This window comes from Siccibacter colletis, from assembly GCF_000696575.1.
Classification (GTDB): domain Bacteria; phylum Pseudomonadota; class Gammaproteobacteria; order Enterobacterales; family Enterobacteriaceae; genus Siccibacter; species Siccibacter colletis.
The window spans coordinates 114,400-229,742 of sequence record NZ_JMSQ01000008.1; the positions used below are offsets into that span (position 1 = coordinate 114,400).

A 115,343-nucleotide genomic window follows, 5' to 3' on the forward strand; every position below is an offset into this window, starting at 1 on the left:
AAGGCTTGCTGGAGCAGACCGTCACCCTGCTGGAGCAAAATGGCTGGCTTGCCGACAACGCGCTGATTTATATCGAAAGCGAAGTGGAAGGTGGCCTGCCACCGCTGCCCGCCAGCTGGCAACCGCACCGGGAAAAGATAGCCGGTCAGGTCGCCTACCGCCTGTTTATTCGTGAACCGCAAGGAGCAACCGATGTTGATTAATCTTGGCCGCCTGCTGATGCTGTGCGTGTGGGCCTTCCTGATACTGAACCTGCTGCACCCGTTCCAGCGTCCGCTGAACATTTTCGTTAACGTGGCGATGATGTTCATGATCATCATGCATGGTCTGCAGCTGACGCTGTTAAAGGCGACCCAGCCGAAGGACGCACCGCCGATGGGCCGGGCGGAACAGTTCCGCATCTTCCTGTTCGGCGTGTTCGAACTGCTGGCCTGGCAGAAGCGGCAGCAGCTGAAAAAATAGCCGCTTTCACTGTGTTTTAAGAATGTCGCCTGCCCACTGACGTTGTCATTCGTGCCCGACGCCCACTAGACTGAAACATAGAGTCGTGCGCGTCGGGTGCACGTTACAATATCTGATTCAGGGACTTATCATGCTTTGGTCGTTTATTGCTGTCTGTTTTTCCGCCTGGCTTTACGTCGATGCGTCTTACCGAGGGCCTGCCTGGCAACGCTGGGTGTTTAAACCGGTTACCCTGCTGCTGCTGCTGATCCTCGCCTGGCAGGCACCGCTGTTCAGCGCCACCGGCTATCTGGTACTGGCGGGCCTGTGCGCCTCGCTGGCAGGCGACGCGCTGACGCTGTTCTCGCGCGAGCGCATGCTCTACGCCACCGGCGCGTTCTTCCTCTCCCATCTGCTTTACACCATCTTCTTTGCCAGCCAGATGACGCTCTCTTTCTTCTGGCCGCTGCCGCTGGTGCTGCTGGTTATCGGCGCGCTGCTGATCGCCACTATCTGGACGCGGCTGGAGACGCTGCGCTGGGCGGTGTGTACCTTTGTCGGGATGACGCTGGTGATGGTCTGGCTGGCGGGCGAGCTGTGGTTCTTCCGCCCTACCGCCTCGGCGCTGTCGGCGTTTGTTGGCGCAATCCTGCTGCTGCTGGGGAATATTGTCTGGCTGGGCAGCCATTATCGCCGCCGCTTCACGGCCGATAACGCCATCGCTGCCGCCTGCTATTTCGCCGGCCACTTTATGATCGTGCGTTCGCTCTACATCTGATCCACCGGGCGGGTGAAAAAACCGCCCGTCCTTCTCTTGACTCTGGACCTCACTCCAGAGTGTATGCTCCGAAATGAGAAAATTATCATTTCGGAGCCTGCCATGACGATTCGCCCGGAAAATGGCCCAGCGGTCCCCCGGTTTGCCACGTTGAAAATGCGCCCGCTTAACGGCGCCCCTGCCCCCGAGCCACAGCCGAAACCCGAAGCAGGAACCACCCGCTACAGCTGGTATATCGACGGCATGGACTGCCCTGCCTGCGCGCGCAAAGTAGAGAACGCGCTGCGTCAGGTGACGGGCATTGTCAGTGCCCAGGTCGCCTTTGCCAGTGAAAAGCTGACCGTAGATGCGCAGCGCGATGTGCGACAGGCGGTCAGCGACGCGGTGACCCGCATTGGTTTTACCCTGCGCGATATCGATGCTGCACCGGCGCAACCGCGCACAGCGTGGCGCGAACAGCTTCCGTTGCTGGCGCTGGCGGCAATGATGGCAATCAGTTGGCTGCTGACGCAGAGTGGCGCAACCCAGGCCGGGCAGATTGCATTTATTGTCACCACGCTGGTCGGCCTGTGGCCGATTGCCCGCCAGGCGCTGCGTCTGATGCGCAGCGGCAACCCGTTTGCTATCGAAACGCTGATGAGCGTCGCCGCCATCGGTGCGCTGTTTATCGGCGCGACCGCCGAGGCGGCGATGGTGCTGCTGCTGTTTATGATCGGCGAGCGGCTGGAGAGCTGGGCGGCAACCCGCGCCAGGCGTGGGGTCAGCGCGCTGGTAGCGCTGAAACCGGAAACCGCGACCCGCCTGCGGGAGGGCAAGCGGGAGACGGTGGCGCTGGCGGCGTTGCGGCCCGGAGACGTCATTGAAGTCGCCGCCGGAGGACGCCTGCCTGCCGATGGCCGGCTGCGCAGCGCGTTCGCCAGTTTTGATGAGAGCGCCCTCACCGGGGAATCCGTGCCGGTGGAGCGTACGCGGGGCGAAAGCGTAGCGGCCGGTGCCACCAGCGTTGATCGACTGGTTGAGCTTGACGTGGTGTCCGAGCCAGGCCACAGCGCTATCGACCGTATTCTGCAGCTGATTGAAGAGGCCGACGCGCGTCGCGCCCCGATTGAGCGCTTTATCGATCGCTTCAGCCGTGTCTACACGCCGCTGATTATGGGCGTGGCGCTGCTGGTCGCCATCCTGCCGCCGCTGCTGTTCGGCCTGCCGTGGCTGGAGTGGATTTACAAGGGACTGACGCTGCTGCTGATTGGCTGCCCGTGCGCGCTGGTGATCTCCACGCCCGCCGCCATCACCTCCGGCCTTGCCGCCGCCGCACGCCGCGGCGCGCTTATCAAAGGCGGTGCTGCGCTGGAGCAGCTCAGTCGGGTACGCCAGGTGGCCTTCGATAAAACCGGCACCCTGACCCAGGGCAAGCCACAGGTAACCGTTATCCACGCGGCGGACGGGGATGAAAATGCGCTGCTGGCGCTGGCTGCCTCGGTGGAGCAAGGTGCCACGCACCCGCTGGCACAGGCGATACTGCGGGAAGCGCTGGCCCGCGACCTGCCGCTGAGCCAGGCAACCGACCAGCGCACGCTGGCGGGCAGCGGAATTGAGGCAACGGTGGCAGGGCGTAGGGTGCTGCTCAGCGCGCCGGATAAGCTTACGCAGGCGTTAAGCCCGGCGTGGCAGACGCGCATTGCGGAGGCCGAAGCCAGCGGGCAAACGGTGGTCGCGGTGATACGGGATGAACAGCTGATGGGGACGCTGGCCCTGCGCGATACGCTGCGTGAGGATGCCCGTCAGGCGATCGCGGCGCTGCAGCGTCTGGACGTGAAATGCGTGATGCTGACCGGGGACAATCCGCGCGCGGCCCAGGCGATAGCCGGGGAGCTGGCGCTGGACTACCGCGCCGGGCTGCTGCCAGCGGATAAGGTGGCGGCGGTGAATGCGCTGAACCATGACGCCCCGCTGGCGATGGTGGGCGACGGTATCAACGATGCGCCCGCGATGAAAGCGGCGAGTATCGGCGTGGCGATGGGCTGCGGGACTGATGTCGCGCTGGAAACGGCCGACGCTGCCCTGACGCACAACCGCCTCACCGGGCTGGCAGAGATGATGAGCTTAGCCCGCGCGACGTATGCGAACATTCGCCAGAATATTGCCATCGCGCTGGGGCTGAAGGGGATCTTCCTGGTCACCACCCTGGCGGGCATGACCGGGCTGTGGCTGGCCGTGCTGGCGGATACCGGTGCCACGGTGCTGGTCACCGCCAACGCGTTACGGCTGCTGCGCCGGGGTAAGCCTGCGCACCCACCACAAAAAACAAATCATCCAGTGCCAGAGCGATGGATCGGTCCGGCATCAAAACCGCCGCGCCGCAGGCGTTGAGTCCGGGCTGGCGGTCGGGAACCGCCAGAGGGCGCGAGCCCCGGGATGGGGTATCGCGCCCGACCGGAAGCGAAACGCCGGAGGCAAGGGTAGCCCAACGGGCCGGTTTTTTAGCCGGGAGCCGGGATGGCGAAGGGGGCGGCGGCGAGCCTCCTTCGTCCGTTCACGAGCAGCCGCGTTCCCATGTGAGCGCGGTGCCACGGTGAACGGAACCTTTGCCGTTCTACCATAGTCCTCACGCCAAACCCGGTGGATGCACGTTAAAGGTGGGTGCACTCCGTTTCCCCACCTGACAAGATCGAGGCGTCCCCACCCGCCGTTACGCTACATCATCCCCAGCATCCGCGGCAGCCAGAGCGAGATCGCGGGCACATAGGTCACCAACATCAACACCATAAATAATACCGCGTAGAACGGCAGCATTGAGCGCACCACCACTTCGATCTTCTGCTTGCTCACCGCGCTGGCAACAAACAGCACAGATCCCACCGGCGGGGTTATCAGCCCAATCCCGAGGTTCACCATCATGATCATCCCGAAATGTACCGGGTCGATGCCGAGAGCATTGGTTACCGGCAGCAGCACCGGCGTCAGGATCAGGATAATCGGTGCCATGTCCATCAGCGTGCCAATCAGCAGCAGCATGATGTTGAGGTACATCAGGATCACGTACTTGTTATCCGACAGCGCGGTAAAGAACTCGGTGATGCGCGTCGGAAGCTGCATGTAGGTCATTACCGCGCCAAACGCGGCGGCAAAGCCTATCAGGATCATCACGATGGTGACGGTTTTCACCGTGCGGCACATCAGCTTCGGCAGCTCGCTCCATTTGTAGTCACGGTAGATAAACATGGTGACGAAAAATGCCCACAGGCAGGCCACAGCCGCAGACTCGGTGGCGGTAAATATCCCGGAGAGAATGCCGCCGAGGATAATCACGACCGTCATCAGCCCCCACAGCGCGTCGAGAAGAATTTTAGCCGCCTGCTTAAACGGAATGCGCTCGCCTTTCGGATAACCGCGCCGATGCGCAAATGCCAGACACATTACCATCAGGCACAGCCCCATCAGCAGCCCCGGCAGCACCCCGGCGATAAACAGCGAGGCAATGGAAACGGTGCCGCCTGCCGCCAAGGAGTAAATGACCGAGTTATGACTGGGGGGGATGAGAATTGCCTGCACCGAGCCGCTGGCAGTCACCGCCGCCGCATACTCACGCGGGTAACCTTTCTTTTCCATCTCCGGGATCATGACTGTGCCGATGGACGCGGTATCCGCCACCGACGAGCCGGAAATGGCACCGAAAAAGGTGGAGGCCACAATATTCACCAGCGACAGCCCGCCGCGGATAAAACCGACAAACACATAGGCGAAGTTCACCAGCCGACGGGCAATGCCCCCTTCGGCCATGATCGCCCCGGCAAGAATAAAAAACGGTATCGCCAGCAGAGTAAATTTGTTCACCCCGCTGGTGATCTGAATCATCAGCGCTTCAAGCGGCAACTCTATCCACAGCGCCCCTACCACCGCACTTAACCCGACGGCAAACGCCACCGGCATCCCCAGCGCCAGCAGAATGGCGAGGGTGAAAAGCAAAATAAACGCGTCCATCTTTCACCCCTTAACTGTGATTACCAATCATCACCACCGGACGGCTCTCTTGCGAACCGAACAGCAGGCGTTCCACCACGAACAGGATCAGCAGCGCCGAACCCACCGGCAGCGGCAGATAGCTCTCCCCCGAGGTTAGTAACGGGAACTCCGCTACCGGCTGCTCCCACAGCTCCAGGCACAGGTGATAGCTGTACCAGAACATCAGCGCGGAAATAAGCAGCATCAGCAGGTCAACGATGCGGGCGCACAGCTGCTGCATTGCGGCAGGCAGGCGGTCGGTGAGCATGTTTACCGCGATATGCGACCCGGCGCGATAACTTACCGCCGCGCCAATAAAGGTGAAGGTCACCATGCAAATGATGGCGATGGGCTCCGGCCACGACTCGCCGCGGTTCAGCACGTAGCGCGAGAAAATACCGATGGGGATCACCACCGTCATCACCAGCAGCGCCAGGCCGGCAATGGTCATGGCGAGCAGGTACAGCTTATCCATCCATCTCAGATACCAATGGGACATACATCCTCCAGGGAGCGTGCGCCGGGAAAGCCCGGCGCGGAGCGTTGCGTTACTGGACGGCAGCGATGGCGTTCATCAGATCCTGATGCTTGTCGCCAAACTGTTTACGGACGGGTTCGGTGGCTTTGATAAAGTACGCTTTATCGATCTCGTGGAACTGCACGCCGCCGGCTTTCATTTTGGCCAGCGCGTCAGTGTTGTAAGCGTTCCACAGCGTGCGCTGTTCGGCCTGGGCTTCACGGGCCAGCGTCAGGATTTTCTGCTGCTGGTCAGCGCTCAGTTTGTCCCACTTCACTTTGGAATAGAGCAGCATTTCCGGGGTGATAAAGTGGCCGCTGAGGGTGTAGTTTTTGGCAACCGGCAGGTAGTTATGCGCTACGAAGGTCGGCGGGTTGTTTTCCGCACCGTCGATGACCCCGGTCTGCATGCCGCTGAACACCTCGCTGACGCCCATAGCAATAGAGTTCGCCCCCATCGCTTTCAGCGTGGCGAGGGCCACCGGGCTACCCTGCACGCGGATCTTCTTGCCCTGCAGATCTTCCGGTTTGACGATCGGATCGCGGGTGATCAGGTTGCGGGTGCCGGAATCCATCCAGCCGAGGAACACCAGGCGTGATTTCGGGTTATTGGTCAGCTTCTCGCCGATGGATTTACCGATATCGCCGTCGATGACCTTATGCATATGGTCTTCATCGCGAAACACATAGGGCAGCGTAAAGACTTCGATATCCGGCAGGATGGCAGCGACCGGTGCCATAGAGACACGAATAATATCTATCGCCCCCATCTGCGCCTGCTCGATCATCTGCTTTTCATCCCCCAGCACGCCACCCGGAAAGACTTTAATCTCCAGATCGCCGTTGGTTTGCTGTTTTAATTTTTCGCCCATGTTTTGCACCGCTACCACGTTCGGGTAGCCCTGCGGATGGACGTCCGCCGCTTTTATTACCTGCGCATTAACCGCAGCGGGGATCAGGAGGGTGGCACCAGACAGGCACAGGCCCGCCAGCGTTGGCAGTAATTTGAATTTCATGTGTCGGCTCCAGCAGGTATAGCGGTACGGTAAGATGTAAAACGTTGTTTTGATTTTCCGTATAAAAAATAGCCTGGCCGTAAAAAAGGCGTGGTGAAGCGCCTCACAAAAGCGATAAATTCTGAAACAGGGGTTTAAAGGGAATGCAAAGGAGGTTCAGGATGAGCGGCGTGGCCAGCCCATCCTGAGCGCCGTCACTGGCGTTTACGCAACAGATAACGGTAGGGAAGCGCGTCGGTTTGCTGGGCGAGTAAATCGTGTTCCATAAAGGTACAAAAACCCGGAATATCGCGAGTGGTTGCCGGATCGTCGGCGATAATCAGCAGCGTTTCGCCCGTCTGCATCATGCGCACCGTTTTGCGCACCATCATCACCGGCTCCGGGCAGCGCAGCCCCTGGGCATCCAGGGTGTGGTCGGGGTGTGAAAACTGGTCGGTCATTTTTCTCTCAGTTCAGTCAGAAACCGCGCTAGTTTACCCCCGCCAGGGCGTGACGCAAGCACGTTAACGGTTGCGCGTTAATTAACCATTGCAATAGCAACGTAAAGCAGTATCATGCTGCGGTTTTCGACGCTTGCGCGGTGGATTCTCCCGTTGCGCAATCATGGTTTCACTGGGTTCCCTCACCCCATCGTTCAAAAAGGTTACATTATGCTGCCCTTATCGCTTCGCCAGCGCCGCACCGCGCTCGTCTGGCTGTCGCTGTTTCATTTGCTGGTGATCATCTCCAGTAACTATCTGGTTCAACTGCCGGTCTCCATCTTTGGTTTCCACACTACCTGGGGCGCGTTCAGTTTCCCGTTTATTTTCCTCGCCACCGATTTGACGGTGCGCTTCTTCGGCGCTCCGCTGGCACGACGCATTATTTTTGCCGTAATGCTGCCCGCGCTGCTGGTCTCCTACGTCATTTCGTCCCTGTTCTACATGGGAAGCTGGCAGGGGTTTGACGCGCTGGCGCACTTCAACCTGTTCGTCGCGCGTATCGCATCGGCGAGCTTTATGGCTTATGCGCTGGGGCAGATCCTCGACGTGCACGTGTTTAACCGCCTGCGCCAGAATCGCCGCTGGTGGATTGCGCCCACCGCGTCGCTGTTTGTCGGCAACGCCATCGACACCCTGGCCTTCTTCTTTATTGCCTTCTGGCGCAGTACCGACCCGTTTATGGCGACGCACTGGCAGGAGATCGCGCTGGTGGATTACAGCTTCAAGGTGCTGATCAGCATGCTGTTCTTCCTGCCGATGTATGGCGTGATGCTGAATATGCTGATGCGCAAGCTGGCAGATAAGTCTGAAATGGCGACGTTACAGGCCGGTTGAGAGCACGCCGCAGAAGTTGTGATACCATGAGGAACAGTGCCGTTCCGGCAGTCTTAGGTAAAGGAATAACGCAATGCGCAATCTGGTTAAATATGTCGGTATTGGCCTGCTGGTGATGGGACTGGCGGCCTGTGATAACAATGACAGCAATGCCCCTGCACAGGGTGCAACGGCGGCAGAAAGCACACCTTCCGGCCAGCCGGTTGAGCTGATGGACGGCAAGCTGAGCTTCTCCCTCCCGGCAGACATGACTGACCAGAGCGGTAAACTGGGTACTCAGGCCAACAACATGCACATCTACTCCGACGCCACCGGTCAGAAAGCGGTGATCGTCATTCTCGGGGATAACACCACCGAAGGGCTGGACGTGCTGGCGAAGCGCCTGGAAGAGCAGCAGCGTACGCGTGACCCGCAGCTGCAGGTCGTCACCAATAAATCCATTGAGCTGAAGGGTCAGACCCTGCAGCAGCTCGACAGCATCATCTCTGCCAAAGGGCAGACGGCGTACTCATCGGTACTGCTGGGTAAAGTGGACAACAAGCTGCTGACCCTGCAGATCACGCTCCCGGCTGACAACCAGCAGGAAGCGCAGAGCGCGGCGGAAAACATCATCAACACCGTTGTGATCAAGTAATCACGCCGGCGTTGACGGGGCCTGAGGCGGTTGCGCCTCGGGCCTTTTTTTCATCCGCCATCCCAGCAGAAGCCCGGCAATACACAGCCCCGCCGCCGCCAGATAGATCACCGGAATCCCGGCATACGCCATCACCAGCCCCGCCAGCGGCCCGGTAATACCCAGCGACAGATCCATAAACACCGTGTAGGTGGCCAGCGCGCTGCCCTGGTTCTGCTGCGGCACCGCTTTCACCGCCACCACCCCGAGCGCCGGGAAGATCAGCGAGAAGCCCGCCCCGGTGAGGAAGGTTCCGGCTTTCGCCATCCAGGGATCGACCGCAAAGCCCACCAGCAGCAGGCCCAGTGTCTCCACCGCAAAGCAGATCATTGAGACGTTCAACCCGCCGAGGCGATTAATGGCGTTCGGGAAAATGAGTCGCGCCCCGACGAAGGCGCAGCTGAACAGCGTCAGCGCAAAGGCCGCACCGTCCCACCCTTTCGCATCGTAAAACAGCGTAATGAAAGTGGCGATGACGCCAAAACCTGCGGACCCCAGCGCCAGCGCCATGCCGTAAAGCCAGACGCGTCCAAGCACCGCCCGGAACGGCAGCGGCTTGCCTTTGCTGGCTTTTACCGCTGCGCGCGGCAGGGCAAAGAGGATCGCCAGCAGCGCCACTGCCATGATGATCCCCGCCAGGCCCGAGAGGCCGATGGCGTGATAGCAGAGCACGCCCAGCGGCGCGCCGAGCGCCATTGCGCCATAGGTAGCAATCCCGTTCCACGAGATGACGCGACCAATATGCAGCGAGCCCACCACGCCCACGCCCCACAGCGTCGCACCGGTTCCGGCGAAGCTCTGTCCGGCCCCGAGGATCACACGCCCGAGACACAGCAGCGCCAGGCTCAGCAGCGGCCAGCCGGTGGAGAGGCCGGCCAGCAGATAGCACACGCCGCTCAGCAAGCAGCCGCACAGGCCAAACACTACGATTTTTTTCGGGCCAAACAGGTCGGCATAACGCCCGGCGTGCGGGCGCGTCAGCAGCGTGGCGAGATATTGCAGGCTGATCACCAGCCCCGCCCAGAAGGCGCTGAACCCCATCACGTCGTGGACGTAACCGGGAAGTACCGCAAGAGGAAGACCGATGGTCAGGTAGCTGGCGAAGTTAAAGATAACAACGGAGACAATACGCAGGTTGAGGCGCAACCCGCTAAGCGCAGGCTCTTCGGCATGGCCGGACATAACATTCACCACGATTTTAAAACGAGGGTTCAGTATAACGTTTTCCGATCAAAGCGGAAGCCGCACAGTTTCAGACAGCCGCCCTCCGCGTCTGGCCGCGAACGCACTACACTAAACAGGCTTACAATAAAAAGGGACTACACATGACTACACCGCAGAACGACAAGCCTGGCCTGCACATGCTGCAGAAGCTGGCCGCGCTGGTCATTATCCTCGCGGGACTCCACGCGGCGGCGGATATTCTGGTGCCGCTGCTGCTGGCCGCGTTCTTTGCCATTGTTCTTAACCCACTGGTGACCTGGTTTATCCGCCGCGGCATCAACCGCCCGATGGCGATCACCATCGTGGTGCTGGTAATGCTGATTGGCCTCACCGCGCTGTTTGGCGTGCTGGCCGCCTCGCTCAACGAGTTTGTCGCCATGCTGCCGAAGTACAACAAAGAGCTGACGCGCAAACTTTATAATTTGCAGGAGTATCTTCCGTTCCTGAATCTGCACGTCTCGCCGGAACGCATGCTGCAGCGCATGGACTCCGACAAGATGATGGCCTTCGCCACCACCCTGATGACCAGCCTGTCCGGTGCGATGGCCAGCATCGGTCTGCTGGTCATGACGGTGGTATTTATGCTGTTTGAAGTGCGTCACCTGCCCTACAAACTGCGCTTTGCGCTGGCTAATCCGCAGATCCACATTGCCGGTCTGCACCGGGCGCTGAAGGGCGTGAGCCACTATCTGGCGCTAAAAACGCTGATCAGCGTCTGGACCGGGTTGATTATCTGGCTGGGGCTGATGCTGCTCGACGTGCAGTTTGCGCTAATGTGGGGCGTGCTGGGCTTCCTGCTCAACTACATTCCCAACATCGGTTCAGTGCTCTCCGCCATTCCGCCGATGATTCAGGCGCTGCTGTTCAACGGCTTCTACGAGTGTGTGATGGTCGGCGCGCTGTTCCTGGTGGTGCACATGGTGCTTGGCAATATGGTGGAGCCGCGCATGATGGGCCATCGCCTCGGCATGTCCACGCTGGTGGTGTTCCTCTCGCTGCTGTTCTGGGGCTGGCTGCTTGGTCCGGTGGGGATGCTGCTCTCGGTGCCGCTCACCAGCGTGTGCAAAATCTGGATGGAAACCACCCACGGCGGCAGCAAAATCGCCGTCCTGCTTGGGCCTGGCCGACCCAAAAGTCGCCTGCCCGGATAGCAAAAAAAAGCCTGCGCATGCAGGCTTTTTTATTCCCCGATAATCGGGTTTATTTCAGGTTTTCCGGGAAGTTTTCCGGCAGCTCGCTGGCGGCGCAGTTGATAACGCTGTCGTTATTCGCCCCGCAGTCGCGCACAAAGGTAATGGTGGCGAACTCATCAATCACTTCGGTCGGATAGGCCGGGCCCGCATCGCGATATGACTCCATCAGCGGAATATGCTCGTTCTGGAAGCAGACGGTTTTTTCCGGATTGTTGATCACCCAGCGCGGGAAGAAGATGGTGCCGTGGAACAGTTTGTCGCCGAGGTTAGCAATCAGGCTGACGTCGGTCCCGGTCGGTTCGGTCCAGGAAATTTTATAGGTGCTTTCCCCAACGCGAACGATATACGCGTGCTGATCTTTTACCCAGCGATTACCGACGATGCCGCTGTGGATCCGGTAGTCGAGGGTGTGTTCGTTTTTAACGTAGATCTCGTAGTTCCAGCCATTATCGTAGGTATAAACCAGATGTTTGCCGACGAAGCCGCTCAAATCATTTTTATCGAATGTACTCATGATATGCCTCCTTAATTTCGATGCAGGCATGTTAACGCTTCAAAAAATGAATGAATAACGCTACTTTTAGATGAAATTCATTCATTTTTTAGATTGTTATGCATAAAACAACGCTCGAACAGTGGGCCCTTCTGGAAAGGGTAGTGGAACTGGGAAGCTTTGCCCGGGCGGCGGAAGAGACCAACCGCAGCCAGTCGTCGGTAAGCTATAACCTCGGCCTGCTGCAGGAGCGGCTCGGCGTCGCGCTGCTGATGCCCGAAGGAAGGCGCGCGGTGCTCACGCCGGCCGGTGAGCTGCTGCTGAGCCAGGTGCGGCCGCTGCTCAAGGCCTTCACCTGGGTGGAATCCCGCGCCGCCACTCTGCGCAACGGCATGCGTACGCGTCTCGATCTGGTGGTGGACAGCATCTTTCCCCGCGCGCGGCTGTTTGCCATTCTGCGCCAGTTTCAGCAGCACTACCCCCAGACCCGGGTGCACCTGACTGAAGTGCTGGAGAGTGCAGCCCTAGACGCGGCGGTCAGCGCCGGGGCCGATGTGATGGTGCTGACCCGCCGCCAGGATCTCACCGGGCGGGGCGAATGGCTGATGAATATTGATTTTGTTGCTGTCGCCCATCGCGATCACCCGCTGTTCGCTGCGCCGGCGCTGGATGACGACACCCTGGCGGCCTGGCCGCTCATCCGCATCGCCGATCGCGATACCGCCAGCGAGTCCGCCAGCGAAGCCTGGACGTTCTCAACCATTGATGCCGCCGTCGACGCGGTGATGTATCAGGTTGGCTATGGCTGGCTGCCGGAGGAGCGCATCCGCCCCCAGCTGGAGTCCGGCGTGCTGCGCCCGCTGCCGCTCGAACACGGCGCACGCCGCGCCACGCCGCTGCACCTGATCGTTAAAAATCACCCCGGACCGCTGGATGAGCAGGTTGAGCTGCTGATCGCCCTGCTCGGCACGGCGTAGCACCTGCTACGCTTAGGGTCAGATATTTCACCCTTACTGGAGCAGAGCATGAAAATCGATCTATCGGGAAAAGTGGCGCTGGTGACCGCCTCTACGGGCGGTATTGGTTTTGCCATTGCCCGGGGGCTGGCCGAAAGCGGCGCAGAAGTCGTGATCAATGGTTGCAGCGAAGCGACGGTTAATCACGCGATTCAGAAATTGCAGCAGGTCGTACCGGGCGTGGCGGTGCGCGCGACCATCGCCGATCTCAGCAGCGCCCAGGGCGTGGAAACCCTGCTGCGAACCGTGCCGCAGGCCGACATTCTGGTGAATAACGCCGGTATTTTTGGTCCGCAGGATTTCTATGGCACCGATGACGAGACATGGGACAGGTACTGGCAAACCAACGTCATGTCCGGCGTGCGCCTCTCCCGCGCTCTGCTGCCGGGCATGATCAGCAGCGGCTGGGGTCGCGTGGTGTTCATCTCCTCCGAGTCGGCGCTGAATATTCCTGCCGATATGATCCATTACGGCGTGACCAAAACTGCCCAGCTGTCACTGGCGCGCGGACTGGCGAAGTTTGCCGCCGGTAGCGGCGTCACCGTCAACAGCGTGCTGCCGGGGCCGACCATGTCGGATGGCTTCGCCGCGATGATGCAGGATGAGATGGACAAAACCGGGAAATCGCTGGAGATGGTGGGCAAAGAGTTCGTGATGGCGAATCGCCCCAGCTCGGTGATCCAGCGTGCCGCTACCGTCGAGGAAGTTGCCAACATGGTGGTATACGTCTGCTCGATGCAGGCCTCTGCGACTTCCGGTGCCGCGCTGCGCGTGGACGGCGGCGTGGTGGACGATATCGTCTGATGCGCCATGAAAAACGCCCCTCGCAGGAGGGGCGCTGTGGTTACTGAATGGCAACCGGCCACTGATTGAGCCGGATGCCGCGCTTCGGCGCGCTCTCCCCGAAATCCACCAGCACCGCTTTCACATCCGGGTCCATATACTCGGCGTTATCGTGCTCGACAATCACCACGCTGTTCTCCGGGATCTCATCCAGCAAATTTTGCAGCCGCGGGTTGTGCATAAAGGTAAGGTTCTGCTGGAAGCGCAGCACATAGTGATCGTCATAGCGCGTCAGCTGCAGCGCGTTGCGGTGGCTCTTGTAGACGCTGTAGAGGATCTGCGTCGCGAGGCCGAGCGCGATCCCCGCCAGCATTCCGAACGCGATAATACCGCCGATGGTCACCAGGAACGGTACAAACTGCTGCGGCCCCATGCGCATCTGCTCGACGAACAGGCGCGGCGTCGCCAGCTTGTAGCCGGTCCAGAGCAGCACGGCGGCAAGGCTTGCCAGTGGAATGATGGTCAGCAGCGAGCTGAACCACAGGCCGCACACCAGCAGCAAAACACCGTGAATGAAAATGGAGAGTTTGGTCTGCGCCCCGACGCTGACGTTCACTGAACTACGCACGATCACCGCGGTGATCGGCATCGCCCCCGCGAGACCCGCCGTCAGGTTACCGATGCCCTGGGCGAACATCTCTTTATTCGGCGACGGTGCCGGGTGCTGCGGACGCAGCTTCTTGAGCGCCTCCTGGCTCAGCAGGGTCTCCAGGCTTGCCACCAGCGCCAGCGTCACCGCCACCATATACACGGTCGGGTTCTGCCAGGCTTGCCAGTCCGGCCTCTCCAGCCCGGCCACGAGCTCGCCAACGCTGTCGAATGCCGGTAACTCAATACGCGGCAACTGGGTTGCCCACTGGGGGTTCAGATGCGGGATCAGTAGCGTCATCGCGCCGCCGGCTGCAACAGCGATCAGCGGACCGGGGATCCAGTTCAGCGCTTTGATGCGCTTCAGCGCTGGCGTGGTCCAGAGCCAGAGAATAATCAGGCCGCCGCCGGCCACCAGCATCGCCGGTAGGGAGATCTGGGTTTGCCCGGTGAACAGTTCGCGCAGGCTGCTGCTCTCCGCCGCGCCCAGCGCCACCGGAAGCTGCTGCATGATGAGCAGAATACCAATTGCCGCCAGCATGCCTTTGATAACGCTGCCCGGCACCAGTGAGATAAACTGCCCGGCACGCACCAGGCCGAGCACCAGCTGCAGCACCCCGGCCAGCACTAACGCCAGTAAAAACGCGGAAAATGAACCGAGGCTCTCCACCGACGCGACCACAATCGTGACCAGTCCGGCCGCCGGGCCGCTGACGGCGAAGCGTGACGGGCTTAACGCTGTCACCAGCAAACCACCGATGACGCCGGTTAACAGCCCGGCAAACGGCGGCAGTCCGCTGGCCTGAGCAATACCGAGGCACAGCGGCAGCGCCACCAGAAACACCACCAGACCGGCGGGAATATCCTGACGCAGAGTTGCAAGATTCATGGTGTTTCTCCCTCTGACGACTGTTCGACCAGGGTTTTCAGATGCCCGGTGGCGAGATCGTACACGCAACCGTACAGACCCAGCTCACGCCCTTCCTGCCACACCTGACGCACCGGGCCGCTTTGCGCCAGCAGCGCGAACTGCGACATCACGTTCGCCTCCACCAGTTGGTTGAGCGCGGCGGTTTCATCCTCCTCCTCGCAGGTGCGGATCCCGGCGGCGATACTGGCGCGCAGCTGGGCGATACGCCGGGCCAGCGCCGACTCCTCATTCGCCAGCGGGCTTTCCGGCAGCGCGATGGCTGCCTGCACCCCGCCGCAGCCGTAGTGGCCGCAGAGCACCACGCGCTCCACTTTCAGGTAGTGCAGGGCATACTGCAGCACGCTCATGAAATTGTCGTCGCGGGTGTCCACCATGTTGGCGATGTTGCGGTGGACAAACAGCTCGCCGGGATGTGAGCCAGTCAGCACTTCGGCAGGTACGCGGCTGTCGGAACAGCCGATCCACAGGGAATGGGGTTGCTGCTGATGAAGATATTTCTCGAAATATCCGGGGTCCCGCTGGCGACGCTGAAGCGCCCAGCTGCGATTTCTGGCTAATAACGGTTTCAGTGTGGTCACGGTGTGGCTCTCCTTAGGCAACTATTTCCACGCCCCGGCTGACATGCCAGACAAACATATCCCGGCCCGGACATTACGACGGAAAATAAGATGTAGCAGCTTCGGAGAAAAATTATCCCTGAGGAAAATCCGATAAAGAAAATTAATTAATTAGTGTCAATGAAGTGTCTGTTTTTATTAAAACGAGGTAAATTCATCAATATGCTATTGCGCCAGTGCGGCATTATTTATTATAAACAAAAACAATACGTTAAATATTTATCAGCCATAAGATTTTCTTATTCGTTACTATAAAAGAGGCATCAGGTAAATTTTTGTCAACGCGCCTGAATTATCAGAACTACTAAATCATTATAGTAACTCAGGTTATTCGCTACATGGTAATTTAACCCGTAATTAAACATCAGTCATTATTTAATTGAGGATTATTCATGTTCAAGAAATATGCCTTTGGGTCGCTGGCCGCGGCGCTGTTATTAACCGGCCAGGCTCACGCTGCCAGCTATGGCGAAAACCTGGAAGGCTTCGATTATCCGTGGCCGCTGCAACATTTTGATTTCACCTCCCAGAAGCAGTCGCTGCGCATGGGCTATATGGATGTGAAATCGCAGAACGCCAACGGCAAAACCGTGGTGCTGATGCATGGCAAGAACTTCTGCGCCGCTACCTGGGAAGGCACCATCCGCGCCCTGACGGAAAAAGGCTATCGCGTGGTGGCCCCGGATCAGATTGGCTTCTGTACCTCGACCAAACCGCAGCAGTATCAGTACACCTTCCAGCAGCTGGCAGATAATACCCATCAGCTGCTGGAGAAGCTGGGCGTGGAGCGCGCCATTGTAATGGGTCACTCTACCGGCGGTATGCTGGCGACGCGCTATGCCCTGATGTTCCCGCAGCAGACCGAGAAGCTGGTGATGGTCAACCCGATCGGGCTTGAGGACTGGAAAGCGAAAGGCGTACCGTGGCGCAGCGTGGATGAGTGGTATGAGCGCGAGCTGAAAACCACGGCCGCAGGCATTAAAGCTTATGAGCAAAAGACCTATTACATGGGCCGCTGGAAGCCGGAGTACGACAAGTGGGTCGACATGCTGGCCGGGATGAACACCGGGCCGGGCAAGGAGATCGTGGCGTGGAACTCGGCGCTGATCTACGACATGATCGCCACCCAGCCGGTAGTGTATGAATTCCCGCAGCTGAAAGTACCGACTACGCTGTTTATCGGCACCGGAGACACCACGGCACCCGGCAGCGATACTGCGCCAGAGGCGGTGAAGAAAGCGGTAGGTAACTACAAAGAGCTGGGTAAAACGACGGCGAAAGCGATTCCGAATGCGACCCTGATTGAGTTTGACGGCATGGGCCATGCGCCACAGATGGAAGAGCCGGAGAAGTTTCATCAGATGCTGATCGACGATCTGGCAAAATAAAAAAAGGCTGGCATTACGCCAGCCAAAATGACTACTCAACACACACAAAAAATTAGCTTATCCGACGGTCCGCCACGCGGCGGGCCGTAATATAGTGATGCTGCCAGTAACGGTTAGATAACATTGAAATCGTTACCCCCTTACTGCTTGAGGCATGAATAAATTCATCCCCACCGATATACACCCCAACGTGGCGATGGTCCGGCCCGGTATTAAAGAACACCAGATCCCCCGGCTTTAATTGCTGCTGGCTGACCGATTTACCACGATGAATTTGCTCACCTGTAGTGCGCGGCAGCGAAAGATTAATCGAATCGCTGAAGATATGCTGCATCAGGGCCGAACAGTCGATGCCGCGGCGCGTGGTGCCGCCAAAATGGTAGCGCGTCCCTTTCCAGTTGTTATATTGCTCAAGAATACGCGACTTAATACTGCCATCGGCCAGGGATTCCTGCGGAATATAATAACTGCGTGCGGACTGATTAAAAAAACCGCCGTGCTTTATCTCTTTTGGTATTTCAAATGCCGACGCTGATGATATAAAAGCAAAACCTAATAATGCTGAGATAATAATCTTAAACATAATAATACGATGTGAGTGAGTGAGTGAGTTTTTCCTTACCGAATAAATAATGCGTGGTGCACTGTTTTTTTTGGAATGGGCGCAGTGTAAGAGCCGCTCACTTTTTCAGCAACCGATAAGCGGTCCAAAAATAGAGCGCAATAAAAACGCCCGGCCGGGAGTACCGTTCCGGGCGCGTCAGAAACGCGCTGAGGGCCTCTGAGGGGGGCCCGAATAGATGTTATGGCAGATGAGCGCTATTTCACCGTATTGAGAAGTGACGCTAATAATTCGCCAAAAGTGGTATGTGACTCAATGACGTAATCGGTCGATACTTTATCGCGGATCTGAAAACAGTCCTCTTTCAGGCTGTACACGAATACGGACATGCCATCTTCACCAATCACCAGTTTGTCGGTGAGGTTTGGATCAACGTAGATATCGTTATCGCGTGTATCAATGTTCCGAATATAAATATTTGACCATGCTGGTTCGCCACTCTCCGTCTGCGTCATTCCGTACAGGGTGAGTCCATTGTATTCAAGCCCGTCCATGATTTTAAGCATATCGGCGTAATCAGGGCGGCTTATTACCAGACGCTGAATATCTGAGTAAACACCGCGCTTCGTTTCATCCCATTCTGCTGGCGCAGGTTTGTACATTAAGTCAGCCATTGTGTCAGGCGTTACCGGGCTGGCTACCGGATAGTTATCGGAAACCATCAGAGTATTGAGGATGCCGATTATCTGATTTGTGTCGTTCATCGCGTGTTCACTTCCCTACAGGATAAATTACGCCGTTCGGCGAAGGCCATAAAAAGTTAGTTCTGGCGTTATATGGGAGATCTTTGGTGATTATCGCCTGTGCTTTTGATAGCGCTGAGTGATATGGCGAGTTTTGAATCAATATCAGGTTGTCCAGGGCGTTTGTGCCACTATCATCGAGGGGGATTTTGTGGTGAACCTGCCAGCCGGACGGCACTTTACCATCAGCCAGGCGCAGCAGATTGTTGGAATCAAACGTTGATAGTGCGTCTGGGTGAGCGGAAAGCGATTTGAGGAAGTTCGGGCGAACGGAACTGTTAAACTCCCCACGAAGCGCGGCATATTCAGCGCGGTCACGACGAACATAGTTCAGTTCTGACACGCTCACATCTTCAAGCAGAACGTGTGCCTTTTTGTATTTTCCCACATAACTTGTCAATTCTTCTGCTGCCATCGGGTTACGTATAACCAGCAGTGAAGCCGCAGCTACCATCATCCCGGATGTTGTTTCGTTCAGAACTCCGTCGTACCCCTTCACCGCATCGCCGCCCAACTGTTCGGCTGTCTTCCTGAACCCCTCAATATTGCCGTTATAGATACCGCCAGCGGCCAGCAGTCGTCCGGCTGCTTTGCTGTTGATGGTTTTTGCCGATTGGGCATGCTGAGCTGGTTCAGCAGGGCGGCTGTAGAATACCGGGCGTGTCACTTCATGAGAGATGCCTGTCATTTTTTCCCGCCGTGATCTCCACCTCTGTCAACGAAAAAACCACCCGGCAAGGTGGCTTTTTCGAAGGTTCGCAAGAGTTGACGCTCTTTTGAAGTGCGGTAACTGCCATGGAGGAGCACAGTCACCAAAACTGTCCTTTCAGCGTAGCCTTATCGCACCCGAAACCTCAAGACTCTCCTCCTCTAAATCTGGTGCCAGTGGCGCTTTGTCGTGTCTGCCAGGGTGGAATCAAGAGAATATTTACCTGATCAGGCGCGGCAGTCGATTACCACACGGCCTTTTACCTTACCGTCGAGCAGATCGCTTGCCAGCGCAATGGCGTCAGACAGCGGCGCGGTACGGGTGATTTTTTCCAGCACGTCACGAGGCAGCAGCGCGCAGGCATCTTTCCAGGTGTCGATGCGTTTTTGCTGGCTGACCATCACGCTGTCGATACCTTTGAGCGTCACGCCGCGCAGGATGAACGGCGCCACGCTGGCCGGTAAGTCCAGCCCCTGCGCCATACCGCAGGCAGCAACCACGCCATCATAGTGGATGCCGGCACAGACGTTAGCCAGCGTGTGGCTGCCCACGGTATCTACTGCGGCCGCCCAGCGCTCTTTCTGCAACGGCTTGCCGGGATTGCTCAGCTCGTTGCGATCGATAACCTCGCTGGCCCCCAGCGCACGCAGCGCATCTGCCGTCTCTTCCACGCGTCCGGTCGAGGCCACCACCTGATAGCCCAGCGCATGAAGCAGTACCAGCGCACAGCTCCCCACGCCGCCGTTAGCACCGGTAACCAGCACCGGGCCATCCTCCGGTTTCACGCCGTGCTGACGAATGGCATTGACGCACAGCATGGCGGTGAACCCGGCGGTGCCGATCGCCATTACCTGCTGCGCGTCCGCGCCCTCGGGCAGCGGCACCAGCCACTCGGCCTTGACCCGCGCTTTACCCGCCAGTCCGCCCCAGTGCTTTTCCCCGACGCCCCAGCCGGTGAGCAGGACTTTTTGCCCAACGGCGTAATCCGGGTGCGAACTCTCAGCGACCGTGCCGGCAAAGTCGATGCCCGGCACCATCGGAAAGGCGCGCACGATGGGGCCACGGCCCGTGATCGCCAGCGCGTCTTTATAATTGATAGAGGAAAAGTCGATATCCACGGTGACATCACCGGCGGGCAGCGCGTCATCGTTAAGCTCGGTCAGCGTGGAGGTGTAGCCGTCGCCGTTTTTATCAATCAGTACACACGTAAACATACGAACTCCTGCAGTAAGTTGCGTTACTCACGAAAACGGGAATTATTCACCGAACGCATGATAAGGGTTTTGATCAAAAAGGGTTTTCGCACCCTGAATGAACTGGTAACGCGAATAAAAAAGCCCTGCCCTGAGTGTATCGGACAGAGCCTGAGGAGCAAGTTTCACGGTGCGGAGCGGAAACTGCCCCGCTTGCTGCGGGGCTGGATAAATCAGGCGACGAAGCGATCCACCAGTTTCGCCATCGCCGCCGACTGGCCGTCAAGCATCTGGCTGGCGCTGGCTGCCTGGGAGACCAGGGCGGCATTCTGCTGGGTCACCTGTTCGAGCTGATTCAGCGCCAGATGTACCTGAGAGACGCCGAGCGACTGCTCGCTGGCCGCCTGCGCAATATCGCTGACGAACTGCTTCATCATCCCGGTATTATCTGCGGCAGCTTTCAATGCGGTGTTGGAGGCCGACACCCGCGCTACGCCCTCGCTGATTTTTTCCATGTTGCGATCCACCAGTTCGCGGATCTGGCTGGCTTCCCGGGCGCAGCGCTGGGAGAGATTACGCACTTCGCTCGCCACGACCGCAAAGCCTTTACCCAGCTCACCGGCGCGGGCGGCTTCAACCGCGGCGTTCAGCGCCAGCAGGTTGGTCTGGAACGAGATGTCGTCAATGGATTTTACGATGCGGCCAATCTGCTCACTGGAGGTGCGGATATCCGCCATGCTCTGGCTGGCCTCGCTGGACACGCGGTTAGCTTCCAGCACGTCGCGCTCCATCGCCTGCGTCAGGCGTTCGGCTTCGCTGGCGTTATCGGCGGTCTGATTAATGGCGGTGGAGATCTGCTCCATGCTGGAGGCGGTTTCGACAATCGACGCCGCCTGTTCGTCGGTGCGCTGAGCCAGATCCTGGTTACCGGCGGCGATATCGCTGCTGGCGCTGCGCAGCACACCGGCACCGGATTTGATCTCCTGCACGATGTGCTGAATGTTTTCGATCGACTGGTTATAAGCGCGGTTCAAGGCCGACAGCTCATCGCTACCCGGCACGTCCAGGCGACGGGTCAGATCGCCGTCCATCTCGTTAATGGCCCTGAGCGTACCGGTAAGCTGGAGATGAATGCTGCGCGCGACGACAACTGCAAACGTCAGCGCTATCAGTAACGCAATCAGGCTGATAGCCAGATAAGATTGCCAGTCGATGCGCGCCTGGTGCGCAAGACGGGCGGCATGGGCCTGCAGGGTATCAGCAACGCGGTTCTCCACTTTGCGCAGCGTTTCGATGCGCTGCGTCTGGGCAGTAAACCACTCTCCAGGGTTGACGCCAAAATCACCTTCCGCCGCCTTACTGAAGGCCACCGCACGCAGATCCAGCGCCCGGGTCGCGTCCGCGGAATCCAGCGCGCTGTTCAGATCGGCGATCTGCTGCGCGGTGCTGAAGCGACGGGCGGCGATAAGCCAGGCTTCCTGTTTGCCCACCACGTCGCTGAACAGGCGGAACTGCCCGTCACCGAAACGACCCGCCGAGAAAATGTTCGATAGCAGAGCACGCTCAACGCCCGCCTGCTCTTTCAGGTTAAGCAAACTGTAATAGGCCGCCAGCTCGTTAACCATTACCCCGGAGGTAGTTAACTGACCCATGCCGCCGACAAAATTAAGGACGCCGGCGATGGTTTGGGTATAAAACTGAATCGCTGCCGGGGTATCAATCGATAAGCCAGCGATCGCCGTTCGCGTAGTGCTGAGTGACTGAATATGTTGATTAAATATTTTTACCGTGGCGGCAATATCGCCAGTTAATATTGCGCTGTCAGTAGCAGACAGCGTGTTATTAAAGGTGGCTAACGCGGCGTCGGTTATTTTTTGCTGAGCGGTTAATTCGCTACGAAATTGTTCCCCTTTGGCGCCTAAATATCCGGCGCTCATACCGCGTTCACGTTGCAACTCATGAACCACATCCCCGGCGCTGCGCGCCAGCGCGGTCAGCTGGCTGATGGTATGCATCTGTTGCTCGCTCTGAATACGGCTGAGCATACCGGAGCCGGCAAACCAGCACAGCGCGATAAGCAACGGCATCAGCGCAAGAAATAACTTCATCTTCATTGAAATACGATAGATCCACGACATACGTTACACCTTATTAACCTTACTGAATAAGGGGTATATCGGTTAATTCCCGCATAACCTTTACGCTTATTCCGTTATGAATAGCGACGTCGTTATACGAATCACGCTGCATTAACCATAATTAACTAAAGGTTAATAATTATAAAGAGGTAGACTGCGATTAATGGGAAGGGAAATAACGTATTGCCCGCGCGAATTGGCGGGCAAGAGAGTTTACGCGCTTGCCAGCGCCTCTGCGCAGGCTGCTGCTGACGCCCAGGCCCACTGGAAGTTATAGCCGCCCAGCCAGCCGGTGACGTCCACCACTTCGCCAATAAAATAGAGACCCGGCACGTTGCGGGCTTCCATGGTGCGCGACGACAGCTCATGGGTATCAACTCCGCCCAGCGTTACCTCTGCGGTGCGGTAGCCTTCGGTACCGTTCGGCTGTACGCGCCAGTTTTGCAGGGCATCTACCAGCACGCTCTGCTGGCGCGCGTTGAGCTGTTTGAGTGACACATCCGGGAACTGCTCAGGATGAAGCAGCATCAGGCACTCCACCAGCCGCTTCGGCAGATGCTGGGCGAGGGTGTTTTTCAGGCTCTGGTTGGGATGCGCGCTGCGCTGGGCGTTGAGCACCTCGTCAAGATCGGTGTCCGGCAGCAGGTTTACCGTCACGAACTCCCCCGGCTGCCAGTAGCTGGAAATTTGCAGCACTGCCGGGCCGGACAGCCCGCGATGGGTAAACAGCAGGTTTTCACGGAACAGGGTACCGTCTTCAGCCGTAATGATCGACGGCACCGAGACGCCGGAAATCACGCTCAGCTGTTCCAGCAGCGGCTTGTGCAACGTGAAGGGCACCAGCCCGGCGCGGGTCGGCAGCACCTTCAGGCCAAACTGTTCAGCGATTTTGTAACCAAACGGCGACGCGCCGAGGCCCGGCATCGACAACCCGCCGCTGGCGATGACCAGGCTTTTAGCCCGCACTTCACCACCGTTCAGGGTCAGCAGATAACCCGCCTCATCGCGCACCACGCCCAGCACTTCGCTGCGCAGGCGCAGGGTTACGCCGCCTTTCTGACACTCCGCCACCAGCATATCGACGATCTGCTGCGCCGAGTCGTCGCAGAACAGCTGCCCGAGGGTCTTTTCATGCCAGGCGATGCCGTATTTTCCCACCAGGTCGATAAAATCCCACTGGGTGTAACGCGCCAGCGCCGATTTACAGAAATGCGGGTTCTGACTGAGATAGGCTGCGGGTTCGACATAGAGATTGGTGAAGTTACAGCGTCCGCCGCCGGACATCAGGATCTTGCGCCCTGGCTTTTTGCCATTATCGACCAGCAGCACCCGACAACCGGCCTGCCCGGCCTTCGCCGCGCAGAACATTCCGGCTGCTCCGGCACCAATTACAACGGCATCAAACTGTTCCACACCCAATCCCCTTCATATTTAAGGCTGCGAATTGTAAAGATTCCGCTCTGGTCACACCAGCATGAAATCGTTTCATGTTGCTTAGCGCGTTGATATAAAAGAAATAATTATTTACATCTTTTGACAGCTGTCATCGTATCGTCAAAAAAAGTCTATATTTCACTTTGCCCGCGCGACGTTTGTCCTGGATAATGCGCCGCGTTCATGACCTCAAAATGGCGTAACGTCCTATGCTACATTTGTTTGCCGGCCTGGATCTCCATACCGGGTTGTTATTGTTGCTTGCTCTGGCATTTGTTCTGTTTTATGAAGCGATTAACGGCTTCCATGATACGGCGAACGCAGTAGCAACTGTGATCTACACCCGGGCAATGCGCTCGCAACTGGCAGTCGTGATGGCTGCGGTGTTCAACTTCCTCGGCGTACTGCTTGGGGGTTTAAGCGTCGCTTATGCCATTGTGCATATGCTCCCTACCGATCTGCTGCTTAACGTCAGTTCCGCTCATGGCCTCGCCATGGTGTTCTCGATGCTGCTGGCGGCGATCATCTGGAACCTCGGCACCTGGTACTTCGGGCTTCCGGCGTCCAGCTCCCACACCCTGATTGGCGCGATTATCGGCATTGGATTAACCAATGCGCTGATGACCGGCACATCGGTGGTGGATGCGCTGAACATTCCAAAAGTCATCAATATCTTTGGCTCACTGATTATCTCTCCGATTGTCGGTCTGGTGTTTGCTGGCGGGCTGGTGTTTATTCTGCGTCGCTACTGGAGCGGCACGAAAAAACGCGCCCGTATTCACCTGACCCCTGCCGAGCGTGAAAAGAAAGACGGTAAGAAAAAACCGCCGTTCTGGACCCGCATCGCCCTGATCCTGTCTGCTATCGGCGTGAGTTTCTCACACGGTGCGAACGACGGGCAGAAAGGCATCGGCCTGATTATGCTGGTCCTGATCGGCGTCGCGCCGGCGGGCTTCGTGGTTAACATGAACGCCACGGGCTACGACATTACTCGTACCCGTGACGCAGTGAACAACCTCGAAACCTGGTTCCAGCAGCATCCTGGCGTGCTGAAACAGGCTACCGGCCTCGACCCTGTCATCCCGACGCCGGAACAGACGGTGGCGACTACCACGACGCGTGAATTCCACTGCGACCCGAGCCGGGCGTTTGTTGCCCTGGAGCGCGCTAAAACGCTGCTGGCTAACCACGACAGCTACGACAAGCTGAGCGTGGAGCAGCGCAGCCAGCTGCGTCGCATCATGCTGTGTATCGCGGATACCTCGGATAAAGTCGCGAAGCTGGACGGCACTTCGGCGGAAGATCAGCGTTACCTGAAGAAACTGAAAGGTGACCTGCTGAACACCATCGAATATGCGCCAATCTGGATCATTATGGCGGTCGCCCTGGCACTGGGTATCGGCACCATGATCGGCTGGCGTCGTGTTGCCACCACCATCGGTGAGAAAATCGGTAAGAAAGGCATGACCTACGCACAGGGTATGTCGGCGCAGATGACGGCCGCGGTGTCTATCGGGGTTGCCAGCTACACCGGGATGCCGGTCTCCACCACCCACGTGCTCTCTTCCTCCGTGGCGGGGACGATGATTGTGGACGGCGGTGGTTTACAGCGTAAAACCGTGACTAACATTCTGATGGCCTGGGTCTTCACCCTGCCAGCCTCGATTGGGCTTTCCGGTCTGCTGTACTGGATTTCGCTGCAGTTCATCTAAGCAGCAAGGTACGGTAAGAATAAGCGGGTCTTCGGACCCGCTTTTTTTTGCCTAATGCCAGATCATCAACGCAACCAGACTCACCACCACCAGCCCACACAGGGCGCTGGTGAGCAAAAACTGCCGGCGTACGCGCTCGCAGCGGCGAATAAATTCATCATCGTGATGATCAAGGTAGCGCTGGGCATAGATATAGCGCACCAGGCGTACCTGTTTGCTGGGCTGACCGTGAGAGGTAAAAAAGCCGCCGCCATCGACATACTGGTACAGCAAGGGATCGCACCCGCGTAACACAACTAACAGGGCGCGTAGCGATGAGTAGTAACGCACCATATTCACTACACAAACAATGCATAAAGCCCAGAACAGCGCGACAGTGCTGATCATATGTCCTCCCCGGCTTTCACCCACAGCGCGTTGCCCCAGGACACGCGCCCCTACCCAGACCGTTAATGAAATCAGAAAGTCGAGCGGGTTCACATTTATTTACCCGAGCGGCTTATTAAATAGTGTAGGAGATCCGTTAATTTTTTTACCACAACGTTAACGCTTATCAAGGTAATGACGATGTAGTCGCGCTAACCTGGGCAAGAGGGCCGGAATTGACGGACGGACAGCCGCGCTATAAGGTAGAAATATCTTCTACAATTTAAGTCCTTACGTTATGACGTTCGCGCGATGTGGTACGCAGGACGCGGGCAAGGAGAATAGCTCAGCAAACGCGCTATTCGTTTCCTCTGGTCATCGAAAACTTATGGAAGGAGTAACACTATGGCTTACCAACACATTCTTATCGCAGTAGACCTGTCGCCAGAAAGCAAAGTGCTGGTTGAGAAAGCGGTCTCAATGGCTCGCCCTTATAACGCGAAAATCTCCCTGATTCATGTTGATGTGAACTACTCCGATCTTTATACCGGTCTTATTGACGTCAACCTGGGCGACATGCAGAAGCGTATCTCTGAAGAGACGCACCATGCGCTCACCGAACTCTCCACCAACGCGGGTTATCCGATTACCGAAACCCTGAGCGGCAGCGGCGATCTTGGTCAGGTCCTGGTTGACGCCATCAAGAAATACGACGTCGATCTGGTGGTCTGCGGCCATCATCAGGATTTCTGGAGCAAGCTGATGTCCTCCGCGCGCCAGCTGATCAACACCGTGCACATCGACATGCTGATTGTGCCGCTGCGCGACGAAGAAGAGGCGTAACGCCTCGCTCAATAATGCAAAAAGCCCCGCTGAGCGGGGCTTTTCTTTATAATCTACTCCGCCGTTCCCGCGTAAATGTCAAACCGGTGTCCTTTGGTGACCACCGCGTTCAGTGTTGCCACCTCCGCCAGCGGCGGCGCGTAGTCCGGGCGTTTTACCACTACGCGCTTCGTTGCTAACTGGCGTGCGGGTTCGAGCAAACCGTCGGCATCCTCATCCGGCCCTACCAGCGACTGAAACACCCGCATCTCTTTTTTCACCAGCGCGCTTTTCTGCTTGTGGGGAAACATGGGGTCCAGGTAAACCACCTGCGGGCGCGGGGTAATGTCGGTCAGCGCCGTCAGGCTGGAGGCGTGGATCAGCGTCAGCCGCTCGCGCAGCCACGGACCGATTTCCGTGTCCTCATACCCGCGCCGCAGCCCGTCATCCAGCAAGGCGGCGACCACCGGGTTACGCTCCAGCATCCGCACCCGGCAACCGACAGAAGCTAACACAAAGGCATCGCGCCCCAGACCTGCGGTCGCATCGACCACATCAGGCAGATAGCTGCCCTTAACCCCCACGGCCTTCGCCACCGCCTCGCCGCGTCCGCCGCCGAATTTGCGCCGGTGCGCCATTGCGCCATCGACAAAGTCCACATAGATGCCGCCAAGCTTTGGCTCGTCGCGCTTGCGCAGTTCAAGATGCGAGGGCGTTAACACCAGCGCCATCGGGTTGTCTGCGTCATGCTCCAGCGCCCAGCGGGCCGCAAGAACAGATAAGGCGCCGTCTCCGGCGCCTGATTCATCAATTAAACAGATGTTCACGCGAATGCTCAGCCCTTGATGCCGTAGTGATCCAGCATCGCATCCAGCTGCGGTTCACGGCCGCGGAAGCGTTTAAACAGCTCCATCGGCTCCTCGGAACCGCCGCGGGTCAGGATGTTATCGAGGAACGACTGGCCGGTTTCGCGGTTGAAGATGCCCTCTTCCTCAAAGCGGGAATACGCATCTGCTGCCAGCACGTCGGCCCACAGATAGCTGTAGTAACCCGCCGCGTAACCGCCCGCAAAGATGTGGCTGAAAGCGTGCGGGAAGCGGCCCCATGACGGACCCGGCATCACGGCAACCTGTTTCTTGATTTCCGCCAGGGTATCAAGAATTTTCGCGCCCTGTTCCGGGGTGAACTCAGCATGCAGGCGGAAATCAAACAGCCCGAACTCCAGCTGGCGCAGGATAAACATCGCCGCCTGGTAGTTTTTCGCCGCCAGCATTTTATCAAGCAGCGCCTGCGGCAGCGGTTCGCCCGTCTCGTAGTGGCCGGAGATAAACGCCAGCGCGTCCGGCTCCCAGCACCAGTTCTCCATAAACTGGCTCGGCAGCTCCACGGCATCCCACGGCACACCGCTGATCCCGGCAACGCCCGGGGTTTCGATGCGGGTCAGCATGTGGTGCAGCCCGTGACCGAACTCGTGGAACAGGGTGATCACTTCATCGTGGGTGAACAGCGCCGGTTTGCCCTGCACCGGACGGTTGAAGTTACAGGTAAGATAAGCCACCGGCTTCTGCAGTGAGCCGTCTGCCAGACGCATCTGCCCCACGCAGTCATCCATCCAGGCACCGCCGCGCTTGTGTTCGCGGGCGTACAGGTCGAGGTAGAAGCTACCGCGCAGCTCACCGCTCTCGTCGTAAAGCTCAAAGAAACGCACGTCCGGGTGCCAGACGTCGATATCCTTGCGCTCTTTAGCGGTGATGCCGTAGATACGCTTCACCACTTCAAACAGGCCGTTGACCGCTTTCTGCTCCGGGAGGTATGGGCGCAGCTGCTCATCGCTGATGCTGTAGAGGTGCTGCTTCTGTTTTTCGCTGTAGTACGCGATGTCCCACGGCTGCAGCTCATCCACACCGAAGGCCTGCTTCGCAAAGTCGCGCAGCTGGGCCAGCTCCTGCTCGCCCTGCGGACGGGCGCGTTTCGCCAGATCGGTTAAGAAATCGAGCACCTGCTGCGGATGCTCCGCCATTTTAGTGGCGAGAGACTTATGGGCATAGCTGTCAAAGCCCAGTAGCTGCGCCAGCTCGTGGCGCAGGGCGAGGATCTCTTCCATCACCGGGCTGTTGTCCCACTTACCGGCATTCGGCCCCTGATCGGATGCGCGGGTGCTGTAAGCGCGATACATCTCTTCACGCAGCGGCTGGTTTTCGCAGTAGGTCATCACCGGCAGATAGCTCGGGATGTCGAGGGTCAGCAGATAGCCTTCCTGCTGCTTGGCTTCCGCCTGGGCTTTGGCCGCCGCCAGCGCGCTCTCCGGCATACCGGCCAGCTCCGCCTCGTCAGCGATCAATTTCGACCAGCCCATGGTCGCATCCAGCACGTTGTTGCTGTAGGTGGAGCCCAGCTCGGACAGGCGCGCAGCGATTTCGCCGTAGCGCTTCTGTTTTTCCGGCGGCAGACCGATGCCCGACAGCTCGAAGTCGCGCAGCGCGTTATCCACTGCTTTTTTCTGTGCAGTATCGAGTTTGTTGTAGTTTTCACCGTCACGCAGGTCGCGGTAGGCCTGATACAGGCCTTCGTTCTGCCCGACCCAGGTGCTGTACTCAGACAGCAGCGGCAGCGTCTGCTCATAGGCTTCACGCAGCTCGGGGCTGTTCTGCACGGAATTCAGGTGGCTGACCGGTGAAAAGATGCGTCCCAGACGATCGTCTACTTCCGCCAGCGGCTGACACAGCGTTTCCCAGGAGTACGGCGCGCCGCTGGCGACCACGGCTTCTACCTGCGCGCGGCAGTCTTCCAGCGCCTTTGTAACGGCAGGCACCACGTGCTCGGGTTTAATGGCGGAAAACGGCGGCAGTTCAAACGGCGTGAGTAATGGATTGGTCATAAGCGCAGTCCTGTCGAATAGGGTGAATGTAGCGCGCGTTCCAGCGCTTTGCCTGTGCGTCTTAGCATGGGGTTAAGTGTAGTGAATTTCAATGGCAGGCGGTACGCAACCGTGCGTATTGCGCTGTCAGGAAAGTGGGTTCATTCTGTGCCGGTGTCCAACCTGCCGCGCAGCTTAACAAGATGGTCAATGTCCTTCTGGAATACGTATTTCCGGCGATGCTAATTATCTTCATCGTCATGGTGTTTTTCATTCTGCCTTACCGACAGCGCAATCTTTCACGCCAGCGTACCGCTCAGGTTGAAGCCCCGGGTCGCAAGAAAAAAATTTCCACGGCATCGACGATGCTGCGCATTTTTGGCAGCAGTCGCAGCTACGCTGCTGACTACTATTTTGATGACCTCAACTTTTATCAGATTCGGGAAACGGGCGAAACGACGGTGCCGCTCGCGGCGATTACCGCCGTGGTGCGGGAAAGCACCCAGATTAACAACCGTTCCGTCTGGTCGGTGAGCTGGTGCATCGACGGCGACACGCATCAGGCGCGCTTCCTGCACAACTTCACCTTTTTCAATCGCAACTTCAGCGAGTTTCTTGCCGCCGTGCGGCGTGCCAACCCGAATGCTCAGGTGCGTAAACTGACCCTCTTTAGCCTGTAGCGCGGCTTGCCGTCAGGCCGGCGCACGCCTGAGGCGGTAATCCATCGCGAACTGCGGTAAACTGTCGAATAACCTGTATCAACTTCGGAATTCTTCCCGCCATGCTTAGTTACCGCCACAGCTTCCACGCTGGCAACCACGCCGACGTGCTCAAACACACCGTCCAGAGCCTGATTATCGAGTCGTTAAAAGAGAAAGATAAACCCTTTCTCTACCTGGACACGCACGCGGGCGCGGGGCGTTATCAGCTGAGCAGCGAGCATGCCGAGCGCACCGGTGAATATCTGGAAGGCATCGCCCGCATCTGGCAGCGCGACGATCTGCCTGCCGAGCTGGAAGCCTATATTGGCGCGGTCACGCACTTCAACCGCAGCGGCCAGCTGCGCTACTACCCGGGCTCGCCGCTGATTGCGCGCCAGCTGCTGCGCGAGCAGGACAGCCTGCAACTGACCGAGCTGCACCCGAGCGATTTCCCGCTGCTGCGCGGTGAATTCCAGAAAGACAGTCGCGCCCGCGTTGAGCGTGCCGACGGCTACCAGCAGCTGAAAGCTAAACTGCCGCCGCCGTCGCGTCGCGGTCTGATCCTCATCGACCCGCCGTATGAAATCAAAAGCGATTACCAGGCGGTGGTGCAGGGTATCAGCGAAGGCTACAAACGCTTTGCCACTGGCACCTACGCGCTGTGGTATCCGGTGGTGCTGCGCGCGCAGATCAAGCGCCTGCTGAAAGATCTCGAAGCTACCGGTATTCGCCGCATTCTGCAGATTGAACTGGCGGTGCGTCCGGACAGCGATCAGCGCGGCATGACCGCCTCCGGCATGATCGTTATCAACCCACCGTGGAAGCTGGAGCAGCAGATGACAACGGTCCTGCCGTGGCTGCATAAAGCACTGGTCCCGTCGGGTACCGGGCATACCACGCTGAACTGGGTGGTACCGGAATAAGGGTGCTGATTGCAATCATAGACGCCAGCGTGCCGACATTCCGGCCCGCTGCGCTTACACTACGCTTACTGTTTCGACGCAAATCAAGGTAACGGCCATGACCAGACATTACGACTACATCGCCATTGGTGGCGGCAGCGGCGGCATCGCCTCCATCAACCGTGCGGCGATGTACGGACAAAAATGCGCGCTGATTGAAGCCAAAGAGCTTGGCGGCACCTGCGTGAACGTCGGGTGCGTCCCGAAGAAAGTGATGTGGCACGCCGCGCAGATCGCCGAGGCGATTCACCTCTACGGCCCGGACTACGGCTTCGATACCACCGTCAATAATTTTGACTGGAGCAAGCTGGTCGCCAGCCGCAGCGCCTACATCGATCGTATTCACGCCTCCTATGAAACGGGTCTGAGTAAAAACCGCGTCGATGTGATCCGCGGCTTCGCTCGTTTCGTGGATGCCCATACCGTGGAAGTCAACGGGGAAACCATCACCGCCGACCATATCCTGATCGCCACCGGCGGGCGTCCGAGCCATCCGGATATTCCGGGTGCCGAATACGGTATCGACTCCGACGGCTTCTTTGAGCTGCCAGCGCTGCCGAAGCGCGTCGCGGTCGTGGGTGCCGGCTATATCGCTGTCGAACTGGCGGGCGTGGTGAATGCGCTGGGTGCCGAGACGCACCTGTTTGTGCGTAAACACTCGCCGCTGCGCAGCTTCGATCCGATGCTTTCCGAGACCCTGAAAGAAGTGATGATGGCGGAAGGCCCGACGCTGCAAACCGAAGCGACGCCGAAATCGGTGGTGAAAAACAGCGACGGCAGCCTGACCCTGACGCTGGAAGACGATCGTACCTTTACCGTGGATTGCCTGGTGTGGGCCATTGGCCGCGAGCCAGCGACGGACACCTTTAACCTGGAAGTTACCGGGGTAAAAACGAACGAAAAAGGCTACATCGTCGTCGATAAGTTCCAGAATACTAACGTACCTGGCATCTATGCTGTGGGCGACAATACCGGCGCCGTTGAGCTGACGCCGGTGGCGGTTGCTGCGGGTCGCCGCCTCTCCGAGCGCCTGTTCAACAACAAGCCGGAAGAGCATCTGGACTACAACAACGTTCCGACCGTGGTCTTCAGCCACCCGCCGATCGGTACCGTTGGCCTGACTGAACCTCAGGCGCGCGAGCAGTACGGCGATGACAACGTGAAGATCTATCGCTCGTCATTCACCGCGATGTACACCGCCGTTACCTCCCATCGCCAGCCGTGCCGCATGAAGCTGGTGTGCGTGGGTAAAGAGGAAAAAATCGTTGGTATCCACGGCATCGGTGCCGGAATGGACGAGATGCTGCAGGGCTTCGCGGTGGCGCTGAAAATGGGTGCCACCAAGAAAGACTTCGACAACACCGTGGCGATACACCCTACCGCCGCAGAAGAGTTTGTCACCATGCGCTGATTATCAAGCCCCTCGCCGAGGGGCTTTTTTTTGCCTGTTACGTTCTGCTCACGCTCCCCAGAAAAGATCTTGCGCGCGTCCAACTCATGTAATATTTTAAATTACATGAAAGCAAATAACTCATTCTCCGTTACCCTGCATCTCCTTCTGCACCTTGAGAAGGCGGGCACGCTGCTGACCTCTGAACAGATGTCAGCCTTCACCGACAGCAATCCGGCGTTCATTCGCAAGATCCTTGCGGGCCTGCGGGAAAACAACATTGTGTGTTCAATCAAAGGTCATCACGGCGGCTGGAAGCTGTGCCGCCCGATAAACAGCATCACGCTGTATGAAATTTACGCTGCGCTGGGTTCGCCCTCGCTGTTTGCCATCGGCAATCGCAACGACAATCCCGCCTGTCTTATCGAAAAAGGGGTGAACCGGGCGATGGACGGCACGCTGCTGGCCGCGGAAACGCTGATCCTCGACAGGTTCAAAGCCCTGACCCTGCAGGATATCAGCGATGAATTCATTGGTTATTTTGACAGAGAAGGAAAAGCCCCATGGTAACCGCACTTGCTTCAGCCCTGCCGGAGTGCATCCTTATTGCGCTGGCTTCCGGCAGTATCTCCATGACCATTACCCAGACCGAACTTTTTGCCCCGCTGCGCGCCTGGACCGCGAAGAAGAACGCGATGCTGGGTCATCTGTTTCACTGCTTCTACTGCATGAGTCACTGGGTCGTGTTTGCCGGCATGCTGGTCTACCATCCGCTGCTGCTGCAAAGCGGCGTGGTGGTGATTGACTGGATCATGACGGCGTTTGTCACCCTGACGCTGGCGACCTTCATCAACGGCGTGATGTTTAAGGTGTTCCAGGCCGCGATAAAAACCCACGTGATGAAGCACGACGCCCAGATCCATCTGCAACCGCACGAGTAATCGTTACGGGCGGGGCCAGCGCCCCGCTATTCAATCACCCGGTAGATCGCTTTTTGAATGCCGGCCCACTTCTTCTCGATATCGCCGCCAGCCAACTCGCGTTGCTGAGCCAGCTCCATCTCATGTTTCTGCCGCTTTACCACCGCGGGCGTGGTACAAAAGGCGCGCAGATACTGTTTGCGCAGTGCGTTCAGCGGTTCGCCCTGGGCCATCGCGTGGCCAATCGTGCTGATCATGCGCCGACACGGCTTCAGCTCATTCATCTGCGGACGATAGTTGAGCAGCATGGTGAGCGTCTGATTGTTGTCATTCGCCAGCACCTGCTCGGTCCAGGAGACTTTCCACTCCATGCCACCCTGTAAGAACAGACGCGCGACCTTGCTGTCGTCGCGCTCGATGGCTGAACGCAGGCTGTTTTCATCCCAGCGAATGCCCATGCTGGCCAGCACGTCACGGGCGTTGGTGGTAGTGGTGTGCTGAGAGCTGGCCTCCGCACTGAGGATATTTTTCGTCGTGGCGGGTGCTGGCGGAGTGGTCGCTTCCCCGGCGATCATCAGCGCGCCGATGGCGATGGTGATGACGACAATGCCTACCGCGCCCCACAGCGCGCCATAGATCAGCTGGCGACGCTCCTCCTGGCTACGCGCGTTGATTTTTTCTGGACGGTCGATACCGCTGCGCACGTCAAAAATGTCGCCGCCAACCATGTCATTTTTCTGGCGGGCATAGTCGAGAAATTCGGTGAGGGCGCTGTCATCCACCGCCAGCAGCGCAGCGGGATTAACGCTGGTGCGCCCCTCGTTGTAAGCGCGCTGTACCGGGGAGGCGATCTCATCGAAATAGCTGTCGAGCAGCGTGGTCTGGGTCAGAGTGAGCGGCTGCTCGCTGAGTAACGCGTTGCGATACTGACGCACGTCGTCGAGAAACGCCTGCAGGGTTTTACGCGGTTCGATAAGAAATCCCAGCGAGGCCGCGCTCTGGAAAATACCGGCGTAGTGACGGGCGTACTCTTTTTTATCCACCAGCAGCAGCGCCAGTTCGCTGAACAACATGCCGCTCAGCACGTCGCCCTTCTCCGACATTTTGACCCAGCGCCGCACCTTATCCGCGCCAAACAGCGTTTTCAGGTGGTGGAGCAGCTGGGACTGATCCGGCCATGCGCGGTTGATAAGGCCACGCATCATCAATTCCAGAGCGCGGATCTGCTTTTTCGCGTCCTGTTGCGGCGCATCGGCGTGGCTATCCAGCGCGGTGCTGTAGTGCAGCAGCGGCTGCTTTTCCTTGAGCTGCTCCAGCGTAGAGACAAAGCGCAGCGCGGCGATCATCTGATTGGTGCTGACGTCCTGCCCGCTCTCATAGCCCGGCACCTGCTGCTGCAGGTGGCGCAATTGAATGGTGAACTGCGACATTTCCGCATCGTTGAGGTTGAGACGGCGCGCCACCGCGGCCCAGTTGCCGAGGTTCAGGCGTGCCACTTCCAGCTGCTCCAGAAACCAGCGCGGATCTTTGCCTTCCGCAGCGTGAATATTAAGCAGCATCAAAATCTCAACCGCTGCCTGGCGAATAATGCCGAGGCAGATCTCGAAATTCACACGAACCAACGGCTGTGCAGAACGCGTCATGATTATCCTGTCGATAAAAAACCCGGGCCGGTGGCCCGCGCGGGATTGCCCCGCTGCTGTTGTTACTGATTTTTTTGCCGCTAATGACGGCGCATAAAACATAGCTGAACCAATAATAAAGAACAGTGACACAATCAAAAGAGCCGATAAATCAGTGCTTTTACGCACAAGCCGCGTGCTTTTGGCATTACACACCAGGCAATTTCGCTTTGGTCGCGCGTTTCTCGCAATTCCCCAGCGATGCTAATCAATCTGCCTGATAAAGTGCTGGCGCAGCGGTGGATTTCAGGCTACATCTGGCAGAAAAATTCAGGAGCACACCATGCAACTACCCGACTCCGACCGCCTGACCTATCAGCAAATCACCGCCGACGACTGGCCGTTCTTTTTGCAACTCCAGCAGAACCCGGCAGTAATGCAGTTTATTGCCGATCCGCTGCCGGAAACCTTTATCCGCGAGGCGTTCACCACCCGTCTGCCGCCCTGGCAACCGGGTGCGGCGCACTGGTTGTGCCTGCTGATGCGCGATAAAGAGAGCGGCTCGCCGGTGGGGGTCACCGGTTATATTCACCGCGACAGCGATCTGGCGGAAGTGGGGTTTCTGCTCGACCCAGCCTGGCAGGGGCTGGGGTACGGCTATGAATCCCTGCGCGCGGTGTGCCGCTACGCCTTTCGCGAAGGCGGGATACGCAAGCTCAGCGCCACCGTCACGGCAGGCAATGAGGCTTCACGTAATCTTTTGATAAAAATCGGTTTTCGGCAGGAAGGTACGCTGCGGGAGAGCTGGTGGCTGCATGAAAAATGGCATGATGACTGGCTGTTTGGTCTGCTAAGACACGAGTTTCGCTGACATTTTTAGCGCCGGACTGTTCTCAAAACCGGTCGCTGTTCCGTGCTTTGTGCCAGGCTTAAAGCTACGCCAATGCATAAGGAGTCTTTATGAAAAAAGCGATTCTTGCCTCGCTACTGGCGCTGTGCGTGTCCTCTCCCGCGCTGGCTGAAGATAAACCCGGCCTGCAGGAAGACAAAGCGCCGCCGCCGCCCCACAAGCTGGATGACGGTTATCGCGGCATCGAAGATGCCCGTACCATGAACGTTGAGCATGCGAAAACCATGCATGACGGCGCCACGGTCACCCTGCACGGTAACATCACTAAAAAACTGGGCAACGATGTGTATCGCTTCCAGGACCGGACCGGCGAAATCGACGTGATGATCCCGGAAGCTGTCTTCCAGGGCAAACAGTTCAGCCCGGACGATTTGGTGCGCTTCAGCGGTTCGCTGGATAAAAAACACCAGCCGCCTCAGGTACGCGTCACCCACTTCCAGAAACAGTAATGAAACGGGATACAAGGTCGCCCTTGTATCCCCTGTTTTCAGATAAACATCCCGCCTGACACTTCCACACGCTGCGCATTCATCCACGCCAGCTCATCGCTTAACAGCGCGGCCATCGCGTTGCCGATGTCATCCGGCAGACCCACACGGCCCAGCGCCGTCTGGGAGGCAATATGCTGATTCACCTGATGATTATCGCGTACCATCCCGCCGCCAAAGTCGGTTTCAATAGCGCCTGGCGCAATGATGTTGACCGAAATCCCGCGCGCGCCCAGCTCTTTCGCCTGATAACGCGTCAGCACTTCCATCGCCCCTTTCATCGCGGCGTAGGCGCTGTATCCCGGCAGGGCAAAACGTGCCAGCCCGGAGGAGACGTTGAGAATACGTCCACCATCTTTCATCAACGGCAGCAGCTGCTGGGTCAGGAAGAACGGGCCTTTAACATGAATGTTTACCAGCTCGTCAAACTGCTGCTCGCTGGTCTGTTCAAACGGCGTATTGATACCAATCCCGGCGTTGTTCAGTAAATAATCAAAGCTGTCGCGCTGCCACACCTCTTTCAGCGTCTCCTTCACACGCTGTACGAAATCACTGAATCCTGCACTTTCGGCGACGTTCAGTTTTAAAGCTGCCGCCTTAACGCCTTTTAGCTCCAGTTCGCGAACAACGTCCCTGGCTTCCTGCTCGCGGCTGTTCCAGGTAATGATGACCCCGGTTCCACGTTCCGCCAGCTTCAGCGCTGCGTTTTTCCCTAAACCGCGACTTCCACCCGTTACGATTGCGATACGTTGTGACATAGAAACCTCGTTTTTGGTGTTGTGATGATTGCTGATGAGCTTATTAGCTGATACAAAATCAATAAAGGCAGCCTGATGAGCATCACTGTTTCATTTATGACAACAATCCGGTGAAACGATGGATAAAATTCACGCAATGCAGCTTTTCGTGCGGGTCGCCGAACTGGAGAGTTTTTCCCGTGCGGCAGACACCCTCGGCCTTCCTAAAGGTAGCGTATCGCGCCAGATCCAGGCGCTGGAAACGCACCTCGGCACGCGCCTGCTCCACCGCACCACCCGACGGGTGCAGCTCACCCAGGACGGCATGGTTTATTACGAACGCGCCCGGGATCTGCTCGCTAATCTCGACGAGCTGGACGGACTGTTTCTTCACGATCCCGCCAGCATCAGCGGGCGGCTGCGCGTGGATACCTCGGTGGCTGTCGCAAAGAATGTGCTCATTCCCCGCCTGCCGGCCTTTTTGCAGCAGTATCCCGGTATTGAACTGGAACTCAGCAGCAGCGACCGGATGGTGGACGTGGTGCGCGAAGGCTTTGACTGCGTGGTGCGCGTCGGCACACTGCGGGATTCCGGGCTGGTGGCGCGCCCGCTCGGTAAGCTGACCGTCATCAACTGCGCCAGCCCCGGCTATCTGGAGCGCTTCGGCTACCCGCAGACGCCGGACGATCTGGCCTCGCACGCGCTGGTGCACTATGCGCTCAACCTCGGCGTGCGCCCGCAGGGCTTTGAGATCTTCAGCAATAACGAGACGCGCTGGGTGAAAACCGGCGGTGTGCTGACGGTTAACAGCACTGAAACCTATCATGCCGCCTGTCTGGCCGGGCTCGGCATTATTCAGGTGCCGCGCACCGGGGTGCGTGAGGCGCTGCGTAGCGGAACCATGGTGGAGATCCTGCCGCAGTATCGCGCCGAACCGATGCCGGTTTCGCTGATCTACCCGCACCGGCGCAACCTGTCGCGCCGCGTCCATCTGTTCATGGAGTGGCTGACCGACGCGATGAAGGATTACGTCGACTCGTAGCGGTCTATACTTTACAAAACGCACCAAAAAAGAAGGAACAGGGACCGGATGACCCCCGAAAACGAAAAACGCCCGACGCAGGATCTCGATTACAAACCCGTCGCTCAACTTGATACCCGCACCTCCGAAGAAGAGCGGGCCAGTGAACCGAACCGTCCGCCCCAGGGCGTGATTGAAACCGCTACCGATACCGTAAAGAAAATCGAGCGCTGGCCGGTCGTGGCACACTTCCTGCGCGCCACCGAGCGTTTTAACGATCGGCTGGGTAACCAGTTCGGTGCGGCTATCACCTATTTCTCGTTTTTATCGATGATTCCCATCCTGATGGTGTCGTTCGCGGCGGCGGGTTTTATCCTCGCCTCACACCCGACGCTGCTGCAGGACATCTTCAATAAAATCCTCAGCAACGTCAGCGACCCGACGCTGGCCAACACCCTGAAAAGCACCATCAGCACCGCCATCCAGCAGCGCACCACGGTAGGGATTGTCGGTCTGCTGGTGGCGCTCTACTCGGGCGTGAACTGGATGGGCAACCTGCGCGAAGCGATCCGCGCCCAGTCGCGTGAGGTGTTCGAGCGCACCGATCAGGACAAAGAGAAGTTCTGGATGAAATACCTGCGCGATTTTATCTCGCTGATTGGTCTGCTGGTGGCGCTGATCATTACCCTGACCATCACCTCCGTGTCGGGCGCCGCCCAACATCTGATTATCTCGGCGCTGTGGCTGGATAATATCGAATGGCTGAAACCGCTGTGGCGCGTGCTGGGCCTGGCTATCTCCATCTGTGCCAACTATCTGCTGTTCTTCTGGATCTTCTGGCGTCTGCCGCGCCATCGCCCGCGTAAAAAAGCGCTGATGCGCGGTACGCTGCTGGCCGCGATTGGCTTTGAGGTGATTAAAATCATCATGACCTACACCCTGCCATCGCTGGTGTCTTCCCCGTCCGGAGCGGCATTCGGTTCGGTACTGGGCCTGATGGCATTCTTCTACTTCTTCGCCCGCCTGACGCTGTTCTGCGCCGCCTGGATCGCCACCGCGCAGTATAAGGACGACCCGCAAATGCCGGGTAAAGCACACCGTTAATCCGCTGGCGGGCCGCAAAACTGGTCGCTTTTTCGGTCCGCCAGACCACTTCCAGCAGATAAATCCAGCCCGTAACTTTTATTTAACCAAAACCTGGTGTTATCCACTGAAATATAAAATCTGTGAAGCATTTCATAGATGCTATTTTGCAGGCACGAAAATTATCCACTTTCAGGGTGTTTTTTGACCAGCTGCGGGATTTGTTACACATTGAAATGTCGCTTTTGCTATGCCTAATATGGCTTTTCGATCGTCAAAATATAAGAAAAGTCTATGCAAGCAACCGCCACCACCACACTCGACAACGAACACGACAGCACGCCGGCTAATTCACGCAGCAAGGTGTTGATCGCTTCGCTAATGGGCACCGCCATCGAGTTTTTCGATTTCTATATCTATGCCACCGCGGCGGTAATCGTCTTCCCACATATCTTCTTCCCACAGGGCGATCCGACCGCAGCTACCCTGCAGTCGCTGGCAACCTTCGCTATCGCCTTTGTGGCGCGTCCGATTGGTTCGGCGGTCTTTGGTCACTTCGGGGATCGCGTTGGACGCAAGGTGACGCTGGTCGCCTCGCTGCTGACGATGGGGATTTCCACGGTGCTGATCGGCCTGCTGCCGGGCTATGAAACGATCGGTATTTTCGCGCCCATGCTGCTGGCGCTGGCCCGTTTTGGTCAGGGTCTGGGTCTTGGCGGGGAATGGGGCGGCGCGGCGCTGTTAGCCACCGAAAACGCGCCGCGCGGCAAACGTGCGCTGTACGGCTCCTTCCCGCAGCTCGGCGCACCGATTGGTTTCTTCTTCGCCAACGGCACCTTCCTGCTGCTCTCGTGGCTGCTGACCGACGAGCAGTTCATGAGCTGGGGCTGGCGCGTACCCTTTATCTTCTCCGCAGTACTGGTGCTGATCGGCCTTTATGTCCGCGTATCGCTGCATGAAACCCCGGTATTCGCGAAGATTGCGAAGGCGAAGAAGCAGGTCAAAGTACCGATGGGAACGCTGTTGACGAAGCACGTGCGCGTTACCGTGCTTGGCACCTTTATCATGCTGGCGACCTATACCCTGTTCTACATCATGACCGTCTACAGCATGACCTACAGCACCGCGGCTGCACCGGTCGGCCTGGGCCTGCCGCGTAACGACGTGCTGTGGATGCTGATGATGGCGGTGATTGGTTTTGGCGTGATGGTGCCCATCGCTGGCGTGCTGGCGGATCGCTTTGGCCGCCGCAAGAGCATGATCACCATTACCTCACTCATCATCATCTTTGCGCTGTTTGTCTTTCCGCCGCTGCTGGGTTCCGGCAACGAAGGGCTGATCATGGCGTATCTGCTGATTGGTCTGAGCCTGATGGGACTGACGTTTGGCCCGATGGGCGCGCTGCTGCCGGAGCTGTTCCCGACCGAAGTACGCTATACTGGTGCGTCGTTCTCCTATAACGTCTCGTCCATTCTCGGCGCGTCAGTGGCACCGTACATCGCCACCTGGCTGCAGTCGCACTACGGGCTGTTCTACGTGGGGATCTACCTCGCGGCTATGGCGGCCCTGACGCTGATCGCCCTGCTGCTGACTCACGAAACCAGCGATAAAGCGCTCTGATCGCTACCCGGCGGGTGCGCTACGCTTACCCGCCCTACAAAAAAGGCGACTGCATCATGCAGCCGCCTTTTTTTATGACTTTAGCGTTTCACTATCAGCGCTTCATCTGCGACAGAATGGTCTGGCACTGGTTCTCCTGGCCTTCCGACGGCGAGATGAGCGCCAGCAGTGCGGCGGCGGGAGTAACCAGCGCACCGAGGGCAGCGGCTACAGCACCGCGGGCGATCAGCGGCCCGGCTTTCACGCCGTACTGCGGGTCGTTAAACGAGCCGCGCACGTAGAGCGGGGAGCGCAGCGTCACGATACGCACGCCCTTACTTTCCGGGTCGATGGTTAAATCAAGCTGCTCGGAGGCGAAGCTGGCGGTGCCGGTGATGTTGATCAGCGCATTTTCGGTATCAAACGCGAAAATCTGCGGGCGCGCCACGCCGTTTTGCAGATTGAGGTTCGCCGCCGCGCAGTTCACCCGCACCTCATCATCGCCAAAGATCTGCCCGACCACGAAGTTACCCACGTTCAACCCGAGAATTTCCATCAGGTTGCGGCTGATCAGCCCGTCGTTCATCAGCAGCTTAATATTGCCGTTGCCGTTGCCCAGCAGCGCCGCGACCGAGTTACCGGTGCCGCGGATCTCCGCATCGCCGTTCATCTCACCGAGGGTTTTCTGCATCAGCTCCACATCCGGCATCAGCTGCTTAAGCTTTAGCTTACGGGCCTGAATATTGGCGCTGCCCTGCATCGGCTTTTTATCGCCTTCAAGGTGAATGGTGGACGAGATAATGCCGCCTGCCATGCCGAACTTCAGCGGCTCCAGGCGCAGGTCGCCATTCTTCAGGATGATATGGGTGGTGAGATCGCTGAGCGGCAGGCTGGCGCTGTGCTCAATGCGCTGGCCTTTGAAGCGCACATCGGCGTCCATCACGTCCCACTTGTCGGTTTCAAAGCGATCATACGGCAGCACTTTGCCCGCAGGCTGGTTGCTCTTCTCGCCCTTTTTCGCTTCGGCGTTTTTGCTTCGCTCCGCGTCTTTACCGGAGTCCACGCCAATCAGCGGGCCAAGATCGGCGAGGCGCAGCTGGCGCGATACCAGATCGCCTTCCAGTTTCGGACGCGGTTTACCCTGGCTGTAGGTCAGCGAACCGTGAATGTCGCTGTCGCCGATTTTGCCGTTGAAGTTGCGGTAGTCGAACACCGAGCCTTTATCGCTGTCGATTTTCGCCACCAGCCGGCCGTTGGTTTCGAACGGCGGGGTATCTGGCAGCAGTACGCCGGTCAGTTCATACAGCTCGCCCAGCGAATCGCCGGAGAACAACAGGCGTAAATCCACGCCGCCCATGTTCATCGGATCATTCACCGTGCCGCTGAAGGCGACGCGGGTATTGCCGGAGCGGAAATCCGCCTGTACCGGGAACGGCGTGCTTTCATTTTTCAACGCCAGCATCCCGCCGATTTTGCCGGTGCCGGTGAGCGGCTGGCCGTTATAGCGCCCCTGCGCTTTCAGGCCAAACACGTAATCACCCACCTTGCTGTCGGCTTTTTCATTGCCGGTAACTTCATTGAACGGCAGCGGTTTGCCGAGCGGATCGACAAAAATTTCCAGCTGGGCGCGGCTCACGTCGTCATTGACGGCAATACGGCCCTGGTCAAAGAGAATGTTGTCGAGCTGGAAGGACCAGGAGGACGGTTGCTGATTCGGATCTTTTTCCTCGCTTTCCGCCAGGTCGAAGGTCCAGTTGTTGTGCTTCTCATCGAGGCGGATCAGCCTGGCGTCGGGCTTAACGAATTTAATCCACGGCAGATAAACCGTTTTTGTCAGCAGCGCCAGCGGGGCGATGGTCGCTTCCACGCGCGGCAGATGCACCATGGTCACTTCGGGGATGTCTGGCGGGTTGCCGAGAATGATGTCTTCTGCGTGAATGTGCGGCCACGGCACCCAGCTGCGCCAGCCGGTTTCCTCTTTCTGACGCGCCCAGACTACGCCGAGGTCGCCGCGAATGGCGAATGGCCGGTTTAATTCAGCGGAGACTTTCTGGTTGATGGTCGGTTTGAGCCGGTTCCAGTCAAATGTCGCAATCACCACAACTATGATGACGACCAGCAACAATAAAATCCCGGTTACGGTGCCTGCTATCTTGCCTGTTCTTGTCATGCCTTTACGTCCTGATTTAACTACCTTCAGTAAAGATAGTTGAGGGAAAGGCAAACGGCATTCAGAGAAGGTTGATCAGCACATTTTCCAGGTTATCAAACGGAACCGGGCGCGACAGGAAATAGCCCTGCGCAGCGTGTGCGGGAGAGACCTGCACATCGCGCCACTCTTCTACGGTTTCGACGCCTTCGACAATGACGCCCTGGCAGTAGCGGTTCATCAGCTGCAGTAGCAGGATAAACAGATTGCGCCCTTCCGGGGTCTTACGCAGCATCATAAACAGTTCGCGCGCGACTTTAATGTAGTCGTAGCGCACTTCGCTCAGCGCGGAGAAGTTCGCCATGCCGGTGCCGAAGTCATCCAGCCAGATTGGGCCAAACTCACTGATCGAGGCAAAGGTAGAATCCTGCGGCAGGCTGATGTGCTCCACCAGCTCAAAGCGTACCCACGGCAGGTTTTCAATCAGCTTGCTCACCTTTGGCTGGCCGCGCATCGCCAGCAGCGTCGGACCGTCAACGTTTACCGAGGCCAGAATGCCGTGGCGCAGGAAAAAGTGGCTGCGCAACGTGAGCATCCGCAGCTGCTCCTCCACCACCAGCACGCGGTGGCGCACCGGTACCGATGAGAAATAGCGGTCTGGCGCTATGCGCTGCGACGGGTTATCCGGATGGGTAACGATAGTCAGCAGCTCAACGGCCATCAGGCGGCCATCGGTTTTATAGATGGGCTGGTAAGCATAATTGCGGACACACTGAAGCCAGAAGCGTAGCTCCTCGAGGCTTTCAATATTTGCCCCGGGCATAGTCAGCCGCTGCGTTACGGGGATTAAATTCATGCTAAGCGCCCTGCGTGTCCTGTGAACAACCTGGAATGGTCATAAGGTTATCGGCGCACGCCCTGATAACTTTATGTCCCCGACATCCCCTATTTCCGCCCTGAAGACGCGGTTACTGTGCTGGATCACGCTTTAACGCAATAACTTTTCGAAACGCTGTTTTAGAAACTCTGGCTCACATATAGTAGTCTGATTCCTCGCTCAATATTTTAGTCAGGTTCCCCACTATGTCTGAAAAGAAGATTGCCGTGATCGGCGAATGCATGATCGAACTGTCGCAGAAAGGCACCGAGCTTAGCCGTGGCTTTGGCGGCGACACGCTTAACACTTCCGTTTATATCGCTCGTCAGGTGGATGCCGCGGCGCTGGCAGTGCAGTACGTGACGGCGCTGGGCGAGGACAGCTTCAGCCAGCAGATGCTGGATGCCTGGCATGCCGAGAACGTGCAGACCGATCTGACACAGCGTCTGGAGAACCGTCTGCCAGGGCTGTACTACATCGAAACTGACAGCAGCGGCGAGCGCACCTTCTGGTACTGGCGTAACGAAGCCGCAGCCCGTTTCTGGCTGGAAAGCGAACAGTCTGAAGCTATCTGTGCGGAGCTGGCGCACTACGACTATCTCTACCTGAGCGGCATCAGCCTCGCGATCCTCAATCCGCAGAGCCGCACGCGTCTGATTGCACTGCTGAAAGCCTGCCGCGCCAACGGCGGCAAGGTCATTTTTGACAACAACTATCGTCCGCGCCTGTGGGCCAGCAAAGAAGAGACGCAGCAGGTGTATCAGCAGGTGCTGACCTGTACCGATATCGCCTTCCTGACGCTGGATGACGAAGACGCGCTGTGGGGCGAAAAGCCAGTAGACGACGTGATTGCCCGCACCCATGCCGCTGGCGTGGCGGAAGTGGTGATCAAACGCGGGGCGGAGTCGTGCATCGTGTCGGTCGCGGGTGAAGAGAAGCTGGAGGTGCCGGCGGTGAAACTGCCGAAGGAGAAGGTAATCGACACCACCGCAGCGGGCGATTCCTTCAGCGCCGGTTATCTGGCGGTGCGCCTGACCGGCGGCAGCGCTGAAGATGCCGCAAAGCGCGGGCATCTGACCGCCAGCACCGTGATCCAGTATCGCGGGGCGATCATTCCGCGTGAGGCAATGCCGCAGTAACGGCAGGCTCCAGCGTATCCAGAGGTGGATGCGCTTACCCACTCTACGCGCTCAGTAAAAAGCCCCTCATCGAGGGGCTTTTTTTAGTTCTGTGCGGGCGGGGTCTCCGTCGCCTCTTCCGGGTGCTCCTCCGGATGCTCTTCCACGCTGGCTGGCTGCGGCGGCTCGGGCGTCATAATCCCGTCCCAGGTCGCCTGCAAATCCTTCATGTTGTACTCCGGCTCGCCCACCGGCTGCAGCAGCACCAGCGCTTTTTCCTGGGAGAGCTGCTGGCGCAGATCCTGGTTCAGCATCTCCAGCGTTAAACCGCTGAGGAATTTTTTACGCAGCTTCTGATACTGCTCCGGCGCAATATCTACCACCTGATTTTGCAGGGAACGCAGACGCTGGCCGATCAGCACATCGGTGTCGGTACGGGCGTAGGTGGCAAACAGCTTCTGCAGCTCCACGTTTTTCTGCGCGATCAGCGCATCAAACTCTTCCTGCTGCAGGCCGTTGGTACGCACGTTGACCAGCTCACGGGCGATAAGCGCCAGGTTGTTGTTCAGCTTGTCGGTCGGCGAATCCATGTTGATGCCGCACTGGGCGCGCTGGAACAGCACGCGACAGTCAAACCCGAGCTGCAAATCTTTGACGTTGTTCTTGCCGAGGTTCTGCTGCACGTGCCAGTAGAGCGCCTCGCGCGCCAGATCGGCACGCCAGTAGCGTTCCAGCGCTGCGGATTCGCGGATCGGCTGCCACGGGGTATCCCACATAATCGACAATCGGTCCTGACGCACTGCGTCCGTCAGAATAGCCACCGCATCGTGCGGCAGTGGTGAGAGCGTCGGCATCGGTGCCGGGCTTTCACGTTTTCCCTTCAGGCTGCCGAAGGTTTTATTGATTTGCTCCGACACGCTGCGGCTGTCAACGTTACCCACCACGATGAGCGTCATGGCATCCGGGGTGTACCACTTCTGGTAAAACGCGCTCAGCTGCTCAACGTCCACCGGCTGCTTCAGCTCCTCGGCCGGGTCGTGCCCTAACAGCGGCGAGCCCTTCAGGCGGTAGCGCCACCAGGCGTCTTTGGTATCGACAGGCCAGGTCGCCACGCTTTCCGGCGCGGCCAGCGCCTGGTTTACGCTCTCAGGGGTGATATTCAGATTGCCGGTGCTGCTCGCCAGCCATGACAGCGACTCTTTTAACAGATCGGTGCGGTTGTTCGGCAGGCTGAGATTAAAGTGGGTGTAGTTGTACGACACAATGGCAGGCGGTAACGGACGTTTCGGATCGACGCTCTGCTGCCACAGCGAGCGCGCCTGCACCTCAGAGAGGCTACCGGGCTGGGTCATTGCCAGGCGAGGGATAAAGTGGCTGAAGCCGCTTTGCTGCGTGCTTTCAAGCAGGGAACCAGTGTTCACAACCAGACGGATCTCAATCCGATCGCCGGGGCGCTGCGGCGTTGCCAGCACCTGCCATTTCAGGCCATTATCCAGCGCGCCTTCCTGCCATGCCGGATCGGGCTGGAGCGCTTCCGCCTGCACATGACCGACTGCCGCCATCATCAGCAAACTGCCTGCTAAAAGTCGAATGGTTGTGCCCTGCATGTGAACCCCTGAAAACATTCCTGGTTAAATAATTCAAACAGCCGACCGACCGCACTGCCGGCTCGTCTGTATCAGCGTTTCAACATCGATTAGACCGCGCATTACTTAAAACGTCGCGCCGGACAGAGAAAAAACTGCGGGGAACGTCGCGTAACGCACGTTATATATCGACGGTTGAAGCGAAAAATAAAGCCAATTATGCGCAGGAGCCCGCAGCCAGGGCAAGCGGCTGCAGGCAATATGATGAAATCAGGAGGAAATTTCGCGGGCTTCTGTGCGCTCAGTACGATTATTAAGGGTATCCTGGAGCTGCGTTTCATCCAGCTCTTTCACCCATTTCGATACCACTACCGTCGCCACGCCATTCCCCACCAGGTTAGTGAGCGCACGCGCTTCGGACATAAAGCGGTCGATACCGAGGATCAGCGCCAGCCCGGCCACCGGCAGGTGACCCACCGCCGAGATGGTCGCCGCCAGCACGATAAAGCCACTGCCGGTCACCCCCGCCGCCCCTTTGGAAGAGAGCAGTAACACCACCAGCAGCGTGATCTGATGGAAGATATCCATGTGGCTGTTGGTCGCCTGAGCGATAAACACCGCCGCCATTGTCAGATAGATGGAAGTACCGTCGAGATTGAACGAGTAGCCGGTCGGGATCACCAGCCCCACCACCGACTTACGGCAGCCCAGTTTTTCCATCTTCACCAGCATACGCGGCAGTACCGACTCCGACGAGGAAGTACCCAGCACGATCAGCAGCTCTTCTTTGATATAGCGGATGAACTTAAAGATGCTGAAGCCGGTGGCGCGCGCGATGCTGCCCAGCACCAGCACGATAAACAGGATGCAGGTGAGGTAGAAGCAGAGGATCAGCTGGCCGAGCTGTACCAGCGAGCCGACGCCATATTTACCGATGGTAAACGCCATTGCCCCGAATGCGCCGATGGGCGCGAGGCGCATGATCATATTGATGATGCCAAAAATGACCTGCGAGAAACTCTCAATCACGTTGAAAATCAGCTGGCCTTTATGGCCGAGGCGATGCAGCGCGAAGCCAAACAGCACCGCGAACAGCAGCACCTGCAGTATATTCCCGCTGGCAAACGCACCAATCACGCTCGCCGGAATAACATCCAGCAGGAAGGCGACAATACCCTGCTGCTTCGCCTGCTCGGCATACACCGCCACCGCACCGGCATCCAGCGTCGCAGGATCGACATTCATGCCCGCGCCCGGCTGAACGATATTGACGATCACCAGACCGAGGATCAGCGCCAGCGTAGAGACGATTTCAAAATAGAGCAGCGCGACGGCACCGGTGCGCCCGACCGCTTTCATGCTCTCCATGCCGGCAATGCCGGTCACCACGGTACAGAAAATCACCGGGGCGATAATCATTTTAATCAGCTTAACGAAACCGTCACCGAGCGGTTTCATCGCAGCGCCCAGTTCCGGGTAGTAGTGGCCTAGGAGAATACCAATAGCGATGGCGGTCAGGACCTGGAAATAGAGACTTTTAAAAATCGACAATTTCATAGGGGGTGTCCTTGAGAGGGAATTCCACAGGCGCGGATTATGGTTGTTCGCCTGGGCGCTAAAAGTACCACCCGAAAAAGGCAGCAGAAATAAGAGTGATGCTCGTTTGAAACGAAAATGTTAAAAGCTTGAGCTGACTCGCGCCAGCTCGGCTGGAGTTACCCCGGCGTTTATGCCTGGTGCGAAGCGGGTAGAAAATCGGCTTCAAACTGCGCCGGAGGAAGCGCGCGGGCGAACAGGTAGCCCTGCGCCACCTCCACGCCTTCATCAATCAGCCACTGGCGCTGCGCTGCATTTTCCACCCCTTCGGCAATCACACTCAATTGCAGACTGTGCGCCAGGTTGATGATGGCCCGCACCATGCAGCTGTCGTCCGGCAGATCGTTGATGAAGTTTTTATCGATTTTAATCACGTCCAGCGGCAGCGATTTCATGCGGTGCAGCTGGCGCAGGCTGGCATAGCCCATGCCGAAATCGTCCAGCGCCACTTTCACGCCGGCATGGCGCAGCGGACGCAGAATCGCGACCGCCGCGTCAGGATCGTCAATCCGGCGGCTCTCTGTCACTTCCAGAATCAGGGTGCCCGGCTCGATATGGTAGCGATGCAGCAGCTCCATCACCGAGGCCACCATATCGTCGTGCAGCAGTTGCAGGGCGGAAATATTGACTGACAGCGGCATCATGATGCCGCGGCGTTGCCAGGCGGCCAGCAGACGGCAGGACTCTTCGAGGATCCAGCTGCCGATATGCACCATCAGCCCGGAGGATTCGATGCGTTCAATCAGATCGTCCGGCAGCACCCACTCGCCGTCCGGCTGGCGCTGACGCAGCAGCACTTCAGCGCTTACCACCTCACCGGTTTTCAGCGCCACCTGAGGCTGAAGCCAGATGGCGAAGGCCTGATTGTCGAGGGCGTTCAACAGATCGCTCTCTTCGGTAAGACGCTGCTGCGCCTCGGTCAGCTGCTGTTCATCGAAGAACTGGATCTGGTTTTTACCGGCGCGGCGCGCGCTGAGCGCCGCCGATACCGCCCGGCGATAGAGTTGCTCGGCACTGGTGTCGCCGTAGTACATCGCGATACCGATACTGGCGGTAGGGCGCAGCGCGCTGTTTTCCAGCGCCACCGGCTCGTTGAGCGCCGTCATCAGTTTCTGGCTCAGGGACATCGCCTGCCACGGCTCGCGCACGCCGTGGGCGAGGATCGCAAAGTCGTAGTGGCTGACCTGGGCCAGCATCATGCGCGGCATCAGCTGCGCTTTCATTTTTTCTGCCAGCTGGCGCAGCAGCAGCTCCCGCTGCTCATCATTCAGCGCGCCGGCGGCGTCCTGCAACGTTTCGCAGGCCACCACAATCACGGCGGTGGTCTGGCTGCCGATGACCGACTGCTCCAGCATCGCCATCAGCAGCGCTTTGTTGGGAAGTGACGTCACCGGAAAACGCATGGTCCGGGTGTTCATCTCGTCATACTGGCGCATCGCCATCTGCTGATTGCGGTTGTAGCTGCGCACCAGCATGCCGATTTCATCATCATGATGCAGGCGCGGCAGCGCCAGCTGGTGCCCGGCGGCATCCTGGGCGTCAAGATGATTAAGCTCGCGGGCAATACGCCGGAGCGGGTGGACGATCAGGCGGTTGATGCACCAGGTAATGGCGACCGTCAGAATTAGCGCCAGCAGAAAATAGGTCGTCACCAGCGTCGAGAGCGTGCTGAGGATAAATTTATACATGCGCCAGGAGTCGGCCTGCAGCACCAGATAAGCCAGCGGCTGCGGGTTGCCGGGCCGCTCGGTGGAATAGAGCGGGAGCGATATCTGCACCGGAAGCTCAAACAGCCGCGCCACCATCACCGGCACCGGGCGCTCGGGCAGGAAGCGCACGCGCAGCGCCTGGAACTGATTGGGTAACACCACATCGGCGCGGGCAACAATGCCCGTGGGCTGAATGGCATTCAGGATAGCTTCCGCTTCGGGAATATTGGCTTTCAGGATGGCGGTAGAGAGCGGCTGGCGCACCGAGCGGGCGATGCTTTCCATTTGCGTGGCCGTGTTATAGCGGCTCTGTTGCACGAAGTGAAAGAGCTGGATCACGAGAAAAATAAAAATAAACACCACGGCAACGGCTGCCACCATCGCCATCTGTTTGATCGTTAATGAACGACTGACTCGCAAGTTTACTCTCCATTGATACACCGCCGGGCAGGAAGCGTCCTGCCGCGGCAGAGTATATCGCATCGGGATGGCATTTTAGCGCGCGACGTCAGACAGATTAATCCGTTTTACCAGTCAGCGTACGGCACCAGCGGCTGCGGCGGCATATCCATGTCGCCCTGCCAGCCAGCCTGAGAGTATCGCACGAAAATTAATGCGTGGCTTGGCGTATAGTTTTTGGCTTCCTGGATATCAATCCCGGCACCAATCGACCAGTTCGACGAAATTCGCCGCTCAATCAAAGCTCTTGCCGTATAACCTACACCGGAACTGCTGCTGCCCTCTTCCGGCGCGAACTTATCGGTAAAGCGGCTCAGACGCGGATTGTCATTCGCCACCGGCGCCGGGATCAGGCTCTTGATCGGGTAGCGCGGCTGGGTATTGGTTTTCGAGTGCGACCAGGAGACCGACCCGCCCAGCTCCCACGACCAGTTGTCGGTGCGCTGACGCCATACCACCGGCACGGCGAACGACACGTACTCCTGCGGGCTGTAGTAGCCGCCCTGGCCGAGGCTGTAACCGCTCAGATCCTTATCGTAGCGCCACACCATGTTATTCAGGCCGACGGTGACACGGCGGTTATTCTCATTGACCAGCTTGTAGTAGTAGCCGGTCATCCAGCGCACGCGCCAGTTATCTTCCACGTTCTTACCGTTGAGCGAGTCGGCGCTCAGGCTCGACCACACGCCGTGCGCCTCGCCCTTGTCATAGCTCAGGCTCACCCCACCGCCGGTGGCGCGCACGCCGCCCCAGGTGGTGTTGTTGTTCGGATCGGTTTGCCCGGCGAACGCCAGCATTGAGCTGGAGATCGGGCGACGATGGGCGTTGAGGGTATAGCCGAGCGGGCCGAGATCGCTGCTGTAGCTCAGGCTGCCAACCACATCCACCACTTTGAAGCCCATCGGCGTGGTGCCGATGTCCATATCCCAGGTATCGTTACGCCAGCCGACGGCGACGCTGGCCCCGCGCGCGCTCTGGTTGGTGCGCCCGCTACAGTAGGTTTCGGCGCAGGTGCCCCAGTCTTCACGGTACTGCCCGCTGCTGTCGGTGCCGAACTGCCCGACGTCCATATTCACCATATCGCTGCGGAAGAACATGCGTCCGTCGTACAGCGGCGCGTCCGCCTGCAGCATGGTGGTATGCGCTTCCAGATCGGAGTAGCCCGGCGTACCGCTTGAACCCCAGTAGTCATGCATCAGGGTGACGTTCACGTCCTGCTGGCGATACTGGTCCGCTGCATCGCTGCGAATGCCGCGCTTCAGCCAGTCATCTTTCTCATCGTTGCGCGTCAGGCGCGTGAAGCTGTCGTTGTCTGCCGGGCGTTGCGTGGTGATGCCGCCCGCCACCATCGCATCGCGCCAGGTTTCCAGCGCCTGCTGGCCCTGCTGGTTTTGACCCTGCAACCGCGCAGCATCACGCAGCACCAGCGCGCTCTCCTGCGAAGGCGGCATCGCTTTCGCCTGGGGCACAATCTGGCTGAAGGTCTGCTGTGCCGCGGCTTGCTCGCCGGTGGCGGCCTGCACCATGGCGATACGGCGCTGGCTGTTAAGGGTCAGCGGCTCGCTGCGCTGCTGCGAGGTCAGCTTCGCCAGCTGCGCCTGGGCTGCTGCATTGTCATGCTCCGCCGCCAGCACTTCAGCGATACCGAGACGGGCATCGTCGCTCTGCGGCGTGCGGGCCAGCACGTTCTGGTACTGCGCTTTGGCTTCCGCGTTATCGCCCCGCTGCTGCGCCCAGTCGGCGAGCGTCAGGTCGATGCGATCGGAGGGCGGCTGCTGGCGCAGCAGCGCAATGGCTTGCGCCTCGTCGCCGCTGTCGCGCAGTCGATTCGCCTTCGCCAGCAGCTGATTGCTCTGAATGCGGTCCGCCAGCTCGGTAATATTGGCGTTCCACTGGCTGCGCGGCAGGGTGTTGAGATGATTCAGCGCGGCCTGCTCGCGGTCGCTGCCGGAGAGATACAGCCCGTAAGCATAGACCTGCTCCGGGTCGGCGGGTTTCTGCTGCGCCAGGGTGCGGAACAGCGCATCAGCCTCGCTGCGCTGCCCGGCGGCAGAGAGATCCTGCGCCAGCCGGTAAGTGATCCACACGCTGCCAGGGTCGAGCTGCAGACGCTGGCGCTGCACCTGCGCCGCCTCAGCAAAGCGCCCGGCGTTTTCCAGCGCCGCGGCCTGCTGCTCCAGTCGGTCGTTGTTCAGGCTGCGGGCGATGTCATCCACGCTACGACGCTGGCTGGCGTTAAGGCTGGCGAGAAACGCTTCGGCGCGTTCCGGCGACTGGCGACGATAAACGTTCGCCAGACCGCGCACCGCATTGCTGTTGCTGGCATCCATGCGCAGGGTTTGCTGGTAGAAGCGCTCGGCAGCAGCATCGTCTTTACGCGCCACCGCCACGTCACCCAGGCCAAGCACCGCATAGCTGTCGGTATTGTCCACGCTGCGCGCCTGCTGGTATTTACGCTCCGCGCCGGCGATGTCGTTGGCTTTCAGCGCCGCATCGCCCTGCTCGATCAACAGCCAGTAGCGGTTGGTCTGCAACAGGCTGTCCCACTTGCTGCGGCTGCTGCTCTGCGGGTCCATCGCAATGGCTTTCTCAAACTGCTGCACGGCGCGGGCGCGGTTGCCCTGTTGGGAATACGCCTGACCGAGCGCGCCCACGGTTTCGCTGTCGTTCTGTCCGGCACTGATGGCCGCTTCCAGCGGTGCCACGGCGGCAGCGCCCTGTCCGGTATCCACATCCGCCAGCCCCTGCGCCCGTGCGCGAAACGCCGGGTCGGCCAGCTGGCTCTGCTGCTGCGCCAGCTGGGTACGGGCTTTATCGACGGTTTCTCCGGAGGAGAACACCGCAAGGAAACGCTGGAGCGCGGCAACACTCTGCGGGCTGGCCGGTGCGCCCTGTAACTGCTGATACCAGAGGGTAGCGGCGGTTTCTCGTCCGGTGCTGGAGCGCGCCATCTGCTCCAGCACGGCGTAGCCTTCATCGGGCTGCCCGCTGGAGAACAGCAGCTGCGCGAGGCTGGCTTGCAGGGTGTTGTTGCCCGGCTCGCTGGCATTCAGCGCTTTCAGGCGGGTAATGGCTTCGTTGCGGCGCGCCGGTTCACGGGCCACCAGCGTCCAGTACTCGACCCCGAGCTCACCGCCCGGCGGCGGGCCGCCGAACAGCGTGTCATAGGCAGCGATCGCCTCTGCGTTACGCCCTGAGGTGGAGAGCAGCCGCGCCTGCTGCAGCGCCTGACGCCCTTCCGGCGCGGAAAGCGCCAGAGCGGTACGCGAGGTGCGATACGCTTCCGATTCCGGTGCCAGTGTTTTCAGGCGATCGAGCTGCTTTTGCGCCTGGGCGGTATCGCCCTGACGCAGGGTGTAGCGCAGCCGTGCGGCGATCACATCCGGATTATCCGGGTCCATCAGCTCAAGCCGGTAGAGCGACTGGCGCACCAGGTCGTCGCGTTTGGTCGCCTCGCCGAGCCGAACCTGCTCCAGCAGCTGCTGCTGTGCAGAAGGCGCGGCAAGCGCCTGCGGCGCCAGGCTCATACCCAGCGCGATCGACAACAGCGTTAATGTGAACTTGCGCATTGCTGGCCCCACTGAGGTTGTAACTCACCCCGTGCAGTAAAACGATAACGGTACTGGTCCCAGCCCTGACCGAACAGGGCAAGGACATAGTTGTAATAGGCGTCTTTCGCCGGGAAGTTATCCACGACGCGCAGCCGCTGCTGCGCCTGAGCATCTCTGTCCTGCAGGAACGGCAGCATCGCTGCGGAGAAGCCGACCGGGCCGTCACCCTGCACGGCACCGCTCACGACGTTCACTTTTTCCGGCGGCAGGCCGTGCTGCTGGGTGCGGGACGCCATGCCTTTAAGCCGCGCCAGCAGGCGGGCCTTCTGCGGATCTTTGTCATGCATCATGCCGACCCACATATAGACGCGAATGGCATCGTAGCTGCTGATAAGCGGTTTATCGGTTTTCAGCTGCCAGCCCTTATCCTTTTTCCAGCTTACCCAGTCCGGTGAGAAGCCCTTCGGCGCGGTTTCACGCAGCAGCCGCAGGTTGGTTTCACGCAGCGTGGTCCAGGGCAGGCCGAAGCGGGTGAAATACATCGCCAGCTGCGGCGGCAGGTAGCTTGGGTTAAAGCGCCAGTCGGTTTTATCGGCGAAGCCAACTTTACCCGGCAGCAGCATCAGCCCCAGCCCCGGCACCTTCACCACCTCTTCGCGCGCGATGCGTGCCAGCAGGGCGCTACCGAGCGTGGTGTAGTCCTGGTGTTTCCACAGCCGCCCCGCTTCCAGCAGCGAATACGCAATCCACAGGTCGCCGTCGGACGCCGAATTGGTATCCAGCACCGCCCAGCTGTTTTCATCCTTACGGCCCCACAGCCAGGCGGGGAGGTGCTCGTTGAGCGAGCCCTGCGCCAGGTTGTCCTGCGTCCAGCCCAGCAGCTTATCGAACGCCGCCCGGTCGTTAGCGACCAGCGCGAAGAACAGCGCATAGCTCTGCCCTTCCGAGGTGGTGATCTGGCGAGCATCGGCCGGGTCGATCACCCGGCCATCCTCACTGACGTAGTCGGTTTTGAACTGCTCCCAGGCAGGCCAGGTGCAGGCCGCGCGCAGCGGCGCCGCCAGCATCATTAATACCGCCATTACCAGCCAGCGCGCTTTCATGGTCATCACCTTAGTCATGCGGATCGAGGCGGCGGCGGCTCAGAATACGCAGCAGACGCCACAGTACCCAGGCCAGCAGCAGCACGCTGATCGCCGCAAAGATCGCCAGCAGAATCGGATGGTTCGCGAAGGCATACCAGATGCGGTCGAACCACGGCAAGTGGCCAACGTAGTAAACGTCACCCACGCGCAGGCTGTTAACGCCGGACTCACGGATAACGGCAACCGAGCCGTATATCGCGGCGCGTTTGCCGCTGTCGTTCAGCGCGTCGTTAAGCAGTTCATACCCGCGCGGGCTGTCGGCCAGCAGGGCCACGACGCTGCGCTGATCGTTAAACGGCGACTGGAAGCCGATCACCGCTGCCATTGGCGCATCAGAGGTGACGGTGGTCTGCACGTCTGCGGTGCGATCTTTGTCGTCCGGCATGATGCCCGACAGGGACGGCTCGCGCTGCGGCGTTTTCACCCAGCTGCGGGTCGCCTCCACCAGCAGATCGATGCGTTTCTCATCCTTCAACTGCTCGGGGAGCGTGCCGACGATCAGGATATCGTCGTCGCTGCCCTGCACCTTGCTGCCATCGTCGGTGATATTAAGGTTAACCGCCGGGAAACCGGTCTGCCCACCCACATTAGCCACGGCATCCAGCAGCGCGGTAACCTGTGCGGCGCTCGGCTGTTTCGCCACGACAATCGTGGTGTCCGAGAGATCGGCCATGCGGCTGAACGGGAAACCGGCGTTCGCGAACGAGCGCAGGTCCGGCATGGCGATGAAGTGATGGTATTTCGAGAAGTCGATAGTGGAATCATCGGCCACCACTACGCGGTTCTGCACCGGCTGTACGGTGACGCAGTTATCAACTGTGCCACCCGGCATCGGATTCGCGTACTGGAAGTCGAAGCGCAGCTGGTTGATGGCTCCAAGACGCAGCGCCGGGATCGATACTTCGGTTTTACCATCCAGCAGTCCCTGCAACACCGGCAGACGCAGCAGCAGACGGTTGGTTTCGTCTTTGGTCGCCAGGCTGTAAGACTGCAGGAACTGGTTGTTGAGGCTGATGTCCATGCGCGAATTGTCATTGGTCGGCGGCGTGGTGTAACGGTAGTTGAGCTTCATATCAATACCGTTGCTGCGCAGCAGATAGAGATCCGGCGGCAGGTTAAGCGTCAGGTTAATGGCGGCCGGCTCCAGGCCACTCGACTGCAGCTGTTCCTCGTACGTCTTCAGCTCGCCAAAGGTAATGGCGCGATCGGTACGCACCCAGTTTGGCGCATCGTAGGGCTGACGCGGCAGCAGCGGTTTAACGTCGTTGACCACCACTTTCGAGCCGCGGAACAACACGTTGCCCTGGGCGATACCTTTGGCGGCCTGCACCAGATCCTTGTCGTCACGCCCCATCACCACCAGCAGCTTCACGTAAGGGTTATCCGGGTGGTTCATCATTTCGATGGTTGGCGCATCGACCGCCGGATGGTCGCGCAGGAAATCCGGGCGATTATCGTTGGTGGCAAACACGATGGCGTTGCGGTCCGGGAGCTGGTTGAACAGCGTCGGGAAGCTCTGACCGCGCCACATCGCGCGCGAGCCGAACCACGAGGCGACAATCGCCGCCGCCTGCTGCTGCGCCAGGTTTGGCGAAGCGGCGAACACCACCGGCAGATCGACGCGGCGGGTATCGCGCGCATCAAAGAACGGCACCGGGAAGTGGGAGAGGTCGTTCTGCAGCGCCAGGCGCTGATAGGTCAGGTTCAGGGCGCTGTTGCGGCCCACGTCCATCCACAGCGTGGAGCTGGAGAGGTTTTCGCACACGTCGCGATAGTGGCCGACGAACTCCAGCCGCACGCGGTTGAAATCGGTGATGTAGAGCGGATCGATCGGCATCTGCGCCGTCGTCTTCTTACCGAGCTGCTCGCGGGTGACCGGCAGGACGCCCATCAGTTCATCGTTGAGATACACCTTGAGCTGAGACTGCGTCGGCAGCAGCGATGGCGACGGCGTGTATTCCAGATTCAGCATCGCGGAGGAGATCACCTCATCGCTGCGCATGCCGAACTCAATCGCCCCGTTCGGGTTGGTGCCGCGCAATACCATGCTGCCCGGCGGCGGCGCGATTTGCGCGAAGCTCAGGGTGACATCCCGCGTCGGCGCATTCTGGGCAACCACCGGCGCACCGGCGCGGATCACGCCGGGCTGCACCTGGCCCTGTTGCGGCGCAGTGACCCCGGTCGCCGCTCCGACAGCATTGGCCGTTGGCGTGGCCGGCGTCAGGTTTTCCGTGCGCGTCTGATCCGGCGTCACGATCCCCTGAGTGGCGGGCGCGACGGCCGGCGCCGCTGGCGCAGCGGTGGCAGCAGGATTGGCCGGAACCACGCCCGGCGCTGCATAACTTGTTAAGGCAGGAACAGCGCTCATCCCTACCGCCACTGCACAAATCCAGGATATTTTTCTTTTCATCGCGTTGTCATCATTGTTGAGCCATAACCGGACCGGGATACTCCTCCGCCACCGCACGCGCCGGGCGACGGGGAATAAAAGAGACAATCCAGGCAACCAGCGTGGTGAGAGTACGGAAAACCAGTTTCAACGACGCAGGGGCGAACTCGGCCAGATGGCGATAGCCCCGGAATCCCATTTTGAGAATGTCGAGCAGGCTCTCCAGAGGTTTATCCTCCGGGAAACTGTCCTGCCAGAGCGCCCAGGTGTCGGCGCGCGCAAAGGTGCACTGAACAAAATCGATATGCTGCTGCGTCGTGAGCTGCCCGAGCTGCAGCCCGACTTCAGAGCCGAACACGCGCATCACCTGCGCCGGGAACACGTACTCCTGCGGGCCGCGCTTGAGCAGCAGGTTAACCTTCTGCCCTTCCAGCATCTGCGCCTGCCCGTTGATCTTCACGCCGATACCGCCATCCGAGAAGTCGTGCACGGTACAGGAGAAGAGATGGCCGTCATCGCGGGCAATGGCCGCCGGCATGCGGATTTCGACGCGGTGCGCGCGGCGTACCTGCTTGCTTTCCACCGACACCGCCACCGCGCCGCCGAGGATAATCAGGTTGTAGAACACCCACAGCAGGCTCACCAGCACGGTCAGGGTTTCGTTCTCCGGCCCGGCGAAGTAGCGCCAGATGCCGAAGCCCACCCCCACCAGGTTAATCACCACCAGCCAGAGATAGGGACGCGAAATAACCCAGTCGATGTATTCGCTCTCAACCAGTCCGCCTTTGGCGGTCACGTTGAACTTCCCTTTATGCGGGTTAAACAGCGCCACCATCGTCGGCCGGGCGATATACCAGGCCAGCACCGTTTCGTAGATCTCACTCCAGAACGAGTGGCGATATTTCCCCTGGATTTTCGAGTTCGTCAGGCTGGCGTGCATCATGTGCGGCAGTACAAACAGCGCAATCATGATCGCCGGGGCATAGATGATATAGGCGTGCAGCAGCAGAAACGCCAGCGGGGCGGTCAGGAAGATCAGCCGCGGTATCCCGGACAGGAAGTGGAACATGGCGTTGACGTAGCACAGCCGCTGGGCCAGCTTCAGCCCTTTACCAAACAGCGGGTTATCGAGACGGAAGATCTGCACCATGCCGCGCGCCCAGCGAATACGCTGCCCGATGTGCGATGAGAGACTTTCCGTCGCCAGCCCCGCCGCCTGCGGAATACGCATGTAGGCCGAGGTGTGGCCGCGGCGGTGCAGACGCAGCGAGGTGTGGGCATCTTCGGTCACGGTTTCTACCGCAATGCCGCCGATCTCATCCAGCGGGCCACGGCGAATCACGGCACAGGAGCCGCAGAAGAAGGTCGCGTCCCACATGTCGTTCCCGTCCTGCACCAGGCCGTAGAACAGCGTGCCTTCGTTCGGCGTCTGGCGGAAGCGGCCCAGGTTACGTTCGAACGGGTCCGGCGAGAAGAAGTGGTGCGGCGTCTGCATCATCGCCAGCTTCTTGTCCTTAATGAACCAGCCCATCGTGAGTTGCAGGAAAGAGCGCGTCGGCACGTGGTCACAGTCGAAGATAGAGACGAAATCACCCTTCGCATACTTCAGGGCGTTGTTGATATTGCCCGCCTTGGCGTGATTGTGTTCGGTACGGGCGATGTAGTTCACCCCGACGGTGTGGGCGAACTCCTTAAACTCCTCGCGCCCGCCATCATCCAGCAACCAGATCTGCAGCTTGTCCTTCGGCCAGTCGATGCCGAGCGAGGCGTAAATGGTGTTTTTCACCACGTTCAGATCTTCGTTATAGGTCGGCACAAAAATATCTACCGACGGCCAGGTGCTCATATCTTTCGGCAGCGGCACCGGCTGGCGGTTGAGCGGCCAGATCACCTGGAAATAGCCCAGCACCAGCACGATCCACGCGTAGGTTTCGGCAAACAGCAGCACCAGACCGCACACCAGGCTGACCGGGTCATTCCAGTTCAGGGTCGAGGTATAGCGCCACCAGATGTAGCGGCAGGAGACGGTGAGCGACAGCACGATCAGCATCAGCGCCGAGAAGCGCCCCGGAATGCGGCGCACCAGCATGGCAATGCCCCACAGCAGGATCAGGAAAGTGAACTGCGCCAGCGGGTTAAACGGCTGGGTGACGCAGAGAATCGCCAGGATCAGCGAAAACACCACGATGACGCCCAGCACTATCTTGCGCGCGGTCTGGCTGAGATGGCCCAGCTCTTTCTTGTCATCCAGATGCTGCGTGTCCTCATTGAAACGCTGCGGCAGCGTCTCAAGCCAGGTGTGATAGCGCAGACGCAGGCGTTGCAGCCGCGATACGGAGCGTCAGCGCCCAACAGCAGGTGCAACTGGCGGCCTCCGCCACCGCAGGCTGGCGCGTGGTACCAAAAGAAGAGAGCGCCCCGCAGCCGCGCAGCGATGAAAAACAGGTGTTAAGCCATGTTGCCGTGCTGGAAGGCGCCCCGCCGCTTTCTGAAAACTGGCTGCTGTTCGACAATAACGAAATGCTGTTCAGCGAGGCGCGTGCCGCTCAGGCCGCCACCATTATCTTCTCGCTGGCGCAAAATAATCAGATTGAAGGGCTGGCGCGCCATATTCATACCCTGCGCCGCCAGCGCGGCACCGCGTTGAAAATCATCGTGCGCGAAAATCAGGCCAGCCTGCGCGCCACCGATGAACGCCTGCTGCTGGGGTGCGGCGCGACCATGATCATCCCGTGGAATGCGCCGCTGTCGCGCTGTCTGACGCTGATTGAGAGCGTGCAGGGCCAGATGTTCTCGCGCCACGTGCCGGAGGACATCAATCTGCTGCTCGATGCCATGCAGCCGCTGAAGCTGCGTGGCTATCAGCCGTGGCAGGGCTTTTGCCAGGCGGTGGGCGCGCTGATGAGTAACCCGCTGCTGCCGCTGGACGGTAAAGGCGTGATGGTGGCGCTGCGTCCGGTGCCAGGTATCCGCGCCGAACAGGCGCTGACGCTGTGTCGTCCGGTACGCATGGGCGATATTGTCACTCTTGGTGACGGGCGGCTGGTGCTGTTCCTGTCGTTCTGCCGTATCAACGATCTCGATACGGCGTTAAACCATATTTTCCCGCTGCCTGTTGGCGACATCTTCTCTAACCGCAAGGTGTGGTTTGAGGATTCGCAGATCGCGGCGGAACTTGTTCAGATGCGAAATATGAATCCAGAAAAATGGGGCAAACCGCTGGCCGGCCCCGGCGATATCAGCGCCGTTATTCGTGCCCAGCACGACGGTCACGCCTGGCGGCGTATTCCTGAGCCGGTCACGCTGCTCGATGGGTCAAATGGAGGCACGTCCGCATGATGTCCCTCGCCGATATTGTTCAGCTGGTGCTGCTGTGCGCGCTGATTTTCTTCCCGCTGGGGTTCCTGGCGCGCCACTATTCCCGGCGCATCGCGACATTCCTGCGTCTCGTGTTTGTAAAACCCCGCTATGTTAAGCCGGACGGCACCCTGCGCCGGACCTCAGTCAAGGCAGACCCTCGACATGACTAATCAGATGAAAAAGGCCCCGGTGCCAACTCCCCTGTTCCCATACTGGCGCGGTCTCTCCGGCTGGAACTTCTATTTTCTGCTCAAGTTTGGCCTGCTGTGGACCGGCTACCTGAACTTCCACGCGCTGGCGAACCTGGTCTTTATGGCGTTTCTGCTGCTGCCGATCCCGAATATCCGGCTGCATCGCCTGCGCCACTGGATCGCCATTCCCGTTGGCTTTGCGCTGTTCTGGCACGATACCTGGCTGCCCGGCCCGCAAAGTATGCTCAGCCAGGGGTCGCAGGTGGCCGGCTTCAGCGCCGATTATCTGCTCGACCTGGTATCGCGCTTCATTAACTGGCAGATGATCGGCGCGGCGTTTGTGCTGCTGGTCGCCTGGCTGTTCCTCTCGCAATGGCTGCGCGTAACGGTGTTTGTGGTGGCGATTATGGTCTGGCTCAACGTGCTGACCATCACCGGCCCGGTAATCTCCCTGTGGCCGAACGCGGGCGCGGGAAATACGACTACCATGACGACCGCAGGCGGCGGCGCGGCAGATACCGTGGCGCAGGCCGCCGGTACGCCGGTGGTGGGCGATATTCCGGCCCAGACTGCTCCGGCAAACAGCCAGAGCATCAACAACTGGCTGACCAGCTTCTACGCCTCAGAGGCGAAGCGTCAGACGCGATTCCCGGATGCGCTGCCTGCCGATTCCCAGCCGTTTGAGCTGCTGGTGATCAACATCTGTTCCCTCGCCTGGGCGGATATCGAAGCCAGTGGCCTGATGACGCACCCGCTGTGGTCGCATTTCGATATTCTGTTTAAAAACTTTAATTCCGGCACCTCCTACAGCGGCCCGGCGGCGATTCGCCTGCTGCGTGCCAGCTGCGGTCAGCAGTCGCACAAGAACCTCTATCAGCCGGCGGGCAACCAGTGCTATCTGTTTGAGAATCTGGCGAAGCTGGGCTTCTCGCAGCACCTGATGCTGGATCACGACGGCGTGTTCGGTAACTTCCTGCAAGAGATCCGCGAAGGCGGTGGCATGCAGTCTCCGCTGATGGATCAGAGCGGGCTGCCGGTCGCCCTGCGCTCGTTCGACAACTCGCCTATCTATGATGATGCGGCGGTGCTGGATCGCTGGAACAAATCTGAAGACCGCACGCAGAACCCACGTAGCGCGACCTTCTTCAACCTGCTGCCGCTGCACGACGGCAACCACCTGCCGGGCGTGAGCAAAACCGCTGACTACAAGTTGCGCGCCCAGAAACTGTTCGACCAGCTCAACACCTTCCTGACGGATCTGGAGAAATCGGGCCGTAAAGTGATGGTGGTGATTGTGCCGGAGCACGGCGCAGCGCTGGCCGGGGACAAAATGCAGGTTTCCGGCCTACGCGATATCCCCAGCCCGTCGATTACCCATGTCCCGGTCGGCATCAAGTTTGTCGGCATGAAAGCCCCGCATCAGGGCGGTATGATTGAGATCGACCAGCCGAGCAGCTTCCTGGCAATTTCTGAACTGGTGGCCCGCTCGGTGGACGGTAAAAACTTCGTGGCCGACAGCGTGGACTGGGACGCGCTGACCAGCAACCTGCCGCAGTCTGCGCCGGTATCGGAAAACGCTAACGCCGTGGTGGTGCAGTATCAGGGCAAACCCTGGGTGCGCCTGGGCGGCGGCGACTGGGTGCCGTATCCGCAGTGATGAACCGGTGAGGAGTAACCTGACCGGCTAAATACAATGCCCGACCCGTGAAAGCGCGTCGGGCTTTTTTTTGCGTACTGTGAAGCGCTTTCAATCCAGCGTCGTCTTTTGTATATCCCATTGACATATCCCATTGCACCACTAAGATAATAAGGATAAAAAACGTACAGCGCAGGAGGAGCGATGGAAAAAACCACCGTGTTTCGTAGTAATCGCAGCCAGGCCGTGCGCTTACCTAAAGCGGTAGCGCTACCGGAAGATGTCAAAAATGTAGAAATCGTTGCCATCGGCAGAACCCGGATCATCACACCGGCTGGCGAAGGCTGGGACACCTGGTTCAACGGCGATAGCGTGACGTCGGACTATATGTCTGACAGGGATCAACCAGACGATCAGACCAGGGAAGAATTTTGATGCTCAAGTTTATGCTGGACACGAATATCTGCATTTTCACTATCAAAAATAAACCGCAGATCGTGCGTGACGCTTTCAATAAATATTACGGACAAATGTGCATCAGCACCGTCACGCTAATGGAATTGATATACGGCGCAGAAAAATCACAAAACCCGGAAAGAAACCTGGCCGTCGTCGAAGGGTTTGCTGCCCGTCTGGATGTGCTTACGTTTGATAACGATGCCGCTACGCATACGGGTCAGATCCGGGCTGACCTCGCTAAAAAAGGAACCCCTATTGGAGCCTGGGACAACATGATCGCCGGTCATGCGCGTTCCCGGGGCTTGATCGTGGTAACGAACAACACGCGGGAGTTTGAGCGCGTGTCAGGGTTGCGCACCGAAGACTGGATTGCCGGATAACCTGTTATAAGGCGGTGCGAACTTTAAACTATCATCACATCTTCACGTATCAGAACCAATGACGCCAGGGGCGTCATTGGTTACATCACCAGTGTTGCTTCCCGACATAAGAGCCTCAATGAACCTGCGGCAGCGGCTCACCTTCCAGCGTGACTAACCCGGTCGGCGTTCGCAGAAAACGTGGGGCTTTCAGATCACGCGCCAGAATATCGATAAGCTCGTACAAAACGCCAGTAAGCATCTTTTCTTGCTCCGGCGACTCCTGGTGATTAAGCAAAATCAGAATCAGCGCAGCGCAATATTCTCGTAGCGTTTCTGAATCACAGGCAATCAAACCAGGCAGCTCCTGAGCATCTTCCACCGTTAAGCGAGCAATCAGGTAAGCGGGTAATGGTGCATCCAGTAACCCCCGCATCACTTCCATCCCGGCGAGCAGGCGCCCGCACAGCGCCATGCGCGCGGTAATATCGTGGGTTTCAATCAGTTCATCAGCGTAGCGCTGACAGCCTTCCAGCACCTGAAAAAGATCGTGCTTTGCGCCCAGCGGCGTGGTCATCAATGCGGTAAGCGTCGAGCCGAGGGTGTGATCCGGCAGGGTAAATTCAGGGCGAGCGTTTGTGTTACTATCGGCATTAGCCATAGCGTTAGTCCTCATAACGTTGTGGTCAGACGCTCCGGCGGTGTTGGCGCACTTCCGGGGCGTTGTTTATGGTGGCCCGATAAAGTATAAGTGGCCACTTAGATATGAAAAATAATCTTCAGGTGGCCCCTTGTCAATGATTAAAAGGGATAAAAAATCGACAATAGGGGGACCAGCCCCGCAATTTAAAATGCGTATCGACCCTGCATTACGCGAGCAGCTTGATGCCGAGGCCGCTGCGCAGGGGATCAGTCTTGCCAACTGGTTTAAGAATCTGGCGCGGGAAGCGTTGAAGAAAAAAGGGATTGAACCGAAGGGATAATGTAGCCTGAGTCTGTAACCCTGCAGCACCGACACGGCGGGTGCACAGGCTTACCCGCCCTGCCCTGTTCTGCGACTCATGTGCCAACCATCTCAGCCTCATCCACATTCATCATCCGGTTCAACCGCTGCTGATAGCACTGCAACACGCGTTCGCTGTCTCCGGCAGGCATAAACGAGGCGCGATACACTGCTTCGACAGTTTTTGCTTCACTCTGCATCTGTGCAAACAAGCGCAGCACTACGGGTTTCGCCAGGCCCATTGCTTCACCGAGCACCAGAAAATCCTTTCCGAGATACTCCCCGTATTGCGTTTTCATTCCCGGTGCCAGCTCGCCGTCACCCTCTTCACAGCGCAGCAGCGGCAGGGCCAGAAACCCGCTGTTAAATACCGGGGGATAAGGGGCAACGCTGACAAAATCATACACCGGTGCCAGTTCAGGCTTGCCGAGCGGCGGCAGGATCAGGCCGAAATTGCGCAGATGCATATCGTTGTTTCCCAGCAGGTATGCATAAGCAATACGCCGGAACAGATCGATTTTGAACGCCAGGTTGTCGTTAACGTTCGCAAGTAAAAAGGTTGCCAGCCGTTCGTAGCTGACATACTGCTTACCATCCGCAGCGGTTTTGCCGTACTTTTCACCGATATCCATCGCCGCGTCCAGTTGCTCCTGATGCAGCGCATTACCCTGCTCGTCACGATCGTAGCGGCGGATGACGAAGGCATACTCGTCGGGATCGCCAGGTTGCGCTTTGGTAAATCGCACCAGGCCGTGCGATGGCACATCAAACCCAAGCCGCGCCATCAGGGTCATGGTGGCGTGTTCGTTTTCCGCTAAAAACGGGAACTCCGCTGGGGAAGGTTTAAGGATGTATTCCCCCTGGTGCTCCACTACGTTAAAAACCCCCTTCTCAACGATCATCTGTAGCTTGGGCTGATAGCCGGAAATGCTCATTCCCGCCTGCGCCTTTGGCAGTTCGCTGATAAATTCGTTACGGGTAAAGGGAAGCTGTGGGCTGGCACGCCCGGTGCCGGTGAGCCGCTTCAGGCCACGCGCTGAATAGCCCGCGGCTTCATCGCGCGCATTGAGCGGCGTTAACAGAATACGACACAGCGCCATTACGCCTCCTCCGGTTCGATCTGGACCGCACCAATCAGGTTTTTACCGTTATGAATAAGCATCCCCAGCAGATCTTTTTCATCAAGATGCTGTATCTGGCTGTAACGGCGCTTCAGCCAGCCTTCCGGCGCGAGAGAAACAAAAAAAGGATGCAGCGTGGTGCGCGGAAATCTACGCTGACTCACCGGCAGGCTTAATGAGAGCGGCGGCCCCTGATAATCAGCGTGATAGGTAAAGCAGAACCCCGCGTCGCTCTGCTCCAGCACGCCCACCGGTTCTCCATAGAGCCGCACGGTTACACGGCGGAGCATAGCGTCACGCCCAGCGCGCGGGCCACGGCCACCACCGTGCCAAATTTCACCTGCTCTGGATCTTTGAATATCCGCTTCAATGTCGAAACCGACACCCCGGTTTGCAGTTCCAGCAGTGCCAGATCGATGCCCAGCGCTTTTCGACGCGCGTTAAGCTGTGCGCCAAACGCGGCCAGATCGTCAATCGACGCTGTATTGCCGGGCGCACTTTCAGCGGCTGCCGTCAGCAACTCACTGCGCATCTTGCTCAGCTCCTCACTCACCGACTGAAGCTTCCATGTGAGCGACGTAATGACGTTATCGTTCATATAAGAACCCCGAAGTTATAATTTACCCGTAAAAGCTCATATTTAAGCCAGCACGCTTCATTAAGCTTAAATATGAGCTATAGAAAATTTTATAAATCAATATAGCTCAAATAAGAACCAAAAAATACGATACAGGTCATTTAATACCCTTTCAGGCATTAAATAATAATTTAAGACCAAATATGAACCCTGACGCCCCTGTTTCGGGCATAAAAAAACCGGAGCATGTGCTCCGGTTGGGGTTTAGCCTGCTCGTATTACGGCTGCGGCACGGCTTTCTCGCCGTTCTCGTCCTGGTCCACGGCGAAACAGGCGACCAGCTGGCCGTCGTAAGACTTAAGCTGCGGCTGGAGCTGCGTGCAGGGGCCGAAGCGACGACGACAGCGGGCGCTGAAGGCGCAGCCCGGCGGCGGATTCAGCGGGCTTGGCAGCTCACCGGTGAGCTTGATCCGCTCGCGGCGGTCGTCCGGATTCAGGCGCGGCGTTGCGGAGAGCAGTGCCTGGGTGTACGGATGACGCGGATTGGAGAAGATCTGATCTTTGGTGCCCTTCTCCACGCAGCGGCCAAGGTACATCACCATCACTTCATCGGCGATGTGCTCCACCACGGAGAGGTCGTGCGAGATGAACACGTAAGACAGGCCCATGTCCTGCTGCAAATCCATCATCAGGTTCAGCACCTGCGCACGCACGGAGACGTCGAGCGCAGAAACCGGTTCATCGGCGATCACCACGTCCGGGTCCAGCATCAGACCGCGGGCAATGGCGATACGCTGACGCTGGCCGCCGGAGAACATGTGCGGGTAGCGGTCGTAATGCTCGGTTTTCAGGCCGACCTTCGCCATCATCGCCAGCGCTTTCTCGCGGCGCTCCTCCTTGCTCAGCGTGCTGTTGATCTGCAGCGGCTCTTCCAGAATCTGCCCCACTTTTTTACGCGGGTTCAGCGAGCCATACGGGTTCTGGAACACGATCTGGATTTTCTGACGGCGCAGTTTCTCTGCCGTGGCGTCAGGCTTAAGCAGATCCTGGCCCTGATAATAGAGCTCGCCGCCGGTCGGGATCTCAATCATGGTCAGCAGGCGACCGAGGGTCGATTTCCCGCAGCCGGACTCGCCCACCACCGCCAGGGTTTTCCCGCGCTCCAGCGTGAACGACACGCCGTCGAGCGCTTTTACCAGGCGCTCCGGGGCAAAAATGCCCTTCTTCACCGGGTAATGTTTTTTCAGGTCGATTGCCTGCAACAGCACAGGGGACAGGGCCTCATGCGTACTCATAGTTAGGCCTCCCGGCATCATCGAGTGGGTAATGACATTTTGACTGACGGCCATTATCGACCAGGTTCAGATCCGGCTCATCAACGCGACACTTGTCGGTGGCGTAGGGGCAGCGCGGGTTCAGCAGACAGCCGTTCGGGCGGTCATACTTGCCCGGTACCACGCCCGGCAGCGACGCAAGGCGCGCTTTATCCTGGGCAAACTCCGGCAGCGCACGCAGCAGCGCCTGGGTGTACGGGTGACGCGGGGCGCGGAAGATATCGCGCGCCGCGCCGGTTTCCACCACCTGGCCGGCATACATCACGATAATTTTATGTGCTGCTTCAGCCACCAGCGCGAGGTCATGGGTGATTAACACCAGCGCCATGTTCTCTTTTTGCTGCAACTCCAGCAGCAGCTCAATGATCTGCGCCTGGATGGTCACATCCAGCGCCGTCGTCGGTTCATCGGCAATGAGCAGCTTTGGCCGACAGGCAATCGCCATCGCGATCATCACGCGCTGGCTCATCCCGCCGGAGAGCTGGTGCGGATAGACGTCCAGACGCGATGCCGGATCGGGAATACCTACCTGGTTCAGCAGGTCGATAGCGCGCTGACGACGGGTTTTCTTATTGCCGCCCTGATGCACCTTGATGGCTTCCATAATCTGGTAGCCCACGGTGTAGCACGGGTTAAGGCTGGTCATCGGGTCCTGGAAGATCATGGCCACTTCGGCACCCACCAGGTTGCGACGCTCCTTCTCGGAGATGCGGTTAAGATCCTGACCGTTGAAGCCGAGGTTATCCGCCATCACGCGGCCCGGATAATCAATCAGGCCCATGATTGCCAGCGAGCTGACCGATTTACCGGAGCCGGATTCGCCCACGATACCGACCACTTCGCCTTGATCCACGCTGTAACTCACACGGTCCACGGCGCGGAAGGGTGCGTCTTTGTCGCCAAAGTGCACCGATAATTTATCTACATTCAGTAACGCCATCTCGCGCCTCTCTACTGCTTGAGTTTAGGATCGAGCGCGTCACGCAGCCCGTCACCCATCAGGTTAAATGCCAGCACCGTCAGCAGGATCGCCAGACCGGGGAAGGTCACGACCCACCAGGCACTCTGTGCGAACTGCAATACGTCGGAGAGCATGGTGCCCCACTCCGGCGTCGGCGGTTGCGCACCCATGCCAAGGAAGCCCAGGGCGGCCATATCGAGAATGGCGTTAGAGAAGCCGAGCGACGCCTGAACAATCAGCGGCGCGAGGCAGTTAGGAAGAATATTGACGAACATCTGGCGTACCGGACCCGCTCCCGCCACGCGCGATGCGGTCACGTAGTCGCGGTTCACTTCCGACAGCACCGCGCCGCGGGTTAAGCGCACGTAGTGCGGCAGCGCCACGAAGGTGAGCGCCAGCGCGGCGTTGGTGATCGACGGGCCAAACACCGCTACCAGCACCAGGGCCAGCAGCAGGCTCGGCAGCGCCAGCATGATATCGACGATACGCATGATGATGTTATCGACGATACCGCCGAAATAACCGGCCAGCAGGCCGAGCACCACACCCATGATCAGGGAGAGCACCACCACCAGACAGCCGACCAGCAGCGACAGACGCGCGCCGTACATCAGGCGCGACATCACATCGCGGCCCACGTCATCGGTGCCGAGGATATGCGCCCAGGTGCCGCCGTCCTGCCAGACCGGTGGGGCCAGCAGCGCATCGCGGAACTGCTCCGCCGGGTTATGCGGCGCGATAAAGTTAGCGAATACCGCGATGATGATCATCACCACCACGTACACCAGGCCAATCACTGCGCCCTTGTTGCGTTTAAAATAGTGCCAGAACTCCTGCACGGGCGTCATCGGCACCGGCGCAGAAACCAATTTGCTTTCTGTAACTTGTGACATGATGGTCCCTTACTTCCTGTGACGTATACGCGGGTTCACCACGCCGTAAAGCAGGTCTACCAGCAGGTTAACGAGAATAATCATCGTCGCCACCAGCAGTACCCCGCCCTGCACCACCGGATAGTCACGGCGCTGCAGTGCATCAATCAGCCAGCGGCCCAGGCCCGGCCAGGAGAAGATGGTTTCGGTCAGGATCGCACCGGCCAGCATAGTGCCGACCTGCAACCCGATCACCGTCACCACTGGCAGCATGGCGTTACGCAGCGCATGGACGATGATAACGCGCATGCGGGTCAGGCCTTTGGCGCGGGCAGTACGGATGTAATCTTCACCCAGCACTTCGAGCATCGCTGAACGGGTCATACGCACGATCACCGCCAGCGGGATAGTCCCGAGCACCATCGCCGGCAGGATCATGTGCGCCAGGGCGTCGATAAAGTTGCCCTCTTCGCCCCAGATCGCGGTGTCGATGAGCATAAAGCCGGTGAGCGGGTTGGTGTCGTCGAGGAACACCATATCGCTGACGCGCCCGGATACCGGCGTCAGGTTCCACTGCACCGAGACCAGCATAATCAGCATCATGCCCCACCAGAAGATAGGCATGGAGTAGCCCGTCAGCGCCAGGCCAACGGCAGTATGATCGAAAATGGAGCCGCGTTTTACCGCTGCCAGCACGCCAACCGGAATACCGACCGCCACCGCGAAAATCATGGCGCAGACGCCCAGCTCCAGCGTAGCCTGGAAGCGCGGAACGAACTCTTCCCAGACCGGGAGACGACTCTTCAGTGAGATGCCTAAATCGCCATGCAATACGCCCCAGATATAGTGGAGGTACTGCTGCCACAGCGGCTTATCAAGGCCAAGTTCGGCCAGCAGCTGCGCATGACGTTCAGGGGAGATACCACGCTCACCGGCCATAATCATTACCGGGTCGCCGGGGATCATATGGACAAAGGCAAAGGTGAGAAGGGTGATACCGATAAACGTGGGGATAACCAGCCCCAGACGTCGGAGGATGAACTGCAACATAACCCGGATTCTCTCTCATGACGTACCGCCTGGGACGCTACGTCTGTATTGCTCACAAATGTATTTCACCCTTCCAGAGGGAAGGGAAAATGCTTCCCCCTCTCCGGAGAGGAGAGGGGGTCAGGCATAGTACTTATTATTCAACAGAGACGTTTTCGAAGTGGTGTTTGCCCAGCGGATCAACCACGTAGCCTTTCACCTCTTTACGCACCGGCTCGTATACGGTGGAGTGCGCGATGATCAGTGCCGGAGCCTGGTCGTGCATCACTACCTGAGCCTGCTTGTAGAGTTCGATACGCTTGTTGTGGTCTTCTGCTGCACGCGCCGGCTGAATCAGATCTTCAAACGGCTTGTAGCACCAGCGAGAGTAGTTGGAGCCATCTTTCGCTGCCGCGCAGCTGAACAGGGTTGCGAAGAAGTTATCCGGATCCCCATTGTCGCCGGTCCAGCCCATCATGACCGCCTGATGCTCACCCGCTTTGGCGCGTTTCAGATACTCGCCCCACTCGTAGGTAACAATCTTGGCCTGAACGCCGATCTTCGCCCAGTCAGCCTGAATCATCTCCGCCATACGACGCGCGTTCGGGTTGTACGGACGCTGTACCGGCATCGCCCACAGCTCAACGGTAAGGCCTTTATCCTGACCGGCTTCTTTCAGCAGCGCTTTCGCTTTTTCAACGTCGTAGCCGTAATCCTGCACCGCGTCGTTGTAGCCCCACATGGTCGGCGGGATCAGGTTTTTCGCGGCAGTGCCGGCGCCCTGGTAAACCGCTTTGATGATCGCTTCTTTATTCACCGCGTAGGTCAGCGCCTGACGTACTTTTACGTCATCAAACGGCTTCTTCTCGGTGTTGAAAGAGAGGTAACCCACGTTCAGGCCAGCCTGCTCCATCAGGTTGATGTTGGTGTCTTTCTTCATGCGCGCGATGTCGGCCGGGTTCGGGTACGGCATCACCTGACATTCGTTTTTCTGCAGTTTGGCGTAGCGTACAGAAGCATCCGGGGTGATAGAGAACACCAGACGGTCGATCTGCGGCTTGGTGCCCCAGAAGCCTTCGAATGCTTTATAGAGAATGCGGGAGTCTTTCTGGTACTGCTGCAGCTGGAACGGACCGGTACCGATTGGGTTCAGGTCTACTTTCTCCGGCGTGCCGGCTTTCAGCATGTTGTCAGCGTACTCTTTGGACAGAATGGACGCGAAGTCCATCGCCAGGTCAGCCAGGAACGGTGCTTCAGGGCGGGAGAGAACGAACTGGACGGTTTTATCGTCCACTTTTTTCACTTCGGTGATCAGGTCCGGCAGACCCATGCCTTCGAAGTATTCGTAGCTGCCGCCAGAAACTTTATGGTACGGGTTCTGGGCGTTTTTCTGACGGTCAAAAGAGAACACCACGTCGTCAGCGTTGAACTCGCGCGTCGGTTTGAACTCTTTGTTGTCCTGCCACTTCACGCCCTGGCGCAGGTGGAAGGTATAGGTTTTGCCGTCTTCGCTGATTTCCCACTTCTCAGCCAGACCCGGGATCACTTCCGTGGTGCCGATTTTGAACTCAACCAGACGGTTATAAATAGGCACTGAGCTTGCATCATAGGTGGTGCCAGAGGTGAAGAGCTGCGGGTTGAAGCCTTCCGGCGAACCTTCTGAACAGTAAACCAGGGTTTTGGCGTTAACGCTTGCTGCGACAGTCATGGCTACCAGGCTCAGGCCAAACTTCAGCATCCCTGACTTCTTCAAGGAAATACTCATTATTCTGCTCCAATGTGATATGTGTTGTGTTACCCGCCGTCTTCCGACTCGCAGCTGATGCTGGTATCCGAAATACTTGAGGTGGTCCGTCAGACCTTTTTTTGTTTTTTACCCGGTCTGATCGGTGCGCCCGAAAGCGCGAATGAGGACGGGGAATCCTTTCACAATGTCGACGCAGTCGCAGTACAGACTGTCCTTAAAGTGCCCCTCACGCCCTACAATCTGTCAACAGAATGTGAAAACGTCAATACAGGTATCCGGGTTTTACAAGGAGTGTGAGGAATGGCAAACAAAGATTAAAAAAACCTCAAGCGGCTATTCCCAGCAGGGAAATTTATGCTAGCGCCACAATGCCAGAACAATTGTCTGGTTAATTCACTCTGAGCAGTGGTTACCGTTTGCCCAATTTGTGAAAAATTTCTTGAACAATGATGAAGAACTGAACGAATACGATTGAAAAAACGCGGGGTGACAGCGAAATATGCTGAGGCTAACCATAAGTGAAGGTAGTTTTGCAGGTCGCTTTTCATAATAATTTTCAATGAAATATGTCACGAAATGCGAGCCAGACAGCAAAATAAACGATGGAAGTCCGTTTGCACGAAACAGCATGTGCTAAGCCATTGTAGGCAAATAGATTACGCCTGGATAAAAGGGTAGAAGTGTTACAGTGATGTTAAATCATTTTATTCCGGTGGTTCGCATTCTGGGCACTGCCACGCGTAGGGTGGGTAAGCGCAGCGTCTTCACCTTCGGTTACGCGGCAATGGCGGGTGCGCGGGCTTACCCGCCCTACATTACGCAATCTCAGAACTACCACGCGTAGGGTGGGTAAGCGCAGCGCACCCACCTTCGGTTACGCGGCAATGGCGGGTGCGCGGGCTTACCCGCCCTACATTACGCAATCTCATGAGCTACCTCGCGTAGGGTGGGTAAGCGCAGCGCACCCACCGTTCTGCCGCTCGAGTCGAACCTCCTGCCCCCGGAGGTTCTCATCCTCGTTTGCTGCATACGAAAAAGCCCTGCTCATTGAGCAGGGCTTTAAATTTGGTCGGTGATAGAGGATTCGAACCTCCGACCCCTTCGTCCCGAACGAAGTGCGCTACCAGGCTGCGCCAATCACCGAATGCGGGGCGCATATTACTGCGCACCACTTCGAGCGTCAATCCCTTAACCTAAAAAAGCCTTTTGATCGCCTGGAAAGCCAGCAGCATTACTGCGCGGCGGCGGTTTTAGCGGCGTTCACGTGGCACCAGTTGTTGTTCTGGTTGATGCCGCCGTCCGGCGAAGTGTAGCCCAGGCAGCCCAGAATGGTGTCGTACAGCTCAACGTGACGACGCGGTACTTTCATCTCCGCCTCTTTCTTCAGCTTCGCAAACGCCTGCGCGTGGTTAGGGTTCGCCAGATACTTATCCGACATCCATACCATCATCGGCACGCGGAACTGCTCCGGCCGCGCCATATGGCGCGGCGTACCGTGCAGATGCTCGTTATCGTTAATGGATTCACCATGATCCGCCGCATAGAAGACAATCGCCTTCTTATCGCGCACCTGGTCGATCACCTTGTCGATAAAGGTATCTACATAAAGCACTGAGTTATCGTAGGCATTGATAAACTCTTCCCGGCTGCACTTGGTATCCACGTTCACACACTCCGGTGTCCAGCGGGCGTAGCTGCGCGGGTAGCGCTGCACATAGTTATAGTGCGAGCCTTTGGTATGCAGCACGATCAGGTGCTTGCCTTCCGGGTGGTTCTCCAGCGAGTTCTGAACTTCATCTATCAGCAGCATATCGTCTACGGTTTTACCGCGGTTGCGCGGGTCTGCGCCAATCTGCTCGCGATAGGAGATGTTGTCAGCCATTGCGTTGCTGTAGAACCACATCTCGCTCTGCATAGCATACAGGTCTGAACTAAAGCCCAGCTGCTTGAGTACCGCAAAGACGTTCTGCTCTTTCAGAGTACGCTGTGGGTTGTCAGACGCCCCGCCCTGGCGCACAAACATGCAGCGCAGCGACAGCTTGGTGGCGGTATCGCAAGAATAGCCGCGGAACGCCGCCAGATTCGGCTCTTTACCCAGCTTCGGCGTGGTATCACGCTCGTAGCCCAGCATCTCCATATGATCCCAGCGCGTGGTTTCGCCGATGATAAACACCACATAGGTATCATCGAGATCCTCAGACGCGGTATAGGTGAACTTTTTCGCCGGATTCAGCAGGGAGTTGTTATCCGAGGACTCATCCACCTGCGCCCAGGCATACAGCCCCAGCGCGGAAAGCCAGTTCGACGGCAGATAGGAGTTGGCCACCACACCGCCGTAACTCGGCATATCCACGCCTGTCGCGCGCTCTACCTTTTTCTGCTGAATATCCAGCAGGCGAATCGGCGCCCAGACCAGCACACCGGCCAGCACCACCGCCAGCACGCTGCGTACGCGTTGTCCGCGGGTGCGCAGCTGACGCAGCAGAGTGTAACGGCAGCGGTTGTTCCAGATGAACAGCAGCGGCGGTGCGCTAATCAGCACGATCCACAGCGCGAATCCCCAGCCGATCACCTCTTTCGACAGGTCGATATCGGTCGTCATCACCGACGCCACGATGCCATAGCCAATGACCACGTTCAGGAAGGTCATGTAATAGCTGGCCCCGGCCGAGAACAGGACGATAAGCGAGGTCAGCACCTGCCACGCGCGGCGTCCCAGCAGCGAAATCAGGCGAAGTAAGAAGAAGGTTACTAAGACGGTGGCGCAAAGCTCCACTACGGCGGCGAATCCATTCCAGGCAGTAAAATGGTCTACATAACCGTCAAAACGGCGGAAAAACACCGCGATGTTCAAAAACAGGCCGATGTATACCGCAAGCAGAAAACTCAGCTTCTGCTGGGTCATCGATTTTATGTAACTCATGCAAGCAATCCCGGAAAACAGAGAATAACAAATCCACTGCTTTGATATTCAAAGCAATCTTGTGGAAAAAAGTAAGATACGCACAGGAATCAGGAGGATTCAAACGTCAGGCGTGGCTAGTAGACCACAGCGGCGGGGAAAAGTGTCTCAGGAGATTGTGATCCGGCCCATTATTTACAAAGCAGCGGGCCGGATCCGCACTATTTGCTCAACGCGATTGTGAATGCTGTACTCACGAAGTCAGCACGTTCAGCTTCACGTCGATATTGCCGCGCGTGGCATTAGAGTACGGGCAAACGATGTGCGCTTTCTGCACCAGCGCTTCCGCCTCGGCCTGATCGAGGCCCGGCAGATGGATGTTCAGCTGCACTTCAATACCAAAGCCGGTCGGCAACGGACCAATCCCGACCTCGCCTTCGATCCACGCATCCTGTGGGATTTTTGCTTTTTCCTGCGAGGCGACGTGTTTCAGCGCACCAAGGAAACAGGCAGAATAACCGGCGGCGAACAGCTGTTCCGGGTTGGTCGCCTCTCCGCCCATGCCACCCATCTCTTTCGGCACGCCCAGTTTGACATCCAGCACACCGTCAGAGGAGACCGCGCGACCATCGCGCCCGCCTGTTGCTTTAGCCTTCGCGCGGTAAACCACTTTTTCTAAAGACATCGCTTGTTCCTTCTGTTGTGAATGTTCAGAAAGCATAGTCGCGATGCCGCATTCACGCGCTGCAACGCAAAACGCCACGCAATGGCGTGGCGTCAGGAGTAACAGAGAGCGCTATCAGGCGTGCGCGTGGGTGTGGTGCAGCGCTTCGCGATTTGGCTGGCGAATGGTAGTGGAGAGCGCCAGGGAGACAATCAGCAGGGCGAAGATAACCACGAAGGTGACGTAGAAACCACCGAACAGCGAGGCGATAAGCGAACCGCAGATGCTGCCGATCCCGAAGCCGAGATAAATCACGCCGTAGTTTTTCGCCAGGTTGTTCAGACCGAAGAACTCGCTCACCAGCGACGGGTAAACGGTAATGGTGCCGCCAAAGTTGAAGGCAACGCAGGCAATGGCCGCGAAGAACGAGACGGCGTTCAGCGGGGCGAACAGCAGGGCCGCCATCCCAATCAGGGAGATCACCTGGCCGATAGTAATCACACGGATACGGGCCATTTTATCGGAGAGAATACCCAGCACCAGGCGACCGCTCAGGTTAGCAATGGAGATAACGGTAACGGCATTGGCGGCGTCCATCGCGCTGAGCTTCACCATGCCCTGGGCAATATCTTTCGCCACGCCAATCACATACAGGCCGGACATACAGGCGGTGAGGAACATCAGAGCCAGCATCCAGTACTGCGGTTTACGCATCGCTTCCGCCAGGGTGAAGTCCTGCGCGGTCTGGCCGTTAGCACTGGTGACCGGCTGCAGCGGCGCATCTTTCATCATGAAAGCACCGAAGACGATCATGGCTGCCACCAGAACGCCCCAGACGATAAAGGTTTGCTCCAGCCCGACGGCATCCAGCAGCCAGGTGTTGATGAATTTGAAACCGAGGCTGCCAAGGCCGTAAGAGCCGATAGCGAACGCGGAAACCAGACCTTTACGCTCCGGGAACCACTTCACGCAGTTGGAGAGCGTCAGCAGATAACCTGCCCCGTCTGCCAGACCCATCAGCAAGCCGGCGCATAACCAGAGCATCAGCAGGTTTTGCGAGTGCGCGGTGAGAAACAGTCCCAGGCCGAGCAGCAGCCCGGACGCGATAGTCACGCGTTTTACGCCAAAGCGTTCCTGCAGCTTACCGGCGACCGATGAGGAAAGCGCCAGCCCGAGGCTTAACAGGCCGAAGGAAAAGGCCACCTGACTTACCGGCGCGTCGAGTTTTTCCGACAGCGCGCCGTTGAACAGGCTCCAGGTATAGACAGAACCCAGCGCGAACTGGGTGATAATGGTTCCGATAAGGGTCAACCAGCGAGTACGGTTTGCAGTGGATGAGATGTTCATAACGGTATTCCTGTAAGGAAATTAACTGTCCTTACAATAGCGAAGGGTATTTACGCGCGGGGTAAAAACGGCATGAGATGCCTCAGCGACGGAATGAAATGCATCTGAGCGGGAATGAATGACCTTGTCAGCGGCACAACGATTTTGATAGTGAGCACACACTATCAATGAGAGGGTTGTTAACGTTGCGATCTGTCCGTAACGCAAATGTTATCAGACGGGGCGGAAGCGGCCCCGTACAGGTACACGCCTTCGTATTAACGCAGCCAACTCAGATTTTCTTTAGTTTCTCGCGCTTCGCCGCTATGCTTGCGCGAAAAATCGCGTAAAATCTCGACAATATTAACGTGTAATTTAATGCTTACCGCATAAAAGTTAGCGAGTGTTCACATCAAATAGCGTGGACCTGGCAACCGCGGTGACAGGTATCTTTCGCGCGCTACCGCATAATTCGTCAATCTACCGGCTGCGGGGGCGTCTACGTTTCATTAACCACGCACCAATAACAATAAAACCGATACCCACCGGGCGAGCGACCCCTGCGGACCAGGATCGGAGGAGATGGCATGACGAAGTTGATCCCCTTTTCGCAAGACGCACTGATGGAACGGCCCTACAGCATGACGGGCGTCGCACTGGATGATGAAGATCTTTCTGAAGAGCTGGCGCTGCTGGGCCAGCTTACCCGCTGGCGTGAATCCGCTGGCCTGAGCCGGGCGCAGGTTGCTGAGCGCATGGGCGTTAAGCCGCCGGCAATATCGCGTCTTGAACGCAACATTACCCGCGCCACCTGGAATACGCTGCGCCGCTACGCCGAGGCCTGCGGAGTAAAAATAGCCCTGACAAACCGCCAGTAAGGCCGCCGGCGCGGTTTAAAACTTCGCGCTGAGACCAAGGTTGTAGATAAACGGGTCGCCGCTGTCGGTCGTGCCGTCGCTTTGTGACAGCGAGGTCCAGGCGGCAACGTGGCGAGTCAGCGGCATGTCTACGCCAACGCTCACATCCACCCAGGTTTCATACTGGCTGCTGGTCGGTACCAGATGCAATCCGGCCTGGGACTGCCACACATTTTCGCCAAACGGCTGGTTATAGCTGACCTGCGCCCACGGGCGCACCGGGCCCAAGAAGGAATCGACCCGCCAGCCCAGCGTGCTGACCGGGGCCAGCAGATCGCCGTCGCTGTCGTACATCGCCGTACTGCTGCCATCCCGGCGCCAGCCAGCCACCGGGCCGGTGGTAATGCGCCGCGTCACCGGGATGCTTAACCCGGCGCTGGATTGCGCCGGGTGCGCTGCGTCAAAGGCTCGCTGCCGGGAATCAATGCGCTCTGCGAGAATATCTTCATAGCGGGGTTGGTGATCGCTGTCCCAGGTATACCGTGCCGCAGTATCACTCTGTGTGCTGTCAGCGATATATTCCTGTTGCCATGCATACGCGCCCTGGCTGACAGCCAGGCACCACAATATCAACACCCTGCACGTCTGCGCGGGGCGGCCACTGCGAAAATGCGTAATCATTAAAGCGACTCCAGAAAAGAGCCGGATCCGGCGGTTAGTTTTGATTTTTAGTCGGGCATGGGGATATCCCTGCATTAACTATTGTCTCTTTATCAGACACGTCAAGCCGGGGAAAACAGAATTTCACCGTCGCGTAACCATAAGGAAAGACACGCCGATGCAACGATGCGGATGGGTCACCCAGGACCCGCTTTATATCACCTACCACGACACCGAATGGGGCGTGCCGCAACGCGATGAACATGCGCTGTTTGAGATGATCTGCCTCGAAGGCCAGCAGGCGGGTCTGTCATGGATTACCGTATTGAAAAAGCGGGAAAATTACCGCCGCTGCTTCTGTCAGTTCGACCCGCAAAAGGTGGCCGCTCTCCAGCCGGAGGATGTTGATCGCCTGGTGCAGGACGCGGGCATCATTCGCCATCGCGGCAAGATTGAAGCCATCATTACCAACGCCCGCGCCCTGCTGGCAATGCAGCAAAACGGCGAATCATTTTCAGATTTTGTCTGGGGTTTCGTTGATCACCAGCCGCAGCTGACGCAGGCCACCACCCTCGGCGAAATCCCGGCCACCACGCCCGTTTCCGACGCGCTCTCAAAAGCGCTGAAAAAACGCGGATTTAAGTTTGTGGGCTCTACCATCTGCTACTCCTTTATGCAGGCCTGCGGATTAGTGAACGATCACATCACTTCCTGTCACTGCCATCCCGGGAACGGGAAATGATCCGCGCCGCGCGCAGCGACGATCTGCCCGCGCTGCTGGAGCTGTGGCTGGTCAGCACCACCCAGGCTCACCCCTTTATCGACGAGAGCTACTGGCTGGAAAGTCTTGGCCTGGTGCGCGAAGTATATCTGCCCGGCGCGCAAACCTGGGTGTGGGAAGAGAATGGGCTGAAGGGCTTTATCAGCGTGATGGACGCGCGCTTTATCGGCGCACTGTTTGTCGCCCCTGACGCGCTATCACAGGGCATCGGCAAGGCGCTGATACGCCACGTCATGGCGCGCTTTCCAGACCTGAGCCTTGAGGTGTATCAGAAAAACACACGGGCGGTGCACTTCTATCACCGCCAGGGCTTCCGCATTGAGGAGAGCGCCTGGGAGAATGAAACCCACCACCCGACGTGGATTATGCGCTGGCAGGCGGATCAAACGCCGTAACGTTTAACGCTGGCCCGGTGTATTTTTCCATCCACACCAGCGAAGAGTTCGCCGCGCAGCCGTTCGCCAGCCGTGACGAGGGAATGTCGCGCGTCAGCACGTTCACCGCCCCGTTTTTGCATAGCCCGCCGTTTTGCGCATCGAGATCCGGCCAGGCCCCCTGATGGATACAAATGGTTCCCGGTCGGATACCGTCGGTGATCACCGCCCCGGCCAGCACCTGCCCGCGATCGTTCCACACCCGCACCACGTCACCCGCTTTAATGCCGCGCTGGCGCGCATCGTCCGGATGCAGCGTCAGCGGCTCGCGGCCCGCTACGGCATACTGCTCGCGCAGGTGCGCGTAGTTAAGCTGGCTATGCAGACGGTGCGCCGGGTGCGAGGAGAGCAGCTCCAGCTGGCCCGGCTGTGCATTACCGTGCCACTCATCGGGCGGCATCCAGCTCGGATGCGGAGGGCAGTCGGTATAGCCGAATGCGGCGATGCGCTCGGAGTAGATTTCGATTTTACCGCTCGGCGTTGACAGCGGATTAGCCTGCGGATCGGCGCGAAACGCGGCGAAGCGAACAAACTGCGCATTCTTTTCGCTCTCCGGCATCTCAATCAGTTCGTTGGCCGCCCAGAAGTCGGCGAATGGCGGGAGCGTCACACCCTGCGCTGCACCGCGCTCATTCGCGATGTTATAGAAGGTTTCCAGCCACGCCAGCTCATCTTTGCCTTCGGTAAAACGCTGCATACCGCCGGTTTCCCAGCGCTCGCTCAGTTCGGCAAAAATATCAAAATCATTACGCGCTTCACCCTGCGGCGGCACCACCTGCTTCATCGGCACCAGATGCTGGTTGCTGTAGTCGCCGGTCATGGTGAGATCGTTGCGCTCGAATGAGGTCGTAATCGGCAGCACGATGTCCGCATGGCGCGCCGCTGCGGTCCAGAAGCATTCTGAGATCACCACCAGCTCTGGCTTCTGCCAGGCGCGGATCAGGCGGTTGGTATCCTGATGATGGGTAAAGTTGGCTCCGCCCGCCCACCAGATGAAGCGCAGATCCGGGAAGTGCTTATCGAGGCCGTTATGCTGGTACGCGCCGCCGGGGTTTTCCAGCGCTTCAACGATGCGCGCCACCGGGATTTTCTCTACCGCGTCGATGCCATCCTTCACGCTTCCCTGCATTGAGGCCAGCACCGCGGCGCGGCGCGTCGGGTTACCGCCGTTAGCGAAATGATAAGACAGCCCGAAGCCGCCGCCCGGCGTACCGATCTGCCCGAGCATCGCCGCCAGCGTCACCAGCATCCAGTGTTTCTGCTCGCCGTACTGCTGGCGCTGCATTCCCCAGCCTGCCATCAGGATGGTGCGGTTTTCATGGAACAGTTTTGCCAGCTCACGGATTTTTGCTTCCGGAATACCGCAGATCGGTGCCGCCCAGGCCGCATCTTTTGCCACGCCGTCGCTGGTCCCGGTCAGGTAGTCGGCGAACCGGTCATAACCGTGGGTGCAGGCCGCAAGAAATTCGCGATCGTGCCAGCCGTTTTCCACCAGCGTATGGGCGATGCCCAGCATCAGCGCCACGTCGGTGCCCATATGCGGGGCCAGCCATTCCATGCTGTCGCCAAAGAAGTCGACGGTTTCGGAACGCATCGGGTCGATGCAGATCAGTTTCTTACCGCTGCGCTTGAGCTTTTCAAACCAGCCGATGCCCTGCTCGTCTGAGGCGTTCCAGGCAATCTTCAGGGTATTGAGCGGATTGGCGCTCCACAACACCACCACATCGCTGTGCTCCAGCACCAGCGGCCAGCTGGTCTGCTGCTGATAAACTTCGTTACCGCCCACCACGTAGGGCATGATCACCTGCGCGGCACCGGTGGAGTAATCGCCCAGGTGACCGGTATAGCCGCCCGCCAGACTCATGTAGCGCTGCAGCAGCGTCGCCGCTTTATGAAATACCCCGTTGGAGCGCCAGCCGTATGACCCGGCAAAAATGGAGGCCGGCCCAAAGTTGTCGCGGATGCGGCGATGCTGGGTATCAATCAGCTCCAGCGCCTCGTCCCAGCTGATGCGCACGTACTCATCGTCTCCGCGCACCCCCTGCGGCTTATCCGGCGACGCGAGAAAGCCCTTGCGCGCCATCGGGTAGCGCACGCGGGTTTTGCTGTGTACCTGGTCCGGGACCGCGGTTTGCAGCGAATTAAGATGACGGCTCTCCAGCGCACCACGGGAAGCGATAACGCGCTCGCCGTCGGTTTCGACCAGCATGGGTCCCCAGTGGGCGGCGGTTAATACCGGTTTAGAAGATGATGAATTAGCCAAAACGCGCTCCTGAGTAACGTATGCAGGCGAAGGCGGCGCGATACCGCACTCTTTATGGTTCATTGTCCGCGGTGCTGACAGACGTTGCGCCTGCACCAGCAATCAGAACGAACTTACAAATTAAGACGAAAGGCATGAATTTTCATCACATTTACAGGGCATAATCAACCGCCGCTTTAAAGGTGGTTTAGCAAAATAAGTAATTAAGGAAAAACGATGAAAAAACGTGTGGTTATTATTGCTGCTGCGATCAGCGGCGCGCTGGCCCTTTCTGGCTGTACTACTAACCCCTACACCGGCGAACGTGAAGCGGGTAAATCCGGCATCGGCGCAGGTCTGGGGTCGCTGGTTGGCGCGGGCGTAGGCGCACTCTCCTCCTCCAAAAAAGACCGCGGCAAGGGCGCGCTGATTGGCGCAGCGGCAGGCGCGGCGCTGGGCGGCGGTGTCGGTTACTACATGGACGTGCAGGAAGCAAAACTGCGCGACAAAATGCAGGGAACCGGCGTGAGCGTGACGCGAAATGGCGACAACATCATCCTTAACATGCCGAACAACGTCACCTTCGACAGCAGCAGCGCCACCCTGAAACCGGCGGGCGCCAATACCCTCACTGGCGTAGCGATGGTGCTGAAAGAGTACCCGAAAACCGCCGTTAACGTAGTGGGTTACACCGACAGCACCGGTGGTCAGGATCTGAACATGCGCCTGTCGCAGCAGCGTGCCGACTCCGTTGCCAGTGCGCTGATCACCCAGGGCGTGGCATCCAACCGCCTGCGCACTTCCGGCCTTGGCCCGGCGAATCCGATCGCCAGCAACAGCACGGCAGAGGGCAAAGCCCAGAACCGCCGCGTTGAGATCACCTTAAGCCCGCTTCAGTAAGGCGTAGCGCCGTTCGCCCGTCGGCGGGCGGCCGCTTCCCGCGTTAATTCCCCGTCGTACTTTCATCCCGCGCGCAGAAAGGCTTATTATTCAAAATTATGCCTGACATCCGCGACAGGCGACGACGAGGACCGCCATGACCCGAACCCGCCCGACCATCAGCGATGTCGCCAGAGCGGCAAAGACCGGTAAAACCAGTATTTCCCGCTATCTGAACGGCGAAAAGCATCTGCTGTCGCAGGCGCTGCTGGCGCGCATTGAACAGGCGATTGCGGACCTCGACTACCGCCCGAATCAGATGGCGCGCGGCCTGAAGCGTGGCCGTACCCGGCTCATTGGCCTGATCATCGCCGATATCACCAACCCCTACTCCGTGGACGTGCTGAGCGGTATCGAAGCAGCCTGCCGTGAAAAAGGCTTTACCCCGCTGGTGTGTAACACCAACAACGAGGTAGACCAGGAGCTGCACTATCTCGACCTGCTGCGCAGCTACCAGGTAGAGGGCATCGTGGTGAACGCGGTCGGAATGCGCGAGGAGGGACTGAACCGCCTCCAGCAGTCGGCGCTGCCGATGGTGCTTATCGACCGCAAAATCCCGGACTTCGCCTGCGACGTCGTAGGGCTGGACAATACCCAGGCCGCCACCACCGCCACCGAACACCTGGTCAGCCAGGGATTTGAAGCGATGCTGTTCCTCAGCGAACCGCTCGGCACCGTCAATACGCGTCGTGAGCGCCTCGCCGCCTTCCACCATACTCTGAGCCATCATCCTGGCGTCATCGCGCAGAACGCAGAAGTCACGCTGCACGACAGCGAACGGCTGGACAACGCCCTGCGTCAGTTCCATACCGCGCATCGGGGGATGCGCAAGGCGGTGATCACCGCGAACGGTGCGCTGACGCTGCAGGTCGCTCGCGCTCTGAAGCGCATCGGGCTGCACTGGGGGGCTGATATTGGCCTGCTGGGCTTTGACGAGCTGGAATGGGCAGAGCTGGCCGGCGTCGGGATCACCACCCTGAAACAGCCCACCTGGCAGATGGGCTATGCCGCGCTGGAGCAGGTGGTGAAGCGTATCGAAGGCAGTCAGGACGCGGTACGCGAACAGGTCTTCTCCGGCGAGCTCATCGTGCGCGGCTCCACGTCTCGCTGACACACGCCCCGTGACGGCGATCATAAATTCGGCATCCCATCCTTCTCTTTGGAACCGGTTCCATCTAGCGTAATAGTTAATGTTACCCAGATGTAAACGCGCCGGAGATACCGATGCCGAGAGAAATTATTGTTGTTACAGCCGCTTATGGAACCGATCGCATTCAGGCAGCGGGTGGCCAGGGCAACCTGCTGCCGATCATCGCCGACGCCGGTGCCGACGGCGTAGAAATCCGCCGCGAACTGCTTAGTGCTGCGGAACTCGATACGCTGCCCGCGCTTGGGCAGAGCATTATTCAGCGCGGGCTATTCGCCTGCTATTCCGCCCCGGAACCGCTGTGCGCGCCCGACGGTAAACTCAACCCGGCCTTGCCCGCCCTGCTAGGCGAAGCCGCGCAGCTAAACGCCCGCTGGCTGAAAGTCTCTCTCGGCCACTTCCACACCGCCGCCTCACTCGCCCCGCTGAAAGGCTGGCTGGCGCAGTACAGCGTGGCGCTGGTGGTGGAGAACGATCAGACCGAATGCGGCAGGCTTGACCCGATGCAGCGTTTTCAGACCGCGGTTACGGCTCAGGCGCTGCCGGTGACGCTCACCTTCGATATGGCCAACTGGCTATGGGTGGGCGATGCTCCGCACGAGGCCGCGCGCCAGCTCGCCCCGCTGGTGAGCTATATCCACGTCAAAGCTGCCGTACCGCATCACTATCACTACCGCGCCGTGGCGCTGGATGACGCCACCGCCGAATGGCGCGATCTGCTGCGCCTGCTGCCGGTTGACGCGCCGCGCGGCATCGAGTTTCCGCTGGAAGGCCGCGATCTGACCGCCGTCACCCGCCATTACGTCAATGTGCTACGCGAGGAGTAAGCGATGCATAACTCACTGGATGTCATCACCCTGGGCGAAGCGATGGCGATGTTCGTCGCTACCGAAACCGGGGATCTCGCTGAGGTGGAGCACTTTATTAAACGCGTTGCCGGGGCAGAGCTGAACGTGGCGACCGGGCTGTCCCGCCTCGGCCTGAAGGTGAGCTGGGTCAGCCGCGTAGGCAATGATGTGCTCGGCCAGTTCGTGCTTAACAGCCTCGAAAAAGAGCGCATTTCAACCCAGGGCGTCACCATCGACGACCGTTATCCGACCGGTTTTCAGCTTAAATCAAAGGTTGAAGATGGAACCGATCCCAGCGTGGCCTATTTCCGCAAAGGGTCTGCCGCCAGCCACCTTAGCACGGACGATTTCAACGCGCCGCTGTTCTACAGCGCCCGCCATTTGCACCTGAGCGGCGTGGCCGCTGCGCTGTCGTCCAGCTCGCTTGAACTGCTCAACCATGCGGCGCGGGCCATGAAATCCCAGGGCAAAACCATCTCCTTCGACCCCAACCTGCGCCCGGTGCTGTGGGAGAGCGAGGCCACCATGATCCGTGAACTCAACCAGCTGGCGTTTCAGGCCGACTGGGTTCTGCCGGGCCTGAAAGAGGGCACTATCCTCACCGGGCAGAGCACGCCGGAGGGGATCGCTGATTTTTATCTCGAACGCGGCGTCCAGCTGGTGGTGCTGAAAACCGGCACTGACGGCGCCTGGTATAAAACCGCCCGTGGCGAGCAGGGCGCAGTGGCGGCGATCAACGTCGATAACGTGGTGGATACCGTCGGCGCGGGCGATGGCTTCGCGGTCGGCGTCATCAGCGCCCTGCTGGAAGGAAAAACCGTTGAACAGGCCGTGGTGCGCGGCAACCGTATCGGCGCACTGGCGATACAGGTACCCGGCGACAGCGAAGGACTGCCGACCCGTGAACAGCTTGGCGAGGCATAACAACATCACCCGCCAGTAACCTTTTACCGTGCATCGGCCTCTGCCCTACAGCCCGGTTCGATGCTGCCCGCAACCTGCGAGGAAAGACGATGAAAAGCGCAACAAATGCAGCAAAACGCTGGTGGTATATCATGCCCATCGTGTTTATCACCTACAGCCTGGCCTATCTGGATCGCGCCAACTTCAGCTTCGCCTCGGCTGCCGGGATCAACGAGGATCTGGGTATCACCAAAGGGATCTCCTCCCTGCTCGGCGCCCTGTTCTTCCTGGGCTATTTCTTCTTTCAGATCCCCGGGGCGATCTACGCCGAGCGCCGCAGCGTGCGCAAACTGATCTTCGTGTGTCTGATCCTGTGGGGCGGCTGCGCCTCACTGACCGGCGTGGTGAATAATATCCCGCTGCTGGCCGCCATCCGCTTTATCCTCGGCGTGGTCGAGGCGGCCGTGATGCCGGCGATGCTGATCTACATCAGCAACTGGTTTACCAAATCAGAGCGTTCACGCGCCAACACCTTCCTGATCCTCGGCAACCCGGTGACGGTGCTGTGGATGTCGGTAGTCTCGGGCTATCTGATTCAGGCTTTCGGCTGGCGTGAAATGTTTATCATCGAAGGCATCCCCGCGGTGCTGTGGGCCTTCTGCTGGTGGGTACTGGTGAAAGACAAACCGGCGCAGGTCGGCTGGCTGTCAGTGCAGGAAAAGGCGGCGCTACAGGCGCAGCTGGAGAAAGAGCAGCAGGGCATCAAAGCGGTGCGTAACTACAGCGAAGCCTTCCGGTCGCGTAACGTAGTGCTGCTGTGCATGCAGTACTTCGCCTGGAGCATCGGCGTTTACGGCTTCGTGCTGTGGCTGCCGTCGATTATCCGCAGCGGCAGTGAAAATATGGGCATGGTGGAAGTCGGCTGGCTGTCCGCCGTGCCGTATCTGGCCGCCACCATCGCCATGATCGTCGTCTCCTGGGCCTCGGACAAAATGCAGAACCGTAAGCTGTTCGTCTGGCCGCTGCTGCTGATTGGCGCGCTGGCGTTCATCGGCTCCTGGGCCGTTGGCGCGGACCACTTCTGGATCTCCTATACCCTGCTGGTCATTGCCGGCGCGGCGATGTATGCCCCTTACGGCCCGTTCTTTGCCATCATCCCGGAGATGCTGCCGAAAAACGTGGCGGGTGGCGCGATGGCACTGATCAACAGCATGGGCGCGCTCGGCTCATTCGTGGGCTCCTGGGTAGTGGGTTACCTGAACGGGTCAACCGGCAGCCCGTCAGCATCCTATATATTTATGGGGGTGGCGCTTTTTGCCTCGGTATGGCTTACTTTGATTGTTAAGCCTGCGACAAATCAGGCACTTCCCGCAGGCGCTCGCCACGCATAAGACGTGGGCGGCTATGTGCCGCCCCGCTATCTCTTCTCACTTAATCGATCTACGGAGTACCGCATGAAGCCGTCCGTTATCCTCTACAAAGCGCTGCCAGATGACCTGCTTGCCCGCCTGGAGCACCATTTCACCGTCACCCGGGTAGACGACCTCAGCCCGGAAACCGTCGCGCAGCACGCCGACGCCTTTGCCAGCGCCGAAGGGCTGCTGGGATCGAGTGAAAAAGTGGATAGCGCGCTGCTGGAAAAAATGCCCGGACTGCGGGCCACCTCGACGGTTTCCGTGGGCTACGACAACTTTGATGTCGACGCGCTCAACCAGCGTGGCATTTTGCTGATGCATACCCCCACCGTGCTGACCGAAACCGTGGCCGATACCATGATGACGCTGGTGCTCGCCACCGCCCGCCGTGCGCTGGAGGTGGCCGACCGCGTGAAAAACGGCGAGTGGACCGGCAGCATTGGCCCGGACTGGTTCGGCATTGATGTGCACCATAAAACGCTCGGTATCGTCGGGATGGGCCGTATCGGCCTGGCGCTGGCCCAGCGCGCGCACTTCGGCTTCAGCATGCCGGTGCTGTACAACGCCCGCAGCCATCACCGTGAAGCGGAAGAGCGCTTCAATGGCCGCTACTGCGATCTGGACACCCTGCTCGCCGAGTCCGACTTTGTCTGCGTGGTGCTGCCGCTGACCGAGGAAACGCGCCATAAATTCGGCAAAGCGCAGTTTGCGCGTATGAAAAACTCGGCCATTTTCATCAATGCCGGGCGCGGCCCGGTGGTTGATGAACAGGCGCTCATTGAGGCGCTCAAATCGGGCGAAATCCATGCCGCCGGGCTGGATGTGTTCGAGCAGGAACCGTTGCCGGCAGACTCGGAGCTGCTGAAATTACCTAACGTGGTGGCGCTGCCGCATATCGGTTCCGCCACCCACGAGACGCGCTACAACATGGCAGCCTGCGCCGTGGATAACCTGATCGACGCGCTGCAGGGCAAGGTGGAGAAAAACTGCGTAAATCCGCAAGTTTTGAAATAACAGTGCGTTAACGAGGGCTCCACTGGCCGCGGACCCTCAATTTTTCCTTTTCTTTTCTGTTCTGCGAGTCCGCTTCCAGGGTTTCACGCCCCTGCGTATCTGCAAATCGTTCCCCGCCTGTTAACCTATTTGCCAAACAGGGACGGGGATTGATAGTATGGTGAATGAAAAATGGACGCCCCATACGCGCCTTTACGTAGTAAAACAACTGGTGCTGAACGGCAAGGTTCGTACTACCGGCAGCGCGCTACGCCATGCGCTCGCCGCAGGCTATCGCGAGCCGGTACTACAGCAGATGTGTGACGTCATTTTGCGTCTGCAGCCCGATGACTTTTATAAAAGCATGACGACACTGGCCGATCACAGGATTTGGCAGGACGTCTGGCATGGTCATGACGGTGACACAGCGCTTTATATCAAACTGACCGTCATAGACGATCTGTTAATCGTCTCTTATAAGGAGCTATGAATGAAATGTCCGGTCTGCGGCGGTGCAGAACTCATTCATGACACCCGCGATATTCCCTGGGTCTATAAAGGCCAGCAAAGCCTGTTGCCCGCTATTACCGGTGACTATTGTCCTTGTTGCGGGGAAATCATCCTCGATGAAGAACAAAGCAATCGCTATGCACGGGCTATCCGCGAAGCGAAAAAAGCGATAAATGCCCGGCACATCGATCCGGCATTTATCGCCCGGATACGGCAAAAAATGGCGCTGGACCAGCGAGAAGCAGCCGCGCTTTTTGGTGGTGGGGCTAATGCATTCTCACGCTATGAAACCGGCAAAACGCAGCCGCCACTGGCAATGATTAAACTCTTCAAGCTGCTGGATAAGCACCCCGAGCTGATGGCGGAGGTCAAAACGCTGTAATAAAAAAGGGCCGCATTTGCGGCCCTTTTCACAGCGCTTACGCGATTACTGCATCGCGTTGGTAGCGGTAGTATACGCCTGCGTAAAGGCGCGGTGCTGTTCAGCCAGCGGGCCGATCAGCGTGTTGTACTGGCTCGCCTGTTCGGAGGTCGGGAACTGAATGCCGTTGGCTACAAAGCCAACCTGGGTTCCCTGCTGGGCGATAAAATCACCGACCTGCACCAGCTGCTGGGTGAAGGTCTGCGCGGCCGGGATCAGCGGCTGCATGGCGTTGGCCGGCGCGGTCACGACTTTATCGTAAGCCTTATCATAAACCGGCTTAAGTTCTTCATTCTGCTTCAGGCCGCTGCGGGCGTTGTCGGCCTGCATTTTTGCGCTCTGCAACTGCTGGCTCAGCACGTTGAGGGAACCGTTCGCCTGACGCAGCGCGTCGCGCTGGGTCATGTAATCCTGCGGCACACGAATACCGTTCACGCTCTCTACCACCGGACGAATACCGGCATCCATCGCCTGATTCAGCTGCTGCGAGTAGCCGTACAGAATGGCGTAATCAGAGACGAACGGGCCAAACTGTTTTTTCTGATCGGCAGTCAGGGTGGGGAGACGCTCACCGCTGCGCATCACGCTATTTTGCAGAAAATCGATAAACGCTTTGCGCTGATCGCCTTCCTTATCAAAGCACCCACTCAGACTCACTACCATCAGCAACGCCGCAATCGGCGCGAACCAGCGAGAGCAGGACTTACCTGTCGCCATTTTTATACTCCTTTCAACCGTATTGGCGGCACGCGTGTGCCTTTAACGCCCACAAGAATAGTCCAGGTGGGGCCTCACATGATACCCCTTCAGGCAACTCTTTTCCCGCCGTACACCATGTGCGCGGATCATTAACAATCCTGTGAGGCGATGTTCAGAGGAACCAAGGATCTTTCCCGATCCTTATGCATCATTTATATGATGATTTACAAAAAAATTCTCAGGCAGCCTCGTTCTTGATTATTCAATCGGTTATATCGATCGCATCTGCATGATCAGGCACTGGTTGTGCATAAAATGCTGTTTTAGATCAAATTTATTTTCGCTGTGACCTGTGATCGTTTTTTTACCGACTATTCTTAAATGGCTTCTTAGTTGTTCACGTTCCCGCGGTGTGAGGTATGAGGAGTTCTCAATGGAATATAAAGAGCCTATAGCTGAGTTGTTGAGTAGTCTGGAACAGATTGTTTTTAAAAGTGAATCCGATACGCTTGTTCGCACACAAAAGCCTGCATCCCTGACAGAATTCGAACAGGTTCGAAAGAGTACAGGCCTGAAAATAGATGATTTCGCACGTGCGATGGGAGTGAGCGTGTCAATGGTGAAAGAGTGGGAATCGAAGCGTGTAAGACCCTCTTCTACCGAGCTGAAACTCATGCGCCTGATTCAGGCGAATCCGCGTCTCAGCAAGCAGTTAATGGATTAATTTGTCGTACCGGTTCTTCATGAAACCCCGCCTGCGCGGGGTTTTGCGTTTTCTGAGCGAAAAAAAACCCGCCGTGAGGCGGGCGAACTTAGTGAAATGACCGTTTGCTGTAGCAAACTTTTGATTATGTAGTTGTCATGTCAGGCACGATATCAGCAGCTGTCAGACAGGATGCAGTGGTCTGTTGACGCCGCATTTCGGGTTACCCCTGCTTTATCTGCTCCGCCCTGGCTGAAGGCGGTTTACCTGAACACGATGGCTATTTTACCCGCCGCGCCGCCAACAAAAATTAGTTGAAGCCGTAGCAGGGGCCAATTAAACGCGCCCCGGTGCCAGATTAGGAATACGGCGGGGATATGACGACGAAAAAAAACCCGCATTACGCGGGTTTTTCGTGTGGCAGGCCGTTACTGCAGGATGGAGATATCCGCCACCTGCAGGAACAGCTCGCGCAGCTTAGCCAACAGGGTCAGGCGATTAATACGCACCTGCTGATCCTCTGCATTTACCATCACCTTCTCGAAGAACTCATCCACCGGCTCGCGCAGCGAGGCCAGTTCGATCAGCGCATCCTGATAGCGTCCTTCCGCGAACAGCGGTTGCAGCTTGTCACGCATCACTGACACCTGCATCGCCAGACGGATTTCCGCATCGTCTTTCAACACCGACGCGTGCACCGTATCGTTCAGCGTTTCAACCGACTTCGCGAGGATGTTAGACACGCGCTTGTTGGCCGCAGCCAGCGCAGACGCTTCTTCCAGAGTGCGGAAGTGGGACACGGCTTTCATGCGCGCATCGAAATCTGCCGGACGGGTCGGACGACGCGCCAGCACCGCCTGGATGGTGTCCACGGTGTAGCCCTCTTCCTGATACCAGGCGCGGAAGCGGCCCAGCATAAAGTCGATGACGTCATCGGTAACGTTCGCATTGCTGAGTTTGCTACCGTAAAGGCGCACCGCTTCTTCGGTCAGGGTCTGCAGATCGAGCGGCAGGTTTTTCTCAACGATGATGCGCAGCACGCCCAGCGCGGCGCGGCGCAGCGCGAACGGGTCTTTATCCCCTTTCGGATGCTGACCGATACCGAAGATCCCCGCCAGGGTATCCATCTTATCGGCAATCGCCACAGCACAGGCTACCGGGTTGGATGGCAGGTCGTCACCCGCAAAGCGCGGCTGGTACTGCTCGTTGAGCGCCACCGCCACGTCTTCGGCTTCGCCGTCGTGACGCGCGTAGTGCATGCCCATCACGCCCTGGGTGTCGGTGAACTCGAACACCATGTTGGTCATCAGGTCACACTTGGAGAGCAGCCCGGCGCGGGTGGCATGATTCACGTCCGCCCCAATCTGACCCGCAATCCAGCCGGCCAGCGCCTGGATACGGTCGGTTTTATCGCGCAGGGTACCCAGCTCTTTCTGGAACAATACGGTTTCCAGACGCGGCAGATGATCTTCCAGCCGTTTTTTACGGTCGGTATTGAAGAAGAACTCCGCATCCGCCAGACGCGGACGTACGACCTTCTCGTTACCAGAGATAATCTGATGCGGATCTTTGGATTCGATGTTGGCGACGAAAATGAAGTTCGGCAGCAGTTTGCCGTCGTTGCCGTAGACCGGGAAATACTTCTGGTCGCCCTTCATGGTGTAGACCAGCGCTTCCGCCGGCACCGCGAGGAATTTTTCCTCGAAGGTGGCCGTCAGCACCACCGGCCACTCCACCAGCGACGCGACCTCTTCCAGCAGGCTGTCGCTGAGATCGGCATTACCGCCAATCTGGCGCGCTGCGGCTTCCGCGTCTTCTTTGATTTTAGCTTTGCGCAGTTCGTAGTCGGCGATGACTTTGCCGCGCTCCAGCAGAATTTGCGGGTACTGATCGGCATTATCGATAGTGAACTCCGGCTCGCCCATAAAGCGGTGGCCACGGATCACGCGGTCGGACTGAATACCCAGAATCGTGGCCGGGATCAGCGCATCGCCCAGCAGCAGGGTCACGGTATGTACCGGACGCACAAACTGTACGTCTGACGCGCCCCAGCGCATCAGTTTCGGGATTGGCAGCTTCGCCAGCGAGGTGGCAATCATGTTCGGCAGCAGTGTCTGGGCGCTTTCGCCTTTCACGTGCGCGCGATAGACCAGCCACTCGCCTTTGTCGGTCACCAGACGGTCGGCCTGGTCAACGGTGATACCGCAGCCGCGCGCCCAGCCTTCCGCTGCTTTGCTCGGTTTACCTTCAGCATCAAAGGCCGCAGAAACCGCCGGGCCACGTTTTTCTACTTCGCGATCCGGCTGGGACGCCGCCAGGTTTGCGACTTTCAGCGCCAGACGGCGCGGCGCGGCAAACCACTTCACCTCACCGTGGGCAAGGCCCGCAGCGTCAAGTTCAGCGGTAACGTTGGCAGCAAAGGACTCAGCCAGGCTGCGCAGGGCTTTTGGTGGCAGCTCTTCAGTGCCAATTTCCACCAGAAAGGTTTTTTCAGACATGGCAGCCTCTTATTTGTTCTTGTTGCACATCGGGAAGCCGAGGGCTTCGCGGGAAGCGTAATAGGCTTCCGCCACTGCTTTGGTCAGCGTGCGGATGCGCAGGATATAACGCTGACGTTCCGTCACCGAGATCGCCTTGCGGGCATCCAGCAGGTTGAAGCTGTGGGCTGCTTTCAGAATACGTTCGTAGGCCGGCAGCGGCAGCGGGTTTTCCAGCGCCAGCAGCTGCTGTGCCTCTTTCTCATACTGCTCGAAGCAGGTGAAGAGGAAATCCACATCGGCGTATTCGAAGTTGTAGGTGGACTGCTCCACTTCGTTCTGGTGGAACACGTCGCCGTAGGTGGTTTTACCCAGCGGGCCGTCGCTCCAGACCAGGTCATAAACGCTGTCTACGCCCTGAATGTACATGGCAAGGCGCTCAAGACCGTAGGTGATCTCGCCGGTTACCGGTTTGCACTCCAGGCCGCCGACCTGCTGGAAATAGGTGAACTGCGTCACTTCCATCCCGTTGAGCCACACTTCCCAGCCCAGACCCCATGCACCCAGCGTTGGGTTTTCCCAGTTATCTTCCACGAAGCGAATGTCATGAATCGTCGGATCCATGCCCAGCTCTTTCAGCGAGCCGAGGTACAGCTCCTGGATGTTTTCAGGCGACGGCTTGATGATCACCTGGAACTGGTAGTAGTGCTGAAGACGGTTCGGGTTTTCGCCGTAGCGACCGTCGGTCGGACGACGAGAAGGCTGAACGTAGGCTGCTGCAATAGGCTCCGGGCCAAGCGCGCGCAGACAGGTCATTGGGTGTGAGGTGCCGGCGCCCACTTCCATGTCCAAAGGTTGAACAATGGTGCAGCCCTGGCGAGCCCAGTAATCCTGAAGCGTCAGGATAAGGCCCTGGAAGGTCCTGGTATCAAACTTTTGCATAATATTTCGTGCTGGATACGTGGTTGGGAATGGAAGCGGTCAGTATACCCGTTGACCGCAAGATATACAGCCTCAATCCTTGCGCAAAAGCCGGGTTAAGCGCCCGAATAGCGCGCTTAGCGCATGGAAAGATGCAAAAACGCGCTTTTTTCATCGAAAGTGCAGGTAAACCCTTCATCCCGCACGGTATAGCCACGCAGTTCATAGCTGCGCTGGAAAGATTCGATATCAACCACGCTGATACCGCGACGGTCGGTGTTGTAGCGGTACGAGGCTTTATCAATGCACAGCTGCGTCATCTGGAACGGTCGTGGCGGCACGCCGGGGGTGGCGGTTGCCTGCTGCGTCTGCGGTGCCGGGGTACTGCATCCCGTCAGGCTGCTCAACGCAAGCAGGATCGTCAGGCCGCAGCGGAGGGGGGCGATCATCATTTTTTGTTATCGTTCCGTTAACTCACTATTCTGATTACGTTCTGCCGTCTGACAGAGTAGTTATTGTGTAAAGCGCCGCCGCGGCTGACAACCGCAGGCGATAAATCTCAGACAGATCCTGGTTAAAGGCGTTCCCGCCCTGCGTAACGTCATGCGCCGGGCACTATTGAGGATGGTACAGAGGCACTGATGCAGCAAAAAATTTACTGGATTGATAATCTTCGCGGGATCGCGTGCCTGATGGTGGTGATGATTCACACCACGACCTGGTACATCACCAATCCGGGCAGCATCAGTATGCCGAACTGGGAGTGGGCCAACGTGCTTAACTCTGCCTCACGCGTCAGCGTGCCGCTGTTCTTTATGATTTCAGGCTATTTGTTCTTTGGCGAACGCAGCGCGCAGCCGCGCCATTTCCTGCGTATTGGCCTCTGTCTGGTGTTTTACAGCGTGCTGGCGCTGCTTTATATCTGGCTGTTTACCTCGATAAACCTTGAGTTGGCGCTGCGCTACCTGTTCCAGAAGCCGGTGTTCTACCACCTGTGGTTTTTCTTCGCCATTGTCGTGATTTATCTGGTGTCGCCGCTTATTCAGGTTCGTCAGGTGAATCCGATAATGCTGCTGGTGTTGATGGCGGTGACCGGCATCATTGCGAACCCCAACACCGTGTCGCAGAAAATCGGCGGGGTCGAATGGCTGCCGGTGAATCTCTATATTAACGGCGATACGTTCTACTACGTGCTTTACGGGGTATTAGGCCGTGCGATCGGCACGCTGGAGACGCAGCGTCGACGGCTGACGTGGCTATGCGCGGCGCTGTTTGCCGGCGCGGTACTGGTGATTTCGCGCGGCACGCATCATGAATTGCTGGCACGCGGCAACTTCGCCGACACCTGGTATCTCTATTGCGGGCCAATGGTGTTTATCGCCGCCGCGAGTCTGCTGGTGGTGGTAAAAAATACCCTGGATACGCGCCCGGTGCCGGGCCTGAGCCTGATTTCTCGTCACTCGCTGGCCATCTACGGTTTCCACGCGTTTATCCTGCATGCGCTGCGCACCAGGGGCCTGGAGCTGAAGGCCTGGCCGCTGCTGGATATCGCGTGGATATTTGGCGCCACGCTAACCCTGAGCCTGCTGCTGTCGATGGGATTACAGCGTATCGACCGCCGCCGCTACGTCAGCTAACACGCTGTCGCGCGCGGTAGAGCTGGCGCGGGGAGGAAAAGCCCGCCGTCGTGGCTGCCTGCTCAACGCCCTGGCCCTGCAGCAGACACTGCTCTGCCAGCGCCAGCCGCAGCTGCTCCAGATAATCGCGCACGCTGATGCCCAGATGCTGTTGAAACAGGCGCGTCAGATGCCGGGAGCTGACGTGCGCGCAGGCGGCAATCCCCTCAAGCGACCACGCCGCCTGCGGGTTGGCCGCCAGCAGATCCTGCACCCGGTGAATTGCCGGGTGAATGTGATTGCGGTAGCGCAGCCAGGGTGAGAGCTGCGGATCGTCCCCCGAACGGCGGAACCAGACCACCATTTCACGCGCAACTTCCAGCGCTACCCGCGGCCCACACAGGCGGTGGATCAGGTGCAGCGCCAGGTCGATACCAGACGTAATGCCTGCGCTGGTCCAGATACCGTTATCTTCGACAAAAATGCGGTTATCTTTCACGATAGCGCCCGGTGCCGCGGCTTTCAGGCGCGCCAGTACATCGTGATGCGTCGTGCACTGCACACCGTGCATCAGCCCGGCTCGCGCTGCCAGCAGGGCCCCGGAGCAGATACATACCAGCGAGATATCGCCCCGTTGCACCGCAGGCTGTAGCCGGGTCAGCCAGCGACGGATCGCCTCCGCCTGCGGGGTATCAAACAGCCGCGTTGAGTCGGTCACACCCGGCAGCACCAGCAGGCTACCGGGCGGCAACGTCTCCGGCAGCGGAACGATACCGCCGATGGTCAGGCCCAGCGAGGTGGCAACCTCCGGATCGGGTCCGATGTAGTGCAGCGTGAAATGCTTCGCAGCGAGAGCAAAGGCTTCCGCCGGCCCGGTCAAATCCAGCGCCAGCACGCCGGGGAGCATCACAAACCAGACGTCAGTTTTCATGTTAACAGTTCCAGACACGCGGAGACGGTAAGCGGCGTGGCGAAGCGCCCGGCCAGCACAGTTTCAGTGCGATGCCGCAGCGCGTTGACGTCCAGGGTTATCCTCTGATGGGTCATGGGAAACGTCAGGGTCGCTTCGGTGACAAACGTCACCCGATACCCCAGATCGGACGCCACGCGCGCGGTAGTTTCACAGCACTGCTCGGTACGAATACCGCAGATGATGAGGTGATTACAATCGCGCTGTCGCAGCCAGCGATCCAGCCCGGTATCGGTGAAGGCGTTATGCACGTGTTTTTCAAAGATCGCTGCTGGCGTGTGGGTCAGAAACGGCATTGGCTTGACGTAGCCGGAAGCGTGGGAGAACACCCCTTCGTCTTCAACATGAAAAATATCCACAACGGGGATGTGTCGCGCCTGAGCGCCGCTGAGCAAACGGGTCAGCGCCTGCTGGAATGCCGGAAAATCCGTCTCCTGCCAGTAGTCACGATGGAAAAAAGAACACTGGGTATCAATGTTAAGCACGGCGCTACGGGACATTTCTGGACTCCTTATCAACAGGGTATAACCCAGTCTGACAGGCGTTCGCCACCAGAATAAGACCAGAAAAGGACATGAAGCGGGCGTTTCAGGACAGACACGCCAGGATAAGCGCAGCCGTGGAGCGCGCCGCTGAGCCAGCCGGTCAGCGACGCGTTGAGGTCAGGCCATCAGCGGTAGTAGCTGCTGATAAATCTGGCGGAAAGTGGCGCGTCGCCCGGCATAGCGCTCGCGGCGCGCCGCGTCAGGTAGGTGCTGCTGCTCCAGCGGCAGATGCGGTAGCAGTTCATTCAGCGCTCGCCCTTGAGACAGGGCAACCTGCGCCAGACGTGCGGCCCCCAGCGCCGGCCCGACATCGCCGCCGGTGCGATAATCCAGCGGCATTCCGCTGATATCGGCCAGCATCTGCCGCCAGTAAGGGCTGCGCGCCCCGCCGCCGATAAGCGTTACGCTCCCGGGCCTTACCCCGCAGGCGTGAACCGCATCCATCCCCTCTGCCAGCCCGTATCCAACCCCCTCCAGCACCGCGCGCGCCAGTTCAGCCGGGCCGTGCTGATGCGTCAGGCCAAAAAAGACGCCCTTCGCTTCAGGATTGTTGTGCGGCGTGCGTTCCCCGGAGAGATAAGGCAAAAACCACACCGCGCCCGCGTTGTCATCGGCCTGCTGCGCTGCAGCAAGCAGCGCCGGTACGCTCGCCACACCGGTCAGTTTTGCCGCCCAGTCGAGGCAGGATGCCGCACTGAGCATTACCGACATCAGATGCCAGCGGTTCGGCAGCGCATGGCAGAAGCTGTGCACCGCCTGCTCCGGCTTGCTGCGAAAACCATCGCTGACCGCGAAGTAGACCCCCGAGGTGCCGAGCGACAGCATTGCCTGCCCGCTCTCCACCATACCGACGCCCACGGCGCCCGCCGCATTATCTCCCCCGCCTGCGACCACCGGCACGGCGGGCATCGCCCACGCCTGCGCGACGTCATCTTTAAGCACGCCGGTGATTTCACTGCCTTCAAACAGGGCAGGCATATGGGCGCGCGTCAGCCGGCAGGCATCGAGCATTTCATCGCTCCAGTCGCGCTGCGCCACGTCCAGCCACATCGTTCCTGCCGCGTCGGACATATCGCTGGCGAATTCGCCGGTCATGCGCAGCCGCAGATAGTCCTTGGGCAGCAGCACCTTATCGAGCTGGCGGAACACGTCTGGCTCATGGCGCGCTACCCACAGAATTTTCGGTGCAGTAAAGCCGGGCATCATCAGGTTACCGGTGATCTGACGGGAGGCAGGCACCGTCTGCTCCAGCAGGGCGCACTCTTCCGCGCAGCGTCCATCGTTCCACAGGATGGCCGGGCGCAGCACCCGCTGCTGGCGATCAAGCAGCGTTGCGCCGTGCATCTGCCCGGCCAGCCCCAGCGCTTTCACCGCACCCAGCGAGTGCTGCGCGCCCAGCGCGCGCATCGCCCGATCCGTTGCCTGCCACCACTGCTCCGGATCCTGCTCAGACCACAGCGGATGCGGACGCGACACCGTCAGCGGTGCGGTACTGGATGCCAGCACCTCGCCCTGCTCATTGAGCAAAATCGCTTTTACGCCCGAGGTACCGAGATCGATGCCGATATACATAGCGGCAAGCTCCTTATCAAGGCGCCACGGTTGCCGTGGCGCTGCGCGTTTATTTATCAAACAGATAGTGGTTAACCAGGTTCTCTAATAGCTCCTGATGCCCGCTCTGATGGCGCGGTGCCAGATTGTGTTCCCCGGCGTACTGTGCCAGTTCGGCGAGGCTCATTTGGCCTTTGAGGATTTGCTGACCCAGCTCGCCGTTCCAGCCCGCGTAACGCTTCGCCACGCGTTTATCCAGCTCGCCCGACTCAATCATACGCGCAGCCACTTTCAGGGACAGCGCCATAGTGTCCATCGCGCCGATATGCCCGTAAAACAGGTCGTACTTATCCGTGCTCTGGCGGCGCACTTTGGCATCGAAGTTGAGGCCACCGGTGGTGAACCCGCCCGCTTTGACGATTTCATACAGCACCAGCGCGTTCTCCTCAACGCTGTTCGGGAACTGGTCGGTATCCCAGCCGAGCTGCATATCGCCGCGGTTAGCATCCACCGAGCCGAAAATACCCAGCGCGATGGCCGTGGCGATTTCATGGTGGAAAGAGTGGCCCGCCAGCGTCGCGTGGTTTGCTTCGATATTGAGTTTGATCTCTTTTTCCAGCCCGAACTGTTTCAGGAAGCCGTACACCGTCGCCACATCATAATCATACTGATGCTTGGTCGGCTCCTGCGGCTTCGGCTCAATCAGCAGCGTGCCGCGAAAACCAATTTTATGCTTGTGCTCAACCACCATCTGCATGAAGCGGCCAATCTGCTCGCGCTCCTGTCGCAGGTCGGTGTTGAGCAGGGTTTCATACCCTTCACGCCCGCCCCACAGCACGTAGTTTTCGCCGCCCAGTTTATGGGTGGCGTTCATGGCGTTCACCACCTGGGTGCCAGCCCAGGCAAAAACCTCCGGGTCGGGGTTGGTCGCCGCGCCTGCGCCATAGCGCGGGTTGGTGAAGCAGTTCGCCGTTCCCCACAGCAGCTTCACGCCGCTTTGCTGCTGTTTTTCGCTCAGCACGTCTACCATCCGGGCAAAATTGTTCTGGTATTCGCGCAGCGAGCCGCCTTCCGGCGAGACATCGACATCATGGAAGCAGTAGTACGGCACGTTCAGCTTGTGGAAGAATTCAAACGCCACATCGGCTTTCTGTTTCGCCAGCCCCAGCGCGTCTCCCGCCTGTTGCCACGGGCGTTCAAACGCCCCGACGCCGAACATATCCGCGCCATTCCAGCAAAACGTATGCCAGTAGCAGGCGGCAAATCGCAGATGCTCTTCCATGCGCTTGCCCAGCACTTTTTCGTCCGGATTGTAATGGCGAAACGCCAGAGGATTGCTTGTTTGCGGGCCTTCATAGCGTATACGTTCAAGCTGATCGAAATAAGCGTGCATAGTTAACTCCATCGTCGGGGAAACATTGTTATGAGCTGATGGAATTATTCTGGATATCCACTCTGCATTGCTCAATTACGTTATTTAACACTGCAATTAAGAGAATACCCAAACGTGCGCTGGCTCGCAAAATCGCGGATTATTTACTGTGGCAGCGCTTCCGCTTCACGCTGCAATAATTGTTTTATTTATTTTAAAATACGATCGCGGTCATAAATCAGGAAATAAACCAAAAAACATAAAGCCGGGATAAAAATCTGTAATTGCGCCATTGCGGTAACGCGTTAAAAATTCCACCGGTGTTATTCGCTCCATTCTTTACTTTTTATTTGTCAGAAACCGAAAAATTCACCCTACTACAGGTATTAACAATATGAAGATAAAGAAACTTTTCCTCACGCTTTGCGCCTCACTATTGCTGACCAGCTTTGCGGGTCAGGCAAAAGACATTAAAATCGGTATGGCTATTGACGACTTACGTCTTGAGCGCTGGCAAAAAGATCGGGATATTTTCGTCAAACAGGCGGAGTCGCTGGGTGCCGACGTTTTTGTACAGTCCGCCAATGGCAATGAAGAAACGCAAATGTCGCAAATTGAAAATATGATTAACCGCGGCGTTGATGTCCTGGTGATAATTCCCTACAACGGTCAGGTATTAAGTAACGTCGTCAAGGAAGCGAAGCAGGAAGGGATCAAAGTACTGGCCTATGACCGCATGATTAATAATGCGGATATCGATTTTTATATTTCGTTTGATAATGAAAAAGTGGGCGAATTACAGGCGCAAAGCCTGATCGAAAAGGTGCCTGAGGGAAATTATTTTCTGATGGGCGGCTCACCGGTGGATAATAACGCCAAGCTGTTCCGCGCCGGTCAGATGAAAGTGTTAAAACCGCTGATTGACGGCGGAAAAATTAAAGTGGTGGGCGACCAGTGGGTTGATGGCTGGCTGCCGGAAAACGCGCTGAAAATCATGGAAAACGCCCTTACCGCCAACAATAACCATATCGATGCGGTGGTGGCGTCTAACGATGCGACCGCAGGGGGCGCAATCCAGGCGCTGAGCGCTCAGGGGCTGGCCGGTAAAGTTGCGATTTCCGGTCAGGATGCCGATCTTGCCGGCGTAAAACGTATTATCGCTGGCACCCAGACCATGACGGTCTATAAACCCATCACCGAACTGGCGACCACGGCGGCAACCATCGCCGTAGAGCTAGGCAACGATAAAACACCGAAGACTGACGCCACGCTGAACAACGGTCTGAAGGATGTTCCCTCCCGTCTGCTGACGCCTGTCGAAGTGGATAAATCCAATATCGACAGCACGGTCATTAAGGATGGTTTCCATAAGAAAAGCGATCTCTGACCGGTACGCCCCTCCCGCGCAGAGAGAGGGGCGTCTGGTGCAGCAACAGCACCGTTTGCGGAGGGGTTATGCCTCACTTACTGGAAATGAAAAACATCACTAAAACCTTCGGCGTGGTAAAGGCGCTGGACAACATCAGCCTCGCGCTGGATGCCGGCGAAGTGGTGTCGCTGTGTGGAGAAAACGGCTCCGGCAAATCGACGTTGATGAAAGTGCTGTGCGGCATCTATCCGCACGGTAGCTATCAGGGCGAGATCTGGTTCGCCGGTGAGAAGCTGGAGCCAGCCCACATTCGTGACAGCGAACGCAAAGGCATTGCGATTATCCATCAGGAGCTGGCGCTGATTAAGCACCTGACGGTGCTGGAAAACATCTTTCTTGGCGCGGAGATTTCCCGGCGCGGCGTGCTTGATTACGATGCCATGACGCTGCGCTGCGACAAGCTGCTCTCGCAGGTTAACCTGCGGGTTTCTCCGCACACGAAAGTCGCGGATCTGGGGCTTGGCCAGCAGCAGCTGGTAGAGATTGCTAAAGCGCTGAACAAGCAGGTGCGGCTGCTGATCCTCGACGAGCCTACGGCTTCCCTGACCGGGCAGGAGACCACCCTGCTGCTGGATATTATTCGCGACCTGCAGCAGCACGGTATCGCCTGTATCTATATCTCCCACAAGCTCAACGAGGTGAAAGCCATCTCGGACACCGTCTGCGTGATCCGCGACGGGCAGCACATCGGTACCCGCAGCGCCGCCGGAATGCGCGAGGAGGAGATCATCACCATGATGGTGGGCCGCGAGCTGACCGCCCTCTATCCGACCCGGCAGCATCAGCCAGGCGAAGAGATACTTCGGGTGGAGCATCTCACCGCATGGCATCCGGTGAACCGCCATATTCGACGGGTCAACGATCTCTCTTTCTCGCTACGGCGCGGTGAAATCCTCGGCGTCGCCGGGCTGGTTGGCGCCGGACGAACCGAAGCGGTGCAGTGCCTGTTCGGCGTCTGGCCGGGGCGGCGAGAAGGTACGTTCTATATCGACAATCAGCCGGTGGAGATTTCCCATTGCCAGCAGGCCATCGCGCACGGCATCGCCATGGTGCCGGAAGACAGAAAAAAAGACGGCATCGTGCCGGTGATGCCGGTCGGCCAGAACATTACGCTGGCAGCGCTCGGCCAGTTCGCCGGGCCGCTTAGCGCCCTGGATGACGCCGCCGAGCAGCTGTGCATTACACAGTCCCTGCAGAAACTGAAAGTGAAAACCGCGTCGGCCGCGCTGGCGATTGGCCGCCTAAGCGGCGGCAACCAGCAAAAAGCGATACTGGCACGCTGCCTGCTGCTCAACCCGCGCATTCTCATTCTTGATGAACCGACGCGCGGCATTGATATCGGGGCCAAGCAGGAGATCTACAAACTCATCCACCAGCTGGTGCAGCAGGGCATCGCCGTGATCGTTATCTCCTCTGAGTTACCGGAAGTGCTGGGGCTCAGCGACCGGGTACTGGTGATGCACGAAGGTCAGCTCAAAGCCGATTTACCTAACCACAGCCTGACGCAGGAGCAGGTGATGGAAGCCGCACTCAGGAGCGAACGTCATGTCGAAAAGCAACCTGTCTGACCTGAAAATCGCCGCCCCGCTGATGACGCCGGGCGGACGTCTTAAATCCATGAACCTTCAGGTGTTCGTTATGATCGCAGCCATCGTGGCGATCGTGCTGTTCTTTACCTTTATGACTGACGGGGCGTATCTCAGTGCGCGTAACGTCTCCAACCTGCTGCGCCAGACGGCTATCACCGGCATTCTGGCCGTCGGGATGGTCTTTGTGATTATCTCTGCCGAAATCGACCTGTCGGTTGGCTCAATGATGGGGCTGCTCGGTGGCGCGGCGGCGATTTTCGATGTCTGGCTCGGCTGGCCGTTGCCGCTGACGGTGGCAGTAACGCTGCTGCTCGGCTTGCTGCTGGGTGCCTGGAACGGCTGGTGGGTGGCCTACCGCAAAGTGCCGTCGTTTATCGTGACGCTGGCGGGCATGCTGGCTTTTCGCGGTATTCTTATCGGCATTACCAACGGCACCACCGTCTCGCCCACCAGCGCGTCCATGTCGCAGATCGGGCAGAGCTATCTCGCAGACAGCATCGGCTTTCTCATCGGTCTGCTTGGTCTGCTGCTGTTTATGGCCTGGCAGTGGCGCGGCCGCCAGCGTCGCCATTCATTGGGGCTGGCAGCACAACCCGCTCGCGGTGTCGTTGGCAAGCAGGCTCTGATTGTGGTGATTGTGCTTGGGGCAATCTGGCTGCTCAACGACTATCGCGGCGTACCGACGCCAGTATTGATTCTGGCGCTGCTGATGCTGGCGGGTATGTTCATGGCAACGCGTACCGCCTTTGGCCGGCGTATTTACGCCACCGGCGGCAACATCGATGCGGCGCGACTGTCGGGTATCAACGTTGAACGCATCAAGCTGGCGGTATTTGCTATCAACGGTCTGCTGGTGGCGGTGGCAGGTCTGATCCTCAGCTCGCGCCTGGGAGCCGGGTCGCCGTCAGCCGGGAATATTGCAGAGCTGGACGCTATTGCCGCCTGTGTGATTGGCGGCACCAGCCTGGCAGGCGGTATCGGCAGCGTAGCCGGTGCCGTGATGGGCGCATTTATCATGGCCTCGCTCGATAACGGCATGAGCATGATGGACGTCCCTACGTTCTGGCAGTACATCGTGAAAGGCGCAATCCTGCTGCTCGCGGTATGGATGGACTCCGCCACCAAGCGTCGCGCCTGAGCCGAAAACTATGCCTGTATCACACTGCCTGCCCGCCACGCGCCGGGCGGGCGTTGAATATGCTATTGAAGTAGAGGATAAGCTCTCAGGAAAACCATCACATGTTCGGGAAACGTCATCGCATTACGCTGTTGTTCAATGCCAATAAAGCCTATGACCGTCAGGTGGTGGAGGGCGTTGGGGAGTATTTGCAGGCGTCCCAGTCGGAGTGGGATATTTTCATTGAAGAGGATTTCACGGCGCGGATTGAGAACATCAAAGAGTGGCTGGGAGACGGCGTCATCGCCGATTTCGACGACCCGGATATTGAACGCTTGCTGGGGGATGTCGAGGTGCCCATCGTTGGCATGGGCGGTTCCTATCATCAGCCGGAGCACTATCCGCCGGTCCACTACATCGCCACCGACAATCACGCGCTGGTGGAGAGCGCGTTTTTACATCTCAAGGAGAAAGGCGTACACCGCTTCGCTTTTTACGGCCTGCCGGCCTCCAGCGGCAAACGCTGGGCCGCAGAGCGCGAACATGCGTTTTGCCGCCTGGTGGCGCAGGAGCAGTATCGCGGCGTGGTGTATCAGGGGCTGGAGACCGCCCCGGAAAACTGGCAGCACGCGCAAAACCGCCTTGCCGACTGGGTGCAGACGCTCCCACCCCAGACAGGCATTATCGCTGTAACCGACGCCCGCGCCCGCCATCTGCTCCAGGTCTGCGAGCACCTGCACATACCCGTGCCGGAGAAGCTGTGTGTGATCGGCATTGATAACGAAGAACTGACGCGCTATCTGTCGCGCGTCGCGCTCTCCTCGGTGGCGCAGGGCACGCGTCAGATGGGCTACCAGGCGGCAAAACTGCTGCATCGTTTGCTGGATAACGAAAATATGCCGCTGCAGCGCGTACTGGTGCCACCGGTGCGGGTGGTAGAGCGCCGTTCTACCGACTATCGCTCACTGAACGATCCGGCGGTGATTCAGGCGATGCACTACATTCGGAACCACGCCTGCAAGGGTATCAAGGTGGAACAGGTGTTAGATGCGGTGGGGATTTCGCGCTCCAATCTGGAGAAGCGTTTTAAAGAGGAAGTGGGTGAAACCATCCATGCGGTGATCCACGCCGAAAAACTGGAGAAAGCGCGCAGCCTGTTAATTTCCACCTCGCTTTCCATCAACGAAATATCACAGATGTGTGGCTATCCGTCGCTGCAATATTTTTATTCGGTATTCAAAAAAGAGTATGGCACCACGCCGAAAGAGTATCGGGAGCGGCACAGCGAAGTGGCGGTGTTACCCTGATTACCGCGTCGGGTAATTCCGGAGGCCGGAAGGGAGGCTGGCCGCTGGAAATAAAAAAACCTGGCCGTTGCGCCAGGTTTTTCAGTTACCAGTTAGCTTAGTTCGCCGGCATCAGGTTGCGATTGTCCTGATACATGGCAAACAGGTAGTTATTGTAGCTTTTCCCTTTCGTGGAATAGCCCTGCAGCTTGTGGATCATCTTACTGGCAGTGACTTCCTGATCCGCACGACGCAGCTGGGCGCGTGATTTGCGGAACGAACTGTAAGCCTGATGGGTGTTCAGGTTCATGGCGTAAGCATTGACCGACTCTTTCACCGTTTTATAGTGCAGGTAGCCTTTCACTTTTCCCGGCTCGCTGTTGCAGTGACGCTGCGAGCAGCGCATACCGAACAGATTATTATTGGTGCGCGCCAGTTTCGACGTGCCCCAGCCGCTTTCGGCCGCCGCCATCGTGGCTACCATGCTGGTGGGGATGATGTCTACGCGCTCAAGCAGCGTATTCCAGGGAATATGACGCGTGTTACCGCTCCATTTCACTTTGTAGCGCTGGGTAATATCTTTCATGCGTGCGCGTTCAGAAGGCGACCAGCGTTTCTCATACTGTTTTGAGATAAGCCAGTTACGCTCAGCGGTAATCGCTGCATTTTGACTGGTAATGAAGGGCATCACTGTCCGGAGAAACGCTTTTTTTCTTGGGGTCCCGGAAGGGTATTTTCGCAAGTCAGGAAGTGAACTGCTTACACTATTGCGAGAATACTCTTTTTTACTACTAGCCAGCTTCTTACCATGTACTTTTGTCACTCGGTGCTGATGACTCGATGTTTTGTCATGCTGGCTTGCCAGCACTTCACCCGATAAACCGAAGGTGAATAACACGAGTATCGCAGCCCCGAATCGTCGGATTCGAGTCGATATCATTAGGTCTCCTGGTCGGATAGACGCATCCCAACACCTTATTTTTAATCGAAATTCAGGATCTGAATCCCAAATCATACCAAAAATAATACTCGAGGGCACGTTTATGAATAATCTAATTCCTAAAACTTGTCACGTAGGTTTTTCATAACACCCTGATAAATTAATAAAAAAATTTCATTTATGTTCATATACGCCATTAAGTGAGCTGGATCACTCAACCTCACGTTTCATCCCCTTTTCTCATCGTCCAGGATGAGGCTGCAGCCCGCGCCAGCTGCGACAATGGATAAAAAACGTACCGGAGATCGCGATGAAAGCTGCTGCACTCACCCTGCTCATTTTCCCGATGATGGGCTGGGCAAACTGGTCGTCATCTGGCCTGCCCGATTTTACTGCCCAGGGTAGCGGATTGTTTGTCAGTAAGGGCGAATTGAAAAAAGGCAGTCATCCGTTAACGTTCACGACCAACGGTGCCTGCTGGCAACCTGCTACGGCGATAAAACTGAATCAGGTGCTGTCGCTGATGCCCTGCAACGGCGCGCCGCCGCAGTGGCGGTTGTTCCGCGACGGGCTGTACAGCGTACAGATTGATACCCGCTCCGGCACGCCAACTCTGCTGCTGAGCGTGGCGCAGGCGGAAGATAACGTACCGGCGGAGATAGCGCGTCAGTGTCCGAAATGGAACGGAAAACCTGTCACCTTAGAAGTGGGTGATGCCTTCCCGGAAGGCAGCGACGTCAGGGATTTCTACAGCGGTGCCACGGCGCAGGTGCGCGACGGGAAAATCACCCTGACGCCCGCACCTGCCAGCAATGGTCTGCTGCTGCTCGAAGCGGCGACCACCGCCGCGCCAGCGCCCTTTAGCTGGCAAAACGCCACCGTCTATTTCGTGCTGACCGACCGCTTCGCCAACGGCAACCCGCAGAACGATAACAGCTATGGCCGCCGTAAAGATGGCATGCAGGAGATCGGCACCTTCCACGGCGGCGATCTGGCCGGGCTGACCGGCAAGCTTGACTACCTGCAGGCACTCGGCGTTAACGCCCTGTGGATCAGTTCGCCGCTGGAGCAGATCCACGGCTGGGTGGGCGGCGGCACCAAAGGTGATTTCCCGCACTACGCCTATCATGGCTACTACACCCAGGACTGGACGCGGCTGGACGCCAATATGGGCACCGAAGCCGAGCTGCGTCAGCTGGTGGACGAGGCGCACCGGCGTGGAATGCGCATCCTGTTTGACGTGGTGATGAACCACACCGGCTACGCCACGCTGGCGGATATGCAGGAATTTCAGTTCGGCGCGCTTTATCTGAATGCCAGCGAACGCGAAAAAGTGCTCGGTCAGCGCTGGAGTGACTGGCGTCCCACCGGGAATCAGACCTGGCACAGCTTCAATGACTACATTAATTTCAGCGACAACGCAGCGTGGGAAAAATGGTGGGGTAAGGCCTGGGTGCGCACCGATATTGGCACCTACGACAGCCCGGGCTATGACGACCTGACGATGGCGCTGGCCTTCTTACCGGACCTGAAAACCGAATCCACCGCGCCCTCTGGTCTGCCGAATTTCTATCAGCACAAACCGGATACCGCCGCCCGAATCATGGCGGATGCCACGCCGCGTGACTATCTGACCCACTGGCTGAGTCATTGGGTTCGTGAATACGGCATCGACGGTTTTCGCGTCGACACCGCTAAGCACGTTGAGATGGACGCCTGGCAGCAGCTGAAAACCGAGGCCAGCGACGCGCTGGCAGCCTGGAAAGCGGCCAATCCGGCGCAAAAAATTGACGACGCGCCGTTCTGGATGACCGGCGAGGCCTGGGGCCACGGGGTCATGCAGAGCCGTTACTATCAGCATGGCTTCGATGCGATGATCAACTTTGATTATCAGGAGCAGGCGGCGAAAGCGGTCGATTGCCTGGCGAACATTGACCCTGTCTGGCAACAGATGGCGGGAAAGCTGCAAACGTTCAATGCGTTAAGCTACCTCTCTTCACACGATACGCGTCTGTTCCGGGAAGGCGGCCAGCAGGCCGCGGAGCTGCTACTGCTGGCTCCGGGCGCGGTACAGATCTTTTACGGGGATGAAACCCTGCGCCCCGTCGGCCCGACCGGCTCCGATCCGCTACAGGGCACCCGCTCGGACATGAACTGGCAGGACGCCGACGCGGCGCAGGCAGCCACCGTGGCGCACTGGAAAACGCTGGGGCAGTTCCGCGCACGGCACCCGGCGGTTGGCGCAGGCACGCAGACTACGCTGCCGGTGAAGCAGGGCTATGCGTTTGTGCGCGAACACGCCGGGGATAAGGTGCTGGTGGTCTGGGCCGGGAAGCGAGAATGAGTCGCGCAGTGGTAAACGCGTAACGCGCCGGGGCGGTTAATCACGAGATACTCGCCCCACCGCTGCGCTTCATGAAGTAAAAATCCAGTAAATCTGGATATGTTAGCATTAACGCCTGGCATCCAGCGTGGGCGGCGATTTGCACCTCGCAGGCTGTAGCGTTATGGTGAGCGACTTTACCACTTTGTACGACAGATTAACCGCTATGACGTTTTCCCTTTTTGGTGACAAATTTACCCGCCACTCAGGCATCACTCGCCTGATGGAGGATCTCAATGATGGCCTGCGTACCCCAGGCGCCATCATGCTCGGCGGCGGTAATCCGGCGCAAATTCCGGCGATGAACGCCTACTTTGAATCTCTGCTGGGGGAAATGCTACAAAGCGGAAAAATCACCGAGGCGCTGTGCAATTACGATGGCCCACAGGGCAAGAATGCGCTGCTCAACGGGCTGGCGCAGATGCTGCGTGAAACCTCGGGTTGGGACATTGGACCACAGAATATTGCGCTGACAAACGGCAGTCAGAGCGCGTTTTTCTACTTGTTTAACCTGTTCGCCGGGCGACGCGCCGACGGCAGCACCAAAAAAGTGCTGTTCCCGCTGGCGCCGGAGTACATTGGTTATGCCGATGCCGGGCTGGAAGAGGATCTCTTTGTTTCCACGCGGCCGAACATTGAGCTGCTGCCGGAAGGCCAGTTCAAATATCACGTTGATTTCGAGCACCTGCACATTGGCGATGATACCGGCATGATCTGCGTGTCGCGCCCTACCAATCCCACTGGCAACGTCATTACCGATGAAGAGCTGATGAAGCTGGATGTGCTGGCGAATCAGCACGGCATCCCGCTGGTGATCGATAATGCCTATGGCGTACCCTTCCCCGGCATTATCTTTACCGACGCCCGCCCGCTGTGGAACCCGAATATTATTCTGTGCATGAGCCTTTCCAAGCTCGGCCTGCCGGGCAGCCGCTGCGGTATTATCGTGGCGAATGAGAAAATCATCTCCGCTATTCGCAATATGAACGGCATCATCAGCCTGGCACCGGGCGGTATCGGCCCAGCGATGGCCTGCGAGATGATTGAGCGCAACGATCTGCTGCGTCTGTCGGAAACGGTGATTAAGCCGTTTTACCAGCAGCGGGTACAGGAAACAGTGGCCGTGATCCGTCGCTATTTGTCACCGGCGCGCTGCCTGATCCACAAGCCGGAAGGCGCGATTTTCCTCTGGCTGTGGTTTAAAGATCTGCCGATCACCACCGAGCTGCTGTACCAGCGCCTGAAAGCGCGTGGCGTATTGATGGTGCCGGGCGACTACTTCTTCCCCGGCCTCGATAAGCCCTGGCCGCACACCCACCAGTGCATGCGCATGAACTATGTACCGGACCCGGAAAAAATCGAAGCGGGCGTCGCTATCCTCGCTGAAGAAGTGGAACGCGCCTGGCAGGAAGCTTCTCCGAACAGCGCAATGTGAACACCTGCGGCCTTCCACCTGGAAGGCCGTCTCATGTTTTCGTGCTTGCAAAAAAATCTTATTTTTCAAAGTGAATATTTGCTGCGTCACACAGGTAGTGCATAAATAAAATAACGCAATATCAATTAACCTTAAATTAAAAAATAATTAACCATCACTTAACATCGTTTTAAGGCTTACTACCAGACCAAACGGTAAATATTTAAGCAATTGATTTTATTTATTATTTATATTAACTCCTCAACTCTTAAATTTTATTAAATTTGATCCATATCTCGATCAAAAATAATTCTGCATATATTTATCTGCCGTAGTAGCTACCGATTAATTACCACTTACACTTATTACTACGCCGTCCGGCGTTTAATTCTGTGGAGTATGGTTATGGCTTCTAATAACGTTAGCCACCTCAGCGTCATCGCAGTGGCGGTACTTCTTGCATTCTCTCTGACTGCCTGCAGTGGAAGCGGCGGCGGTTCCCATCACACAGCCAGCAATAATCCCCCCACCGGGACTGACGGCGGAGACGGATCGGGCGGTGGTTCTGGCGGCGGAAGCGGTGGCTCCGGTGGCGGTTCAGGCGGTGGCTCCGGTGGCGGTTCAGGCGGTGGCTCCGGCGGCGGTTCAGGTGGTGGCTCCGGCGGCGGTTCTGGTGGTGGCTCCGGCGGCGGCACCGGCGGTTCAACCGCAGGCGTGAATACGATTCTGGGTGACGTCGGCGATACCGTCACCAGCGTCGGCACCACGCTCGATAATCTCGGTAGCCAGTTACCCAACGATAATCCGGTCACCTCAACGGTCTCAACAACCGTCAGCGGGCTGGGTAGCGCGGTGCAAACCACCGGCACGGGTATCGCCACCGGTATTGGCGACCCGACAAATGCTAACGGCGTCGGCACCACGGTGAAAGGCGTTACCACCACCGTCACATCGCTCGGAAACACCGTCTCCGATGTCGGCACTCACCTCGCCAGCTCGACCGCCACCACGCCGCTGGGCGGGGTAACGGGTGTGGTCGGCTCGGTGGTCAACAGCACCGGTGAAGTGGTGAGCGGCACCGGCGGCGCACTCACCTCCGTGGTACAGAGCAGCGGCGTCACTAAAGTGACCACCGGTACAACATCACTGGTGAATCACACCGTTAACGGCGTGCAGGGTGTCACCCAGGGCGTCGGCACGACAACCGGGCTGGGTACGCCGGTCAATAACCTGTTAACCAGCGTTGGTACTTCCGTCAGCGGCGTCGGCACCAAAGTGGGCACCGGCAGCCCGGCGTTAAGCGGCGTCGGCCAGGTAGTACAGAACCTGGGGCAGACCGTCACCGACGTGGGCGGGCTGGTGAAACCCACCGCCAGCAGCGGCAGTTCCAGCGGTAGCGGCAGCGCGGGCGTCGCCGCAGGCGCTGGCGTCAGCGTTGGACAAGGCGGGCTCGCCGCCGCCGTCGGCACTACCCTCAATGGCGTAACCTCCGGCCTGACCGCAGGCCTGGCAGCCAACGTCAGCAGCACATCCACCAACACCGGGACCGGCAGTACCACAACAACAGGGCCGATCAGTGGCCTCACCACTACCCTTGGCGGGATCCTGACGCCAAAGAGTAAGTAATCACCCTTTAGCGCCCCCGGCAACCGGGGGCGTTTTCCACAGCATGACTGCTCAGCCCATTCCGGGCGTTTCGGGAAAGGGATCGCACTATGAAAATGCCACTCTCTGCCGTGCTCTTATGGAGCGCCGTATCGGGCGCTGCGCTTGCCGATACGCTTCCTGCGCTGATTGATACCGCTAACCCCGCCAGACCCGCGCGTGCCGTGCCAACGCCGCAATCCCAGGCGGAAAACGCACCTCGCGTGAGCGTGCCGAAATCTGCCGCCGCGCTGACTCCTGACACACCGATCCGCGTCGGTCATATCCAGTTTATTGGCGGCACGGTGTACTCCCTGAAGTCGCTGCTGGCACCCTTTCGCCCCCTGGCGGGCAAAACCGTACCGCTGAAGACCATCGTCAGGCTGGCGACAGAGATTACCGAGCGCTACCGCGCTGACGGCTATCCGCTCTCTTACGCCTGGCTACCAGACGATAACTTTCACAACGGCATCATTAAAATCGTGCTGGTCGAGGGTTACGTGGCGCACAGCGATGTGAAAAGCAACAACCCGCGCACTGCAGCACGCCTCACCCGGCTGGCGACGAGCATCATGCAGGAGAAACCGCTGCGCCAGGAGACCTTCGAGCGCCACAGTATTCTGATGACCCGCACGCCGAATACCAAAGTGGATGCCAGCGCCCAGTTGCCAAAGAACATCTACGGGGCCGGGGTCATGCAGGTGCAGGCCACCGAGCCGCGCCTCTGGGATCTCTCCTCCACGCTGGATGCGCGTAAGGGCCAGAACATGGCGCTGGTGAATGGCTCGCTCAGCAATCTGACCAGTTATGGCGACCAGCTGGGCGTCGCCACGCTGGTACCGCTGGATAACGACACGGATAAAACCTATTTTGGCCTGAACTGGCAGCAATTCCTCAACGATGACGGGCTGTCGATGCAGCTCAAAGGCAGCTACTACCGGGACGACCCCAGCGACTACGATCCGCTGCTGTATCTGCCGAACGACATCACGCTCGAAGCCCGGAAAAAGGCGACCCAGTACACCGGCGGAGCCAGTCTGAGCTACCCGCTGATCCTGACGCGTAAAAAGCAGCTTGGCGTCACCGGCGGCATTGATTACAGCGATCGCCGCAACGACTACGACCTGCGGGCGCGCGGCTTCGGAGAAACCCTCGAGCTGCCCGGCGAGAGCCAGCATGTGCGCTATCCGGCGCTGGAATTTGGCGTAAACGGCCTGCGCGAGTGGGAGAAAACCAGCGTCAGCGGACGCCTGACCCTGCGTCAGGGCGTGGACGCGCTGGGTGCCAGCGCCTCGCCGTCTCAGGGTACCGATCTTGATTTCACGCTGTGGAAAAGCAACCTCGACGCCGCCTGGCTGGTGGCGGAAAAGTGGCGGCTCTCCGGTGCGCTGGAGGGTGCCTGGTCGGATAACGATCTGCCTGAAACCGAGCGTGTCAGCTTCGGCGCGCAGCGCTTCGGACGGGGTTACCCGGATGGTGAAGCGAGTGGTGACTACGGCTATGGCGGGCAGATTGAGCTGCGCTATCTGCACATGCGCAAAGAGAGCACCTGGCTGAGCACGGTGCAGCCTTATCTGCTGGCTGACACCGCGCGCACGCGTTTCAATCAGCCCGCGTTCCGCGGTCAGACGCTGGGATCGGTAGCGGGCGGCGTGATGTTCGGCGATAACCGTCACTACAGCCTGACGCTGGAAGCAGCACGGCCCACCGGCGATCTCCCGTCCGATGCCAGCCGCCGCGACTGGCGTTACAGCCTGACGGTAAGCTGGAATTTCAATAACTTGCGGTAAAGAGCGGACGCGTAATCATTACGCTCCTTTACAGATGCGATGGAAAATCTCGACCATACTTAAACCATCGCTTCGGTTACGGGAATCACTATGCGTCAATTTATTGGCTTCGACATTGGTGGAACGCACGTCAAGCATGGCCTCATCACTGAAGAGGGTGAGGAGCTGCACAGCGACGAGTATGACACTCACTACGATCTGGACGAGTTTAAAACGCACTGGCAAAAGGTGGTGCGCGAGTATCAGGACCAGCATGAGATCGCCGGTATCGGCGTCAGTTTCCCCGGCTACATCAATCCGCATACCGGCGAAATGCCGAAGGCCGGATCGCTGGACTTTATGGACGGCGTTAATCTGCTGGAGCTGTTTGGCGAGCTGACCGATCTGCCGGTGACGGTGGAGAACGATGCCAACTGTGCTGCGCTCGGCGAGCAGTGGCGCGGCGCCGGGAAAAAGTATGATTCGCTAATTTGCATGACCATCGGCACCGGGATCGGCGGCGGTATTATCCTTGAACGCCAGCTGATGCGCGGATCGCACTTCCGCGCCGGTGAATTCGGTGTGATGCCGGTGGGCGATAACGGCGAAAACATGCATGAGATCGCCTCCGCGCGCGCGCTGACTGAGGCCTGCCGCCAGGCACTGGCGCTGCCGGCTAATGAACCGCTGCACGGCAAAGAAATTTTTGAACGGATGGAAAACGACGGCCACCTGCGTGAAGTGGTGGAGCGCTGGGCCGCCTACCTGGCGCGCGGCATTTACAGCGTGGTGGCGCTGTACGACCCGCAGGTACTGCTGATTGGCGGCGGCGTCAGCCAGCAGAAAGAGCTGTATCCGCTGCTGGAACGCCATCTGGAAAAATACACGTTCTGGGACGCGTTGCGGGTGCCGGTGCATCCCTGCGAGCTCGGCAATCAGGCTGGCCGCCTCGGTGCAGTCTGGCTGGCAAGCCAGAAGCAGAAATAGCGTTAAGGAGGGGGTTCGCGTTAAACGGTGGGTGCGCGTCGCTTACCCACCCTACAACTGCGCCTTCCCGTAGGGTGGGTAAGCGTAGCGCACCCACCATAAGCCCATAAGCCGACGCGTGGCCCCATCCGGCATTAAACCGCCGCGCCACGGTGAACGGAACCTCGCCGCAATCCCATACACCTCGCGCCGAAACGGTAGCTCCGTTGTAAACGGCGGATACGCAAACCCACCCTGAATGTACGCCCTATGCCTCCTTCCGGCTGAATAACCGCTCATCGCGCAACAGGTGGGTATTTCCTTTGCGGCGGGTAAAGCCGATGCGGTCGAAATACTCCAGGATCTGAATCGCCAGCTTGCGGCCCACGCTCAGACGATCGCGGAAATCTGCCGCCACCGTTGACCCCTTATCACGATCCAGATCGCGAATCATATCGGCAAACTGCACAATCCGATCGTTACGGTAATAACGATCTTTGACGATCGCGGTAATCAGCCCCTGCTGGGCGGCACGGCGTAGCAGCAGACGCGTCTCCTGCTCGTCCTCACCCACTTTCGACGCCACGTCGCGCACCCACCAGGGGTCATCACCAAACA

101 protein-coding genes, 1 tRNA gene and 2 pseudogenes (2 of these 104 only partly in view) are annotated in these 115,343 nt (G+C 58.4%); 51 read left to right on the top strand and 53 right to left on the bottom strand.

Going from position 1 to position 115,343, the window contains the following annotated elements; translation table 11 throughout:
* The 4 genes and pseudogenes from rsmD to zntA all read left to right on the top strand — a co-directional run.
* Positions 1–203, top strand: the 3' portion of a protein-coding gene (gene rsmD, locus ET34_RS0110645; protein ID WP_031521893.1) for a 16S rRNA (guanine(966)-N(2))-methyltransferase. 394 nt of this gene lie to the left of the window's left edge; the window shows 203 of its 597 coding nt (coding positions 395–597); the start codon falls outside the window, past its left edge; the stop codon is at positions 201–203.
* On the top strand, positions 193–462 hold the full coding sequence (locus ET34_RS0110650; RefSeq protein WP_031521894.1) for a DUF1145 family protein: 270 nt from the start codon (positions 193–195) through the stop codon (positions 460–462). The genes rsmD and ET34_RS0110650 overlap by 11 nt, the downstream gene beginning before the upstream one ends.
* Positions 463–592: 130 nt before the next feature.
* Positions 593–1,219 carry a lysoplasmalogenase gene (locus tag ET34_RS0110655; protein ID WP_031521896.1) on the top strand — a complete coding sequence of 209 codons (627 nt, stop codon included), beginning with the start codon at positions 593–595 and terminating at the stop codon, positions 1,217–1,219.
* Positions 1,220–1,321: 102 nt separating this feature from the next.
* A pseudogene (gene zntA, locus ET34_RS0110660) lies at positions 1,322–3,496 on the top strand (Zn(II)/Cd(II)/Pb(II) translocating P-type ATPase ZntA); the annotation flags it as partial.
* Positions 3,497–3,913: 417 nt separating this feature from the next.
* On the opposite strand, the gene ET34_RS0110665 reads toward zntA, so the two are convergent.
* From ET34_RS0110665 to tusA, 4 genes are all read right to left on the bottom strand, one after another.
* Positions 3,914–5,200 carry a TRAP transporter large permease gene (locus ET34_RS0110665; RefSeq protein WP_031521900.1) on the bottom strand — a complete coding sequence of 429 codons (1,287 nt, stop codon included), beginning with the start codon at positions 5,198–5,200 and terminating at the stop codon, positions 3,914–3,916.
* Positions 5,201–5,210: 10 nt separating this feature from the next.
* Positions 5,211–5,720: a TRAP transporter small permease gene (locus ET34_RS0110670; protein ID WP_031521902.1), complete on the bottom strand. Its 510-nt coding sequence runs from the start codon at positions 5,718–5,720 to the stop codon at positions 5,211–5,213.
* A 49-nt stretch (positions 5,721–5,769) separates the two neighbouring features.
* Positions 5,770–6,753, bottom strand: a complete 984-nt coding sequence (locus tag ET34_RS0110675; protein WP_031521903.1) for a TRAP transporter substrate-binding protein — start codon at positions 6,751–6,753, stop codon at positions 5,770–5,772.
* A 194-nt stretch (positions 6,754–6,947) separates the two neighbouring features.
* The gene (gene tusA, locus ET34_RS0110680) at positions 6,948–7,193 is read right to left on the bottom strand and encodes a sulfurtransferase TusA (RefSeq protein WP_031521905.1); all 246 of its coding nucleotides are present in this window, start codon (positions 7,191–7,193) and stop codon (positions 6,948–6,950) included.
* Positions 7,194–7,403: 210 nt separating this feature from the next.
* Here tusA and ET34_RS0110685 point away from each other — a divergent pair, with 210 nt between their 5' ends.
* Positions 7,404–8,069 carry a 7-cyano-7-deazaguanine/7-aminomethyl-7-deazaguanine transporter gene (locus ET34_RS0110685; RefSeq protein WP_031521907.1) on the top strand — a complete coding sequence of 222 codons (666 nt, stop codon included), beginning with the start codon at positions 7,404–7,406 and terminating at the stop codon, positions 8,067–8,069.
* Between the two features lie 73 nt (positions 8,070–8,142).
* Positions 8,143–8,703, top strand: a complete 561-nt coding sequence (locus ET34_RS0110690) for a DcrB family lipoprotein (RefSeq protein ID WP_031521909.1) — start codon at positions 8,143–8,145, stop codon at positions 8,701–8,703.
* Here the strand turns inward: ET34_RS0110690 and ET34_RS0110695 are convergent, their stop codons facing one another.
* Positions 8,704–9,924: an MFS transporter gene (locus tag ET34_RS0110695; RefSeq protein ID WP_031521910.1), complete on the bottom strand. Its 1,221-nt coding sequence runs from the start codon at positions 9,922–9,924 to the stop codon at positions 8,704–8,706.
* Between the two features lie 143 nt (positions 9,925–10,067).
* On the opposite strand from ET34_RS0110695, the gene ET34_RS0110700 reads away from it, so the two are divergent.
* Positions 10,068–11,117: an AI-2E family transporter gene (locus ET34_RS0110700; protein WP_031521912.1), complete on the top strand. Its 1,050-nt coding sequence runs from the start codon at positions 10,068–10,070 to the stop codon at positions 11,115–11,117.
* A gap of 49 nt (positions 11,118–11,166) precedes the next feature.
* Here ET34_RS0110700 and ET34_RS0110705 read toward each other — a convergent pair whose 3' ends face one another.
* Positions 11,167–11,676 (bottom strand): phenolic acid decarboxylase, encoded by a 510-nt coding sequence (locus tag ET34_RS0110705; RefSeq protein WP_031521914.1) that lies wholly within the window; start codon positions 11,674–11,676, stop codon positions 11,167–11,169.
* Positions 11,677–11,771: 95 nt separating this feature from the next.
* On the opposite strand from ET34_RS0110705, the gene ET34_RS0110710 reads away from it, so the two are divergent.
* Both ET34_RS0110710 and ET34_RS0110715 read left to right on the top strand, forming a co-directional pair.
* On the top strand, positions 11,772–12,629 hold the full coding sequence (locus ET34_RS0110710) for a LysR family transcriptional regulator (protein ID WP_031521916.1): 858 nt from the start codon (positions 11,772–11,774) through the stop codon (positions 12,627–12,629).
* A 48-nt stretch (positions 12,630–12,677) separates the two neighbouring features.
* Positions 12,678–13,472 carry an SDR family NAD(P)-dependent oxidoreductase gene (locus tag ET34_RS0110715; RefSeq protein WP_031521918.1) on the top strand — a complete coding sequence of 265 codons (795 nt, stop codon included), beginning with the start codon at positions 12,678–12,680 and terminating at the stop codon, positions 13,470–13,472.
* A gap of 40 nt (positions 13,473–13,512) precedes the next feature.
* Here the strand turns inward: ET34_RS0110715 and ET34_RS0110720 are convergent, their stop codons facing one another.
* The gene (locus tag ET34_RS0110720; RefSeq protein WP_031521920.1) at positions 13,513–14,988 is read right to left on the bottom strand and encodes a SulP family inorganic anion transporter; all 1,476 of its coding nucleotides are present in this window, start codon (positions 14,986–14,988) and stop codon (positions 13,513–13,515) included.
* Positions 14,985–15,608, bottom strand: a complete 624-nt coding sequence (locus tag ET34_RS0110725) for a carbonic anhydrase (RefSeq protein WP_031521922.1) — start codon at positions 15,606–15,608, stop codon at positions 14,985–14,987. The genes ET34_RS0110720 and ET34_RS0110725 overlap by 4 nt, the downstream gene beginning before the upstream one ends.
* Before the next feature lie 431 nt (positions 15,609–16,039).
* On the opposite strand from ET34_RS0110725, the gene ET34_RS0110730 reads away from it, so the two are divergent.
* A complete protein-coding gene (locus tag ET34_RS0110730) occupies positions 16,040–17,035 on the top strand; it encodes an alpha/beta fold hydrolase (RefSeq protein WP_031521923.1) in 996 nt (331 codons plus the stop codon).
* A 52-nt stretch (positions 17,036–17,087) separates the two neighbouring features.
* Here the strand turns inward: ET34_RS0110730 and ET34_RS0110735 are convergent, their stop codons facing one another.
* From ET34_RS0110735 to ET34_RS0110760, 6 genes are all read right to left on the bottom strand, one after another.
* A complete protein-coding gene (locus ET34_RS0110735; protein ID WP_081826926.1) occupies positions 17,088–17,618 on the bottom strand; it encodes an NlpC/P60 family protein in 531 nt (176 codons plus the stop codon).
* Between the two features lie 236 nt (positions 17,619–17,854).
* On the bottom strand, positions 17,855–18,361 hold the full coding sequence (locus ET34_RS0110740) for a YrhA family protein (protein WP_031521927.1): 507 nt from the start codon (positions 18,359–18,361) through the stop codon (positions 17,855–17,857).
* 7 nt (positions 18,362–18,368) lie between these two features.
* The gene (locus ET34_RS0110745) at positions 18,369–19,088 is read right to left on the bottom strand and encodes an HNH endonuclease signature motif containing protein (RefSeq protein ID WP_236633839.1); all 720 of its coding nucleotides are present in this window, start codon (positions 19,086–19,088) and stop codon (positions 18,369–18,371) included.
* Between the two features lie 248 nt (positions 19,089–19,336).
* Entirely contained in the window at positions 19,337–20,323 is a 987-nt protein-coding gene (gene acuI / locus ET34_RS0110750; protein ID WP_031521931.1) for an acrylyl-CoA reductase (NADPH), read from the bottom strand.
* A gap of 212 nt (positions 20,324–20,535) precedes the next feature.
* Positions 20,536–22,440 (bottom strand): methyl-accepting chemotaxis protein, encoded by a 1,905-nt coding sequence (locus ET34_RS0110755; RefSeq protein WP_031521932.1) that lies wholly within the window; start codon positions 22,438–22,440, stop codon positions 20,536–20,538.
* Between the two features lie 213 nt (positions 22,441–22,653).
* Positions 22,654–23,853 carry a BaiN/RdsA family NAD(P)/FAD-dependent oxidoreductase gene (locus ET34_RS0110760; RefSeq protein ID WP_031521934.1) on the bottom strand — a complete coding sequence of 400 codons (1,200 nt, stop codon included), beginning with the start codon at positions 23,851–23,853 and terminating at the stop codon, positions 22,654–22,656.
* 230 nt (positions 23,854–24,083) lie between these two features.
* Between ET34_RS0110760 and pitA the strand changes: the two genes are divergently transcribed.
* Complete coding sequence (gene pitA, locus ET34_RS0110765; protein ID WP_031521935.1) at positions 24,084–25,586, top strand: inorganic phosphate transporter PitA; 1,503 nt, start codon at positions 24,084–24,086, stop codon at positions 25,584–25,586.
* A 51-nt stretch (positions 25,587–25,637) separates the two neighbouring features.
* Here pitA and uspB read toward each other — a convergent pair whose 3' ends face one another.
* Positions 25,638–25,973, bottom strand: a complete 336-nt coding sequence (gene uspB, locus ET34_RS0110770) for a universal stress protein UspB (protein ID WP_031521936.1) — start codon at positions 25,971–25,973, stop codon at positions 25,638–25,640.
* 384 nt (positions 25,974–26,357) lie between these two features.
* On the opposite strand from uspB, the gene uspA reads away from it, so the two are divergent.
* The gene (gene uspA, locus ET34_RS0110775) at positions 26,358–26,795 is read left to right on the top strand and encodes a universal stress protein UspA (RefSeq protein WP_031521937.1); all 438 of its coding nucleotides are present in this window, start codon (positions 26,358–26,360) and stop codon (positions 26,793–26,795) included.
* Positions 26,796–26,848: 53 nt separating this feature from the next.
* Here uspA and rsmJ read toward each other — a convergent pair whose 3' ends face one another.
* Both rsmJ and prlC read right to left on the bottom strand, forming a co-directional pair.
* The gene (rsmJ, locus tag ET34_RS0110780; RefSeq protein ID WP_031521938.1) at positions 26,849–27,601 is read right to left on the bottom strand and encodes a 16S rRNA (guanine(1516)-N(2))-methyltransferase RsmJ; all 753 of its coding nucleotides are present in this window, start codon (positions 27,599–27,601) and stop codon (positions 26,849–26,851) included.
* Positions 27,602–27,609: 8 nt separating this feature from the next.
* A complete protein-coding gene (gene prlC, locus ET34_RS0110785) occupies positions 27,610–29,652 on the bottom strand; it encodes an oligopeptidase A (RefSeq protein WP_031521939.1) in 2,043 nt (680 codons plus the stop codon).
* A gap of 182 nt (positions 29,653–29,834) precedes the next feature.
* Between prlC and ET34_RS0110790 the strand changes: the two genes are divergently transcribed.
* The 5 genes from ET34_RS0110790 (at position 29,835) to ET34_RS0110810 (ending at position 33,625) form a co-directional block, all read left to right on the top strand.
* Positions 29,835–30,311: a hypothetical protein gene (locus tag ET34_RS0110790; RefSeq protein WP_152548383.1), complete on the top strand. Its 477-nt coding sequence runs from the start codon at positions 29,835–29,837 to the stop codon at positions 30,309–30,311.
* A gap of 101 nt (positions 30,312–30,412) precedes the next feature.
* Positions 30,413–31,255, top strand: coding sequence for a 23S rRNA (adenine(2030)-N(6))-methyltransferase RlmJ (locus tag ET34_RS0110795; protein ID WP_031521943.1), 843 nt, complete (start codon positions 30,413–30,415; stop codon positions 31,253–31,255).
* Between the two features lie 97 nt (positions 31,256–31,352).
* On the top strand, positions 31,353–32,705 hold the full coding sequence (gene gorA, locus ET34_RS0110800) for a glutathione-disulfide reductase (RefSeq protein WP_031521945.1): 1,353 nt from the start codon (positions 31,353–31,355) through the stop codon (positions 32,703–32,705).
* 105 nt (positions 32,706–32,810) lie between these two features.
* The gene (locus ET34_RS0110805) at positions 32,811–33,254 is read left to right on the top strand and encodes an RrF2 family transcriptional regulator (RefSeq protein ID WP_031521947.1); all 444 of its coding nucleotides are present in this window, start codon (positions 32,811–32,813) and stop codon (positions 33,252–33,254) included.
* A complete protein-coding gene (locus ET34_RS0110810; protein ID WP_031521948.1) occupies positions 33,248–33,625 on the top strand; it encodes a hypothetical protein in 378 nt (125 codons plus the stop codon). The genes ET34_RS0110805 and ET34_RS0110810 overlap by 7 nt, the downstream gene beginning before the upstream one ends.
* A 26-nt stretch (positions 33,626–33,651) precedes the next feature.
* Here ET34_RS0110810 and ET34_RS0110815 read toward each other — a convergent pair whose 3' ends face one another.
* The gene (locus ET34_RS0110815; RefSeq protein ID WP_031521950.1) at positions 33,652–35,247 is read right to left on the bottom strand and encodes an STY4199 family HEPN domain-containing protein; all 1,596 of its coding nucleotides are present in this window, start codon (positions 35,245–35,247) and stop codon (positions 33,652–33,654) included.
* Between the two features lie 322 nt (positions 35,248–35,569).
* Here ET34_RS0110815 and ET34_RS0110820 point away from each other — a divergent pair, with 322 nt between their 5' ends.
* Together ET34_RS0110820 and ET34_RS0110825 are read left to right on the top strand one after the other, a co-directional pair.
* Positions 35,570–36,097, top strand: coding sequence for a GNAT family N-acetyltransferase (locus ET34_RS0110820; RefSeq protein WP_031521952.1), 528 nt, complete (start codon positions 35,570–35,572; stop codon positions 36,095–36,097).
* Positions 36,098–36,186: 89 nt separating this feature from the next.
* Positions 36,187–36,585: a YdeI family stress tolerance OB fold protein gene (locus ET34_RS0110825; RefSeq protein ID WP_031521954.1), complete on the top strand. Its 399-nt coding sequence runs from the start codon at positions 36,187–36,189 to the stop codon at positions 36,583–36,585.
* A gap of 38 nt (positions 36,586–36,623) precedes the next feature.
* Here ET34_RS0110825 and ET34_RS0110830 read toward each other — a convergent pair whose 3' ends face one another.
* Positions 36,624–37,382 (bottom strand): SDR family NAD(P)-dependent oxidoreductase, encoded by a 759-nt coding sequence (locus ET34_RS0110830; RefSeq protein WP_031521955.1) that lies wholly within the window; start codon positions 37,380–37,382, stop codon positions 36,624–36,626.
* A 118-nt stretch (positions 37,383–37,500) separates the two neighbouring features.
* On the opposite strand from ET34_RS0110830, the gene ET34_RS0110835 reads away from it, so the two are divergent.
* The 3 genes from ET34_RS0110835 (at position 37,501) to ET34_RS0110845 (ending at position 41,085) form a co-directional block, all read left to right on the top strand.
* Entirely contained in the window at positions 37,501–38,403 is a 903-nt protein-coding gene (locus ET34_RS0110835; protein WP_031521957.1) for a LysR family transcriptional regulator, read from the top strand.
* 48 nt (positions 38,404–38,451) lie between these two features.
* Positions 38,452–39,486, top strand: a complete 1,035-nt coding sequence (gene yhjD / locus ET34_RS0110840; protein WP_031521958.1) for an inner membrane protein YhjD — start codon at positions 38,452–38,454, stop codon at positions 39,484–39,486.
* Between the two features lie 273 nt (positions 39,487–39,759).
* The gene (locus ET34_RS0110845) at positions 39,760–41,085 is read left to right on the top strand and encodes an MFS transporter (RefSeq protein WP_031521959.1); all 1,326 of its coding nucleotides are present in this window, start codon (positions 39,760–39,762) and stop codon (positions 41,083–41,085) included.
* 94 nt (positions 41,086–41,179) lie between these two features.
* On the opposite strand, the gene ET34_RS0110850 is transcribed toward ET34_RS0110845, so the two are convergent.
* Together ET34_RS0110850 and pdeH are read right to left on the bottom strand one after the other, a co-directional pair.
* Positions 41,180–43,234 carry an AsmA family protein gene (locus tag ET34_RS0110850; RefSeq protein ID WP_031521961.1) on the bottom strand — a complete coding sequence of 685 codons (2,055 nt, stop codon included), beginning with the start codon at positions 43,232–43,234 and terminating at the stop codon, positions 41,180–41,182.
* A 61-nt stretch (positions 43,235–43,295) separates the two neighbouring features.
* On the bottom strand, positions 43,296–44,069 hold the full coding sequence (gene pdeH, locus ET34_RS0110855; protein WP_031521963.1) for a cyclic-guanylate-specific phosphodiesterase: 774 nt from the start codon (positions 44,067–44,069) through the stop codon (positions 43,296–43,298).
* Between the two features lie 227 nt (positions 44,070–44,296).
* On the opposite strand from pdeH, the gene kdgK reads away from it, so the two are divergent.
* Positions 44,297–45,229, top strand: coding sequence for a 2-dehydro-3-deoxygluconokinase (kdgK, locus tag ET34_RS0110860; protein ID WP_031521965.1), 933 nt, complete (start codon positions 44,297–44,299; stop codon positions 45,227–45,229).
* Positions 45,230–45,312: 83 nt separating this feature from the next.
* Here kdgK and ET34_RS0110865 read toward each other — a convergent pair whose 3' ends face one another.
* The 7 genes from ET34_RS0110865 to bcsA all read right to left on the bottom strand — a co-directional run bounded on the left by ET34_RS0110865 (position 45,313) and on the right by bcsA (position 59,969).
* Positions 45,313–46,815: a M16 family metallopeptidase gene (locus tag ET34_RS0110865; RefSeq protein ID WP_031521967.1), complete on the bottom strand. Its 1,503-nt coding sequence runs from the start codon at positions 46,813–46,815 to the stop codon at positions 45,313–45,315.
* Between the two features lie 249 nt (positions 46,816–47,064).
* Positions 47,065–48,351 (bottom strand): dicarboxylate/amino acid:cation symporter, encoded by a 1,287-nt coding sequence (locus tag ET34_RS0110870; RefSeq protein WP_031521969.1) that lies wholly within the window; start codon positions 48,349–48,351, stop codon positions 47,065–47,067.
* A gap of 170 nt (positions 48,352–48,521) precedes the next feature.
* Positions 48,522–50,519 (bottom strand): biofilm formation regulator HmsP, encoded by a 1,998-nt coding sequence (hmsP, locus tag ET34_RS0110875; protein ID WP_035891212.1) that lies wholly within the window; start codon positions 50,517–50,519, stop codon positions 48,522–48,524.
* Between the two features lie 107 nt (positions 50,520–50,626).
* On the bottom strand, positions 50,627–54,127 hold the full coding sequence (bcsC, locus tag ET34_RS0110880) for a cellulose synthase complex outer membrane protein BcsC (RefSeq protein WP_035891215.1): 3,501 nt from the start codon (positions 54,125–54,127) through the stop codon (positions 50,627–50,629).
* Entirely contained in the window at positions 54,109–55,212 is a 1,104-nt protein-coding gene (bcsZ, locus tag ET34_RS0110885) for a cellulose synthase complex periplasmic endoglucanase BcsZ (RefSeq protein ID WP_031521974.1), read from the bottom strand. Before bcsZ ends, bcsC begins: the two co-directional genes overlap by 19 nt.
* A 10-nt stretch (positions 55,213–55,222) precedes the next feature.
* Entirely contained in the window at positions 55,223–57,664 is a 2,442-nt protein-coding gene (bcsB, locus tag ET34_RS0110890) for a cellulose biosynthesis cyclic di-GMP-binding regulatory protein BcsB (RefSeq protein WP_031521976.1), read from the bottom strand.
* 10 nt (positions 57,665–57,674) lie between these two features.
* On the bottom strand, positions 57,675–59,969 hold the full coding sequence (gene bcsA, locus ET34_RS0110895; protein WP_236633848.1) for a UDP-forming cellulose synthase catalytic subunit: 2,295 nt from the start codon (positions 59,967–59,969) through the stop codon (positions 57,675–57,677).
* An 8-nt stretch (positions 59,970–59,977) separates the two neighbouring features.
* On the opposite strand from bcsA, the pseudogene bcsE reads away from it, so the two are divergent.
* From bcsE to vapC, 5 genes and pseudogenes are all read left to right on the top strand, one after another.
* Positions 59,978–60,982: pseudogene (gene bcsE, locus ET34_RS0110900) on the top strand (cellulose biosynthesis protein BcsE); the annotation flags it as partial.
* Complete coding sequence (gene bcsF / locus ET34_RS0110905) at positions 60,979–61,173, top strand: cellulose biosynthesis protein BcsF (protein WP_031521981.1); 195 nt, start codon at positions 60,979–60,981, stop codon at positions 61,171–61,173. The pseudogene bcsE and the gene bcsF, both read left to right, overlap by 4 nt.
* The gene (gene bcsG, locus ET34_RS0110910) at positions 61,166–62,851 is read left to right on the top strand and encodes a cellulose biosynthesis protein BcsG (protein ID WP_031521983.1); all 1,686 of its coding nucleotides are present in this window, start codon (positions 61,166–61,168) and stop codon (positions 62,849–62,851) included. The genes bcsF and bcsG overlap by 8 nt, the downstream gene beginning before the upstream one ends.
* Before the next feature lie 183 nt (positions 62,852–63,034).
* Complete coding sequence (gene vapB, locus ET34_RS0110915) at positions 63,035–63,265, top strand: type II toxin-antitoxin system VapB family antitoxin (protein ID WP_031521984.1); 231 nt, start codon at positions 63,035–63,037, stop codon at positions 63,263–63,265.
* Positions 63,265–63,669, top strand: coding sequence for a type II toxin-antitoxin system tRNA(fMet)-specific endonuclease VapC (gene vapC, locus ET34_RS0110920; RefSeq protein ID WP_031521986.1), 405 nt, complete (start codon positions 63,265–63,267; stop codon positions 63,667–63,669). The genes vapB and vapC overlap by 1 nt, the downstream gene beginning before the upstream one ends.
* Before the next feature lie 115 nt (positions 63,670–63,784).
* Here the strand turns inward: vapC and ET34_RS0110925 are convergent, their stop codons facing one another.
* Entirely contained in the window at positions 63,785–64,309 is a 525-nt protein-coding gene (locus ET34_RS0110925) for a hypothetical protein (protein WP_031521987.1), read from the bottom strand.
* Positions 64,310–64,439: 130 nt separating this feature from the next.
* On the opposite strand from ET34_RS0110925, the gene ET34_RS0110930 reads away from it, so the two are divergent.
* Complete coding sequence (locus ET34_RS0110930) at positions 64,440–64,631, top strand: toxin-antitoxin system HicB family antitoxin (protein WP_031521989.1); 192 nt, start codon at positions 64,440–64,442, stop codon at positions 64,629–64,631.
* A gap of 76 nt (positions 64,632–64,707) precedes the next feature.
* Here the strand turns inward: ET34_RS0110930 and ET34_RS0110935 are convergent, their stop codons facing one another.
* The 12 genes from ET34_RS0110935 to ET34_RS0110990 all read right to left on the bottom strand — a co-directional run bounded on the left by ET34_RS0110935 (position 64,708) and on the right by ET34_RS0110990 (position 77,205).
* On the bottom strand, positions 64,708–65,751 hold the full coding sequence (locus tag ET34_RS0110935) for a type II toxin-antitoxin system HipA family toxin (RefSeq protein ID WP_031521991.1): 1,044 nt from the start codon (positions 65,749–65,751) through the stop codon (positions 64,708–64,710).
* Positions 65,751–66,062, bottom strand: coding sequence for a HipA N-terminal domain-containing protein (locus ET34_RS0110940; RefSeq protein WP_031521992.1), 312 nt, complete (start codon positions 66,060–66,062; stop codon positions 65,751–65,753). Before ET34_RS0110940 ends, ET34_RS0110935 begins: the two co-directional genes overlap by 1 nt.
* Complete coding sequence (locus ET34_RS0110945; RefSeq protein ID WP_031521995.1) at positions 66,047–66,370, bottom strand: helix-turn-helix domain-containing protein; 324 nt, start codon at positions 66,368–66,370, stop codon at positions 66,047–66,049. Before ET34_RS0110945 ends, ET34_RS0110940 begins: the two co-directional genes overlap by 16 nt.
* A gap of 257 nt (positions 66,371–66,627) precedes the next feature.
* The gene (gene dppF, locus ET34_RS0110950; RefSeq protein ID WP_031521997.1) at positions 66,628–67,644 is read right to left on the bottom strand and encodes a dipeptide ABC transporter ATP-binding subunit DppF; all 1,017 of its coding nucleotides are present in this window, start codon (positions 67,642–67,644) and stop codon (positions 66,628–66,630) included.
* Positions 67,631–68,623 (bottom strand): dipeptide ABC transporter ATP-binding protein, encoded by a 993-nt coding sequence (gene dppD / locus ET34_RS0110955; protein ID WP_031521998.1) that lies wholly within the window; start codon positions 68,621–68,623, stop codon positions 67,631–67,633. Before dppD ends, dppF begins: the two co-directional genes overlap by 14 nt.
* 11 nt (positions 68,624–68,634) lie before the next feature.
* Positions 68,635–69,537, bottom strand: a complete 903-nt coding sequence (gene dppC / locus ET34_RS0110960) for a dipeptide ABC transporter permease DppC (protein ID WP_031522000.1) — start codon at positions 69,535–69,537, stop codon at positions 68,635–68,637.
* Between the two features lie 9 nt (positions 69,538–69,546).
* Entirely contained in the window at positions 69,547–70,566 is a 1,020-nt protein-coding gene (gene dppB / locus ET34_RS0110965) for a dipeptide ABC transporter permease DppB (protein ID WP_031522002.1), read from the bottom strand.
* Between the two features lie 136 nt (positions 70,567–70,702).
* Positions 70,703–72,310, bottom strand: a complete 1,608-nt coding sequence (gene dppA, locus ET34_RS0110970; protein ID WP_031522003.1) for a dipeptide ABC transporter periplasmic-binding protein DppA — start codon at positions 72,308–72,310, stop codon at positions 70,703–70,705.
* Between the two features lie 1,048 nt (positions 72,311–73,358).
* Positions 73,359–73,435, bottom strand: a tRNA-Pro gene (locus ET34_RS0110975).
* 88 nt (positions 73,436–73,523) lie between these two features.
* Positions 73,524–75,215: a kdo(2)-lipid A phosphoethanolamine 7''-transferase gene (gene eptB / locus ET34_RS0110980; protein ID WP_031522005.1), complete on the bottom strand. Its 1,692-nt coding sequence runs from the start codon at positions 75,213–75,215 to the stop codon at positions 73,524–73,526.
* 232 nt (positions 75,216–75,447) lie between these two features.
* Complete coding sequence (locus ET34_RS0110985; RefSeq protein ID WP_031522007.1) at positions 75,448–75,879, bottom strand: organic hydroperoxide resistance protein; 432 nt, start codon at positions 75,877–75,879, stop codon at positions 75,448–75,450.
* A 114-nt stretch (positions 75,880–75,993) separates the two neighbouring features.
* Positions 75,994–77,205, bottom strand: coding sequence for an L-lactate MFS transporter (locus tag ET34_RS0110990; protein ID WP_031522008.1), 1,212 nt, complete (start codon positions 77,203–77,205; stop codon positions 75,994–75,996).
* Between the two features lie 620 nt (positions 77,206–77,825).
* Between ET34_RS0110990 and ET34_RS0110995 the strand changes: the two genes are divergently transcribed.
* Positions 77,826–78,062 carry a helix-turn-helix domain-containing protein gene (locus tag ET34_RS0110995; RefSeq protein ID WP_035891273.1) on the top strand — a complete coding sequence of 79 codons (237 nt, stop codon included), beginning with the start codon at positions 77,826–77,828 and terminating at the stop codon, positions 78,060–78,062.
* Positions 78,063–78,077: 15 nt separating this feature from the next.
* Here ET34_RS0110995 and ET34_RS0111000 read toward each other — a convergent pair whose 3' ends face one another.
* Positions 78,078–78,722, bottom strand: a complete 645-nt coding sequence (locus tag ET34_RS0111000) for a hypothetical protein (RefSeq protein WP_031522012.1) — start codon at positions 78,720–78,722, stop codon at positions 78,078–78,080.
* Between the two features lie 157 nt (positions 78,723–78,879).
* On the opposite strand from ET34_RS0111000, the gene tag reads away from it, so the two are divergent.
* On the top strand, positions 78,880–79,443 hold the full coding sequence (tag, locus tag ET34_RS0111005) for a DNA-3-methyladenine glycosylase I (RefSeq protein WP_031522013.1): 564 nt from the start codon (positions 78,880–78,882) through the stop codon (positions 79,441–79,443).
* Positions 79,440–79,877 carry an N-acetyltransferase gene (locus ET34_RS0111010; protein WP_031522015.1) on the top strand — a complete coding sequence of 146 codons (438 nt, stop codon included), beginning with the start codon at positions 79,440–79,442 and terminating at the stop codon, positions 79,875–79,877. The genes tag and ET34_RS0111010 overlap by 4 nt, the downstream gene beginning before the upstream one ends.
* On the opposite strand, the gene ET34_RS0111015 is transcribed toward ET34_RS0111010, so the two are convergent.
* Complete coding sequence (locus tag ET34_RS0111015; protein WP_031522017.1) at positions 79,846–82,179, bottom strand: molybdopterin guanine dinucleotide-containing S/N-oxide reductase; 2,334 nt, start codon at positions 82,177–82,179, stop codon at positions 79,846–79,848. The genes ET34_RS0111010 and ET34_RS0111015 overlap by 32 nt on opposite strands.
* A gap of 216 nt (positions 82,180–82,395) precedes the next feature.
* Here ET34_RS0111015 and ET34_RS0111020 point away from each other — a divergent pair, with 216 nt between their 5' ends.
* The 8 genes from ET34_RS0111020 to ET34_RS0111055 all read left to right on the top strand — a co-directional run bounded on the left by ET34_RS0111020 (position 82,396) and on the right by ET34_RS0111055 (position 89,295).
* Positions 82,396–83,058, top strand: coding sequence for an OmpA family lipoprotein (locus tag ET34_RS0111020; RefSeq protein ID WP_031522019.1), 663 nt, complete (start codon positions 82,396–82,398; stop codon positions 83,056–83,058).
* Positions 83,059–83,194: 136 nt separating this feature from the next.
* Positions 83,195–84,208, top strand: a complete 1,014-nt coding sequence (locus ET34_RS0111025) for a LacI family DNA-binding transcriptional regulator (protein ID WP_031522021.1) — start codon at positions 83,195–83,197, stop codon at positions 84,206–84,208.
* Positions 84,209–84,321: 113 nt separating this feature from the next.
* Positions 84,322–85,071 (top strand): sugar phosphate isomerase/epimerase family protein, encoded by a 750-nt coding sequence (locus ET34_RS0111030; protein WP_031522023.1) that lies wholly within the window; start codon positions 84,322–84,324, stop codon positions 85,069–85,071.
* A 3-nt stretch (positions 85,072–85,074) separates the two neighbouring features.
* Positions 85,075–86,016: a sugar kinase gene (locus tag ET34_RS0111035; RefSeq protein WP_031522025.1), complete on the top strand. Its 942-nt coding sequence runs from the start codon at positions 85,075–85,077 to the stop codon at positions 86,014–86,016.
* An 89-nt stretch (positions 86,017–86,105) separates the two neighbouring features.
* Positions 86,106–87,386 carry an MFS transporter gene (locus ET34_RS0111040; protein ID WP_031522027.1) on the top strand — a complete coding sequence of 427 codons (1,281 nt, stop codon included), beginning with the start codon at positions 86,106–86,108 and terminating at the stop codon, positions 87,384–87,386.
* 63 nt (positions 87,387–87,449) lie between these two features.
* Complete coding sequence (gene ghrB, locus ET34_RS0111045) at positions 87,450–88,424, top strand: glyoxylate/hydroxypyruvate reductase GhrB (RefSeq protein WP_031522028.1); 975 nt, start codon at positions 87,450–87,452, stop codon at positions 88,422–88,424.
* Between the two features lie 157 nt (positions 88,425–88,581).
* Complete coding sequence (locus ET34_RS0111050; protein ID WP_031522030.1) at positions 88,582–88,893, top strand: type II toxin-antitoxin system MqsR family toxin; 312 nt, start codon at positions 88,582–88,584, stop codon at positions 88,891–88,893.
* Entirely contained in the window at positions 88,894–89,295 is a 402-nt protein-coding gene (locus ET34_RS0111055; protein WP_031522032.1) for a type II toxin-antitoxin system MqsA family antitoxin, read from the top strand.
* A 45-nt stretch (positions 89,296–89,340) separates the two neighbouring features.
* Here the strand turns inward: ET34_RS0111055 and ET34_RS0111060 are convergent, their stop codons facing one another.
* Positions 89,341–90,051, bottom strand: coding sequence for a DUF3053 domain-containing protein (locus ET34_RS0111060; protein WP_031522034.1), 711 nt, complete (start codon positions 90,049–90,051; stop codon positions 89,341–89,343).
* Between the two features lie 415 nt (positions 90,052–90,466).
* Between ET34_RS0111060 and ET34_RS0111065 the strand changes: the two genes are divergently transcribed.
* Complete coding sequence (locus tag ET34_RS0111065) at positions 90,467–90,757, top strand: HTH-type transcriptional regulator (protein WP_031522035.1); 291 nt, start codon at positions 90,467–90,469, stop codon at positions 90,755–90,757.
* Between the two features lie 407 nt (positions 90,758–91,164).
* Here ET34_RS0111065 and glyS read toward each other — a convergent pair whose 3' ends face one another.
* The 3 genes from glyS to ET34_RS0111080 form a co-directional block, all read right to left on the bottom strand.
* On the bottom strand, positions 91,165–93,234 hold the full coding sequence (glyS, locus tag ET34_RS0111070; protein ID WP_031522037.1) for a glycine--tRNA ligase subunit beta: 2,070 nt from the start codon (positions 93,232–93,234) through the stop codon (positions 91,165–91,167).
* Between the two features lie 9 nt (positions 93,235–93,243).
* Positions 93,244–94,155, bottom strand: a complete 912-nt coding sequence (glyQ, locus tag ET34_RS0111075) for a glycine--tRNA ligase subunit alpha (protein ID WP_031522039.1) — start codon at positions 94,153–94,155, stop codon at positions 93,244–93,246.
* Between the two features lie 116 nt (positions 94,156–94,271).
* Positions 94,272–94,586, bottom strand: a complete 315-nt coding sequence (locus ET34_RS0111080) for a YsaB family lipoprotein (protein WP_035891219.1) — start codon at positions 94,584–94,586, stop codon at positions 94,272–94,274.
* A 189-nt stretch (positions 94,587–94,775) separates the two neighbouring features.
* On the opposite strand from ET34_RS0111080, the gene ET34_RS0111085 reads away from it, so the two are divergent.
* Positions 94,776–95,771, top strand: a complete 996-nt coding sequence (locus ET34_RS0111085) for an acyltransferase (RefSeq protein WP_031522043.1) — start codon at positions 94,776–94,778, stop codon at positions 95,769–95,771.
* Here ET34_RS0111085 and ET34_RS0111090 read toward each other — a convergent pair.
* The 4 genes from ET34_RS0111090 to xylA form a co-directional block, all read right to left on the bottom strand.
* Positions 95,764–96,681, bottom strand: coding sequence for a GlxA family transcriptional regulator (locus ET34_RS0111090; RefSeq protein ID WP_031522045.1), 918 nt, complete (start codon positions 96,679–96,681; stop codon positions 95,764–95,766). The two genes, ET34_RS0111085 and ET34_RS0111090, sit on opposite strands and share 8 nt — an antisense overlap.
* Positions 96,678–97,220, bottom strand: a complete 543-nt coding sequence (locus tag ET34_RS0111095; protein WP_031522046.1) for a cysteine hydrolase family protein — start codon at positions 97,218–97,220, stop codon at positions 96,678–96,680. Before ET34_RS0111095 ends, ET34_RS0111090 begins: the two co-directional genes overlap by 4 nt.
* Positions 97,221–97,382: 162 nt before the next feature.
* A complete protein-coding gene (gene xylB / locus ET34_RS0111100) occupies positions 97,383–98,837 on the bottom strand; it encodes a xylulokinase (protein WP_031522047.1) in 1,455 nt (484 codons plus the stop codon).
* Between the two features lie 49 nt (positions 98,838–98,886).
* Complete coding sequence (xylA, locus tag ET34_RS0111105) at positions 98,887–100,209, bottom strand: xylose isomerase (protein ID WP_035891222.1); 1,323 nt, start codon at positions 100,207–100,209, stop codon at positions 98,887–98,889.
* 373 nt (positions 100,210–100,582) lie between these two features.
* On the opposite strand from xylA, the gene xylF reads away from it, so the two are divergent.
* The 4 genes from xylF (at position 100,583) to xylR (ending at position 105,630) form a co-directional block, all read left to right on the top strand.
* Positions 100,583–101,575, top strand: a complete 993-nt coding sequence (xylF, locus tag ET34_RS0111110) for a D-xylose ABC transporter substrate-binding protein (protein ID WP_031522051.1) — start codon at positions 100,583–100,585, stop codon at positions 101,573–101,575.
* 68 nt (positions 101,576–101,643) lie between these two features.
* Positions 101,644–103,185, top strand: a complete 1,542-nt coding sequence (locus ET34_RS0111115; protein WP_031522052.1) for a xylose ABC transporter ATP-binding protein — start codon at positions 101,644–101,646, stop codon at positions 103,183–103,185.
* The gene (xylH, locus tag ET34_RS0111120; protein ID WP_031522054.1) at positions 103,163–104,344 is read left to right on the top strand and encodes a xylose ABC transporter permease XylH; all 1,182 of its coding nucleotides are present in this window, start codon (positions 103,163–103,165) and stop codon (positions 104,342–104,344) included. The genes ET34_RS0111115 and xylH overlap by 23 nt, the downstream gene beginning before the upstream one ends.
* Before the next feature lie 101 nt (positions 104,345–104,445).
* On the top strand, positions 104,446–105,630 hold the full coding sequence (gene xylR, locus ET34_RS0111125) for a D-xylose utilization transcriptional activator XylR (RefSeq protein ID WP_031522055.1): 1,185 nt from the start codon (positions 104,446–104,448) through the stop codon (positions 105,628–105,630).
* Between the two features lie 97 nt (positions 105,631–105,727).
* Here the strand turns inward: xylR and ET34_RS0111130 are convergent, their stop codons facing one another.
* Positions 105,728–106,549, bottom strand: a complete 822-nt coding sequence (locus tag ET34_RS0111130) for a protein bax (RefSeq protein WP_072002011.1) — start codon at positions 106,547–106,549, stop codon at positions 105,728–105,730.
* A 310-nt stretch (positions 106,550–106,859) separates the two neighbouring features.
* Here ET34_RS0111130 and ET34_RS0111135 point away from each other — a divergent pair, with 310 nt between their 5' ends.
* From ET34_RS0111135 to ET34_RS0111155, 5 genes are all read left to right on the top strand, one after another.
* On the top strand, positions 106,860–108,893 hold the full coding sequence (locus ET34_RS0111135) for an alpha-amylase (protein WP_031522058.1): 2,034 nt from the start codon (positions 106,860–106,862) through the stop codon (positions 108,891–108,893).
* A 205-nt stretch (positions 108,894–109,098) separates the two neighbouring features.
* Positions 109,099–110,367: a valine--pyruvate transaminase gene (gene avtA, locus ET34_RS0111140; RefSeq protein ID WP_035891226.1), complete on the top strand. Its 1,269-nt coding sequence runs from the start codon at positions 109,099–109,101 to the stop codon at positions 110,365–110,367.
* Between the two features lie 384 nt (positions 110,368–110,751).
* Positions 110,752–111,972, top strand: a complete 1,221-nt coding sequence (locus ET34_RS0111145; protein ID WP_031522062.1) for a collagen-like triple helix repeat-containing protein — start codon at positions 110,752–110,754, stop codon at positions 111,970–111,972.
* A gap of 89 nt (positions 111,973–112,061) precedes the next feature.
* Positions 112,062–113,780, top strand: a complete 1,719-nt coding sequence (locus tag ET34_RS0111150; RefSeq protein ID WP_031522065.1) for a ShlB/FhaC/HecB family hemolysin secretion/activation protein — start codon at positions 112,062–112,064, stop codon at positions 113,778–113,780.
* A 90-nt stretch (positions 113,781–113,870) separates the two neighbouring features.
* Entirely contained in the window at positions 113,871–114,746 is an 876-nt protein-coding gene (locus tag ET34_RS0111155) for an ROK family protein (RefSeq protein ID WP_031522066.1), read from the top strand.
* Between the two features lie 247 nt (positions 114,747–114,993).
* On the opposite strand, the gene selB is transcribed toward ET34_RS0111155, so the two are convergent.
* Positions 114,994–115,343, bottom strand: the final stretch of a protein-coding gene (gene selB / locus ET34_RS0111160; protein ID WP_031522068.1) for a selenocysteine-specific translation elongation factor. Its footprint extends 1,501 nt past the window's final position; 350 of the gene's 1,851 nt are visible here — the last part of the coding sequence; the start codon falls outside the window, past its right edge; the stop codon is at positions 114,994–114,996.

What these genes read in the sequence shown, in the direction of transcription:
- ET34_RS0111035 (WP_031522025.1), top strand. Translation starts at nt 85,075, where the DNA reads ATGCATAACTCACTGGATGTCATCACCCTGGGCGAAGCGATGGCGATG.
- glyQ (WP_031522039.1), bottom strand. Translation starts at nt 94,155, where the DNA reads ATGCAAAAGTTTGATACCAGGACCTTCCAGGGCCTTATCCTGACGCTT.
- ET34_RS0110710 (WP_031521916.1), top strand. Translation starts at nt 11,772, where the DNA reads ATGCATAAAACAACGCTCGAACAGTGGGCCCTTCTGGAAAGGGTAGTG.
- ET34_RS0111145 (WP_031522062.1), top strand. Translation starts at nt 110,752, where the DNA reads ATGGCTTCTAATAACGTTAGCCACCTCAGCGTCATCGCAGTGGCGGTA.
- tag (WP_031522013.1), top strand. Translation starts at nt 78,880, where the DNA reads ATGCAACGATGCGGATGGGTCACCCAGGACCCGCTTTATATCACCTAC.
- ET34_RS0110945 (WP_031521995.1), bottom strand. Translation starts at nt 66,370, where the DNA reads ATGAACGATAACGTCATTACGTCGCTCACATGGAAGCTTCAGTCGGTG.
- xylH (WP_031522054.1), top strand. Translation starts at nt 103,163, where the DNA reads ATGTCGAAAAGCAACCTGTCTGACCTGAAAATCGCCGCCCCGCTGATG.
- ET34_RS0110745 (WP_236633839.1), bottom strand. Translation starts at nt 19,088, where the DNA reads ATGACAGGCATCTCTCATGAAGTGACACGCCCGGTATTCTACAGCCGC.
- ET34_RS0111050 (WP_031522030.1), top strand. Translation starts at nt 88,582, where the DNA reads ATGGTGAATGAAAAATGGACGCCCCATACGCGCCTTTACGTAGTAAAA.
- ET34_RS0110695 (WP_031521910.1), bottom strand. Translation starts at nt 9,924, where the DNA reads ATGTCCGGCCATGCCGAAGAGCCTGCGCTTAGCGGGTTGCGCCTCAAC.
- ET34_RS0110730 (WP_031521923.1), top strand. Translation starts at nt 16,040, where the DNA reads ATGTTCAAGAAATATGCCTTTGGGTCGCTGGCCGCGGCGCTGTTATTA.
- bcsB (WP_031521976.1), bottom strand. Translation starts at nt 57,664, where the DNA reads ATGAAAAGAAAAATATCCTGGATTTGTGCAGTGGCGGTAGGGATGAGC.
- bcsZ (WP_031521974.1), bottom strand. Translation starts at nt 55,212, where the DNA reads ATGAAAGCGCGCTGGCTGGTAATGGCGGTATTAATGATGCTGGCGGCG.
- ET34_RS0111080 (WP_035891219.1), bottom strand. Translation starts at nt 94,586, where the DNA reads ATGATGATCGCCCCCCTCCGCTGCGGCCTGACGATCCTGCTTGCGTTG.
- xylB (WP_031522047.1), bottom strand. Translation starts at nt 98,837, where the DNA reads ATGTATATCGGCATCGATCTCGGTACCTCGGGCGTAAAAGCGATTTTG.
- dppF (WP_031521997.1), bottom strand. Translation starts at nt 67,644, where the DNA reads ATGAGTACGCATGAGGCCCTGTCCCCTGTGCTGTTGCAGGCAATCGAC.
- ET34_RS0110835 (WP_031521957.1), top strand. Translation starts at nt 37,501, where the DNA reads ATGGATAAAATTCACGCAATGCAGCTTTTCGTGCGGGTCGCCGAACTG.
- uspB (WP_031521936.1), bottom strand. Translation starts at nt 25,973, where the DNA reads ATGATCAGCACTGTCGCGCTGTTCTGGGCTTTATGCATTGTTTGTGTA.
- acuI (WP_031521931.1), bottom strand. Translation starts at nt 20,323, where the DNA reads ATGTTTACGTGTGTACTGATTGATAAAAACGGCGACGGCTACACCTCC.
- xylF (WP_031522051.1), top strand. Translation starts at nt 100,583, where the DNA reads ATGAAGATAAAGAAACTTTTCCTCACGCTTTGCGCCTCACTATTGCTG.
- glyS (WP_031522037.1), bottom strand. Translation starts at nt 93,234, where the DNA reads ATGTCTGAAAAAACCTTTCTGGTGGAAATTGGCACTGAAGAGCTGCCA.
- ET34_RS0110820 (WP_031521952.1), top strand. Translation starts at nt 35,570, where the DNA reads ATGCAACTACCCGACTCCGACCGCCTGACCTATCAGCAAATCACCGCC.
- ET34_RS0110825 (WP_031521954.1), top strand. Translation starts at nt 36,187, where the DNA reads ATGAAAAAAGCGATTCTTGCCTCGCTACTGGCGCTGTGCGTGTCCTCT.
- ET34_RS0110815 (WP_031521950.1), bottom strand. Translation starts at nt 35,247, where the DNA reads ATGACGCGTTCTGCACAGCCGTTGGTTCGTGTGAATTTCGAGATCTGC.
- ghrB (WP_031522028.1), top strand. Translation starts at nt 87,450, where the DNA reads ATGAAGCCGTCCGTTATCCTCTACAAAGCGCTGCCAGATGACCTGCTT.
- gorA (WP_031521945.1), top strand. Translation starts at nt 31,353, where the DNA reads ATGACCAGACATTACGACTACATCGCCATTGGTGGCGGCAGCGGCGGC.
- ET34_RS0110755 (WP_031521932.1), bottom strand. Translation starts at nt 22,440, where the DNA reads ATGTCGTGGATCTATCGTATTTCAATGAAGATGAAGTTATTTCTTGCG.
- ET34_RS0110700 (WP_031521912.1), top strand. Translation starts at nt 10,068, where the DNA reads ATGACTACACCGCAGAACGACAAGCCTGGCCTGCACATGCTGCAGAAG.
- ET34_RS0110735 (WP_081826926.1), bottom strand. Translation starts at nt 17,618, where the DNA reads ATGTTTAAGATTATTATCTCAGCATTATTAGGTTTTGCTTTTATATCA.
- ET34_RS0110715 (WP_031521918.1), top strand. Translation starts at nt 12,678, where the DNA reads ATGAAAATCGATCTATCGGGAAAAGTGGCGCTGGTGACCGCCTCTACG.
- ET34_RS0110685 (WP_031521907.1), top strand. Translation starts at nt 7,404, where the DNA reads ATGCTGCCCTTATCGCTTCGCCAGCGCCGCACCGCGCTCGTCTGGCTG.
- dppB (WP_031522002.1), bottom strand. Translation starts at nt 70,566, where the DNA reads ATGTTGCAGTTCATCCTCCGACGTCTGGGGCTGGTTATCCCCACGTTT.
- ET34_RS0110665 (WP_031521900.1), bottom strand. Translation starts at nt 5,200, where the DNA reads ATGGACGCGTTTATTTTGCTTTTCACCCTCGCCATTCTGCTGGCGCTG.
- ET34_RS0111060 (WP_031522034.1), bottom strand. Translation starts at nt 90,051, where the DNA reads ATGGCGACAGGTAAGTCCTGCTCTCGCTGGTTCGCGCCGATTGCGGCG.
- ET34_RS0111115 (WP_031522052.1), top strand. Translation starts at nt 101,644, where the DNA reads ATGCCTCACTTACTGGAAATGAAAAACATCACTAAAACCTTCGGCGTG.
- ET34_RS0110790 (WP_152548383.1), top strand. Translation starts at nt 29,835, where the DNA reads ATGGTCAATGTCCTTCTGGAATACGTATTTCCGGCGATGCTAATTATC.
- ET34_RS0110810 (WP_031521948.1), top strand. Translation starts at nt 33,248, where the DNA reads ATGGTAACCGCACTTGCTTCAGCCCTGCCGGAGTGCATCCTTATTGCG.
- ET34_RS0110650 (WP_031521894.1), top strand. Translation starts at nt 193, where the DNA reads ATGTTGATTAATCTTGGCCGCCTGCTGATGCTGTGCGTGTGGGCCTTC.
- ET34_RS0111025 (WP_031522021.1), top strand. Translation starts at nt 83,195, where the DNA reads ATGACCCGAACCCGCCCGACCATCAGCGATGTCGCCAGAGCGGCAAAG.
- ET34_RS0110690 (WP_031521909.1), top strand. Translation starts at nt 8,143, where the DNA reads ATGCGCAATCTGGTTAAATATGTCGGTATTGGCCTGCTGGTGATGGGA.
- ET34_RS0111020 (WP_031522019.1), top strand. Translation starts at nt 82,396, where the DNA reads ATGAAAAAACGTGTGGTTATTATTGCTGCTGCGATCAGCGGCGCGCTG.
- ET34_RS0111135 (WP_031522058.1), top strand. Translation starts at nt 106,860, where the DNA reads ATGAAAGCTGCTGCACTCACCCTGCTCATTTTCCCGATGATGGGCTGG.
- ET34_RS0110795 (WP_031521943.1), top strand. Translation starts at nt 30,413, where the DNA reads ATGCTTAGTTACCGCCACAGCTTCCACGCTGGCAACCACGCCGACGTG.
- ET34_RS0110925 (WP_031521987.1), bottom strand. Translation starts at nt 64,309, where the DNA reads ATGGCTAATGCCGATAGTAACACAAACGCTCGCCCTGAATTTACCCTG.
- ET34_RS0110870 (WP_031521969.1), bottom strand. Translation starts at nt 48,351, where the DNA reads ATGAAATTGTCGATTTTTAAAAGTCTCTATTTCCAGGTCCTGACCGCC.
- ET34_RS0111085 (WP_031522043.1), top strand. Translation starts at nt 94,776, where the DNA reads ATGCAGCAAAAAATTTACTGGATTGATAATCTTCGCGGGATCGCGTGC.
- uspA (WP_031521937.1), top strand. Translation starts at nt 26,358, where the DNA reads ATGGCTTACCAACACATTCTTATCGCAGTAGACCTGTCGCCAGAAAGC.
- xylR (WP_031522055.1), top strand. Translation starts at nt 104,446, where the DNA reads ATGTTCGGGAAACGTCATCGCATTACGCTGTTGTTCAATGCCAATAAA.
- ET34_RS0111030 (WP_031522023.1), top strand. Translation starts at nt 84,322, where the DNA reads ATGCCGAGAGAAATTATTGTTGTTACAGCCGCTTATGGAACCGATCGC.
- ET34_RS0111150 (WP_031522065.1), top strand. Translation starts at nt 112,062, where the DNA reads ATGAAAATGCCACTCTCTGCCGTGCTCTTATGGAGCGCCGTATCGGGC.
- xylA (WP_035891222.1), bottom strand. Translation starts at nt 100,209, where the DNA reads ATGCACGCTTATTTCGATCAGCTTGAACGTATACGCTATGAAGGCCCG.
- ET34_RS0111130 (WP_072002011.1), bottom strand. Translation starts at nt 106,549, where the DNA reads ATGATATCGACTCGAATCCGACGATTCGGGGCTGCGATACTCGTGTTA.
- ET34_RS0110655 (WP_031521896.1), top strand. Translation starts at nt 593, where the DNA reads ATGCTTTGGTCGTTTATTGCTGTCTGTTTTTCCGCCTGGCTTTACGTC.
- ET34_RS0110675 (WP_031521903.1), bottom strand. Translation starts at nt 6,753, where the DNA reads ATGAAATTCAAATTACTGCCAACGCTGGCGGGCCTGTGCCTGTCTGGT.
- ET34_RS0110935 (WP_031521991.1), bottom strand. Translation starts at nt 65,751, where the DNA reads ATGGCGCTGTGTCGTATTCTGTTAACGCCGCTCAATGCGCGCGATGAA.
- ET34_RS0110805 (WP_031521947.1), top strand. Translation starts at nt 32,811, where the DNA reads ATGAAAGCAAATAACTCATTCTCCGTTACCCTGCATCTCCTTCTGCAC.
- vapC (WP_031521986.1), top strand. Translation starts at nt 63,265, where the DNA reads ATGCTCAAGTTTATGCTGGACACGAATATCTGCATTTTCACTATCAAA.
- bcsC (WP_035891215.1), bottom strand. Translation starts at nt 54,127, where the DNA reads ATGCGCAAGTTCACATTAACGCTGTTGTCGATCGCGCTGGGTATGAGC.
- ET34_RS0110740 (WP_031521927.1), bottom strand. Translation starts at nt 18,361, where the DNA reads ATGAACGACACAAATCAGATAATCGGCATCCTCAATACTCTGATGGTT.
- ET34_RS0110850 (WP_031521961.1), bottom strand. Translation starts at nt 43,234, where the DNA reads ATGACAAGAACAGGCAAGATAGCAGGCACCGTAACCGGGATTTTATTG.
- ET34_RS0111095 (WP_031522046.1), bottom strand. Translation starts at nt 97,220, where the DNA reads ATGTCCCGTAGCGCCGTGCTTAACATTGATACCCAGTGTTCTTTTTTC.
- ET34_RS0110990 (WP_031522008.1), bottom strand. Translation starts at nt 77,205, where the DNA reads ATGAACATCTCATCCACTGCAAACCGTACTCGCTGGTTGACCCTTATC.
- ET34_RS0110670 (WP_031521902.1), bottom strand. Translation starts at nt 5,720, where the DNA reads ATGTCCCATTGGTATCTGAGATGGATGGATAAGCTGTACCTGCTCGCC.
- ET34_RS0110985 (WP_031522007.1), bottom strand. Translation starts at nt 75,879, where the DNA reads ATGTCTTTAGAAAAAGTGGTTTACCGCGCGAAGGCTAAAGCAACAGGC.
- dppA (WP_031522003.1), bottom strand. Translation starts at nt 72,310, where the DNA reads ATGAGTATTTCCTTGAAGAAGTCAGGGATGCTGAAGTTTGGCCTGAGC.
- avtA (WP_035891226.1), top strand. Translation starts at nt 109,099, where the DNA reads ATGACGTTTTCCCTTTTTGGTGACAAATTTACCCGCCACTCAGGCATC.
- ET34_RS0110995 (WP_035891273.1), top strand. Translation starts at nt 77,826, where the DNA reads ATGACGGGCGTCGCACTGGATGATGAAGATCTTTCTGAAGAGCTGGCG.
- kdgK (WP_031521965.1), top strand. Translation starts at nt 44,297, where the DNA reads ATGTCTGAAAAGAAGATTGCCGTGATCGGCGAATGCATGATCGAACTG.
- bcsF (WP_031521981.1), top strand. Translation starts at nt 60,979, where the DNA reads ATGATGTCCCTCGCCGATATTGTTCAGCTGGTGCTGCTGTGCGCGCTG.
- bcsG (WP_031521983.1), top strand. Translation starts at nt 61,166, where the DNA reads ATGACTAATCAGATGAAAAAGGCCCCGGTGCCAACTCCCCTGTTCCCA.
- ET34_RS0111155 (WP_031522066.1), top strand. Translation starts at nt 113,871, where the DNA reads ATGCGTCAATTTATTGGCTTCGACATTGGTGGAACGCACGTCAAGCAT.
- tusA (WP_031521905.1), bottom strand. Translation starts at nt 7,193, where the DNA reads ATGACCGACCAGTTTTCACACCCCGACCACACCCTGGATGCCCAGGGG.
- pitA (WP_031521935.1), top strand. Translation starts at nt 24,084, where the DNA reads ATGCTACATTTGTTTGCCGGCCTGGATCTCCATACCGGGTTGTTATTG.
- ET34_RS0110720 (WP_031521920.1), bottom strand. Translation starts at nt 14,988, where the DNA reads ATGAATCTTGCAACTCTGCGTCAGGATATTCCCGCCGGTCTGGTGGTG.
- ET34_RS0111000 (WP_031522012.1), bottom strand. Translation starts at nt 78,722, where the DNA reads ATGATTACGCATTTTCGCAGTGGCCGCCCCGCGCAGACGTGCAGGGTG.
- ET34_RS0110865 (WP_031521967.1), bottom strand. Translation starts at nt 46,815, where the DNA reads ATGCAGGGCACAACCATTCGACTTTTAGCAGGCAGTTTGCTGATGATG.
- pdeH (WP_031521963.1), bottom strand. Translation starts at nt 44,069, where the DNA reads ATGAATTTAATCCCCGTAACGCAGCGGCTGACTATGCCCGGGGCAAAT.
- dppC (WP_031522000.1), bottom strand. Translation starts at nt 69,537, where the DNA reads ATGTCACAAGTTACAGAAAGCAAATTGGTTTCTGCGCCGGTGCCGATG.
- prlC (WP_031521939.1), bottom strand. Translation starts at nt 29,652, where the DNA reads ATGACCAATCCATTACTCACGCCGTTTGAACTGCCGCCGTTTTCCGCC.
- ET34_RS0111055 (WP_031522032.1), top strand. Translation starts at nt 88,894, where the DNA reads ATGAAATGTCCGGTCTGCGGCGGTGCAGAACTCATTCATGACACCCGC.
- vapB (WP_031521984.1), top strand. Translation starts at nt 63,035, where the DNA reads ATGGAAAAAACCACCGTGTTTCGTAGTAATCGCAGCCAGGCCGTGCGC.
- yhjD (WP_031521958.1), top strand. Translation starts at nt 38,452, where the DNA reads ATGACCCCCGAAAACGAAAAACGCCCGACGCAGGATCTCGATTACAAA.
- ET34_RS0111040 (WP_031522027.1), top strand. Translation starts at nt 86,106, where the DNA reads ATGAAAAGCGCAACAAATGCAGCAAAACGCTGGTGGTATATCATGCCC.
- ET34_RS0111065 (WP_031522035.1), top strand. Translation starts at nt 90,467, where the DNA reads ATGGAATATAAAGAGCCTATAGCTGAGTTGTTGAGTAGTCTGGAACAG.
- ET34_RS0110830 (WP_031521955.1), bottom strand. Translation starts at nt 37,382, where the DNA reads ATGTCACAACGTATCGCAATCGTAACGGGTGGAAGTCGCGGTTTAGGG.
- dppD (WP_031521998.1), bottom strand. Translation starts at nt 68,623, where the DNA reads ATGGCGTTACTGAATGTAGATAAATTATCGGTGCACTTTGGCGACAAA.
- ET34_RS0110940 (WP_031521992.1), bottom strand. Translation starts at nt 66,062, where the DNA reads ATGCTCCGCCGTGTAACCGTGCGGCTCTATGGAGAACCGGTGGGCGTG.
- eptB (WP_031522005.1), bottom strand. Translation starts at nt 75,215, where the DNA reads ATGAGTTACATAAAATCGATGACCCAGCAGAAGCTGAGTTTTCTGCTT.
- ET34_RS0111090 (WP_031522045.1), bottom strand. Translation starts at nt 96,681, where the DNA reads ATGAAAACTGACGTCTGGTTTGTGATGCTCCCCGGCGTGCTGGCGCTG.
- ET34_RS0111010 (WP_031522015.1), top strand. Translation starts at nt 79,440, where the DNA reads ATGATCCGCGCCGCGCGCAGCGACGATCTGCCCGCGCTGCTGGAGCTG.
- ET34_RS0110845 (WP_031521959.1), top strand. Translation starts at nt 39,760, where the DNA reads ATGCAAGCAACCGCCACCACCACACTCGACAACGAACACGACAGCACG.